Genomic DNA, 115,343 nt, shown 5'->3' on the forward strand with positions numbered 1-115,343 from the left:
ATTGCCCACGGCGACGCCGCCACCGCCTTCGCTTTCCAAGCGGCCTTCTTCCTTGCTGGTGGGTTTGAATTGCAGGTCGAGGAAATCACTGAACGCCTGGCCCACGTTTGGCAGGGCGACACGGTCCTGCGGGCGTTTCGGCCCGGCGAGGCTGGCTTCGACGCTGCCCATGTCCAGGGCCAGGGTGTCGGTGAAGATCGGCTCCTGGCCGGCGTTGCGCCACAGGCCCTGGGCCTTGGTGTAGGCCTCGACCAGCTTGACAGTTTCCGTCGGGCGACCGGACAGGCGCAGGTAGTCCAGCGTCACCTCGTCGACCGGGAAAAAGCCGCAGGTAGCGCCGTATTCAGGCGCCATGTTGGCAATGGTGGCGCGGTCGGCCAGGGGCAAATCGGCCAGGCCATCGCCATAGAACTCGACGAACTTACCGACCACGCCTTTTTTGCGCAGCATCTGGGTCACGGTCAGCACCAGGTCGGTGGCGGTGATGCCTTCTTTCAATTTGCCGGTGAGCTTGAAGCCGATCACTTCCGGGATCAGCATCGACACCGGCTGACCGAGCATCGCCGCTTCCGCTTCGATCCCGCCCACGCCCCAGCCGAGCACGCCGAGGCCGTTGATCATGGTGGTGTGGGAGTCGGTGCCCACCAGGGTATCGGGGAAGGCGTAGGTGCGGCCGTCTTCATCTTTGGTCCACACGGTGCGGCCGAGGTATTCCAGGTTGACTTGGTGACAGATGCCGGTGCCCGGGGGCACCACGCTGAAGTTGTCAAAGGCGCTCTGGCCCCAACGCAGGAAGGCGTAACGTTCGCCGTTGCGCTGCATTTCGATATCGACGTTTTGCTCAAAGGCGTCGGCGTTGCCGAATTTGTCGACCATCACCGAGTGGTCGATCACCAGGTCGACCGGCGACAGCGGGTTGATGCGCTGCGGGTCGCCCCCGGCCTTGGCCACGGCGGCGCGCATGGCGGCCAGGTCGACCACGGCGGGCACGCCAGTAAAGTCCTGCATCAGCACGCGGGCGGGGCGGTACTGGATCTCACGGTCGGACCGGCGTTCCTTGAGCCAGGCGGCGATGGCCTTGAGGTCGTTGCCGGTGACGGTCTTGGCGTCTTCCCAGCGCAGCAGGTTTTCCAGCAGCACTTTGAGCGACATCGGCAGCTTGTCCAGGTCACCCAGGCTCTTGGCGGCTTCGGGCAGGCTGAAGTAGTGGTAGGTCTTGCTGTCTATTTGCAGGGTCTTAAGGGTTCTCAGGCTATCAAGGGATGACATTACATGACTCCTTTTGATCCGCACGGCCACGGACCTGACGGGACGAACAGAGCGTTCAACTTAGCGCGATTTTCATTAGCAGGCTAATAACTGGACTCTATGCTTAAGTCCAAGGTTCCGAACTCGGCTATCATGCGCGCGTTTTCATGACAGGTATTGCGATAGAGCAATCCCGTTGCCAGGAGATTCAATTGAACACCCTTTTTATGCACTGCCGCCCGGGTTTTGAAGGCGAAGTCTGTTCCGAGATCGCGGAGCACGCCGCGCGCCTGAACGTTTCCGGCTACGCCAAGGCCAAGACCGGCAGCGCTTGCGCCGAATTTGTCTGCACTGAAGAAGACGGCGCGCAACGCCTGATGCACGGCCAGCGCTTCGCCGAGCTGATCTTCCCCAGGCAATGGGCGCGCGGGGTATTCATCGACCTGCCGGAAACCGATCGCATCAGCGTGATCCTCGCCCACCTGCGTGAATTCCCAGTGTGCGGCAGCCTGTGGCTGGAGATGGTCGATACCAACGACGGCAAGGAACTGTCGAATTTCTGCAAGAAATTCGAGGTGCACCTGCGCAAAGCCTTGCTGAACGCCGGCAGGCTGGTGGACGACCCGAGCAAGCCGCGCCTGCTGCTGACGTTCAAGAGCGGTCGCGAGGTGTTCATGGGCCTGGCCGAGTCGAACAATTCAGCGATGTGGCCGATGGGTATCCCGCGTTTGAAGTTCCCGCGTGAAGCCCCAAGCCGCTCGACCTTGAAGCTGGAAGAGGCCTGGCACCACTTCATTCCTCGCGAGCAGTGGGACGAACGCCTGCATGGCGACATGACCGGTGTCGACCTCGGTGCGGCCCCCGGCGGCTGGACGTGGCAGCTGGTCAACCGGGGCATGCTGGTGACCGCCATTGACAACGGCCCCATGGCCGAAAGCCTGATGGACACCGGCCTGGTGCAGCATTTGATGGCCGATGGCTTTACCTTCGTGCCCAAGCAGCCGGTGGACTGGATGGTCTGCGATATTGTCGAGAAGCCGGCGCGCAACGCGGCATTGCTGGAAACCTGGATCGGCGAGGGGTATTGCCGCGAGGCGGTGGTCAACCTCAAGCTGCCGATGAAGCAGCGGTATGCCGAAGTGAAGCGTCTGCTGGAGCGCATCGAAGACGGCTTCAAGGCACGCGGCATTCGGGTGGAGATTGGCTGCAAGCAGCTGTACCACGACCGCGAAGAAGTGACGTGCCACTTGCGTCGACTTGTGGACGTAAAGAAACCCAAGAGACACTGATACCCAATGTGAGAGCTGGCTTGCCTGCGATAGCGGTATAACTGTCGAAATTTATGTTGAATGTGCCCTCGTCATCGGGGGCAAGCCCCCTCCCACAGAAGGTCGGGTTGGTTTTAGGAGTGAAGTATGAGTCTTGAACTGCCCGTAGACGGCACCCTCGACGCCACCGGCCTCAATTGCCCGGAGCCGGTAATGATGCTGCACCAGCACATCCGCGACCTGCCTGCGGGCGGCCTGCTCAAGGTGATCGCGACCGACCCGTCGACCCGCCGCGATATTCCCAAATTCTGCGTGTTCCTCGACCATGAACTTGTCAGTCAACAGGAAGACGCCGGCACGTACCTTTACTGGATCCGCAAGAAAGCCGATTGACCGCCGAACCCTTGTAGGAGCGAGCTTGCTCGCGAAAAACGCTAACGATCAAGCAGCGCTTCTGGTTTAACGCGGCGCTCTCAGGTTTTTCGCGAGCAAGCTCGCTCCTACAGGGCGCGCGTGAGCGCCTTGTCGGCGTGGATGCGTCGGCGTGCACTGCGCGCCAGGCGCACCAGCAACATGGCTGCCGCGCAGCTCAGGCCGACGATCAGGCCTTGCCACAAGCCGCTTGGGCCGCTGGGTTCGCCCAGCCAGTCGGTCAGCCCCAGGGCGTAACCGACCGGCAAGCCCACGCCCCAGTAGGCGAACAGGGTCAGCAGCATGGTGACCCGGGTGTCCTGATAGCCGCGCAGCGCGCCGGCAGCGGTCACCTGGATCGAGTCGGAAAACTGGAACAACGCCGAGAACACGATCAGCATCGATGCCAGGTGGATGACCACCGGGTCGGGGGTGTAGATCGCCGCAATCTGTTCGCGAAACACCAGCATCAGGCTACAGGACAGGCAGGCATAGGCCAGCGCGGTGCCCATGCCAACGCCGGCGGCGAAGCGGGCTTCACGCGGTTCGCCACGGCCCAGGGCCTGGCCGACGCGCACGGTGACGGCCATGCTCAGGGAGTAGGGGATCATGAACACCAGGGAACTGACATTCAGCGCGATCTGATGGCCGGACACCACGGTAGCCCCCAGGCTGCCCAGCAGCAGGGCGATCACCGCGAAGATGCTCGACTCGGCAAAGATCGCCACGCCAATCGGCAGGCCGATCCCCAGTACACGCTTGATCACCGCCCATTGCGGCCAGTCGAAGCGCTTGAACAATTCGCTGCTCTGATACGCCGGGCCCCAGCGGGTCCACCCGGCCAGGCCGAGCATCATCACCCACATCGCAATCGCCGTGGCCCAGCCGCAGCCTACGCCGCCCATGGCCGGCAGGCCGAGATGGCCGTAGATGAAGATGTAGTTCAGCGGAATGTTCAGTGCCAACCCGCACAAGCCCATGACCATGCTCGGCCGCGTACGGCCCATGCCGTCGCTGAAGCAGCGGAACACGTAATACAGCGCAATGGCCGGCATGCCGGCGGCGATGCCATGCAGGTAGCCCATGGACGGCTCGATCAGTGCCGGCTCGACCTTCATCGCATGCAGCACCGGCTCGGCGCACAGCAACAGCAGCGCACCCGCGATGCCGACCGCCACGGCCAGCCACAATGACTGGCGCACCAATGGCCCGATTTCGCTGTATTTGCCTGCGCCGTAGCGCTGCGCGACTTTCGGTGTGGTGGCCAGCAGGGTGCCGGTCATCAACAGGTAGACCGGGATCCAGATCGAGTTACCCAGGCCAACCGCCGCCAGGTCCTGGGGACTGACACGTCCGGCCATCACCGCATCGACAAAGCTCATCGCAGTGGTTGCCAGTTGGCCGATGATGATCGGCAAGGCCAGCGTCAGCAGGTCGCGCACTTCCCGGCTGATACGGGCGGGGCGGGTGAGGGGAGCGGTGGCAGTGTTCACGTACAGGTGTCCAATAAAAAGGCAGTCGCAAGGACGGCGGATTCTACGCTTTGACGCAATGGTCAGGAAAAAACCTGTGTTGGGGATTTGTAAACAATCGACTAAACACACCAATCCCTGTGGGAGGGGGCTTGCCCCCGATAGCAATGGCTCAGTCACAGATGCATCAACTGACCCACCGCCATCGGGAGCAAGCCCCCTCGCACATGGGACCCCTGCAAGCCTGTACACTGCTGATCCGCCAAAGGAGCCTGCCATGCTGATTGTTGCCGACGAAAATATTCCGCTGCTCGATGCATTTTTCCAGGGGTTTGGCGAGATTCGCCGCGTGCCCGGCCGTTCCATTGACCGCGCCACGGTCGAGCAGGCCGATGTGCTGCTGGTACGCTCGGTGACCAACGTCAACCGGGCTTTGCTCGAGGGCACGAAGGTGGGGTTTGTCGGCACCTGCACCATCGGCACCGATCATCTGGACCTCGATTACTTCAGGCAGGCCGGTATCCAGTGGTCCAGCGCACCCGGCTGCAATGCCCGGGGCGTGGTGGATTATGTGCTGGGCAGCTTGCAGACCCTGGCCGAAATCGAAGGCGCCGACCTCAGCCGGCGCACCTACGGCATCGTTGGCGCCGGCGAGGTCGGCGGGCGGCTGGTCAAGGTGCTCAAGGGCCTGGGCTGGAACGTGCTGGTGTGTGATCCGCCACGGCAGATCGCCGAAGACGCTGACTACGTGAGCCTGCAGCAGATTATCGAGCACTGCGATGTGATCAGCTTGCACACGCCGCTGACCAAGTCCGGCAATGGCTCCACCTGGCATCTGTTCGATCGCCAGCGCCTTGCGCAGCTCAAGCCCGGCACCTGGCTGATCAATGCCAGCCGAGGCGCGGTAGTGGACAACGCCGCGCTGCGCGACGTGTTGCTGGAGCGCGAAGACCTGCAAGCCGTGCTGGACGTGTGGGAAGGCGAGCCGCAGGTGGATGCCGACCTGGCTGACCTGTGCGTGCTGGCCACGCCGCATATCGCCGGCTACAGCCTTGACGGCAAGCAGCGCGGTACGGCGCAGATCTACCAGGCGTTCTGTGCGCACCTGGGCCAGGAACCGAGCATTCAATTGCGCGATTTGTTGCCGGCGCCATGGCTGGCCGAGGTGCACTTGAATGCCTCAACCGATCCGGCCTGGGCGCTGGCGACCTTGTGCCGCAGTGTGTACGACCCGCGCCGGGACGATGCGGATTTGCGTCGCAGCCTGGTAGGAACAGTAGAGGAGCAGCGCAAGGCATTCGACCTGTTGCGCAAGCATTACCCGGAGCGTCGTGAGATTGACGGCTTGAAGGTGCGCATCAATGGTGAGTCGGCCGTGTTGTCCAACATCGTGACCGCACTGGGCGCGGTCAGCGTTTAAACACTCAATAAAAAACCCGGCCACCTGGGCCGGGTTTGCAAGAGCGTCGGCGCTTCAGCCTTGCTGTGCAGGCTTGACCAGGCGCTGTTCCAGTTCGCTGCAGGCTTGCTGGATCATTTCTTCGGTAATCTGCACTTCGCGGCCCTTGGCATCGATGTACGAGCAAGGCAGATCCTGCGGTTGGCGGATCACTTCAATTTTGGCATCGCTGCTGTTTTGCAAGGTCATGGCCTGTCTCCTCATCAGGTTGTGTACCTACTTTAATTCCCCCGCGTGACCGAGCTATTACAACTCCATACACGACCATCGGTTCGAACACCCAGTCCACCAGAAACCGGCACATATTTCCAGATCAGTCTTAGACCGATAGCCTCTAGCGGCCTCTATCGGCGGGCATAATTAACCTGACTCATTGCTATTTGCTCAAGTTCCCCCAATGTTGATCAATAGTCTCCTCATTGGTGAAGCCCTAAATGTTCTCAGTCCGTCAACGCCGTGCGATTCGCCTGGCCGGCCGCTTCATTGCGCCCTACCGCTGGCAGGCGCTGGGTGCCCTGCTGGCGCTGATCGTTACCGCCGGCATCACCTTGTCCATGGGGCAAGGTATCCGCCTGCTGGTCGACCAGGGTTTCATGACCCAGTCGCCGCACCTGCTCAATCAGTCCATCGCGCTGTTTATGGTGCTGGTGGTGGGCCTGGCGGTGGGCACGTTCACGCGCTTCTACTTGGTGTCGTGGATTGGTGAGCGGGTGGTGGCGGACATTCGCCGGCAGGTGTTCAACCACCTGATCTACCTGCATCCGGGCTTCTACGAAAACAATCGCAGCTCGGAAATCCAGTCACGCCTGACCACCGACACCACCCTGCTGCAATCGGTGATTGGCTCATCGCTGTCGCTGTTCCTGCGCAATGCCCTGATGGTCATCGGCGGTATCGTGCTGTTGTTCATCACCAACCCCAAGCTCACCAGCATTGTCGTGGTGGCGTTGCCGCTGGTGCTGGCGCCGATCCTGATCTTTGGCCGGCGCGTGCGCAGCCTGTCGCGCCAGAGCCAGGACCGCATTGCCGATGTCGGCAGCTATGTGTCCGAGACCCTGGGCCAGATCAAGACCGTGCAGGCCTATAACCATCAGGTGCAGGACGAGCAGCGTTTCGCCCTGACCGTGGAAGAGGCGTTCACCACCGCCCGCAAACGCATCCTGCAACGTTCCTGGCTGATTACCCTGGTGATTATGCTGGTGCTCGGTGCCGTGGGCGTGATGTTGTGGGTCGGCGGGATGGACGTGATCAGCGGGCGCATTTCCGGCGGTGAGCTGGCGGCGTTCGTGTTCTACAGCCTGATCGTCGGCAGCGCTGTGGGCACCTTGAGTGAAGTGCTTGGCGAGCTGCAGCGGGCCGCCGGTGCGGCGGAGCGGATTGGCGAACTGTTGCAGTCGAGCAACGACATCCAGGCGCCGGCCAGCGGTGGCGTACGGCTGCCGGAACGGGTCAGCGGGCGCATGGAGCTGCAAGACCTGCGCTTTTCCTACCCGTCACGGCCAGACAGCTACGCCATCGACGGCCTGAACCTGAGCGTCAACCCTGGCGAAACCCTCGCCTTGGTGGGACCTTCCGGCGCAGGCAAATCGACGCTCTTCGACTTGCTGCTGCGCTTCTATGACCCCCAGCACGGCCGCATCCTGCTCGAAGGGCAGCCGCTGACCGCACTCGACCCGCTGGACCTGCGCCGCCACTTCGCGCTGGTATCCCAAAGCCCGGCGCTGTTTTTTGGCAGCATCGAAGACAACATCCGCTACGGTAATCCGACGGCCACCCGCGAGCAGGTCGAAGCCGCAGCCCGCATCGCCCATGCCCATGACTTCATCCTGCAAATGCCCGATGGCTACCAGACCCACCTCGGCGACGGTGGTCTGGGCCTCTCCGGGGGGCAGCGTCAACGCCTGGCCATCGCCCGTGCGTTGCTGGTAGACGCGCCCATCCTGCTGCTGGACGAAGCCACCAGCGCCCTCGATGCCCAGAGCGAACACCTGATCCAGCAAGCCCTGCCGCAATTGATGCAGGGCCGCACCACCCTGGTGATTGCGCACCGCCTGGCCACGGTGAAGAACGCCGACCGGATCGCGGTGATGGACCAGGGCAAACTGGTAGCCGTGGGCACGCATCAGCAGTTAATTGCGAGCAATCCGCTGTATGCGCGGTTGGCGGCGTTGCAGTTCAGTGAGGGTAAGGAAGTGCAATGAAGCTGCGGTATGGCTACGCCTTAGGGCATCATGTGGTTTTTCGATAATGATCTGGATGAGGATATGAGCCGTTATCAACCTCCGTTGACGCTGACGACAAAGATGCTGGCCCTGGTGGCCGATATCAGTGAGCAGATCGGCCGGCTCTCAGTCGGTAACGATAGCCGTCAGACGCCTCAGCTGAGGCGCGGTAACAGGATTCGCACCATTCAGGCTTCGCTCGCCATCGAGAACAATACGCTCAGCGTCGAGCAGGTCACCGCGGTCCTGGAGGGGAAGCGGGTATTGGGACTGCCACGGGAAATCCAGGAAGTGCGCAACGCGTTTGCAGCCTATGAGGCGATGCCGCAATGGACGCCGAGCGATCGTGCCGACCTGCTGAAAGCTCACGAACTGCTGATGTTCGGACTGATAGACGATGCCGGACGGCTTCGCCAATCAGGGGTTGGCATTTATCGTGGCGAACAACTGGTGCATATGGCGCCGCCTGCGAGCCGCGTGGCGCACCTCATCGATGACTTGCTGCAATGGCAGTCAGTTTCAGATTGGCACCCTTTGATCGCCAGTTGCGTATTCCATTATGAATTCGAGTTCATCCACCCATTTGCAGACGGTAATGGACGCATGGGGCGGCTCTGGCAGACGTTGATACTCAGCCAGTGGCGCCCGGTGCTGGCTTACCTGCCAGTGGAAGCAGTTATCCGGGATCAGCAGGATGCCTACTATGCGGCGCTTTCGGCGGCGGATCAGCAGGCAGAAGCGACACCTTTTGTAGAGTTCATGTTGCAAGCCCTGAATCTGGCGTTGGCCGAGGCGATGTAACCACTTCATAAAAAATGCCCGCATAACGCGGGCATTTTCTTGTCGCTTCAAACTTAGCGCTTGAAGCTCCCTCCCTTACTGATCATCAAAATACCGTTCATGCCAATCCACCAACGGCTGCGGTGAATTGAGCTTCTGCCCGTAGATCACCGAATAAGACAGCACGTTCTGCACATACTGACGGGTCTCGTCGAACGGGATGCTTTCCACCCACACGTCGAAACTCAAGTGGTCCGCACCGCGTAGCCATTGCCGTACGCGGCCGGGGCCGGCGTTGTAGGCGGCGGAGGCGAGCACGCGATTGCCGTTGAATTGGCTGTGCACCTGGCTTAGGTACGCGGCGCCGAGCTGGATGTTTTTGTCCGGGTCCAGTACCTGAGCCGGGGAGGCCAGGGGAATGCTGAACTTGCGCGCGGTTTCCTTGGCCGTCCCGGGCATCAGCTGCATCAGGCCGCTGGCACCGACGCCGGAGCGGGCGTCGTCCATGAAGGCGCTTTCCTGGCGGGTAATCGCGAACACCCAGCTTGAATGCAGGCCGCGCACCTTGGCTTCGCGCACCAGGGTGTCGCGGTGGGCCATCGGGAAGCGGATGTCCAGGTCGTCCCAATACTGCGCCTGGCTGATCGTGCGGATCGCCGGGAAGTACCACTTCATGTCGTAGGCCAGCTTCGCCTGCGCGACCATTTCGTCACGGTTGAAGTGACGGCTGACGTGGTACCACTCGCGGCGGCCATCGACGATCTGGCCACGGGCGTAGAACTCCAGGGCCCGGCGCACGCCTGGGGTATTGCGCACTTTATTGACCAGCGCCTGGCTCATCACCAGCGGCTTGTTGTTCAACTGGTAAGGGGTCTTGGAACGGTCCGCGGCGAGGAAACCGTAGAAATCGCGTTCCTTGGCCACGTTTTTATACAGCACCAACGCCTGCGGGTTTTTCGGTTCGGCCAATTCCAGGCTGCGTGCCTGCCAGTAGCGCCAGCGGTTGGTGGTGGCCAGATCCTGCGGCAGCTTGCGGGTCAACTGGTACGCATCTTCCCAGCGCGCCAGGCGCAACAGCAGGCGCAGGCGCCACTCGGAGACGGTGTTGTCGCGCAGCTCCGGGTCGTACTTGGTCATCACGTCCAACGCGCGAGGATCGTACCGGCGTGCCAGGGTCAGGCCGATTTCCCGGGCAATCGAGACTTTTTCGTCACGGGAGAAGTGCATGCTGCTGGCGTAGCCGTCCAGCAGGGCCATGGCCTTGTCCGGGTCCTGGCGTGCGAGACGACGCAGGCCCAGGCCTACGGCGTCAGACATGGCCTCGGTGGCCGGCAGGAAGCGCGACGGGTCGCTGAGCATATCGGGCTTTTGCGCCACGTCGATCATCAGGCGGCCTTGGGGGCCGAGCGTTGGCAGGGTTTTCACCAGGCTGTTGGCCAGCGCGTAGTTGCGCGCTTCGGCGGCGAGCTTGGCGCGGTCCCAGATTTTTTGTTCGGTCAACTGTCCGTCTGCTGCCCACTGGCCAAAGGTCGCATCACAGGCCGCCGGTTGGGTTTTGCCGGTCATCCACAACTTTTCGGTGGTCTTGTAGCCTTCGGCCTTGAGGTTGTGGGTCAGTTGGAACTGGCCGTGCAGGCAGTCCAGCTCGACGAAATTGAGCTTGGCATCGTAGTACTTTTCAAAGGTCTGCCAGTCACCGCGTTCGGCCAGCCAGCGTAACCAGCGCAGCTTCATCCAGTTGGCCTGGGGCAGGTCGCCGTTTTTGGCGAGGAACTGTTCGATTTCCTGATTACTCGCGGTTTTAAGACGCGCGGTCAGTTCGTCATAGGCCAGGTACGGCGTCAGCGGGTAGTCGGCCAGGGCCTGGCTGTATTGCATGTACGGGCCGCTGTCACCCTTGGCCAGGGCGCGTTTGGCTTCATCGTAATATTGACGTTGGGTGGTGAGGTCCACGGCCTGGGCAGATTGAACGGCGGTGGCGGAGAGAAGCAGGCAGGATAAAAAGTTGAAAAGGCGACTGCGCATGAGACGTCCGTGCAGAGAAATCACGACTAGCACCGGCACCGCCGACACTGATTGCCCCTAGCTTAGCCTTTTGCCTGCGGCCGGCGAAAGCTTTGCCGGCCGGTTGGTTCAAGTTCGCAGCAAATGTCCTGCTGAACGTGTCGGCAGCGAAAATGCTGGCCGCATCCCACCCTCAACTCAGGTAGAATGCGCGCCCAGTTTTTGGAGAAGTGTATGACCCTGCTCAAATTCAGCGATGTGTCCCTTGCTTTCGGCGCTATGCCGTTGTTGGACAAGGTGTCCTGGCAGATCGCCCGTGGTGAGCGGGTGTGCATCATCGGCCGCAACGGCACCGGCAAGTCCAGCATGATGAAGCTGGTAAAAGGCGACCAGAAGCCCGATGAAGGCTCTGTCTGGCGTGCCCCAGGCCTCAAGATCGGCGAATTGCCGCAGGAATTGCCGGTAGCCGACGAGCGGACAGTGTTCGACGTGGTTGCCGAAGGCCTGGACGGCGTGGGCGAATTGCTCGCGCAATACCATCACCTGGCGCAGAACTGCGTCACCGAAGCCGACCTGGACAAGCTGATGCACGTCCAGCAAGACCTCGAAGCCCGTGACGGCTGGCGCCTGCAGCAACTGGTGGACAGCACCCTGAGCCGCCTGCAATTGCCCGCCGACAAGACCCTCGCCCAATTGTCCGGCGGCTGGCGTCGGCGCGTGCTGCTGGCCCAGGCGTTGGTGTCCGAGCCGGATCTGCTGCTGCTCGACGAACCGACCAACCACCTGGACATCGGCGCTATCGCCTGGCTCGAAGAAGCCCTCAAGGATTTCCAGGGCGCCGTGCTGTTCATCACGCACGACCGGTCCTTCCTGCAGAACCTGGCCACGCGCATCCTGGAACTGGACCGCGGTGGCCTGATCGACTGGAACGGCGACTACGCCAGCTTCCTGGTGCACAAGGAAGCTGCACTCTCGGCTGAAGAGACCGCCAACGCCCTGTTCGACAAGAAGCTGGCCCAGGAAGAAGTCTGGATCCGCCAGGGTATCAAGGCGCGCCGCACCCGTAACGAAGGCCGCGTGCGCGCGTTGAAAGCGCTGCGGGTTGAGCGCAGCGAACGGCGTGAACGTACCGGCAAGGCCAATATCCAGCTCGATACCGCCGACAAGTCGGGCAAGCAGGTGATGGTGCTGGAGAACGTCAGCTTCCATCACCCGGACGGCCCGTTCCTGATCAAGGACTTCTCCATGGTCCTGGCGCGCGGTGACCGTATCGGCCTGCTGGGCGCCAACGGTACCGGCAAAACCACCCTGCTCAAGCTGATGCTCGGCGGTCTGCAGCCGACCAACGGCACGGTGGAAGAGGGCACGCGCATCGACGTGGCCTACTTCGATCAGCTGCGCCACCAGTTGGACCTGGAAAAAACCGTGATCGACAACGTTGCCGAAGGCCGCGACTTTATCGACATCGACGGCCAGAGCCGCCACGTACTCAGCTACTTGGGCGACTTCCTGTTCAGCCCGCAACGTGCGCGTACACCGGTGAAAGCCTTGTCCGGTGGCGAGCGTGCACGCCTGCTGCTGGCCAAGCTGTTCAGCAAACCGGCGAACCTGCTGGTACTCGACGAACCGACCAACGACCTCGACGTGGAAACCCTCGAACTGCTGGAAGAGGTCTTGCTGACCTTCAACGGCACCGTACTGATGGTCAGCCACGACCGGGCATTCCTCGACAACGTGGTCACCAGCACCCTGGTCTTCGAAGGCGAGGGCAAGGTGCGCGAGTACGTCGGTGGTTATCAGGACTGGCTGCGCCAGGGCGGCTCGCCGCGCCTGCTGGGCGTAACCGAGAGCAAGTCCGGCAAGGCCGACTTGACCTCCGCAGTGGTTGCTCCCGTGGAAACTGCGGCACCGGCTCAGGAAGCTGCGCCAGCGGCCAAGAAGAAACTCAGCTACAAGCTGCAGCGCGAGCTGGAGGCCTTGCCGGGGGATATCGACGCCAAGGAACAACAGATCGCCGCGGTGGAAGCACAAATGGCTGACGCGGGTTTCTACCAGCGTCCGGCGGCGGAAACCGCTGCGGTCATCGCTTCCCTGGAGACGTTGAACCAGGAGCTGGAAGTGCTGGTTGAGCGTTGGGCCGAGCTGGATGGCTAAGTGACCTTCGCACAATGAAAAAGCCCGGCGCTCTTTTATGAGCGCCGGGCTTTTTTATATGAAATGCGGTCAAAATGTGGGAGGGGGCAAGCCCCCTCACATTGGATCTACGGCGTTCTTACGTATTTTTTACCAGCTTCACCGCCAGCACATCGCACGGCGCGCCGTGCAGTACATCATTGGCAGTAGAACCCAGCAACAACGCCAAACCGTGACGACCATGGCTACCCACCACGATCAAGTCGCAAGCCTTTTCCTTTGCCAAGTGGTGGATTTCCTGGCGCGGTTGGCCGTATGTCAGGTGGCAGTCTTCCTTTTTCAGATGCGGGTATTTGAGAATCAAACGATCCAGGCGCTCCTTGGCCTGGTCAAATTGTTGTTGCTGCAACTGGGAAAGGTCCATCGGCACGTCACCGCCAAAGGCCATGGCCATGGGCTCGACGATATGCACCAACGACAGTATGGCGCCGTTGGCCAATGCAGATTCCTGCGCGCGCTTGATCACTGGATCGCACTCTTCGGTCAGGTCGACGGCGACCAGAATATGTGTGTAGGGCATGGGGCGTTCCTCCAGGGGACTGCAATAAATTCAGTATGGCTGCTTTCGAGCGGATCGGCTTGCGTCAGATCAAATCCGCTCATCAGGAAATTCGGGGGTACACATATGACGGTCTGGATAGTGGTGTCAATCCTTGTGGTGGTTCTGAGCCCTCTGGCATGGCTGCGCCCGTCGCGCCATCAGAGCGGGCGCATGGCCCTGCGCATGGAGGCGCGCCGCATCGGGCTGGCCATGCAACTGGCGCCCCAGGAGTGGCCGCACTGGCTCAAACAAGAGCCGCCGAGCCCCTGCGCGCAGTATTGCCGGCCACGACGCGGCAGCACGCCGGCCCTCTGGAGTTACTGGCAGTTGGAGCCGGGGGTGTGGGTCAATCAATGGCGCGAGGTCTGCGTGGATGAGAAGTTGTTGCCGTATTTTTCGACGCTGCCGGCCAATGTGTACAAGGTCGAGGCCGACAAGCAAATGATCGCCTTGTATTGGGGCGAGAAGGGCGAGGCGAGCGTGTTGAAGGATATTGATGCGCTGCTCAAAGCCCTGGCCTGACATAACCCACTCATTGTAGGAGCGAGCTTGCTCGCGAAAACCTGAGAGCGCCGTTAAAGCTGAGGTAGCTGCGTTATGGTTGGCGATTTTCGCGAGCAAGCTCGCTCCTACAGAAAAACCGGAACGCCGGGCAATAAAAAGCCCGACTCATCATCGGGCTGGAGTTGGCCAGGCAGGCCGGTAGATCTTCAAGTTGCCGTTAGCCTAGCCGCCAATCCGTTTCTGTACAGTGCTTTTCCGTATGTTTCCTATTATTGATCTTGTGAATACTTAAATATTGACAGGTTGCTATCCTGCGCTTCGGGTTCTGAAATGACTGGAAAGTCGCGTTTTTCCTAGCCTTTGGAGCGATTGACAATTGCTCGGAATTGGATGAAGGTGGCGTACCCAAATCAAACGGGCGTATGAATTGAGCGTTTGTCCTACAGGCGACTCTGACATAACCCCGACTATCGCACTGGCGGGTGTGCCTGGCGGATTGGCGTGAGCATTGATGCAGCTGTCAATGTCCAACCAGAGGCCAGCGTCCGGTGTGTACTGTTCAGCTTCCATATCGTGGAGATCAGTTGATGATTTACGAAGGTAAAGCCATCACGGTTAAGGCTCTTGAAAGTGGCATCGTCGAATTGAAATTCGACCTCAAGGGTGAGTCCGTCAACAAGTTCAACCGTCTAACCCTGAACGAACTGCGTCAGGCCGTAGACACCATCAAAGCAGATGCTTCGGTCAAGGGCGTGATCGTCTCCAGCGGCAAGGACGTGTTCATCGTCGGCGCTGACATCACCGAATTCGTCGACAACTTCAAGCTGCCCGATGCCGAGCTGGTGGCTGGCAACCTCGAAGCCAACAAGATTTTCAGCGATTTCGAAGACCTCAACGTACCCACCGTTGCTGCGATTAACGGTATCGCCCTGGGCGGCGGCCTGGAAATGTGCCTGGCGGCAGACTTCCGTGTCATGTCCGCTACCGCCAAGATCGGTCTGCCTGAAGTCAAGCTGGGCATCTACCCGGGCTTCGGCGGCACCGTGCGCCTGCCGCGCCTGATCGGTGCCGACAACGCCATCGAATGGATTGCCGCCGGCAAGGAAAACCGTGCTGAAGACGCGCTGAAAGTCGGTGCCGTCGATGCGGTGGTTGCCCCGGACAAACTGGCTGAAGCTGCACTGAGCCTGATCAAGGGCGCCATCAGTGGCGAATTCGACTACAAGGCCAAGCGTCAGCCGAAGCTGGAAAAGCTCAAGCTCAACGCCATCGAACAAATGATGTCGTTCGAAACCGCCAAAGGTTTCGTGGCAGGCCAAGCCGGCCCGAATTACCCGGCGCCGGTCGAAGCGATCAAGACCATCCAGAAGGCCGCGAACTTCGGTCGCGACAAAGCCCTGGAAGTGGAAGCGGCAGGCTTCGTCAAATTGGCGAAAACCTCGGCTGCACAGAGCCTGATCGGCTTGTTCCTGAACGATCAGGAACTGAAGAAAAAGGCCAAGGCCTACGACGAAATCGCCAAGGACGTGAAACAGGCCGCCGTACTGGGCGCCGGTATCATGGGCGGCGGTATCGCTTACCAGTCGGCATCCAAAGGCACGCCGATCCTGATGAAAGACATCAACGAGCACGGTATCGAGCAGGGCCTGGCGGAAGCCGCCAAACTGCTGGTGGGCCGCGTTGATAAGGGTCGTATGACCGCTGCGAAAATGGCTGAAGTGCTTAACGGCATTCGTCCTACGCTGTCCTACGGCGATTTCGGCCACGTCGACCTGGTCGTCGAAGCCGTTGTCGAGAACCCGAAGGTCAAGCAGGCGGTATTGGCTGAAGTCGAAGCCCAGGTCAAAGACGACACCATCCTGGCTTCCAACACCTCGACCATTTCCATCAGCTTGCTGGCCAAGGCCCTCAAGCGTCCGGAAAACTTCGTCGGCATGCACTTCTTCAACCCGGTGCACATGATGCCGCTGGTGGAAGTGATCCGTGGCGAGAAGTCCAGCGAGCTGGCCATTGCCACCACCGTTGCCTACGCCAAGAAAATGGGCAAGAACCCGATCGTGGTCAATGACTGCCCGGGCTTTTTGGTCAACCGCGTACTGTTCCCGTACTTTGGCGGTTTCGCCAAACTGGTCAGCGCCGGTGTGGACTTCGTGCGCATCGACAAGGTCATGGAAAAATTCGGCTGGCCAATGGGCCCTGCGTACCTGATGGACGTGGTCGGCATCGACACCGGCCACCATGGTCGCGACGTCATGGCTGAAGGCTTCCCGGACCGCATGAAAGACGACCGCCGCTCGGCGATCGACGCACTCTACGAAGCCAAGCGCCTGGGCCAGAAGAACGGCAAGGGCTTCTATGCCTACGAGGCTGACAAGAAGGGCAAGCAGAAGAAAGTGGCCGACCCGTCGGTGCACGAAGTACTCGCACCCGTCATCTACGAGCAGCGTGAGGTGTCCGATGAGGACATCATCAACTGGATGATGATCGCCCTGTGCCTGGAAACCGTACGTTGCCTGGAAGACGGCATCGTCGAGACCGCCGCCGAAGCCGATATGGGCCTGGTGTACGGTATTGGTTTCCCTCCGTTCCGTGGTGGTGCGCTGCGTTACATCGACTCGATCGGTGTGGCCGAGTTCGTTGCCCTGGCTGACAAATACGCTGATCTGGGCCCGCTGTACCACCCGACCGCGAAGCTGCGTGAAATGGCCAAGAATGGCCAGAGCTTCTTCGGTTAAGCGCCCAATCGACTAGAGCGAGAATATTTATGAGCTTGAATCCAAGAGACGTCGTGATCGTCGACTTCGGTCGTACGCCGATGGGCCGCTCCAAGGGCGGCATGCACCGCAACACCCGTGCCGAAGACATGTCGGCGCACCTGATCAGCAAGCTGCTGGAACGCAACGTCAAGGTTGACCCGAACGAAGTCGAAGACGTGATCTGGGGCTGTGTGAACCAGACCCTGGAGCAGGGCTGGAACATCGCGCGCATGGCCTCCTTGATGACCCAGATCCCGCACACCGCGGCCGGCCAGACCGTGAGCCGCCTGTGCGGTTCGTCGATGAGCGCGCTGCACACGGCCGCCCAGGCGATCATGACCGGTAACGGTGATGTGTTCGTGGTCGGCGGCGTGGAGCACATGGGCCACGTCAGCATGATGCACGGCGTCGACCCTAACCCGCACATGTCGCTGTATGCGGCGAAAGCCTCGGGCATGATGGGCCTCACCGCAGAAATGCTCGGCAAGATGCACGGCATTACCCGCGAGGCCCAGGACGCGTTCGGCCTGCGCTCCCACCAACTCGCCCACAAGGCGACCGTGGAAGGCAAGTTCAAGGATGAAATCATCCCGATGAACGGCTATGACGAGAACGGTTTCCTGAAGTTGTTCGACTACGACGAAACCATTCGTCCGGACACCACCCTGGAAAGCCTGGCGGCGCTCAAGCCGGCGTTCAATCCCAAGGGCGGCACCGTGACTGCCGGTACGTCGTCGCAAATCACCGACGGTGCTTCGTGCATGATCGTGATGTCGGCGCAACGTGCCCAGGACCTGGGAATCCAGCCGCTGGCGGTGATCCGCTCGATGGCCGTGGCGGGTGTGGACCCGGCGATCATGGGCTATGGTCCAGTACCGGCCACACAAAAAGCCTTGAAGCGCGCGGGCCTGACCATCTCCGATATCGACTTCTTCGAGCTTAACGAAGCTTTCGCCGCACAGGCCCTGCCAGTGTTGAAAGATCTGAAAGTACTCGACAAGATGAATGAGAAGGTTAACCTGCACGGCGGCGCGATTGCCCTGGGCCACCCATTCGGTTGCTCCGGTGCCCGCATCTCCGGCACATTGCTGAACGTGATGAAGCAAAATGGCGGTAACCTTGGGGTTGCAACCATGTGCATTGGTCTCGGCCAAGGCATTACCACCGTCTTCGAACGCGTCTAAGCGTTGGGTTGACGGAAGCCGGGGCCCAGTGCCCCGGTTTTTGTTTTTTGGAATTTTTAATTTTTTTTCAATAAATTTTGTAAGAGGGCCAGAGCATGAAAGTCGAACCCGGGCTCTACCAGCATTACAAGGGGCCGCAGTACCGCGTTTTCAGCGTGGCGCAGCACTCCGAGACCGAAGAAGAAATGGTGTTCTACCAAGCACTGTATGGCGATTACGGCTTTTGGGTACGCCCGTTGAGCATGTTCCTGGAGACCGTCGAGGTTGACGGCGAGCAGGTCCCGCGCTTTGCTTTGGTCCAGGCCGAACCCAGTCTTTTTAAAGGGCAATAACGGCGGGTCGCGCAAAATGCTGCGCTTGACCTCACCTTGTTGCCACTATATATAGCGTTGCCGCGACAGGCGCCAACTGCCTTTCACTTCTCGAATTCAGGAATTTTCCGATCCATGGGCAAATCGCTGGTCATTGTGGAATCCCCGGCTAAGGCCAAGACCATCAACAAGTACTTGGGCAACGAGTACGTGGTGAAGTCGAGTATCGGCCATATCCGAGACCTGCCCACCAGCGGTTCGGCTAGCGCCAGCAAGGAGCCTGCCGCCAAGCGCGGCAAGGCGGCCGCGGGCGAAGGTCCGGTGCTCACGCCTAAAGAGAAAGCGCGCAAGCAGCTGGTCTCGCGCATGGGTGTGGACCCGGATCATGGCTGGAAGGCCAAGTACGAAATCCTTCCGGGCAAGGAAAAGGTCATCGAAGAGCTGCGCCGGCTCGCCAAAGATGCCGACACCATCTATCTCGCGACGGACTTGGACCGCGAAGGGGAAGCCATTGCGTGGCACCTGCGCGAAGCCATCGGCGGTGATGACAGCCGCTACAAGCGCGTGGTGTTCAACGAAATCACCAAGAAAGCCATCCAGGAAGCCTTCTCCAAGCCGGGCGAGCTGGACATCGACCGCGTCAACGCCCAGCAGGCGCGGCGCTTCCTCGACCGCGTCGTGGGCTACATGGTCTCGCCGCTGCTGTGGGCAAAAATCGCCCGTGGCCTGTCCGCCGGCCGTGTGCAGTCGGTGGCGGTGAAGCTGGTGGTGGAGCGTGAGCGTGAGATTCGTGCGTTCAACCCCGAAGAATATTGGGAAGTCCACGCTGACCTCGGCACTGCCAAGGGCAACAACGTGCGCTTTGAAGTGGCCCGCGAGAAAGGCGAGGCCTTCAAACCGCTGAACGAAGCCCAGGCCATGGCCGCGCTGGAGAAGCTCAAGGCCTCCAGCTACAGCATCGTCAAGCGCGAAGACAAGCCGACCAGCAGCAAGCCGTCGGCACCGTTCATCACCTCCACCCTGCAGCAGGCCGCGAGCAACCGCCTGGGCTTCGGTGTGAAGAAAACCATGATGATGGCCCAGCGTCTGTACGAAGCCGGCTACATCACTTACATGCGTACCGACTCCACCAACCTGTCGCAAGACGCGGTGGCGATGGCGCGTACTTATATCGAAAGCGAGTTCGGCAAGAAGTACCTGCCGGAAAAGCCAAACGTCTACAGCAGCAAGGAAGGCGCCCAGGAGGCTCACGAAGCGATTCGTCCTTCCGATGCCAACACCGAGCCGAGCAAGCTGAGCGGCATGGAGCGCGACGCCGAGCGCCTCTACGAGCTGATCTGGCGCCAGTTCCTGGCCTGCCAGATGCTGCCGGCGCAATACCTGTCCACCACCGTCAGCGTGGGGGCGGGCGACTTTGAGCTGCGTGCCAAGGGCCGGATCCTCAAGTTCGACGGTTATACCCGTGTAATGCCGCAAATCGCCAAGCCTGGCGACGACCATGTGCTGCCGGACATGGCTCAGGGCGATACGTTGAAGCTGATCAAGCTTGACCCGTCCCAGCACTTCACCAAGCCGCCGGCGCGTTATTCGGAAGCCAGCCTGGTGAAAGAGATGGAGAAACGCGGCATCGGTCGTCCTTCTACCTATGCGGCGATCATCTCTACCATCCAGGACCGTGGCTACGTGGCGCTGCACAACCGCCGCTTCTATTCGGAAAAAATGGGTGACATCGTCACCGAGCGTCTGTCCGAGAGTTTCTCCAACCTGATGGACTACGGCTTCACCGCCGGCATGGAAGAGAACCTCGATGACGTGGCCCAGGGCGAACGCGACTGGAAGAGCGTGCTGGACGAGTTCTACGGCGACTTCAAGAAAAAACTCGAAGTGGCCGAGAGCCCTGAGAGCGGTATGCGTGCCAACCAGCCGGTCATGACCGACATTCCGTGCCTCACCTGCGGCCGGCCGATGCAGATTCGTACAGCGTCCACCGGCGTGTTCCTGGGGTGCTCGGGCTACAGCCTGCCGCCCAAAGAGCGCTGCAAGGCCACCGTCAACCTGGTGCCGGGCGATGAAATCGCGGCGGATGACGAGGGTGAATCCGAATCGCTGGTGTTGCGTGGCAAGCACCGTTGCCCGATCTGCAGCACGGCGATGGACGCTTACCTGCTGGATGAAAAGCATAAGCTGCACATCTGCGGTAACAACCCGGATTGCAACGGTTACGAGATTGAAGAGGGCACCTACCGCATCAAAGGCTACGAAGGTCCGAGCCTGGAGTGCGACAAGTGCGGCAGCGAGATGCAGCTCAAGACCGGCCGTTTCGGCAAGTTCTTCGGTTGCACCAACCCAACCTGCAAGAACACCCGCAAACTGCTGAAGAGCGGTGACGCGGCGCCGCCGAAGATGGACCCGGTGAAGATGCCTGAACTCAAGTGCGAGAAGGTCAACGACACCTACATCCTGCGCGACGGTGCTTCGGGCCTGTTCCTGGCGGCCAGCCAGTTCCCGAAAAACCGCGAGACCCGTGCCCCGCTGGTGCTGGAAATCGTACCGCACAAGGATGAGATCGATCCGAAGTACCACTTCCTGTGTGAAGCGCCGAAGAAGGACCCGGATGGTCGCCCAGCCGTGATCCGCTATAGCCGCAAAACCAAGGAGCAGTACGTGCAGACCGAAGTCGACGGCAAGCCTACCGGCTGGAAAGCGTTCTACGACGGCGGCAAGTGGAAGGTCGAGGACAAGCGCCAGGGCGCTTGATAGTCCAATGTGGGAGGGGGCTTGCTCCCGATAGCGGTGTATCAGTCAACATACCTATGACTGATGCATCGCCATCGGGAGCAAGCCCCCTCCCACATTTGGATCTGCCTCATGGCACTTGCAGTTAACGATGACGCGAGAAATCTGATACACAGTGGTGCTCTCAGGTTTTTCGCGAGCAAGCTCGCTCCTACACAGCCAGCATCACGCCTCATTCGTTGTGGAGATTGCCGTCATGGCCAACGAACTCTATACCCGTACCAACCAGAAAATTTACTTCGCGGGGTTGTCCCTGGAAGCCCTTGGTCGTGCCGAGGCGGGCAAGGAGATGAATGCTATCGCGCTGGTCCAGGCGGGGCGTGAAGCCGCTCTGTTTCACCTGTACGGCGCCTTGCTGGGGTTATGCCATGAAATCGCCGGGTTCTACCGCTTGCCCCAGGCCGGTTCGCCCCGCGCGGAAATGATCATGGCCCGAGACGTGCTGGAAACCATGGCTATCCCGGAATTGGCCGAGCTGGTGGAAATGGCCCAGAGCCCGGACAGTTGGGTAGCCCGCCTGCTCAAGGCGCACGCCGACATGTTCCAACCGCCCCGCGTTCCCCATGTACCCAAGGGGGATGTGACGCAGCCATTGATCGTGGCGGTTGCATTGGAGGCGGATGAGCCCAAGCCTTTGAGCCGTGAAGAGCTGGAAAGCTGGCGTCAGGAACTGAAAAAGCTGGCGTTGCGCTTTCGCGAAGGTTTGAGCGAGTGCTGAGCGGGCACGCCTGCACGCGACAACACTGATATAATCCCGCGCTTTCGTGGAGAACAGACTTTTATGCCAACGTCCTTTCTGGAAATTGTTGAACTGCCTGACGGCCGAATCGAGCTGCGTCGGGCCGAGGACGAAGGTTCTCTGGTCATTCTGGACTTTTCCGAAGACGCAAAAGCGTTCCTGCAAGGCCAGCATGTGGAAGTGGCTAAAGCGATGTTGAGCGTTGGCGTGCAAATGGCCGGTCGCCTGGCTGAAGGCGAGCCGGAGAAGGAAGATGGCCCAAAGGTTCTTCACTGAGCCCTGGGTAACCCGCTCACTTCTTACCCCAGTCGAATATTCAAGCTCTGCGCATCGCCCGTGTGCGCGGCGCTGATCAGCTGCTGCTTGGCCGTTGCATTCAACGGGTTCAGCCAGCTCACCACCGTATGGCTACGGCCCAGGCGCAAAGCTTCGCAGGTCAACTGCTGGGCACTTTGCGTGCCCCGTGGCTGCAGCAACAGAATACGCTCACGGTTGAGGCAGGCATCCCGCAGCCAAGCCTGGGTCAGGCTGGCGGGCGGGGCGATCAGCGTCAACCAGCGCGCGTCCTGCTCCTCACTGAGTTCGCGCAGGATCGGCGCCAGCAGGCTCAAGCAGCTCCCGGCAGCCCCACGCAACGACAATTCACTGAATACCTCAGGTTCGCAGCTCCACGGCGCTTCGACCGTTTCCTTGAGGATGGGCGCAAGGGGTTGAGCCATAAAGGCCTCGAACAGCGACAATTGTGTGTGTTGTGGGGTGTGCAAGAGCTGCATGATGTCTCCTTTAGCGGCGAATGACGCCGACACTCAAGCCTTCGATCACCAGGTCCTGGTCTTTGAGGTTCACTTCAATCGGCGCGAACTCCGGGTTTTCGGCCAGGAGCCAGACCTTGCTACCTTCACGCTTGAAGCGCTTGACGGTGACTTCATCGCCGATCCGCGCCACGACGATCTGGCCATTGCGGGCTTCGCGGGTGGTGTGAACGGCCAGCAGGTCGCCGTCGAAAATACCCACGTCCTTCATGCTCATACCGTGCACGCGCAACAGGTAATCGGCGCGCGGATGGAAGAAGGTCGGGTTGATGTTGCAGGATTCCTCGACGTGCTGTTGCGCCAGGATCGGCGCACCTGCGGCCACTCGACCGATGATCGGCAGTGTCGATTCGTCGGCCTTGGCTTCGAAGCCAGGGATGCGAATACCGCGCGAAGCCCCTGGGGTCATCTCGATCGCGCCTTTGCGCGCGAGGGCCTTGAGGTGTTCCTCGGCAGCGTTGGGAGACTTGAAACCCAGCTCCAGCGCAATTTCGGCGCGTGTCGGTGGGTAACCGTTGTCATCAAGGCAGCGCTTGATAAAAGCCAGAATCTCAGCTTGGCGTGGCGTCAGTTTTAGCATGTTGATCGCTCTGTCTTTTTATACAGTGACTGGGATTATATACAGTGAACGGCGCTTGGCAATGATCCTTTTGAACGACTCCGCTGGACGGTCATCCGTCATCCGTATCGGGGGGCAGCTATAGCACCGCCTACAGGCCATGAAAGATGTGATTAAATAGCGACGAAATAGATGACTGCCCGGCCGGAAAACGGACCCGCAGGCTTGACAAGACATACCCTGAAACGTATGTTTCAAACAAGTGTTTGTCAGGCGGAGTAGCCATGGCCCAGTCGGAAACCGTTGAACGCATTCTCGATGCTGCCGAGCAATTGTTCGCGGAAAAAGGATTTGCTGAAACTTCATTGCGGCTGATCACCAGCAAGGCTGGGGTCAACCTCGCTGCCGTGAACTACCATTTCGGCTCGAAGAAAGCGCTGATCCAAGCGGTGTTCTCGCGCTTCCTGGGGCCGTTCTGCGCCAGTCTCGACCGCGAACTGGAGCGCCGCCAGGCCAAGGCGGATAACAGGCCAAGCCTGGAAGATCTTTTGGAGATCCTGGTCGAGCAAGCCCTGGTGGTTCAACCGCGCAGCGGCAACGACCTATCTATCTTCATGCGTCTATTGGGCCTGGCGTTCAGTCAGAGCCAGGGCCACCTGCGTCGTTACCTGGAAGACATGTACGGCAAGGTGTTTCGTCGCTATATGTTGTTGGTCAATGAAGCTGCCCCGCGTATCCCACCCATCGAGCTGTTCTGGCGCGTGCACTTCATGCTCGGCGCTGCGGCCTTCAGCATGTCCGGGATCAAGGCGCTGCGCGCGATTGCCGAGACCGATTTCGGCGTCAACACCTCCATCGAGCAGGTGATGCGCCTGATGGTGCCATTCCTCGCCGCCGGCATGCGCGCTGAAACCGGTGTGACCGATCAGGCGATGGCGGTGGCTCAATTGCGCCCGCGCAGCAAGTCCACACCCAGCCTCGCCAAGGTTTGACCGCTGCGGGTGTGCGCGGCCGCTTGCATCCGCTAAGCTAGCCGCCATGCCGATTTCAGCTATTTACGCGCAACCCGTTGTGCTTACCGTAACCGGTAGGGATGACGGGTTGTGCGCGTTATTTAAGGAAGATTTATGACTGCTGCCCTGCAAGGTTCTTTGATGGTCGACGTTGCCGGTACCTGGCTGACGGCCGAGGACCGCCATCTGTTGCGCCAACCTGAAGTCGGCGGCTTGATCATCTTTGCGCGCAATATCGAACACCCGCGCCAGGTCCGCGAATTGAGCGCGGCGATTCGTGCGGTGCGCCCGGACCTGCTGCTGGCGGTCGACCAGGAAGGCGGCCGGGTGCAGCGCCTGCGCCAGGGGTTCGTGCGCTTGCCGGCCATGCGCGCGCTGGCGGATAACCCCAACGCCGAGTACCTGGCCGAACAATGTGGCTGGATCATGGCCACCGAAGTACTCGCCGTGGGCCTGGACCTCAGCTTCGCCCCAGTGCTCGACCTGGATTACCAGCGCAGCGCCGTGGTCGGCACCCGCTCGTTCGAAGGCGACCCCGAGCGCGCCGCCGTACTCGCCGGTGCCTTTATCCGCGGCATGAACAGCGCGGGCATGGCCGCCACCGGCAAGCACTTTCCGGGTCACGGTTGGGCCGAGGCCGATTCCCACGTCGCGATTCCCAACGACGAGCGCAGCCTGGAACAGATTCGCGCCAATGACTTGGTGCCTTTCGCACGCCTGAGCAAGCAATTGGCCGCCGTGATGCCCGCGCATGTGATCTACCCGCAAGTAGACAGCCAGCCCGCCGGCTTCTCACGCCGCTGGTTGCAGGACATCCTGCGCGGTGAGCTGCAGTTCGACGGGGTGATTTTCAGTGATGACCTGTCCATGGCCGGTGCCCATGTGGTGGGTGATGCGGCCAGTCGGATCGAGGCGGCACTCACTGCCGGTTGTGACATGGGGCTGGTGTGCAATGACCGCGCGGCTGCCGAGCTTGCACTGACTGCAGCCCAGCGAATGAAGGTCATGCCTTCGGCTCGCATTGCGCGTATGCGGGGGCAGGCGGTTGCATCGACTGATTACAAACAGTATCCACGCTGGCTGACGGCCCTCACAGCGTTGCGAGACGCTCAACTGATTGAATAAACGTCGCCTGTGCTGTTAAAGAGGCTTGGTGTAGGAAGCGTCCGAATGTGGCTGTGGTTGTCTCTTACCGCAGTGTAGGAGTTGCCCTGCTTTAAAACCCATTGCTGACCGCTAGAGTTCTGCTCCATGAATGACCTGATTGCACGTATCGTCGAATTGGATTGGCAAGCGTACTTTGAACCTCGCTCGCTGGAGCGTGGGTTTGAGTACGCTGGCGAAAATCGTCTTGAAATAAAAGAATTCGGGCATCACCGGCTGATCGCGCATTGCAGGGGCTCTGGACGTAATGTCTACACCCTGTCGATTACCCTGGAGAGTGCAGCATCCCGTCGGCCGGGCATCATCTGTGTGTGTTCTTGCCCGGTGGCGATCAATTGCAAGCACGCGGCTGCGGTCTTGTTTACGTTAACTGTGCTGTACGAAGAGCTGAACGAGCCGAAGAAGCCGGTGGGTGACCGCCTGAGTCCGCAGCTCGAAAACTGGCTCGAAAGCATCCCCAAGCCCACCCCGCCGGGTGAGGCTCAGCCCAAGAACACCGGCACTTGTTTGCTGTACCAAATCACCCCCGATGTTTATTCCAGTGGCTGGTCATTGGAGGTGTACCGGGCGCGCGTGACGAAACAAGGCGAGTACAGCGATATCAAACCTCTGCACTCGATGGATGAGGTATTACGGCGTGCCCCTGGCTATATGCATGAGCTGGATACCCGCATTGGTCGATTGCTGATGTTAGGCCGATCTTATGGCAGCTATGGCAGCAGTTTTCAGTTGGCCGGTGAGACGGGGGCCGAAATTCTCCAACTGGCGTTAAAAACCCAGCGCCTGTTTCTGGAGCTGGGTGCAGGACTGGCGCTCAACCGCGGCCCGGCCCGCGCTGCTCGCTTCGATTGGGCCGTGTTGCCAGATGGCAATTACATTCCCTGCTGGATCAGCGACGGGCGTGAGTTGGACGATGTGTTGCCGCTCAAACCGCTTCACTATCTTGACCTCGACAACATGGAAATCGGGGTGCTCGAGCATGGGCTGGATGAGAACCTGGCCCTGCATCTTTGCGGCTTGCCGATGATTCCAGCTGAGCAAGTCGCGTTATTCAGTCATCGCATCAGTGCGGTGTCCAAGGTGATCCCGCCACCGCGCGAGCTGACCGAGCGCGTCGTGGATACGTTAGAGCCTCAAGGATGCCTTACATTGGGAAGCGACGAAGCCTACGTTTACGGGCGGTTCCATAGGGAGCACCGCGCTGCATTGGCGTTCCGCTATGACACCAGCCTGGCCAGCGGCAAGGGAACCGAGGACATCCTGTTTCTCAATGGCACCGAAACCCAGCGTATCCAACGCAAGCCTGCGGCTGAAAAAGCGCTGCGCAAGGCACTCACGAAAATCGGCTTTAAAGCGGTCAATCGCAAAAGCCGCGCGCTGCCTGAAAACGCTGGGGAAATGTTCGATCTACCCACTGATGAAGCCTGGCTGGGTTTCGTTGAAAGCGATGTGGCGGTTTTGCGTGAAGCAGGGTGGGACGTTGTCATTCAACCGGGCTTTTATTACGACGTGGACGCTGTGGACCACTGGTACGCGGATATCGAAGAAGCGTCAGGTCATGAGTGGTTCAACCTTGAGCTGGGCGTTGAGGTCAACGGCGAGCGGCACAGCCTGTTGCCCATCATGCTCGACTTGATGCGGAATCAGCCCGAGCTGCTCGATGTCGCCTACATGGCTGAGCGTGACGACGATGAGCGCGTGTTGGTCAGTTTGGGCGCGCGCACTCATACAAAGGTTGCGCTGCCTTACGGGCGCATCAAACCCCTGATGGCAACCCTCGGCGAACTCTACCTGCGCGCCCCCCAAGGTGATGCATTGCGGCTGAGCGCGCCCGATGCGGCTCGGCTCAGTCATCTGGACGCCATGCCCTTGGTATGGCGCGGTGGCGAGCGACTGCGTGATTTCGCCCAGCGTCTCAAGGGCTCCACCCATGCCCAGGTCTCTGCCCCTGAGGGCCTGAAAGCCGAACTTCGTGGCTATCAACTCGAAGGCCTGAACTGGATGCAAACATTGCGCGAGCTGGAAGTCGGCGGGATTCTTGGGGATGACATGGGCCTGGGCAAAACCCTACAAACCCTTGCGCACCTGCTCGTGGAAAAACAGGCAGGGCGATTGCAAATGCCCGCGTTAGCCGTAATGCCTACCAGCCTGATCCCGAACTGGATCGACGAAGCCGCACGGTTCACGCCACAGCTCAGAGTCCTGGCGCTGCACGGTGCACAGCGTCAGGCTGACTTCACGCGCTTGACCGATTACGACCTGGTACTCACCACCTACGCGCTGTTGCCCCGAGACCTTGAGGTTTTGCAGCCGCAGCGCTGGAGCGTGCTGATTCTCGACGAAGCGCAAAATATCAAGAATCCCAACAGCAAGGCGGCCCAGGCCGCTCGCCAACTGGATGCCGGCCAGCGGCTGTGCCTGAGCGGGACGCCGTTGGAAAACCATTTGGGCGAACTCTGGTCGCTGTTTCACTTCCTGTTGCCGGGATGGCTGGGCGATAGTAAAACCTTCAATCGCGATTACCGCACGCCGATTGAAAAGCACGGCAATGCACAACGCATGCAGCACCTGACGGCGAGGATCAAACCCTTCCTGTTGCGCCGCAAAAAAGAACAGGTGGCCACCGAGCTGCCGCCCAAGACCGAGATCGTGCACTGGGTGGACTTGAGCGACGCCCAGCGTGACGTGTATGAAACCGTGCGTGTGGCGATGGACAAGAAGGTTCGCGATGAGATCACCCGGCATGGTGTCGCCCGCAGCCAAATCATCATTCTCGAAGCGCTGCTCAAGTTGCGCCAGGTCTGCTGCGACTTGCGCCTGGTCAAGACTGCACCCGCCTCCAAACTGGCCCGGGCCGGTACTGGCAAACTCGGCAGTTTGATGGAGATGCTCGAAGAGTTGCTCAGCGAGGGGCGGCGCGTCCTGCTCTTTTCGCAGTTCACCTCGATGCTGGCATTAATCGAAGAGGAACTGAAGCAGCGTCAGGTCGACTATTCAATCCTGACCGGTGAAACCCTGGACCGGCGCACACCGGTGAAGGATTTCCAGGACGGCAAGACGCCGTTGTTCCTGATCAGTCTGAAAGCGGGCGGAACCGGCTTGAACTTGACGGCCGCGGATACGGTGATTCATTACGACCCTTGGTGGAACCCGGCCGTGGAAAACCAGGCCACCGACCGGGCCTACCGGATCGGGCAGGATAAGCCGGTATTTGTCTACAAGATGATTGCCCGAGGTACGGTGGAAGAAAAGATTCAGGCGTTGCAATTGGAAAAGGCAGCGCTGGCCGACGGCGTGCTTGAAGGGGGCGCCAGTGCGGGCTGGAAGCTGGAGCAGCGGGATATCGAGGCGCTGTTTGCGCCGTTGCCTGGCTAACGACCGCGGCGCGCCCTTCGCGGGCAAGCCCCCTCCCACATTTGACCGCTTTTCTTCAGGGTGAACGCGGTCAAGTGTGAAAGGGGGCTCGCGCTAATGCCAGTCAGTTAAGGCTTTTTGTAGGAGCGAGCTTGCTCGCGAAAAACGTCAACGATAACGCGTGCTTCCCGAATAAACGCGGTGCCTGTGAGTTTTTCGCGAGCAAGCTCGCTCCTACAGACGGTGGTGTACGCTTAACTGACTGGCATTAGGGCTTGCCCCCGATGGCGATCCGACAGTCAGCGCTTCTCTTGCTTATTCGGCAGCGGTGCAAACAACGCTTCAATATCCTCATTACCCAACTGCCAATCCCCGGTCGAACGCCCATCCAGCACACCCGCCGCAAGGTCGGATTTTTCCTTCTGCAAGTGCTGGATTTTTTCCTCTACCGTGCCTCGGGCAATCATCTTGTAGACGAACACCGGCTTCTCTTGCCCGATGCGGTAGGCGCGGTCGGTGGCCTGGTTTTCGGTTGCCGGGTTCCACCAGGGGTCGTAGTGGATCACGGTGTCGGCTTCGGTCAGGTTCAGGCCGACGCCGCCGGCTTTCAGGCTGATCAGAAAAATCTGCAGCTTGCCGCTCTGGAAGTCCTTCACCGGTGCGCGCCGATCGCGGGTCTGGCCGGTCAGCAGGGCGTAGGCGATTTTGCGCTGCTTGAGTTCAGCCTCGATCAGACTCAGCATCGAGGTGAACTGCGAGAACAGCAGGATCCGCCGGCCCTCGGCAAACAATTCTTCGAGCATCTGCATCAAGCTGTCGAGCTTGCCCGAGCTGCTGCCTCGGGCGGGCAGGGCGGCATCGTTGACCAGGCGCAAATCGCAGCACACCTGGCGCAGTTTGAGCAGTGCCTCAAGGATGATGATCTGGCTGCGTGCCACGCCCTTGCGGGTGATCTCGTCGCGGACCTTTTTATCCATGGCCAGGCGCATGGTTTCATAGACGTCGCGCTGCGCTTCGTTAAGGTCGACCCAGTGGATAATCTCGGTCTTGGGCGGCAGTTCCGTTGCCACCTGTTCCTTGGTGCGGCGCAGCAGGAACGGCTTGATCCGGCCGTTGAGGTGCTGCAATCGCACCTCACTGGCGCGTTTTTCAATCGGGACGCGGTAATCGCGGTTGAAGCTTTTCACATCGCCGAGCCAGCCCGGCAACAGGAAGTGGAACAACGACCATAACTCGCCCAGGTGGTTTTCCAGCGGCGTGCCGCTCAGGCACAGGCGCTGCCGCGCATTCAGCTCGCGGGCCGCTTGCGCCGCCTTGCTGGTGGGGTTCTTGATGTACTGGGCTTCATCGAGAATCAGCACATGCAAGGGCAGGGCGGCGAGGGTGTCGATGTCCTTGGGCAGCAGCGCGTAGGTGGTCAACAGCAGGTCATAATCCTGCAGATTGGCGAAATGTTTCTTACGCCCTGCGCCGTACAGCGCCTGCACCCGCAATTGCGGAGTGAAATGCGCGGCCTCATCCAGCCAATTGGGGATCAGGCTGGTAGGCATGACCACCATGCACGGTCGATTCAGCCGTCCTGCATTTTTCTCCATAAGAATATGCGCCAGGGTCTGCAAGGTTTTACCCAGGCCCATGTCGTCCGCGAGAATCCCGCCCACCTCCAATTGGCGCAGCGACTGCATCCAGCTCAGGCCTTCCAGCTGGTAAGGGCGCAAGGTTGCATTCAAACCTTCAGGCGCCACGCAGGTGAAATCCTTGATGTCCCGCAGGCGCTGGGCGAAGTTGCGGATTTTCTCGCCGCCTTCCCATTGCAGCGGCAGGTCTTCCAGCGGGTTCAAGCGGACCGCATCGGCCTTGGCCAAGCGCAATGTGGTGGTGCCGGGTTCCTGCAGGTAGAACTCGCCGAGGGTCGCCAGTACCGGCTTCAATCGCCCGTAGGGCAGCGCCACTTGCAGCGGACCGTGGCCGTTGGGCAGGCCGGGAATGTTCACCAGGATCAATTCATCATCGCGGCGCCGCGCGAGTTTTTCCGGGTTGAGGATCTCGGTGTGGGAACGCATCAGGTTCAGCAGGATAGGCAGCAGGCTCAGCCGTTCGCCGTTGACGATGATGCCCAGCTCCAGATCGAACCAGTCACGCTCGGGTGCTTCATCGACGCTGGCGTACCAGTCGTCCACCGGGCTGAGGTCAAAACCGAAATCTTCATCGATTTGCAGCTCCCAACCCTCGGCCCGCAGTGCAGAGGACGCGTTGAGGGTGAAATTCAACCAGGCGCTGTCATTGACCATCTCGAACAGCTCGCCGGCGCTTTCCGGCAGGGCCTTGCTCTGGCGCGTGGCGATCTTGAACCCGAGCAAGCGCAAGTGTTCGCGATAAGGCTGTTCCAGCTCGGGATGGCGTTTGATGCGCAGGCTCTGGGTTTCCTGGCGCACGATGATATCGGCGTTCTTTTGCCCGCTGACATAGTTGCCCAGATAGTTGAACGACAGCGCCGCGCGATGCTGGATGTAACGCTGCATCTTGCCATTGCGCGGTTCGAACGCGCTGAACTCCACACTGGCCAGCCACAGGCGCGGCACAGGGCGTACATCCTCCATGACCACCTGCGGCAGCACCACGCGGTTATCCAATACCGCCTGCAATTTTCCCAGCAGCTCGGCATCCTGAGCCGCCGCCGGGTAGGCCAGGGTTTCCTGCACCTTGAGCAGCACCGCAGCAATATGTTTGCAATTGGTGTGCACCGGGCAGGTACAGCGGCTGTCCACCAGAATCAGCATGCCCTTGGCCGATTCGCGCAACGAAATGGTCTGCCGGTAGACGTTGCCGCCCGACCCTTCGCAACTGGCGGTGATGGTGCTGTCGCCGGATTCGACGATGCGCACCCGATTCTCCAGCGCGTAACGCCGCCCGCGCTCCAGGCTCTGCTCTTTGAAGCGATTGGCCCACGAAGGGGCCAGGGGTTTGGTCAGCGACGCTGTCAGGGGCATGGCGCGGGATCAGTCCTGCATGTCGGGCGGTGGTGCGCTGGGGGGCTTGGCGGTCAGCGAAGTGATCTTGATCAGCAGCGCCAGGTGGCCGCCATCCAGGTAATTGAGCTGATTGTTTTTGGTGCGCACGTCTTTCTGGCTCAGGTGTTCGCTGGCGATCACGCTGCCGTTGCTGTCGAACTGGTTGATCCAGAAGTCGGCGTCGATATCAGTGAAGCGACCCAGTTGCAAATTCAGTACGCCCTCGATCGGGAATTGGCCGAATTGCTCCTGGCCGTCGGTGATCGCGATCTTCACTGGCTGTTCGCCGAGGCTCTGTTCCCAGGCCTTGTGCGCAAGCACAGTGTAGTTGGAATCGGCGCGCAGTTTCTCGACGATATTGCCCAGGCGCGGCGGGCTCATTAGCTCGCCCAGGCGCTGCGCACCGCCATCCCAGTTTTCTGGCGCGGCGCGGCTGTTGATCACCGGCTCTGCATTCTGGCGCACCAGGATCATCTCCACCTGGTAGGGGCTGTCGGCAAAGGCCGAAGGCGCGAATACCAGCAACAGCAGGCTCAGAATGCGGAACACGCGCATGGAGGCGTCCTTCAAGCAGATTTCGGAATGAGGCGCTCAAACAGCGCCTCCAGGGTATTGAAGCGTTCTTCGGCGCGTTCCATCGGCACCATGAACTTGAACAGCGTAGCCCCTTCGAACTTGTAGCGGTTGGGCTGGCCCTGGATCAGCTTGATCAGCACCAACGGGTCCACCGGCGTTTGCGCTTCGAATTCGATACGCCCGCCTTGCGGCCCCGCGTCGACTTTCTTGATGCCCAGCTGTTCGGCCTGCAATTTGAGCAGGGTCAGGCGCACCAGGTTCTTGGTCGGTTCCGGCAACAGGCCGAAGCGGTCGATCATTTCCACCTGCAAGTCCTTCAGGCCTTCTTCGTCGGTGGCCGAAGCGATGCGCTTGTACAGGATCAGCCGCGCGTGCACGTCCGGCAGGTAGGCTTCGGGGATCAACGCCGGCAAGCGCAGGTTGATTTCCGGGCCACCGCCCAACGGTTGGTCGAGGTTCGGCTGTTCGCCCTTGCGAATGGCTTTCACCGCGCGCTCGAGCATTTCCATATAAAGGGTGAAACCCACGGCCTGGATCTGCCCGCTCTGGCCGTCGCCGAGCAATTCGCCGGCGCCGCGAATTTCCAGGTCGTTGGTGGCCAGCACGAAGCCGGCGCCGAGGTCCTGGGTGTTGGCGATCGCTTCCAGGCGTTTTTCCGCGTCGGACGTGATCTGTTGGCGTGGTGGCGTCAACAGGTAGGCGTAGGCCTGGTGGTGACTGCGCCCGACCCGGCCGCGCAATTGATGCAGTTGGGCCAGGCCGAACTTGTCGGCGCGTTCGATGATGATGGTGTTGGCGCTGGGTACGTCGATACCGGTCTCGATGATGGTCGAGGCGATGAGCACGTTGAAACGCTTGTGGTAGAAGTCGCTCATCACCTGTTCGAGTTCGCGCTCACGCATCTGCCCATGGCCGATGGCGATGCGGGCCTCCGGCACCAGTTCGGCGAGGTCGGCGGCGCACTTCTCGATGGTCTTCACGTCGTTGTGCAGGTAATACACCTGACCACCGCGCAGCAATTCGCGCAGCAGCGCTTCCTTGACCGTGCTTTTGTTCTGCTCCATCACGAAGGTGCGTACCGACAGCCGGCGTGCCGGTGGCGTGGCGATGATCGACAGGTCGCGCATGCCCGACACCGCCATGTTCAACGTACGCGGAATCGGCGTGGCAGTGAGGGTGAGGATGTCGACTTCGCTGCGCAGGGCCTTGAGCTGTTCTTTCTGGCGCACGCCGAAGCGGTGCTCTTCGTCGATGATGACCAGGCCCAGGTTCTTGATCTTCACATCGTCCGACAGCAGTTTGTGCGTGCCGATCACGATGTCGATCTTGCCTTCGGCAAGGTCGGCAATGGCGGCATTCACTTCCTTGGCGGACTTGAAACGGCTCATCACTTCCACGCTCACCGGCCAGTCGGCAAAGCGGTCGCGGAAGCTGTTGTAGTGCTGCTGGGCGAGCAGGGTAGTCGGCACCAGGATCGCCACCTGCTTGCCGCCATGCACCGCAATGAACGCCGCGCGCATCGCCACTTCGGTCTTGCCGAAGCCGACGTCGCCACACACCAGGCGGTCCATCGGCTTGGGCGCGAGCATGTCGGCGCGCACGGCGTCGATGGTGGTTTGCTGGTCGGGGGTTTCTTCGAAGGCGAAGCCGGCGCTGAAGGTGGCGTAGTCGGCTTTCGGGTCGGCGAACGCATAGCCTTCGCGGGCCGCACGGCGGGCGTAGATGTCGAGCAGTTCGGCGGCGACGTCGCGCACCTGTTCGGCGGCCTTGCGCTTGGCTTTTTGCCAGGTCTCCGAGCCCAGGCGGTGCAATGGCGCCAGGGCGTCATCGCTGCCGGTGTAGCGCGCGATCAAGTGCAGGCTGGCCACCGGCACGTAGAGCTTGGCGCCCTCGGCGTATTCCATGGTGAGGAATTCGGCGGCCTGGTTGTCGATTTCCAGGGTCTGCAAGCCGAGGTAACGGCCCACACCGTGGTCGATGTGCACCACCGGCGCGCCTTCACGCAACTCGGTGAGGTTCTTGATCACCGCGTCATTGTTGACGTCGGCGCGTTTTTCACGGCGGCGACGCTGCATCACTCGCTGGCCGAACAGCGGGCTTTCGGCGATCAGCGCCAGGGCCGGGTCGTCCAGCAACAAGCCTTCGTCCAGAGGCGCGATGGTGATCGCCAGGCGCTCTTTGCTTTTTACAAAATCCGGCCAGCTATCGACGGTCTTCGGGCGCAGCTTGAGGCGTTCAAGCAGCTCCAGCAGGACTTCGCGACGCCCGGCGGATTCGGCGGTGAACAGCACGCGGCCGGGGAAGTCGCCGAGGAAGTTGGACAGCGCTTCCAGCGGCTGCGTGGCTTTGGCCTGGATCGCCAGGTCCGGCAGCGTGCCCGCCGGGAAACGCTCGCGGCCGCTGCCGGCGTCCACATCCTGCTGGCTGGCGACCACACGAGGCCAGTTTTTCAGGCGGGCGAAGCAATCTTCCACCGGCAGGAACAGTTCGGCAGGCGGTAATAACGGCCGGGAGGGATCGACGCGGCGCTCTTCATAGCGGTTGCGCACGTCGTTCCAGAAGTTTTCCGCAGCCTGTTCGATGCCCGGCAGCGAAAACACCTGGGTGTCCTGGGGCAGGTAGTCGAAGAGGGTGGAGGTTTCGTCGAAGAACAGCGGCAGGTAGTACTCGATACCGGCCGGTGTAATCCCGCTGCTCAGGTCCTGGAAGATCGGGCAGCGGCGGAAGTCCACGTCGAAGCGCTCGCGAAAGCGTGCCTTGAAGCGCGTGACCGCATCTTTTTGCAGCGGGAACTCCCGCGCCGGCAGCAGTTTGATCGACTCGACCTTGTCAATGGAGCGCTGATTTTCCGGGTCGAAGGTACGCAGGGTCTCGATTTCGTCATCGAACAGGTCGATGCGGTAGGGCAACTTGCTGCCCATCGGAAACAGGTCGATCAATGCGCCGCGGACGGTGAATTCGCCGTGTTCGTACACCGTGTCGACATAGCGGTAGCCGGTGGCCTCCAGGCGCGTGCGCATCTGCTCCACGTCGAGTTTCTGGCCGACATCCAGCACCAGGCTGCTGCCCAGCAGGAATTTGGTCGGCGCCAGGCGATGCAGGGCCGTGGTGATCGGCACCACCAGCACGCCGTGGGCCAGTTCCGGCAAACGGTACAGGCTGGCGATGCGCTGGGAAATGATGTCCTGGTGCGGCGAGAACAGGTCGTAGGGCAGGGTTTCCCAGTCGGGAAAGTGCAGCACCGGCAAATCGGGGGCGAAGAAGCTCAGCTCCTGCTCCAACCGCTCGGCGCTTTGGCTGTCGGCGGTGAGCAGCAGGGTAAAGCGTTTGGCTGCGCTGGCAGCCTCGGCAATGGCCAGGCTCAGGGCGGCACCGGGCAGGTTGCCCCAGTGCTGTTTACCTGCCGCGGCAGGGAGTAGCGGTAGACGCAGAACGGGCACGGAAGGTTGAGCTCCAAGCGTTGCGACAAAGTCGGTAATTGTAGCGGCCAGAGGTGCCGCCTGTCAGTTGCTGACTGTGCCTATTACGGTTTGTTGGAAATGTAGTGGCTAAGACAAACAATCGTCGGTTTTGACTCAATATGTAGTGCCAAAATACGCGAATGTTTAGGAGGGTTACGGACAAGTCGAGCTGCTCGGCAAACTAGTGGCCTTCTGGAACCCGCGTATTTCCTGGGCTGTAGCGGGGTGGTATTTTTTTGCAAGGGTTTTTTGTTGCCTGTCGCGCATTGCTCAACGGGCAGTCGGGCGACATAATGTAGCCCCTTTTTTCTGCCCCTACATGTGGAAGGTTCCCGTGACTCAGAAGCCCGACCAGTGTCTTGGTGAATGGATCGACCGTGAAGCACTCGCAGAAGCGATGATCCCGCTTATCGGCCAGCTGTACCGCAATAACAATGTGGTGAGCTCGATCTATGGCCGCAGCCTGATCAACCAGTCCGTCATCGCGATTCTCAAGGCTCACCGCTTTGCGCGTCACCGTTCCGCCGACGACAGCGAACTCTCCGTCCACGAAACATTCCCACTGCTCAAGGCCATGAGCGAACTCAAGCTCGGCGCGGCGTCGGTGGACCTGGGCAAGTTGGCGTACAAATTCCGTAAAGAAGGCGCCGGCCGCAGTGCCGAGCAGTTCGTGCGTGAAGAAATGGCCGACGTGGTCGGCCAGCAAAACGCCGCTGCCCGCAAAGGCACCGACGTTGTGCTGTACGGCTTCGGTCGTATCGGCCGTCTGCTGGCGCGCATCCTGATCGAAAAAACCGGCGGCGGCGACGGCCTGCGCCTGCGGGCCATCGTGGTGCGCAAAGGCGCCGAAAACGACCTGACCAAGCGCGCCAGCCTGTTGCGTCGCGACTCGGTCCATGGCCCGTTCAACGGCACCATCGTCATCGACGAAGAAAACAACACCATCACCGCCAACGGTAACCTGATCCAGGTGATCTACGCGAAGAACCCGTCCGAGGTGGATTACACCCAGTACGGCATCAAGGACGCCCTGCTGGTGGACAACACCGGCGTATGGCGTGATGCCGAGGGCCTGGGCCAGCACCTGGCCTGCCCGGGTGTTGACCGTGTTGTGCTGACCGCGCCTGGCAAAGGCAAGCTGAAGAACATCGTGCACGGCATCAACCACACTGAAATCACCGCTGACGACAAGATCGTGTCCGCCGCTTCCTGCACCACCAACGCCATCGTGCCGGTGCTCAAGGCAGTGAACGACAAGTTTGGTATCGTCAACGGCCACGTTGAAACCGTTCACTCGTACACCAACGACCAGAACCTGATCGACAACTTCCACAAAGGCGACCGCCGTGGCCGCAGCGCCGCGCTGAACATGGTGATCACCGAGACCGGCGCCGCCACCGCTGCCGCCAAGGCCCTGCCTGAACTGGCCGGCAAGCTGACCGGTAACGCGATCCGTGTGCCGACGCCAAACGTGTCGATGGCCATTCTCAACCTGAACCTTGAGAAAGCCGCCACCCGTGAAGAGATGAACGAGTACCTGCGCTACATGGCGCTGCACTCCGATCTGCATAAGCAAATCGACTTCGTCAATTCCCAGGAGGTGGTGTCCACCGACTTCGTCGGCTCGCGCCACGCCGGTGTGGTAGACGCCGAAGCGACCATCAGCCAGGACAACCGCGTTGTGCTGTACGTGTGGTACGACAACGAGTTCGGCTACAGCTGTCAGGTGGTTCGCGTGATGGAAGACATGGCTGGGGTTAACCCGCCGGCGTTTCCGCGCTAAGCATCAGCGGTAAATGAAAAAGCCCCGGCTGGTTCGTAATGCTGTTCACTTAAGCATTTGAGCTAAAGCGGGGCTTCCTAGAAAATCCGATGCCAGACCTCTGGCATCGGATTTTTTTATGTCTGTTCAACAGGACCTGCTCGACCTCGGCGACCTTTTCAACTTCTGCGACCTAAGCACTTTCACCCAGAACATCCCCATTGAATGGGTTGCGTCTGCGCTGGATCTATCCAGTCAGGCCACTATTCGTCGGCGTCGCTTGCCCGCCGATCAGGTGCTTTGGTTGGTGCTTGGCATGGCGTTGTTTCGTGATGAGCCTGTCCATGAGGTCGCTAGACGGTTGAACATTTGCGCTCAAGGCCTCGCCTCCGACCACTTGTTGGCCCGAAGCGGCGTCACTGAAGCCCGCAAGCGACTAGGGGCCGATCCCGTTGAGTGGTTATTCCGTAAAACCGGCACTCAATGGGGCTTGGAGCGCTACGACGAGGACGACTGGCACGGTTTGCAGGTCTTCGCGGTGGACGGTGCGCTCTTGCGCACGCCGGACACACCCGAGCTTCGAGATCATTTCGGGTCAGGAAATACGCCCAGTGATCGTCAGACTCCCTTCCCCATGATGCGCTTGGTAGCGCTGATGAACGTGCGTTCGCACTTAATCCTGGATGCACAATTAGGGCCTTACCGGCGCAGTGAAATGCGCTTGGCCGACGAGTTTTTGCAGCAAGTCCCCGACCACTCCGTGACGCTATTCGATAAAGGATTTTGGGGCGCAGAAATGCTGTTGAGCCTGAGTAACACCGGAACCCACCGTCATTGGTTGATTCCCGCCAAAAAAGGCATGGTCTGTGAAGAAGTGATCCGTTACGGCGAGCACGACCGCTTGGTGCGCATGAAGGTCTCACCGCAAGCCAGAAAGAGAAATCCGGCTCTTGGCACCCACTGGGAAGCCCGCGAAGTCAGCTATGAAATCCAAGGCAGATTAAAAACTGTCATGACGTCGTTACCAGCCAACACCTACAGCACCAAGGTCGTTGCCAAACTTTATCAGGAACGCTGGGAAATCGAATTGGGCTTTAGGGATATCAAAAGCTCTATGCAGCAGAATGCCGTGACCTTGCGCAGTAAAAAAATCGACTTGGTCTATCAGGAGGTCTGGGGGCTTTTACTCGCTTACAACGTGATTCGCCGGGAGGCCGGTCAAGCAGCGGTAGCGTTTGGTCGAGCTCCGTCGGACATACGCTTTAAGCCCGTTTGCCAGTATATCGCCGTGCAGTTGATCGTGATGGCGGCAGCCAATCCGGTATCAGCCACAGGCAGACGCTTGGCCGAACTAAGGAAGGGTATCGGCAGCTTGTTTCTGGATCACCGCCCCAGACCTGCAAGGCCGAGGACGGTGAAGATCTCAAAAACCCGATTTCCAGTGGATCGCAATGCTGCTCCGCTTAAGTGAACAGCATTACGGCTGGTTCGGGGCTTTTTTATGCCTGTGGGTTTTGTGGTGCGAGTGAGGGCCTCATCGGGGGCAAGCCCCCTCCCACATTTGAATGTATTCGCAAATCAAACTGTGGGAGGGGGCTTGCCCCCGATAGCGGTAGTCCAGCCACAACTTCAACAACTGACACCATCAGCAAAACAGTTGCCGCATAATGCTCATCCCGAAAGCGACGCTGATTGGCGGCCTGTTAGTATGGCAAGACTGGCCTATGACGCGACCAAGGGTTAATGTGCGCGGCGTTGAGCCTTATATAGACTGTGCCCCGGTTCACACACTTGAGCCAAATTGTCCTTCATGCCCGCTGGCCGCGGCATGATTTAGCCAGGCGTCCAACCGTACGCCTGGCCTGTTCTGAGGAGTACGCATGGCTGTCTACAACTACGACGTGGTGGTACTGGGTTCCGGCCCGGCTGGAGAAGGCGCGGCGATGAACGCTGCGAAGGCAGGGCGCAAGGTGGCGATGGTCGATAGCCGTCGCCAGGTCGGCGGTAACTGCACCCACCTGGGTACCATCCCGTCCAAGGCGTTGCGTCACTCCGTGCGCCAGATCATGCAGTTCAACACCAACCCGATGTTCCGGGCCATCGGCGAGCCGCGCTGGTTCTCGTTTCCGGACGTGTTGAAGAGCGCTGAAAAGGTCATCTCCAAGCAAGTCGCTTCGCGCACCGGCTACTACGCCCGTAACCGCGTCGACCTGTTCTTCGGCACCGGCAGCTTCGCCGACGAGCAAACCGTCGAAGTGGTCTGCGCCAACGGCGTGGTCGAGAAGCTGGTGGCCAAGCACATCATCATCGCCACCGGTTCGCGCCCGTATCGCCCGGCGGACATCGATTTTCACCATCCGCGTATCTACGATAGCGACACCATCCTCAGCCTGGGCCACACCCCGCGCAAACTGATCATCTACGGCGCCGGGGTAATCGGCTGCGAATACGCCTCGATTTTCAGCGGCCTGGGTGTGTTGGTGGAGCTGGTAGACAACCGCGACCAGTTGCTGAGCTTCCTCGACTCGGAAATTTCCCAGGCGTTGAGCTACCACTTCAGCAACAACAACATCACCGTGCGCCACAACGAAGAGTACGAGCGTGTCGAAGGCCTGGATAACGGCGTGATCCTGCACCTCAAGTCCGGCAAGAAGATCAAGGCCGACGCCTTGCTCTGGTGCAACGGGCGTACCGGCAACACCGACAAGCTGGGCATGGAAAATATCGGGGTCAAGGTCAACAGCCGTGGCCAGATCGAGGTGGACGAGAACTACCGCACCTGCGTGCCGAACATCTACGGCGCCGGTGACGTGATCGGTTGGCCAAGCCTGGCCAGCGCCGCCCATGACCAGGGCCGTTCTGCCGCCGGCAGCATTGTCGACAACGGCAGCTGGCGCTACGTGAACGACGTGCCGACCGGGATCTACACCATTCCGGAGATCAGCTCGATCGGCAAGAACGAACACGAACTGACCAAGGCCAAGGTGCCTTACGAAGTGGGCAAGGCGTTCTTCAAGAGCATGGCGCGTGCGCAGATCGCCGGTGAGCCGCAAGGCATGCTGAAGATTCTGTTCCACCGCGAGACCCTGGAAGTGCTCGGCGTGCATTGCTTCGGCTATCAAGCGTCGGAGATCGTGCACATCGGCCAGGCAATCATGAACCAGCCCGGCGAGCAAAATACCCTGAAGTATTTTGTGAACACCACGTTCAACTACCCGACCATGGCTGAAGCCTATCGGGTAGCGGCCTACGACGGCCTCAACCGGCTTTTTTGAGCGGCTCCGGCCGGTGGCCTGAGCCGGCCGGGGAGACCGATTTCAGTAATTCCCGAGGGTGGCAGTGGCCAAACCGGGAAAGTCTGTAATCAGGCTATCTACGCCGAAGTCGGCGAGCCTGCGCATCAGCGCAGGTTCGTTGACTGTCCAAACGGATACGTGCAGGCCCTGGCGCTGGGCTTTTTCCAGCCGCTCGGGGGTGCACAACGTCCAGTTCAATGCCAGGAACTCACAACCGTAGTTCTGCGCGACCTTCAACGGGTCGAGCCAGGCGTATTCGGCCACCAGCCCGCGTGACAGGTCTGGGGTGAGGTCAACCGCCGCTTTCAACACTTCCCGTGAACTTGAGGTCACCGTGACCTTGTCCATCAGGCCAAACCGCACGGCCATCTCGCGGATCGCCAGCACGGTGGTCGCAGCGCGAGTGCGCGAAGCGCTTTTGACTTCCAGTTGCCAGTGATCGAAGTCGCACTGTTCGAACAACTCTTCCAGGCGCGGGATCGGGCATGGGTTGACCCAGCCTGGGCCGCCTTTGCGTGCGTCCATCTTCACCAGGTCCGCCGCCGAATACTCGACGACTTTGCCGCGCCGGTCAGTGGTGCGCTTGAGGGTCGGGTCGTGGATGACCATCAGCTCGCCGTCCATGGACAGGTGCAGATCCAGTTCGCAGCGGCGCACGCCGTGTTTGAGGCATTCCTGAAAGCTGGTCAGGGTGTTTTCCGGTGCTTCGCCTTTGGCACCGCGATGGCCGTAAATCAGGGTCACAATTGCTCCTTTGCGCCAGGCTCGCTGGCGTCGTGAATACGCATTCAGAGTTCGTCGCTTTGTTCTCGCGCCAGGCGACGTTCCTGGGCCTGTTTCTGCAGGATGTAGCGCGCCAGCAGTTGGCGTTGGGCATCGGTCATGGATTCGAACTCCGTGCCCACGTCAAAGCGCTCGCCCTTGGGATCGCAATGGGTGACCCGCGCGCGCAGCAGCAGGCCGAGGGCCTGGGGCATCAGCACCAGCTTGACCGCCAGGTGCGTGTCCGGGGCCAGCGCCACAGGGTGCTGGAAGTCGATGCCGCCTTCGGAAAGGATCACCGGCTGCGGCGCGCCCACCTCGCCGAGCAGCCCGCGAGCCATGACCTGGCTGAGCAGGTCCAGGCGTTTGTTCTGCACTTTGAGGAATGCCGCCAGGCTGCGGTCTTTTTCGTTGATCTGGCGCAGCAGGTGCTGGGCTTCGAATTCGCTGAGGTGCAGTTCACTGAGCAGATTGAACAGCGGCGAATCATCCAGCAACACTTCTTTGCTCGCCGCGTCGGGTGCCGACAGGGGTTTGATTTGGAGTGCGATCATGTCGTCGATACGGTAGTATTCGCGGCGCTCTTCTTCATCTAATGTCGACATGGCGAACCCCAGGTAACGGTAATGGTCTGAGTGTAAAGCTGCTGACCAGACCCCGCCACCGGGACGTCTTCTTTTCCTCCGAACAAGCCCCGACATGTTCAGACCTCTCTTCGTATTTATTGGCACGCGTTATACCCGTGCAAAGCGCCGCAATCATTTTGTGTCGTTCATTTCCCTGACCTCGATGATCGGTCTCGCCCTGGGCGTGGTCGTGATGATCGTGGTGCTGTCGGTGATGAACGGCTTCGATCATGAGATGCGCACCCGCGTGCTGGGCATGGTGCCCCACGCGACCATCGAGGGCGACGCGCCCATCAGTGACTGGCAAAGCCTGGCCGCCAAGGTCAAGCAGAACCCCAAGGTGCTGGCCGTTGCGCCGTTTACCCAAATGCAAGGGCTGCTGACCAACGACGGCAAGGTGCAGAAAATCCTGCTCAATGCCGTCGACCCGGCCCAGGAGCGCAACGTCTCGATCATCGACAAGTTCATGTTGCAGGGCAAACTCGACGATCTGGCGCCCGGCAGCTTCGGCATCGTCATCGGCGACAAGGCCGCTGCCAAGCTTGGTGTGGGCGTCGGCGACAAGCTGACCTTCGTTGCGCCGGAGGTCACCGTGACCCCGGCCGGCATGTTCCCGCGCATGAAGCGTTTTACCGTGGTCGGCACCTTCCACGTCGGCGCCGGCGAGATCGACGGCTACCTCGGCTTGACCAACCTCACGGACCTGGCGCGCCTGCATCGCTGGCAGCCGGACCAGGTGCAGGGCCTGCGCCTGAAGTTCAACGACCTGTTCGAGGCACCGCGCGGCGCCTGGGAAATCGCCCAGCACCTGGGCGAATCGCAGTATTACGCCCGCGACTGGACCCGCACCCACGGCAACCTGTACCAGGCCATCCGCATGGAAAAAGCCATGATTGGCCTGTTGCTGTTGCTGATCGTCGCCGTGGCCGCCTTCAACATCATCTCCACGCTGGTGATGGTGGTGAATGACAAGAAGGGCGACATCGCTATCCTGCGCACCCTCGGCGCCACGCCGGGGCAGATCATGGCGATCTTCATGGTGCAAGGCACGGTGATCGGCGTGGTCGGCACCCTGATCGGCACCGCCTTGGGGATTCTGGCCGCACTGAATGTCAGCGCCGCCATCGCCTTGCTTGAAAAAGTGCTCGGCCACAAGTTTCTCAACGCCGACGTCTACTTCATCGACTACTTGCCGTCTCAGGTTCAGGCCCAGGACGTGTTGATGGTGGGCGGCGCCGCGTTGGTCCTGAGTTTCCTTGCCACCCTGTATCCAGCCTGGCGCGCGGCACGCACCCAGCCCGCACAGGCATTACGTTATGAGTGAATCGGGCATGAGTGAAAAAGCAATCCTGAGCTGCCGCAACCTGGGCAAATCCTACGAGGAAGGCCCTGAATCCGTGGTGGTGCTGGCCAACCTGCAGCTTGAACTCCATCCGGGGGAGCGCGTGGCGATCGTCGGCAGTTCCGGTTCCGGCAAAAGTACCTTGCTCAACCTGTTGGGCGGCCTCGATACGCCGTCCCAGGGCAGCGTGTGGCTGGCCGGTGAAGAGCTGTCCGCCTTGAATGAAAAGGCGCGCGGCCAACTGCGCAACCGTTCGCTGGGTTTCGTGTATCAATTCCACCACCTGTTACCGGAATTCACCGCCCTGGAAAACGTGTGCATGCCGCTGTTGATCGGCAAGACCGCGATTCCGGAGGCGCGCCAGCGTGCCACGGCCTTGCTGGAGCGCGTCGGCCTGGGCCATCGTCTGGAGCACAAACCGGCCGAGCTGTCCGGCGGCGAGCGCCAGCGCGTGGCAATTGCCCGTGCCCTGGTGAACAACCCAGGCCTGGTGATGCTCGATGAGCCCACCGGTAACCTCGACTCCCACACGGCCCAGGGCATCAAGGACTTGATGCTGGAACTGAGCACCCAGATGCGCACCGCGTTCCTGGTGGTGACCCATGACATGAGCATGGCCCGTCAGATGGACCGTGTACTGCACTTGCAGGAAGGTCATCTGGTCGCTATCTGACCTGTTGCAAGCCCGTTTTTTTGAAACCGGGCTTTTTCATTTTTTCAACGGTGCCCGCGAATGTTCAGACCGTTATCGATTTTTATCGGCACGCGCTATACCCGCGCCAAGCGCCGCAACCGTTTTGTCTCGTTTATCTCGATGACCTCGATGATCGGCCTCGCCCTGGGCGTGTTGGCGATGATCGTGGTGCTTTCGGTGATGAACGGCTTCCAGCGCGAAATGAGCTCGCGCATCCTCGGCATGGTGCCCCACGCCACCATCGTGGGCGTGAACCCGATCGATGACTGGCAGCCGGTGGCCGCTGCTGCAATGAAGAACCCGCAGGTCACGGCAGCGGTACCGTTCACCCAGATGGACGGTATGTTCTCCTACAAGGGTGCGATGCAGCCGATTGAGATCAACGGCGTCGACCCGGCCCAGGAAGGCAAGGTGTCGATCGTGGCCCAGCATATCGTGCGCGGCAAACTGGAAGACTTGAAAGCCGGCGAGTTCGGCGTGGTGATTGGCGACATCACCGCGCGTCGCTTTCGCCTGAACGTGGGCGACAAACTGACGTTGATCGTTCCGGAAATCAGCACCGCGCCGGGAGGAATCACCCCGCGCATGCAGCGTTTGAACGTGGTGGGTATCTTCAAGGTAGGCGCCGAGCTGGACGGCTCCATGGCCTTGATCAACAAGGCCGACGCGGCCGAAATCCAGCATTGGCAACCCAACCAGGTGCAGAGCGTACGCCTGGCAGTGACAGACCTGTACGCGGCACCCAAGGTCTCGGCCGACATCGCCGCCAGCCTCGGCGCGGCGTATAAGGCGGACGACTGGACCCACACCCAGGGCAGCCTGTTCAGCGCGATGAAAATGGAAAAGACCATGATCGGCCTGCTGTTGCTGATGATCGTCGCGGTGGCCGCTTTCAACATCATCGCCACCTTGATCATGGTGGTGAACGACAAGGGCGCGGACATCGCGATCCTGCGCACCATTGGCGCCACGCCCCGGCAGATCATGGCGATCTTCATGGTGCAGGGCACGGTGATCGGCGTTGTCGGCACCCTGATCGGCGGCGTGCTGGGGGTGATTGCGGCGCTGAATGTGAGCGAACTGGTGGGCTGGCTGGAGCGGGTGAGCGGGCAGCATATCTTCAGTTCGGATGTGTACTTCGTCAGCAACCTGCCTTCGGAGCTGCAAGGTGGGGATGTGTTGCTGATTTGCTCGGCGGGGTTTGTGTTGAGCTTTCTGGCGACCATTTACCCGGCGTATCGGGCGGCGAAGATCGAGCCGGCGCATGCGCTGAGATATTCGTAGTGTTTGAGACCGCTATCGGGGGCAAGCCCCCTCCCACATTTTGCCCTCATTCTTCCTGCAAATGAGGACCACTGTGGGAGGGGGCTTGCCCCCGATAGGGCCTGCCCAGCCTGCATCAATCCCCCTGGGGCAACTCGATCACAAACCGTGTCCACCCCACCCCGGACTCACAAAAAATTCGCCCCCCATGCGCCCGCACAATCGACTGGGTAATCGCCAACCCCAGCCCCGCGTGTTCGCTGCTGCCTTCATGGCGCGCCGGGTCGGCCCGGTAGAACCGATCGAACAACCGCGGTAACAACTGCGCTGGAATGCCTTCCCCGGTGTTCTCAATCGTGAGTGTCACGCCGTCCACCATGCGTACCCGCACTTCGCCACCCGCTGGCGTAAATCGCAGCGCGTTATCGAGCAGGTTCGACAGCGCCCGACGCAACATACCGCGATCACCCATCGTATGTGCTGTACCTTCTCGCACCAGGCTGACGTGGGCGTCTTCAGCCAGCAACGCAAAAAACTCCAACAACGCCTCCACTTCATCGGCCAGCGCCAAAGGCTCGCGCTTGGGCACCAGCAAACCGTGATCGGCCTTGGCCAGGTACAGCATGTCGTTCACCAACTGCGCCATCCACTGCAGTTCCTCCAGGTTGCTGTGCAGCGCCTCGCGGTAGTCCTCCAAGGGGCGCGGCTGGGTCAGGATGACCTGGGTCTGGGTCAGCAGGTTCGACAGCGGTGTGCGCAACTCGTGGGCGATATCGGCGGAGAAGGCCGAGAGGCGTTGGAACGCGTCGTCCAGCCGGCCCAGCATGGCGTTGAAGGTCTGGGCCAGCTCCGCCAGTTCTGCTGGCATTTGCTGCTGCGGCAAGCGTTGCGTCAGGGAATGCGCGGACACGCCGGCGGCGACTTCACCCATGCGCCGCAATGGCCGCAACCCGCTGCGCGCCGCCCAGGCGCCGAGCAGTGCGGTGGCCAGGGCCGACAGGCCGACGGTCAGCCAGATCAGGCGCTGCATGCGTTGCAGGAAATGCTGGTGATGGGTGATGTCGAGCATCAGGGTCAATTGCGCCGAGCCGGGTTGGCCAGGGTTCAGCGGCGCGTTATACACGCGGTAGGCGGTGCCAGCGTTTTGCAGGCTATGCAGGCCGGGGGCCTCGGGCAACGCCACGCCCGGCGCATCGTCAAGCCAGCGCTGGCCGGCCGCCGTGATGCGCAAGGCGAGGTCGGGTTGATGGCTGAGGTCGGCGCGCAGTTGGGGTTCGCGCTGGGCGAAGGCGTGCGGCGAGTCGACCCCCTGCAGCGTACTGCGCAGCGCCACGAGTTTGCTGTCCAATTGCTGCTGGTCCAGCTCGATGAAGTGCGCCTCGCTGGCATGGTTGAACAGCACGCCGGCCAGCAGCGATACCACTGCGGTGCAGGCGGCAAACAGCAGCGCCAGGCGGCTGGCGAGGGACAAGCGCTTGATCAAGTGAAGCGCTCCTCGAGTACATAGCCCATGCCGCGCACGGTGTGGATCAGCTTGTTGGGAAAGGCGTCATCGACCTTCAGGCGCAGGCGGCGGATCGCCACTTCGATGATGTTAGTGTCGCTGTCGAAATTCATGTCCCACACCTGCGAGGCGATCAGCGATTTAGGCAGCACTTCGCCCTGGCGGCGCAGCAGCAGCTCCAGCAGGGCAAACTCCTTGGCGGTGAGGTCGATACGCTGGCCGCTGCGCTCGACGCGGCGACGGATCAGGTCCAGGCGCAGGTCAGCCAACTGCAGGCTGGTTTCCTGCGGCGCACTGCTGCCGCGCCGTAACAGGCTGCGCACGCGGGCGAGCAATTCGGAAAAGGCAAAGGGCTTGACCAGGTAATCGTCGGCGCCCAGCTCCAGGCCGTGCACGCGATCCGCCACCGCATCGCGCGCGGTGAGGAACAACACCGGAATGTCCAGGCCGGCACTGCGCACCGCTTGCAGGATTTGCCAGCCGTCGCGACCGGGCAGCATCACATCGAGGATCAATAAGTCATAGTCGCCAGTCAGCGCCAGGTGCTGCCCGCTGATACCGTCGGCCACCAGTTCGGTGGTGAACCCGGCTTCGGCCAGGCCCTGGCGCAAATAGTGGCCGGTTTTCGGTTGGTCTTCGACAATCAGCAGTTTCATGGGCGACTCTTGGCAGCGGTGGGCGCCGGGCTTTATACCGTGGGCTTAACGGTAAGGGGGCAACCTGACAAAGTTGTAATCTAGCAGTCAGTTGGCTGGCAGCGAGGCCATCTTAAAGTGCTGGCCAAGCGAGTCACCCCTTTTGGAGAGTCAAAGATGGCGTTGCGTACACCTGTGTTCCTGGCGGGCTGCCTGTTGGCGCTGAGTTTCGATGCCCTGGCCGATGGGGCCCACACCTATGCTTTCGGCCAACCGGCCACTGCGGACAAGGCCACACGCACGGTTGAAGTGACCCTGCAGGACATTTCCTTTTCGCCCAAGTCCCTCGACATCAAGGCCGGTGAGACGGTGCGCTTTGTGCTGGTCAATAAAGGCCGGTTGCTGCATGAGTTCAACCTCGGCGACGCGGCCATGCACGCCGAACACCAGAAGGAAATGTTACAGATGCAGGCCAGCGGCATGCTGACGGCCACCGGTATGGGAGAAATGGACCACAGTAAAATGAACCATGGCGCGATGAAGCACGATGATCCGAACAGTGTGCTGGTCGAGCCCGGCAAAACCGCCGAGCTGACTTGGACATTCTCCAAAGCCACTGACCTTGAGTTCGCCTGTAATCTTCCCGGGCATTACCAGGCGGGCATGGTCGGCAAACTGACCGTTGAGTAAGGCGTTCCTTAAGGGCGCGGGCAAAGGCTGGTAGACTTGTGCGGTTTATTTAGCCAGGTTTTCCGCCATGCATCCCGCAGCCGAACATTCGCCGCTGGGCAAGTCCAGTGAATACATCTCCACTTACACCCCTTCGTTGCTGTTCCCGATCCCTCGCGCCGCCAAGTGGGCCGAGCTGGGCCTGAGCGCCGAGACCCTGCCTTACAAGGGTGTGGATTTCTGGAACTGCTTCGAACTGTCCTGGTTGCTGCCGTCCGGTAAACCGGTGGTGGCCATCGGTGAGTTCAGCATCCCGGCCGACTCGCGGAACATCATCGAGTCCAAGTCCTTCAAGCTGTACCTCAACTCGTTGAACCAGACCGCGTTTGCCGATACGCCGAGTCTGGAAGCCACCTTGCGCGCCGACCTCAGTGCCGCCGCCGGCAAACCGGTGAGCGTGCGCATCCGCAGCCTGGCCGAGATCGAGGCTGAGGGTGTGATGGCGTTGCCGGGTGTGTGCATCGATGATCTGGATATCAACGTCAGCAGCTACGAGCACCCGCGTCCGGAATTGTTGCGCTGTGACGATTCGCGGGTAGTGGAAGAGAGCGTGCACAGCCACCTGCTCAAATCCAACTGCCCAGTCACCAGCCAGCCCGATTGGGGCAGCGTAGTGGTGGAGTACCGTGGCGCGGCGCTGGATCACGCCAGCCTGCTGGAATACCTGGTGAGCTTTCGCCAGCACTCGGACTTCCATGAACAGTGCGTGGAACGTATCTTCCTGGACCTGCAGCGCTTGCTCAAGCCTGAGAAGTTGACTGTGTATGCGCGGTATGTGCGGCGGGGTGGGTTGGATATCAACCCGTATCGCAGCACCGAGGATGTGGCGTTTCAGAACGTACGCCTGGCGCGTCAGTAGCCTTCACGCAAAACAAATGTGGGAGGGGGCTTGCCCCCGATTGCAGGGTTTCAGACACATATGCTGTGGCTGACACGCCGCTATCGGGGGCAAGCCCCCTCCCACATTTTGGATCTGCGCTTGGCTCGCGGGCAGGTTAGATCCCGATATTGCCCAGGGTGATCATGATATTGCGCAAGGTCCCGGAAATGACCGGGTGCTCAGCGTCGAACTCTATGGCCGCTTGATTCACATCGTCGGAAATGCTCGGCGTTTGGGTGGCCGGTTCCAATTCAAGTTGCACTTCGAACTTGGCAATCAATTCCTCCAACGCTTCACGTTTTTCAGGTGACAGCGGTGGCTCCTGTTCCAACTGCCCGCGCAGGATCTCGATCTGCTCTTCCAGCTTTTTGCGATCAGGCATGACGTTCTTTCCTTTTATCGATAGTCACTGGCATAGACCGCGGCACGCCGGGAAAGGTCTACGAACTGCTCTGTAGATTAATCCACTGCGGCCAACCGTGCATGATCCTTGTCAGGGCTTCTCGCCTTTGAGCCGGCGCAGGCGGATGTCGGCCAGGCAGGTGCCGAGTTCACCGAGGTGATCGATCACTGAGTGCACGCCTAATCCATAGAGCGCCACGGTGGCCTTGCCGCGCTTGTGCTCGCGTTCCTTGTCGCTCAGCTCCTGCCACTGCTGCGGCGCGACGCCGCACAGGGAGCCGCAGGAGGCCAGGCCGATGGTCCACAAGCCGGCATTCAGGCCCGATTGCAGCAGGCGGGGCTCGCCGCTGACCAGCACGCAACCGTCCAGGCGTGTGATATTCAGCTCCATCAAGGCCTGCCAGCAGGCATGGGGCGCCGGCCAGCGGATGGCGGAGGGCGAGGCGGCCTTGAGCCAGGCGGGCAGGGTGGCGGCCAGTGGCGTGGTGATCGAGGGCGGCAATTCATCCAGCCAGGCGCAGGGCACGCCCTGTTCCTTCAGGCTGCGCAGAATTTTCAGAGCCCCAGGTGTGGTCTGGGAATCGAGGGAAGGGGAGTCGCTGCGCGCCTGGGAACCGAAATCCACCAGGCAGCCACTCAAACCAAACAACACGGCAGTCAACGCGGGGGCAGTGGTGACGGCTATCTCGGCATGCGGCATCTGAACGTCCCTGAAATAGTTACAACGCTATCGGGGTGGCATGACAAGTGGATGACACAGGTGGGTATTTGTAGGAATTTTGTCCAAATCATGAAAGTCGTTTCCTTGCGACTGCCTAAATCGACACTTCCGTCATATACTGACGGCCTTATTCAGGGCATAGCGCCCATGACAGACTATTCAAGGAGCAAAAGCTATGCGCTGGAGCCAGTACTTCGCTCAGCTATCGGTGTGTGCCACCGTCCTGTTGGCACCGTTCGCCGCCCAAGCAGCGACCGAAGACGATCCATGGGAAAGCGTCAACCGTCCGATCTTCACCTTCAACGACACCGTTGACACCTACGCCCTCAAGCCAATCGCCCAAGGCTATCAGTTCGTCACCCCGCAATTCGTGCAGGACGGCGTTCACAACTTCTTCCGCAACATCGGCGATGTCGGCAACCTGGCCAACAACGTCCTGCAGCTCAAGCCTCACAATGCTGGCGTCGACACGGCTCGCCTGTTGGTCAACACCACGTTCGGCGTACTGGGCTTTATCGATGTCGGCACCAAAATGGGGCTGCAGCGCAGCGATGAAGACTTCGGCCAGACCCTCGGTTACTGGGGCGTCGGCAGCGGCCCTTACGTGATGATCCCGTTGCTTGGTCCAAGCACCTTGCGCGATGCGCCGTCCAAATACGTGGACAGCTACACCCAACCGTACCGCTACATGAACGATATCGGCTGGCGCAACAGCACCTTCGGCCTGAACGTGGTCGACACCCGTGCCAGCCTGCTCGACAGCGAGAAGCTGATCAGCGGCGACAAGTACACTTTTATCCGAAACGCCTACCTGCAGAACCGTGAGTTCAAGGTCAAGGACGGCAAGGTCGTCGACGACTTTTAAGCTGAGACGTTTTGAAATGAAAAAGGCGACCTTTGAACGGTCGCCTTTTTTGTGGGCGCATATCAGCGCATTTTCAGGATTCTGAGGCCCAGGTGCTGCTCATCGCCGGCAGCCTTGGTCCATACCACCTCGGTATCGGCCTCAAGGCCCTTGAGTGCGGCGTGCTCTGAATCGATGCGCACGGTGAGCAGGTCGCCCACGCTGAACTGGCGAGGTGCCTGCACCTGCATGCCGGAGCTGGACAGGTCCAGGCACACCCCTTCGATCTCCTGGCCAGCGTGGATCAAGGACACATCGGCATCTACCCGCATGCGGATGAAGTCACGTTTTTCGGCGTAGTCGCGCTCGTGTTCGCTCACAGCGTCCATCCTTACTTTGCGTTGTGGTGGTGAGCGTTCTTATAACTCCGGGTGATTTGCGGTGTAAAGACGCCCGGCGACCATCGGCATGAGCTTGAAACCCCTCACGGATGGGAGTACCGTCTGCGCCTTAGAAGGGCACCTCTGCTTTACCGTTGTGCATGGGCGAAATCCCAATGCTTTGTAGGACAGAGAGGCTAGAAAGCGAATCCAGTACGTGAGCACGGCCATTGCCGCGCCGCCTACGCCAACCTAATTCTGGCGCCGTTTGCCCACATGCAAAAAACCAGTGCCACGCTGCTGATAATCGATGACGACGAAGTAGTGCGCGCGAGCCTCGCGGCCTATTTGGAAGACAGTGGCTTCAGCGTCCTGCAGGCCGGCAACGGCCAACAGGGTCTCCAGGTATTCGAGCGCGACAAGCCCGACCTCGTGATCTGCGACTTGCGCATGCCCCAAATGGGCGGCCTCGAGCTGATTCGCCAGGTGACCGAGCGTGCTCCGCAGACGCCGGTGATTGTCGTGTCCGGTGCCGGGGTCATGAATGACGCCGTTGAAGCCCTGCGCCTGGGCGCCGCCGATTACCTGATCAAGCCCCTGGAAGACCTGGCCGTGCTGGAGCACTCGGTGCGCCGCGCCCTGGACCGTGCCCGGCTGTTGCTGGAAAACCAGCGCTACCGCGAAAAACTCGAGACCGCCAACCGCGAGCTCGAAGCCAGCCTGAACCTGCTCCAGGAAGACCAGAACGCCGGTCGCCAGGTGCAGATGAACATGCTGCCGGTCAGTCCGTGGACCATTGACGAATTCAAGTTTGCCCACCAGATCATCCCGTCGTTGTACCTGTCGGGTGATTTCGTCGACTATTTCCGAGTGGATGAGCGGCGTGTGGCGTTCTACCTGGCCGACGTGTCCGGCCACGGTGCGTCCTCAGCGTTCGTCACCGTGTTGTTGAAGTTCATGACGACGCGGTTGCTGTTCGAGTCCAAGCGCAACGGCACCTTGCCCGAGTTCACCCCCTCCGAGGTGCTGGGCCACATCAACCGGGGCCTGATCAGCTGTAAGCTGGGCAAGCACGTGACGATGGTCGGCGGCGTGATCGATGAAGAAACCGGTCTTTTGACCTACAGCATTGGCGGTCACCTGCCGATGCCGGTTCTATACACTCCTGACAGTGTGCGTTACCTGGAAGGGCGTGGCCTGCCGGTGGGCTTGTTCAATGAAGCCACCTACGAAGACCACATCCTGGAACTGCCGCCGACTTTCAGCCTGACGCTGATGTCCGACGGTATCCTGGACCTTCTTCCAGAGCCTACACTCAAAGAGAAAGAAGCCGCCTTGCCCCAAAAGGTCAAGTCGGCGGGCGGCAGCCTGGATGGTCTGCGGCAGGTTTTTGGATTGGCCACGCTAGGGGAGATGCCGGATGATATCGCCCTATTGGTGTTGAGCAGGAATCTTTGATGAGTACCGGAAGAATCCAATTCGCCGAGCAAGACGGGACCTTCGTCCTGAAATTTGTCGGTGAAGTGCGCCTGACCTTGTGTTCGGCGCTGGATGCGACGATTGAGCGGATCTTCACAGCGCTGAACTTCTCGGCGATCGTGATCGATCTGACCGAAACCCGCAGCATCGATAGCACCACTCTGGGCCTGCTGGCCAAGTTGTCCATTCTGTCTCGGCAGAAGGTTGGCCTGTTGCCGACCGTCGTCACCACCCACGAAGACATCACCCGGCTCCTGCAGTCCATGGGCTTCGACCAGGTTTTCAACATCGTTGACCGCCCGATCCCCTGCCCGGAATGCCTGACCGACCTGCCTTCACAGGATCAGTCCGAGGAAGTCGTACGGGTCAAGGTGCTGGAAGCGCACAAGATCCTGATGGGCTTGAACGAGTCCAACCGCGAAGCTTTCCACGACCTCGTCAACGCCCTCGAGCGCCACTGACGGCTTTCCGGTCGAAACACATTCCAATGTGGGAGGGGGCTTGCCCCCGATAGCGGTGTGTCAGTTATGAAAAAGCTGACTGACACTCTGCCATCGGGAGCAAGCCCCCTCCCACAGTTTGACCTGCGACAGGCTTGAAACCTGCGCCCACAAAAAAGGGCGGCACCCACCAAGGTGCCGCCCTTTTTGCCGCCTACGCTTTTACAGCTTGGCCGACAACAACGCCTCCAGCTTCTCCTGATCCCGAGCAAACTGACGAATCCCCTCCGCCAGCTTCTCAGTCGCCATCGCATCTTCGTTGGATTCCCAACGGAACTGCGCTTCAGTCATATGCACCCGCGCTTCACCGGCGTGCCCTGGCGCCAACTTGCGCTCCAGCTTGCCTTCATCGGCCGCCAGCTTCTCCAGCAAATCCGGGCTGATGGTCAGGCGGTCACACCCGGCCAATTCTTCGATTTGGCTCAGGTTACGGAAGCTCGCACCCATCACCACGGTCTTGTAGCCATTGGCCTTGTAGTAGTTGTAGATGCGCGTCACCGACTGCACGCCCGGGTCATCGGAACCGGTGTAGTCGTTGCCGTTGGCCTTCTTGTACCAATCGTAGATACGGCCCACGAACGGCGAAATCAGGAACACACCTGCTTCAGCGCACGCCACGGCCTGGGCGAACGAGAACAGCAGCGTCAGGTTGGTCTGGATGCCTTCTTTTTCCAGTTTTTCCGCTGCGCGAATACCTTCCCAGGTGGACGCGATCTTGATCAGCACACGGTCACGGCTAACACCGGCCTTGTCGTACAGATCGATCAGACGGTGCGCACGCTTGAGTATCGCGTCTTCGTCAAACGACAAGCGGGCGTCCACCTCAGTGGAAATACGGCCCGGTACGACTTTAAGGATCTCCTGGCCAACCGCCACTGCGAAACGGTCACTGGCCAGGCCCACGTCACCGTTGCAGTCCTGCACACATTCATCCAGCAGCTTGGCGTAGCCTGCGATCGACGAAGCCTTGAGCAGCAGAGAAGGGTTAGTGGTCGCGTCTTGCGGCTTGAGCTTGGCGAGGGTAGAAAAATCGCCGGTATCGGCTACGACGGTGGTGAATTGCTTGAGTTGTTCCAGCTTGGAAGTCATGGGCGTGCTCTGTCCTGTGGGTCTGATGACATTACCCGAGCGCTGGCAGGCGCTCAAGGGCGCAAATGCGTTAGGTCGTTTGCGAGGGCAACAACCTGAAAACAGCCGTATGAATGGCGGTCGTACTGCTCAATAGGAGGGCAGAATCGGTGGCAGGTTCAACCCAACTGCTCGATAGCGCCTTCATAGCCACTGGGCCTGCCCCAAATAATGTAGGAGCGAGCTTGCTCGCGAAAAACGTCAACGATAACGCGTGCGTTCTGAATAAGCGCGGCGGCTATGGATTTCTCGCGAGCAAGCTCGCTCCTACAAAAGCCCATCAGCTACCCAGTCACCGCCCTTCCAACAACTCCCCAGCCTGATCCAGCAACGCCAACGGGTCCGCCGCCTTATGAATATCCACCGACAACAACTGCCTGAACCTGCGCGCCCCCGGAAAACCCGTGCCCAACCCCAACACATGCCGAGTAATGTGATGCATCGTCCCACCACTGGCCAAATGCTCAGCAATATAAGGCCGCAACTGCGCCAACGCCTCCGCCCGACCAATCACCGGCGCCTCACTGCCAAACAACCGCTGATCCACCTCCGCCAACAGATACGGATTGTGATAAGCCTCCCGCCCCAGCATCACCCCATCAAACGTCTGCAAATGCTCCTGGCACTGCTCCAACGTCTTGATCCCACCGTTGAGAATAATCTCAAGCGCCGGGAAATCCTGCTTCAACTGCGCCGCCACGTCATAGCGCAATGGCGGAATATCGCGATTCTCCTTCGGCGACAACCCCTCCAGAATCGCAATCCGCGCATGCACGGTAAAACTGGTGCAACCCGCGTCCTTCACCGTGCCGACAAAATCACACAGCTCGGCATAACTGTCCCGGCCATTGATGCCAATACGGTGCTTCACCGTCACCGGAATCGACACCGCATCGCGCATCGCCTTCACACAGTCCGCAACCAGGGCAGGGTGCGCCATGAGGATCGCGCCGATCATGTTGTTCTGCACACGATCGCTGGGGCAGCCGACGTTCAAGTTCACTTCATCGTAACCGGCGGCCTCGGCCATACGCGCGCAGGCGGCTAGATCGGCGGGAACACTGCCGCCTAGCTGGAGCGCAAGCGGGTGCTCGGCTTCGTTGTGACGCAGGAAGCGCTCGTGGTCGCCGTGGAGGATAGCGCCAGTGGTGACCATCTCGGTGTAGAGCAGGGTGTGCTTGGAGAGCAGGCGTAGGAAGTACCGGCAGTGGCGGTCGGTCCAGTCCATCATGGGGGCGACGGAGAAGCGGCGGGAGAGTGGGGCAGGTTGTAGGGGCATGAGGGAATCTGAGTTAGCGAGGTGAATGGGGCGCAGTTTATCAGGGATGCTTGCCAGGTACTTGGCGGGTTCTCACGGCTAGTTACTTAATCTCCAGTGACACCTGGAGCGCGTGCCGGTTAGGGTTTCGACGTAAACCTTGTGTTGGCGACTTAAGATCTCGGCGAGAGACGCTCGCAACGTTTCAGAGCGTAGTCTTCCATTTGCGCTGCTGCGAGACTTTGAATGGCCTACGGCCTTGATCCGGGGAGGATGATCGATTCGACTGCAGCGAGTGTCGTTATCGGGCGGTGGGATACATAGGGGATCGGCTGCATGTCGTAGTGTTTACCCCACGGGGTGACGCGGTCCACGTCATCAGCTTTCGTAAAGCCAACAAACGGGAGGTCAAAAATCATGACCAAGAAACCCAGTCCTGAAATGGTCGATACGGCAAACCCCGAATGGTCGTCCGAGGACTTTGCCAAGTCCAAACCAGCCAGCGAAGTGCTTGCGGCGTTGTTTGGCAAGGCTCAGGCGAAGGAAATGCTCAAGCCAAAGCGTGGCCGGCCAAAGTCGGCAGCGCCTAAAGAACACGTGAATGTTCGTTTTGATGCAGAGGTGCTGGAGAAATTCAGGGCTTCTGGGCCGGGTTGGCAAACGCGAATGAATGCAGCCTTGGCTGACTGGCTCAAGACGCATACGCCGGATGAATTGAAAGCTTAGTCGCCAGAGATTATTGCCAAAATAATTAGCCGCCGGTGAGGCGGCTTTTTGCTGCCTGCTGGTTAGTTTTGTCTCGGTAATGGTAAAAATAAATCCGTACACTTTTCCTTGTTGTAGTGCCGCTGTATGGCGTTGGTGGCCCATTCGTGGGCGGCAGCATTTTCGTTATCGGTTCAGACATAGAGTCCCCACACCACCCGGTGTAGGACCATTGAGGCGGACTCGGATCGGTACTCTTCCATTGCAATCGACCCAAAGCTGACGGTCGCGACGGGCAGAATCGACCAATAGACGCCTATTTACGGCCTATCCTAGCGATAAGAATCCCGAAAATACCCAGGAGTAAATCAAATTTTACCAGGTATATTCTGCAACTTAAAAATTTCAGAGGTGAGGCTTTATAAATTGCGGAATATAAATCTATAGGTAGAGCGCGTTGATGTCGTCAATCACTAAGGTTGTTGGAAAGCAATATTTTGTGCTGCCGAGAGTTTGACCTCAAGATAATCTTCCCATAAGTTAAGTGCTTGGAGTTGGTTTATGATCTCTATGAAGTCCTCATCATTTAAAGCTACTGTCGCGGTGGTGGCTGCGTAAGTTGCTTTGGGTTGGCACTCGTTAAGAATGGTTTCCACTATGTTAAGTAGCTTGTTCTTTCGTACAGCAGTTTTCGATAGTTTGTAGGCCTCTAGCCTGTCAGTGGCAACACGTACAGACCTAGAAACTTGCTCGCCAACCTCAAATCGCTTGAATACTAATCGATCTGAGTTATTTAGATCGAGAGCTTCGATGGTTGATTTTCCAACTTTGTCTTTCCCTTTGAATTGATAGAGCTTGAAGGAAAGATGATTCCTTGGGTCAACATCATAGGGGTTGACTATTGGGTCTGTGTCTACATCATGTATACCTTTGGCGATGTTGCACCTTTTACAGGATGGGAGCAAATTGCTCCAATCGACCACGCAGTCTTTGTATACGTTTTTGTACTTGAAATGTTCAACTTCCATATACTTGCTTTCATCTGATAGAGAACACTCGCAAAATGCACATTTTCCGTAGCTTGAGGCCAATAACGGGGCTTTTATTTGTGGGTGGTTTCATACGCTACTACCATCTCTCTTAAATTTTTCTGTCAAATCAGTAACAGTTGACGTAGATAGATATGCAGGCTTAAGTTGTCGCTCCAATTTTATCAATTATTTTACCCCTTAATTGCACCAAGCTGGAACGACAGAAGCTTCCTAAGGTTGTTTTCTGGGTGCAGAAGCTTTTCAAGTTTTTCGAATGCTAAAATCCCGCCTTTATAGTTGTCTTCATCTACGGCTCGCTGAAAACTCTGGATAGCGTCTTGGTACACATCTGTGCGGGTATCGCCGAGCCCCATCACATCTGTTAAAACCTCTTCCACCGTCCAGCCCTGATAACCATACTCACTCGACGGGAGTGACTTTCTCTGAATCTTCCCGTTTGTATGATGTAGAGCGACTACCTGATTAGGCATTGCTGCCTGTATAATATGCGGGCTGTGGGTTGTAGTTATGAATTGAGCATTTGGAAAAGCTTGGGCCAAAATCGTAGAGATTTTGGCCTGCCATTCTGGATGTAGATGCAGTTCTAACTCGTCGATCAGAATTACACCTTCGAACTCATCCAGTTTTATATCTGATTCTGCAAAGCGAAATTCGATTTCTTTTACGATTCCGAATAGTATCGAAAGACATGACTTGAATCCGGAAGAAAGATATTCATAGTAGATTTCTCCGGTGGGGGTGTTTACCATTATCTCGTTAGTTCCGGCATCTACCCTGCTGAACCGATATTCACTATTCAATAATGAAAAAAATGTTTTCGCTCTTTCGAAATTATGCATTCGTATATCTGTAAGGGCACCCGGATGAGCTGAATAGAGATATCGATTAACAAACCAGCTTTTTACTTCGGTCAAATTTACGCCATTCTTGTTGCTATTGGATGTGTTGTATGGGTTTCTATCTGCGTCCCGAGAAACAGCGTCCAACGCGACGTAAGTGAATGTGCGAGCAACCTTCAAAGAGATAAGATGTTTTATATAGTGTTCAAAGGGCTGTGTGTTTTCATTTTTTCTTGGGCTGAATTGAGAGATGTTATAAGTCTGCTTTTCGATTTGACCATTGCCCGAATCAACGTAAGTGGTAACGGTACCACACTCAGAGCTTACCATTCGCTTTAAGAGATTGCTTTCATAGCCAGCAAATGCCTGGGCGACGCTCTCAAGAATGGTTGTTTTTCCGATCCCATTAGGACCGCTTATAATATTCATGTGATCGTCGAATATTAAATCAAGGTCATCGATACCGCCAACACAGTTAATGTGGATCTGTTTGATCTTCATCCATAAATCCTATTGAATTCATCTATTACGGATTCTCACCACCGTCTGTCGCCAGCGCTATCCGGCCTATCTCAATCATGCCATCACGTCGCGGCGAGCGCACTCAGCTGCGAGCATTGAACCGAACCTCCGACTCTGCTTGACCTCTTCTGGCCGGTTGCTGCCTGTCGTAATGGGCATGGCGCTACCGAGAGGAAGTAGGGTTGGTAAAGTGGTACGCAGCTTTCAATTCGGCTCTGTAGGGTAAGGAATACTTGGTCTTCAGGATCAGTCGTTCACCCCCATCATCGGTGCAATGCATTAAGCGATAGAGCGATATCTGGGAATAGGTCAGGATTTCTGGGAAATATCCCACGCTTTCTCGGGCTTGCCCCTCGGACCACCCATAGCTAACCTCGTCAAGCCGCTGAAAACCCAGCGGCCGGAGGTGGAAGTCCGTATTGCTAAGGCGTTTTAACTCCCTACCATTTTTGGAGCATCGCCATGCACAACAACGCACGCAATTCTGCTAGTGATCAAGGCACTTCTTCCGTCAATCACAAGCTCCAAGCCGCAGCTCATCGAGCCGTCGAGCATCATCTTCCCCCATCCGACGGCGCTACCGCCTTCATACCCCTAAGCAACAACCTCTTCCTCGTCAACCCAACCCTCGACCCCGAAACCCTCCTGGCCAACGCCGCCGAAAACCTCGCATCCGCCAACGAAATGGCCGCCACTCTAGCTTTCGACCTAGACGACTCCCAACGCGCCATCGCCCTGGGCATCCAGCAGTTAATCGAGTTGAGCGCATTGCTCGTAGACCGAGCCCAAGAACAAGTTGCGCCTGTAATCAAACCAGTCAAAGCCTGACAACCAACCCTGCCGCCTTACCCCAAGGCGGCAACCTGAACTCATGCTGTCTCGCAGCGAAGTTTCATAATTCCCCGCGCCGTTGAGGTCTACGATTCCCTGCAAGCGAGGACCCCAGCACCTCCAGCCCACAGGGAACTGAGACCATGATTTCGAACCTCGTCAAAGTCGTGATGATCACCGGCACGTTGTTGTTGAGCGCTTGTTCATCTTCACCCGCCGTGAGCAGTGACCCGTGCTTTTCAGGCGGGTGCCAGGCATTTGGTGACCACAGCCCCAGCAAAGCCGCCAAGATGAATTTTGGTGGCAGTGGGCTGGGGAGTAGTTATGGGGAGTATGGGGCGGGGTTGTTGCATGATGATTGATGGGGTGGTGGGGCAGTTATTGGTGTATTGACTGGCCTATTGCTATCGGGGGCAAGCCCCCTCCCACATTGGATCTATGATCGGCGCGAAACGTGTGGCGTTAGTTGCCACCCTTCATGCGGCGGGCGATCAAGTAAATGCCCAATCCGATCAGGGCCGTCACCGCGCCGATGTAGCCGGTGCTGGTCCAGCCAAACCCTGCCGTGATTGCCATCCCGCCAAACCATGGCCCCAGCGCGTTCGCCAGGTTGAAGGCGGCGTGGTTGGACGCTGCCGCCAAACTCGGGGCTTCGTGGGCGATGTCCATCAGGCGGATTTGCAACGGCGCCGCCAGGGCGATCATGGTGCCGACCAGGCCGATGCCCAGCAGTACGCTCCACAGCGAACTGGCGGCGAAGGTGAAGAAGATCAGTACGGCCATCGACCACACCAGAATCCAGCCCACCGCGCGAAATTGCATGCGATCAAACAGTTTGCCGCCGGCGATGTTGCCGATGATGCCGCCCATGCCAAACGCGGCGAGGCCGAAGGGGATCCATTGCGGTGAAACCTTGGTCACTTCCAGCATGGTTGGCGCCAGGTAGCTGAACACGCAGAACATGCCGGCAAACCCGATCGCGCCGATGGACAGCGCCATCCACACTTGCGGTTTGGTGAAGGCGCGCAGTTCCTTGCGCGGGTCACTGCGTTCTTCATCGTGGCGATGGGGCACGAATTGCCAGACCAGAGCGATGGTGCACAGGGCGATCACGCTGACCAGGGCGAACGCCGAGCGCCAGCCCAGGTGTTGGCCGAGGAAGGTGGCGATGGGGTTGCCGAGCAGCATGGCCAAGGTCAGGCCCATCATCACTCGGGCCACGGCGCCGGCGCGTTTGTCGCTGGGCACCATGCTGGAGGCAACCACGGCGGCGATGCCGAAGTAGGCGCCGTGGGGCAGGCCGCTGATAAAGCGGAAGGCCACCAGCGAGCCGAAGGTGGGGGTGAAGGCGGTGGCGAGGTTGCCCAGGGCGTAGAGGCCCATCAGCAGCAACAGCATGTGTTTGCGCAGCAGCTTGGCGCCGAGGATGGCCAGCAGCGGGGCGCCGACCATCACGCCCAGGGCGTAGGCGCTGATGGCGTGGCCGACCTGCGGCTCGCTCAAGCCCAGGTTCTGGGCGATGTCGGGCATCAGGCCCATGATGGCGAATTCGCCGGTGCCGATTGCGAAAGCGCCCACGGCCATGGCCGCTTCCATTTTGGCGGCATTGCGCGCGGGCAGGACGTGCCCGGGTGTTGGGTGGGTAGACATGAATGGCTCTGTTTGGATGAGGTGTACGAAAGACAATCGCCGATGCTACGCATGGGACGGTGAGGGTGTCTAGAACAGCCAGGCGCATGAGAGTTCCAGGCCTGTGACCCCAGGTCGCGGCTGGCTGCCTTGACACCTGCGCGATAAAACCTGCGATTTAAAGGTGTCAATTGGCCAAACGGCGCATAAACGCGGTTTGGCGTGATATTCTGCGCGCCGTCTTGGTCTAGTCTTTCCCTGGTGCGTACACCCGTATACGTCCCAGCGGTTGGCTGTCGCCCAGGTAGCTGAAGCCAATAATGATAAGAAGTCAGCGCAGAAGGGACATAACAGTGAGGTCGATCCATCGGCCTTGTGTGCCCACCCTGCAGTCCTCATGTGAATGTGTAGGCCCCGCGGTACGTTGCCTGGCGTAGCGTGATCGAGGGTCACCCATGATCAGGGGCGGTAGGGCGGATGGCGTTTTATCATAGGTGCTACTGATGTTTAAGAAAGTAAACACTGCCCTGCTGGGGCTGGCTTTGTCGATGGGGATCACGTCCGTTCACGCGGAAGAGGCAAAGAAAGTCGATGTGCTGCTGATCGGCGGCGGCATCATGAGTGCAACCCTGGGTGTCTGGCTCAACGAGCTGGAACCGGGCTGGTCGATGGAAATGGTCGAGCGCCTCGATGGCGTGGCCGAAGAAAGCTCCAACGGCTGGAACAACGCCGGTACCGGTCACTCGGCACTGGCTGAGCTGAACTACACCCCGGAAGACAAGAACGGCAATGTTGAGATCCCCAAAGCGGTCGAGATCAACGAAGCGTTCCAGATTTCCCGTCAGTTCTGGTCCTGGCAGGTTCAGCAGGGCGTGTTGAAGAACCCGCGTTCGTTCATCAACTCCACTCCGCACATGAGCTTCGTGTGGGGCGATGACAACATCAAGTTCCTGAAAAAACGCTACGAAGCGCTGAAGGCGAGCCCGCTGTTCGCCGGCATGCAGTACTCCGAAGACCCGGCCCAGATCGCCAAGTGGGTTCCGCTGATGATGGAAGGGCGTGACCCGAACCAGAAAATCGCGGCCACCTGGACCCCGATCGGCACCGACGTGAACTTCGGCGAGATCACCCGCCAGTTCGTTGCCCACCTGCAGACCACTCCTAAGTTCGACCTGAAACTGTCGAGCGAAGTGCAGGACATCACCCGTAACGAAGACGGTTCGTGGCGTGTGAGCTACAAAAACCTCAAAGATGGCACCAAGACTGAAACCGACGCCAAGTTCGTGTTCATCGGCGCCGGCGGCGGTGCCCTGCACCTGCTGCAAAAATCCGGTATTCCGGAAGCCAAGGAATACGCCGGCTTCCCGGTGGGTGGTTCGTTCCTGGTCACCGATAACCCGACCATCGCCGAGCAGCACCTGGCTAAGGCCTACGGCAAGGCATCGGTCGGTTCGCCGCCAATGTCGGTTCCGCACCTGGACACCCGCGTGCTGGATGGCAAGCGCGTGATCCTGTTTGGCCCATTCGCGACCTTCTCCACCAAGTTCCTGAAAGAAGGCTCGTACCTGGACCTGCTGACCAGCACCACCACCCACAACATCTGGCCAATGACCAAAGTCGGTATTCGTGAATACCCGCTGGTCGAGTACCTCGCCGGCCAACTGATGCTGTCGGATGACGACCGCTTCAAGGCGCTGCAAGAGTACTTCCCGAACGCCAAGCAGTCCGACTGGCGCCTGTGGCAAGCCGGCCAGCGTGTGCAGATCATCAAGCGTGACGAAGAGCAGGGCGGCGTCCTGAAACTCGGCACCGAAGTGGTCAGCTCCGCCGACAACTCCATTGCCGGCCTGCTGGGTGCATCGCCAGGCGCGTCCACCGCGGCTCCGATCATGCTGACCGTGCTGCAAAAGGTGTTCAAGGACAAGGTTGCCAGCCCGGCCTGGCAGGAAAAACTGCACCAGATCGTGCCAAGCTACGGCACCAAACTGAACGACAGCCCTGAAGCGGTTGCCAAGGAATGGGCCTACACCGCCGGTGTGCTGCAACTGACCCCACCGCCAGCGATTCCGCAACTGACGGCTCCACAGGCCACCGAGGCTGCCAAGCCTGCGGCTGAGCCAGGCAAGCCGGCGTCTGATCTGGCGCTGTAAGCTACGCGTAAGCAAAAGCCCGCTGAACCGGTGACGGTCAGCGGGCTTTTTTGTGCGCTGCGTTCAGACCCTGAAGTGCCTGACTTGCTCGTACAGATGCAGGGCCAGCGCGTTAGCGGTGTCGCACAGCAGATACAGATGCTGTGCGGGGAGGGCCGGCAGTTGCGTGATTTGCCTCAGCCCTTCGCCCATGCGGCTCTCCTCCATCAGGCCCACGGCTACGCCGCTGCGCACGCAAGCTTCTACCGCCGATGAGTTAGGGCTTTCCAGCAATACGCGATGGTAAATCCCGTGATCTTTCAGCGCCTGTAACGCCGCCGCGCGGTACGGGCAACCGGCGATAGGCACGGTGATCGGCAGCGGCGCGTTGGGTGGGTAACTGAACTGCTCGGCGGCGACCCACAGCGGTTGCACAGGCCCCAGGCGCTCACCCTGTGCCAGTGGGTGCGCACTGACGGTGATGACCAGGTCCAACTGGTTTGCCGTGAACAGATTCAACAGTTCGCCACTGGTCCGCGCCTCGATTTCCAGTTCCAGCAGCGGGTTGTCGGCGATCAGCCCCGGCAGGAATGTGTGCATAAAGGCAGGTGCGTAGGTGTCGGGCACGCCCAGGCGGATCTTGCCCTGCATGCGCTGGGGCATCAGCGAGATCAGCAGGCGGTCATGGCTTTTGAGGAATTCGGTGGTTTCGCCCAGCAGTTTCCTGCCGTACAGCGTCAGATCCACGCCCTGGTTACTGCGGCTGAACAAGCGTTGGCCGACCTGGTCTTCCAGCTTCTGAATCTGCGTCGTCACGGTGGACGCGCTGCGGTGCACATGTTCGGCCGCCTCGTTGAAGCGGCCAAAGCGTGCGACGGCGTGAAAGGTGCGCAACAGATCGATATTCAGTTGTTTGGCCATAGTTCTACTAATGCGGATTGGTAATGCAGGTTATTCAAATATACAGAAGAGTCCTCCTTCCCTAGCCTTGAAGTCAACTACACAGGCTGGAGGCTGCATGAAGCGATCAACCCTGGGATTGCTGCTCTTGCAAGGGGCGTTTGTTCTGTCATGGAGTTCGGGCTATATCGGCGCGAAGTTGGGCACACAAGGCAGCGGTGCGTTCAACCTGCTGTTCTGGCGATTTTTGTTGGTATCGCTGTGCCTGGGAGCGTTCTTGAACGTCAGGTTGCTGAAGGTGACCTGGGCGCAGATTCGCCATTACGCCATCATCGGCTGCCTGTCGCAGTTTCTGTACCTGAGCTGCCTCTATGTGGCGATCCAGAACGGCTTGCCGCCGGGCATTGCGGCGATCATCGCGGCGTTGCAGCCGTTGATGACCGCTGCATTGTCGACAGGCAGTGCAACTGAGCGCAGCGGCGGCTGGCAATGGGTGGGGCTCATGGTCAGCTTTGCAGGCGTAGCGATCGTGATCGCCGGGCAGTACAGCAATGGTGGCGAAGAGGTTGGCCTGGCCATGTATGGGCTGCCACTGGTGGCGGCGCTGGGGCTGACGCTGGCGACCTTGTACGAGCGCCGTTCGCAGCAGAGCAAGCAGGCCGGCTTGCTCATGCCGCTGTTTATCCAATCGCTGCTGACGTTGATCGGCTTCACCGGCGCGGTGCTTTATACCGATACCTTGAGCATTCCCTATAACGCCGACGTACTGGTTTCGATTGTGTGGCTGACGGTGTTTTCCACCTTTGCCGCCTACTTGAGCCTCTGGCGGCTGCTGCGCGTAATGACGGCTACCCGGGTTGCAGCGTTGGTCTATCTGGAGCCCCCGGTCACCCTGGTATGGGCGGCGCTGATGTTCGGCGACGAAATCCATGTTTCGACCTATGCCGGCATTGCCGTAGTGATTGCCGGGTTACTGTTATTGCGCCTGAAGCGACCGACCGTCGCCTGCACGACCTGAGGCCTTGAGGGTTCAGCAATCTGACAGACATCTCCTGTTAAAAAATAACTCAAGCCCAGGCAGGAGCCCGGCTGGAACACAGGGGATTTCTTTCTGATGCAGGTACAGGGCGTTAACGCCCGAGGGTTTTGTATGTTGCTACGTTATGCGGCAATGGCGGCGGTGGTCGTCGCGGCATCCGGGTGTGTTCAAGAACGCGTCGTGCATGAACGCCGGCCGGTACAACGTGAGTATGTGGAAGTCGTGGCGCCGCAACCGCCGCCGGTGCAGGTGATCGAAGTCGAGCCGGCGGTACGCGAAGGTTATATCTGGTCACGCGGTTACTGGCGTTGGGAAGGTGGGCGCTATGTAGCGGTGCACGGCCATTGGGAGCCGGTACGCGTGGGCTATCGCTATGTGCATCCGCATTGGGTGCAGCGCAACGATGGTTATCATTGGCAGGGCGGTGGCTGGGTTCGCTGACCGAGCGGCCTCTCCCCAAAAGACGGCCTAGCCGATCCGTTTCATGCCCGCTGCCTTGACCGCATTCAGGTCGAAGGTGGCGGTGTACTCGCAGCCGGCCGCGTGGGCGCAGCGTTCGATCAGGCAGTCGGCGAAGTCTGCTTTGTTCGCAACGAACTTGCGCAGTGCCTGCCAGACGACATCGGCGTGCTCGACAGTGAGCTCGCGCGTATGCAACAGGGTTTCCAGCACCATCACCACATCGCTTTTGGCCGATTGGTAGCAGGCCTGCAGCACCCACACCAATTCCACCAGGGTCACCAGGCTGACAAAGCCCGGTGACGCGGCGGTCAATGACTCGATCAGTCGCGACGCCTTGGCGGATTGAACGGGCTCATCCTGGGTGACATAGCGCACCAGCACGTTGGTATCCAGGCCGATCATCCCGCGTTTGCTCCCTGTGCCGCGATGGCCCGGTTCATGTCCTCGATGGACACGGCAGTGGCAGGCTTGCGAATCAGCCCCTTGAGGTCGGTGACGGTTTTACTCGCGGCGATCATGGAAAACTTGCCGTCTTCCATTTCGACGAATTCCACCCGGTCGCCTGTTTCCAGGCCGAGGGCCGTCCTGACCTGGACAGGGATGGTGATTTGTCCTTTTGAAGTAAGTGTGGCGGTTGCCATAGTGAAGACCTCCATCGTGATGCTCCTTACCCTAGTGTAAGGAGTGATCGAGGACAATATCCGTTGGTCCACAGGGTGCTCGCAGAAGTGGATGAGTCGGTACTAAAACCCTAGTCCGAACTCTCGATCCTCACACCTGTGATCACGCGCCAAACCGATACAAACTATGACGGCTCGCCGCTGGCTCACTGCACCACGCGGTAACACGGCACATACGCTGCTCCGCCCGGCAATTTCATCCGGTGCTGGGCGACGAAGGCCTTTAGCAATTCATCCAGTGGTTTCATGATCGCCGGGTCGCCGTGGATTTCGTACGGGCCCTTTTCTTCGATCAAACGAATGCCTTTGTCCTTCACATTACCCGCCACAATCCCCGAGAACGCGCGACGCAGGTTGGCCGCCAGTTCATGGGGCGGCAGCGCATGGGTCAGTTGCAGGCTGGCCATGTTTTCGTGGGTCGGGTCGAAGGGGCGCTGGAAGCCTTCGTCGATCTTCAACAGCCAGTTGAAGTGGAATGCGTCGTTGCGCTCGCGACGGAACTGTTTGACCGCCTTGAGCCCTGCGGTCATCTGGCGCGCGACTTCGGCCGGGTCGTCGATGATGATCTGGTAATGCTTCTGCGCCGCTTCGCCGAGGGTCGCGCCGACGAACGCATGCAGTTGTTCCAAGTAAGGCGCCGCATGTTTGGGCCCGGTCAGCACGACCGGGAACGGCAGGTCGCGGTTGTCCGGGTGCATCAGGATGCCCAGCAGGTAGAGAAATTCCTCGGCCGTACCGGCGCCGCCAGGGAAGATGATGATGCCGTGACCGACGCGCACGAAGGCTTCGAGGCGTTTCTCGATGTCCGGCAGGATGACCAGCTCGTTGACGATCGGGTTGGGCGCTTCGGCGGCGATGATGCCTGGCTCGGTCAGGCCCAGGTAGCGGCCGCCGGTGATGCGCTGTTTGGCGTGGGAAATAGTCGCGCCTTTCATCGGACCTTTCATCACGCCGGGGCCGCAGCCGGTGCACACGTCGAGGCTGCGCAAGCCCAGTTCGTGGCCGACCTTCTTGGTGTATTTGTATTCTTCGGTGTTGATGGAGTGGCCGCCCCAGCACACGACGATCTTGGGTTCGACACCCGCGCGCAGCGTACGGGCGTTGCGCAGCAGATGAAACACGTAGTCGGTGATGCCTTGGGAGTTGCTCAGGTCGATGCGCTGGCTGTCCAGCTCGTTCTCGGTGTAGACGATGTCACGCAAGGCGCTGAACAGCATTTCGCGGGTGCTGGCGATCATTTCGCCATCGACGAAGGCATCGGCCGGGGCGTTGAGCAGCTCCAGGCGCACGCCGCGGTCCTGCTGGTGGATACGCACTTCGAAGTCTTTGTAGGCGTCGAGGATGGTCTTGGCGTTATCGATATGCGCGCCGGTGTTGAGGATCGCCAGGGCGCATTGGCGGAACAGGGCGTAGATGCTGCCGCTGCCGGCTTCACTCAGTTGCTGGACTTCACGTTGGGACAGGGTTTCGAGGCTGCCCTTGGGGCTGACGGAGGCATTGATCACTTGACGTTGGGGCATTCTGATTCCTTGAAAGCACAGCCATCGCATCCGTAAAGGCGCAATGGCTTGAGAATGAGGCGCGCCGTATACGGTCGCACGAGACGGTTATTTACCTCACGCACAAGGCCGAGTGCAAATACCGTCCAGCACCATCATGCCGCAGAACTTACTGGATCAGCTTCCAGTTTTTGTAGAAAACCCGACGCAGGGTGAACACCAGGCCGGCAAACCCCGAGATCACGGCGTTCAACACGGAGGGCACCGGGGTCGGTCGCACAATATCGATGAACAGGCAGTAACGTTTCGCATCGTTCTTGTTAAAGGACGCATGCATCAGCGTGTCATCGAAGATGAACAGCGGATCGTCGTGCCAATAGTGCTTGTGCTTGCCCACCTGGATATACACACCCTCGTGATGCGGCGCCGGCGCCATGTTGTAGAGCACGCGGAACATCATGCGCAACGGGCCGAAATGGAAGGACGTCGAGCGATTCTCGTTGAACACCGACACGCCGATCGTCTTCACGAATGGCAGTTTCCTGCGCAGTTGCGGGATGTCCAGGGCGGTTTCGATCGGACGACCGTACCACTGGAAAAACAACATGCCGCGTTTCTTCTCGGCCATGCGTGCGTCCAGGTAGCTGATGATTTCTTCCTTGCGGGCCATGGCGTCGTCGATGACCTGTTGCAGATCTTCGCGCCAGGCGGGCGGCAGGTCGTCCAGGGTGTAGACATGACGGTTGCGGCGGCTCAGCAGGTCGAACAGGGTGTTGAACGGCGCCAGGATCCAGGTGTTGCGGCCGTTGCCGATGAAATATTTCTTGAAGGTAGCGCGGTCATACAGGCCATTACGCATGAAGTCATACAGACCGCAAACCACCACCAGCAGTAAAAACGCCAGGCTGGTGCGCGGAAAACAGGCGATAAACAGTAAAACGCCGAGCACCCAGGCGAGGGATATCAGCTTTTTACCCACGGCATTTTTGCTCATGAAACGCGGCTCCAGGCCTGAAACATAATGAAACAATTTCGTCATGATAGAGCTTTATGGCGCGCGCAGGCGTTTTAAATAGTTCGAAAATTGTGAAGTCGCTGCACAATTTGTAACTGGCCCCAGAGGCAAGCGGGTTTGGGTGGATTGAATTTTGAGAACGGAAGATTTGCGACTATCGTGACGCTTCGGTTTTTCGGACGTCATAGACCGGTACGATTGAAGTTGAATGGCCAACATTGGCCTTCGGCACCTTGGAAGAGGCAGAATTTTATGATCATCAAACCGCGGGTTCGTGGCTTTATCTGTGTGACCGCTCACCCTGTTGGCTGTGAAGCGAACGTCAAAGAGCAGATCGACTACGTAACTAGCTGCGTATCTAAAAGCGGCGCCATCGAAGGCGGTCCAAAGAAGGTGCTGGTCCTCGGCGCTTCCACTGGTTACGGCCTGGCCGCGCGCATCAGTGCCGCGTTTGGCTGCGGTGCCGACACCCTGGGCGTGTTTTTTGAAAAAGAAGGCGAAGAAGGCAAGCTGAGCTCCGCTGGCTGGTACAACAGCGCGGCGTTCGAGAAGTTTGCCGTGGAAAAAGGCCTGTACGCCAAGAGCATCAACGGCGACGCGTTTTCCGATGAGATCAAGCGCCTGACCATCGACACCATCAAGAAAGACCTGGGCAAGATCGACCTGGTGGTCTACAGCCTGGCCGCGCCACGCCGTACCGACCCGCAAGGCGTGGTGCACACTTCCACCCTCAAGCCGATCGGCAAGGCCGTGACCCTGCGCGGTATCAACACCGACAAGGGCGTCGTGGTCGACACCACCCTGGAGCCTGCCACCCAGGAAGAAATCGACGGCACCGTCAAAGTGATGGGCGGTGAGGACTGGCAGCTGTGGATCGACGCCCTGCGTGACGCCGATGTACTGGCTGAAGGCGCCAAGACCACCGCGTTCACCTACCTCGGTGAGAAGCTGACCCAGGACATCTACTGGAACGGTTCCATCGGCGAAGCCAAGAAAGACCTCGACAAGAAAGTCCTGACCCTGCGCGACAACCTCGCTGCGCTCAAGGGCGATGCCCGCGTGTCGGTACTCAAGGCCGTGGTTACCCAGGCCAGCTCGGCGATTCCGATCATGCCGCTGTACCTGTCGCTGCTGTTCAAGGTGATGAAAGAGCAGGGCACCCACGAAGGCTGCATCGAGCAGGTCTACGGCCTGTTCAGGGACAGCCTGTACGGCAAAGAGCCCAAGCTCGATGCTGACGGCCGCCTGCGCGCCGACCTGGCCGAGCTGGAGCCGAAGGTCCAGGACGCCGTGGCCGCGCTGTGGAACCAGGTGACTGACGACAACGTTAACGAAATCAGCGATTTCGCCGGTTACAAGGCTGAGTTCCTGCGTTTGTTCGGTTTTGAAGTCGACGGCGTGGACTACGACGCGGACGTGAACCCGACCGTCAAGATCAACGGTCTGGTCCAGGCATAAGCGCTATCACTGTGGCGGCTTGATAATCGACTTATCAAGCCGCTTTTTGCTGCTCAGCTGTCAGGCTTGCCTGGAACCAGACAGGCGCTGTTTTGCCAGGGTGAAGTCTGACCGCCTCACATTCACCACCTCCTTCTCCCATAGCGGATTGAGCGGCACGTGATAACCGCTGTCCTTGGCGGTCTTTATCAGCTCAGCCATTTCCCTGCTGTCATGGATGATACTGATCTCATCGAATCTACCTAGCTTTGCCGGCAGGAAGAAAGTCGCCGGGTAGTTTGCTGCCACGTCCGTCGCAGGGCTGCCTGAGTCTGCATTGTGATGGACCACCCGCTCCGCGTCGCCGACCAGCTTTCGATTGATGATTCCGATCATTTCCTCTATTCGCGGCGTGATATTGCCGAGATCGGGGTTTTCCTTGTGGTAGAAATGAGCGGCATTTTCAAAGTCCGCCGATAACTCCCGTGGAACTTGCTGGTAGTGGCTAACCCGATCCCTGAAGACACTGTGGGCGATATCGGGTACCGGCAGCTTATCCTGGGCGCCAAAGTCACTTAGGTGAGGCGCGATCATGTGCAGGTCATAGTCGGCGGTCAAGGCCTTGCCCTCTAGCTGCTTGGCCAGCACGTGCAGCACCTTGCCGTTGTGCGTAATCAGATAGTTGTCGTCGCCAGGCGTGGCGGGATGGGCTTGGAATGCATAATGCTGCCGACTTGGCCCGCGAGCGCTCAATTGCAGCGTGCCATCACCTCCGCGAGCTGCCAGCCCAGTGATTTGGCCAAGTTTTACCAGCTCGTCAATGCGATGACGCGAGAGTTTCAAGGGGATCGGGACTGCATGGCCTTGCTCGATGCAGTCCAGGATCTTCGCGTTGGCGTTAGCCACTGTTTCCGGTGATTTGTGCGCGAACTGTTCGAGCTTGCTAAATGCCTGGTCCGTACAGATCAAGCCGGACTGTGGCCCCCAATTGGCACTTTTGCCTTTGATATGAAAGTCCTTGGTGGGGTGCCCGGCTTCTATCAGCCCTGTGGCCACGGATTCGACCGGGCGTATGCCGATGATGGAGTTGGTAGCTGCCGCTATCCGTTGCAAGGGGGCGAGGTGGCTCGACACTATTCCGGTTCGCGCTTTTGCCTGGTCGATCAGTGCATGCGGGGCATCGACCTCCGACGTAGTGCTGGCCTGCACAAGCGCCTGGTTGCGTTGCAGTACTTCCAGACTGAGCGCAGAAGGTGATGTTACAGCGGTAATCATGGCAATCATTGGAATACCTCTACGTCACGTTTTTTTGCGACCGTATTGATGATTCCTTTCAGTCATGGATTTCCCTGAGAGCGAAGCTCACCTTAAACGATGCTTTCGGCGATTTGAGTGGGCGTTTCACTTTTCAGAACGGTCCTACCGTGGCTTACCTTTTGCTGTTTGCTCCGGCATGCAAGACTGCGTCATCCATGTGCGCAAACAGGAGGACCCATGACGATTCGTGCAGTCGTGTTTGATTTCGGCGGTGTGTTGTTTGACTGGAACCCGCAACATCTGTACCGCGAGCTCATTGCCGATGAGCAGGAGCGGCAATGGTTTCTCGACAATATCTGCACCCAGGCCTGGAACACCGAACAGGATGCTGGCCGCACCCTCGCCGAAGCCACCCGCCACCTGATTGAGCAACACCCCGAACATCAGCGCCTGATCCAGGCTTATTACGAGCGCTGGCACGAGATGTTGCGTGGTGAGTTGCCCGAAGGTGTCGCAATTCTCACTGCGTTGCATCAAGCGAATATGCCGCTGTTCGGGCTGACCAACTGGTCGGCGGAAACCTTCCCCTATGCCCGCGAACACTACCCGTTCCTCCAGGTTTTCCGCGATATCGTCGTATCGGGCCAAGTGAAACTGGTCAAGCCTGACCCGGCGATCTACCATGCCAGCCTCGATCAGGTGCGCGCCCATTTGCCGGATGTCCAGCCTGGTGAAGTGGTGTTCATCGATGACGTTGCCAGTAATGTCGAAGCGGCCGTCGCTCTTGGTTGGCAGGGGATTCACCATGTGTCGGCCGAGCGTACCGCCGCACGTCTGCACGAGTTGGGGGTGGGCTTCTAGCGCGCCCACTTCTCCATGGCAAAGTCGACGAAGGCGCGCAGCTTGGGCAAGCGGTAACGGTCTTGGCGATACAGCAGATGCATGGGGCGGCTGGACAGTTGATAGCTGGTCAGCAAGGCTACCAACTTGCCGCTCTCCAGGTCCTGCTGCACCAGGGCATCGGCCAGCATGCTGATGCCCATCCCATTGACGGCCGCCTGGCGCAAGCCCTGCGAGCTGTTGATGGTCAATGAGCCGGAGACCGGAACCTCTACCTCGCCGTCCTCGTCGGTCATGCGCCACAGCTTGTCGGTGTCGCGCCAGTTGTCGTTCGCCGGATAGGCGAACGCCAGGCAGTTGTGGTGCCGCAAGTCATCGGGCGTCGACGGCGTGCCGCGTCGCGCCAGGTAATCAGGCGACGCGCAGAGGGTCAGGGTGTAATCCTGCAGTGGCCGGGCGATCAGGCTGGAGGTTCCCAAGTCGCCGAGACGGATTGCCACGTCGAAGCCGCTGTCGACCAAGTCCATCCGCTCATTGCTCAGCACCACGTACAGGTCGATCTGCGGGTAGCGCTGGGAAAATTCGCTCAAGGCCGGCACCAGGCGTTCGCTGCCGAATACCGGTGGCACGGTAATACGCAGGCAGCCTTTGGGCGTTTCGCTGTGGATCTGCTCCGCCAGCAGTTCGGAGTCGGCCACCAGCCCGAGCACCTCAAGGCAGCGCTGGTAATACTCCCCGCCGAATTCCGTGAGGCTTTGTTTGCGCGTGGTGCGCTTGAGCAGGCTGACCCCCAGGCGCTGCTCCAGCGCGCGTAGGTGATTGCCGACCATGGTGGTCGACATTCCGCATTCCTGTGCGGCTGCGGTCATGCTGCCGGTCTCCACGACTTTCACGTACACCGACATTGCCTGGAACACATCCATTATCAAGCCCTGGTTCAAAGTCATTGCAGGAATGCGCAGTTTATCCAGCACGGGTGGCTAACGATACTGCACTCATCCTCACGATGCACTGGAGCTTGCCACCATGACCGCCGCCTGCCTGATGACCACGTATCAACCTTTGGCCCTGAGCTTCACCCGTGGCCTGGGTACGCGCCTGTGGGACCAGCAGGGCCGTGAATACCTCGACGCGGTGGCCGGTGTGGCGGTGACGAATGTGGGCCACTCCCACCCAAGGCTGGTGGCGGCGATCCGTGAGCAAGCGGGCCTGCTGCTGCACACCTCCAACCTCTACAGCATCGATTGGCAGCAGCAGCTGGCCCGGCGCCTGGCTCAGCTATCCGGCCTGGACTGCGCGTTCTTCAACAACTCCGGCGCCGAAGCCAACGAGACGGCGCTGAAACTGGCACGCTTGTATGGCTGGAAAAAAGGCATTGAAGAGCCCTTGGTGGTGGTGATGGAGAACGCCTTCCACGGGCGTACCCTCGGCACCATGGCGGCCAGTGACGGGCCCTCGGTGCGCCTGGGTTTCCAGCGTTTGCCGGGGGATTTTCTCAAAGTCGGGTTTGGCGATCTGGTGGCCCTCGAAGCCATTACTGACCAATTCGGCACACGTATAGCGGCCGTGCTGCTGGAACCGATCCAGGGCGAAAGTGGCGTGTTGCCCGCGCCGCCCGGCTACCTGAAAGCCCTGCGCGATCACTGCACGCGCCACGGCTGGCTGATGATGCTGGATGAAATCCAGACCGGCATCGGCCGCACCGGCGCCTGGTTTGCCTTCCAGCACGAGGGCATTACCCCGGACGTGATGACCCTGGCCAAAGGCCTCGGCAACGGCGTACCCATTGGCGCCTGCCTGGCCCGGGCCGCCGTCGGCCAGTTGTTTACCCCCGGCAGTCACGGCAGCACCTTTGGCGGCAACCCCTTGGCCTGCCGGGTGGGCTGCACGGTGCTGAACATCATTGAAGAGCAAGGCTTGCTGCATAACGCTGCGCAACAAGGTGCACGGCTGCTGGCGCGGTTGCGGGTGGAATTGAGCGAGCATCCGCAGGTAGTGGCGATTCGGGGGCAGGGCCTGATGATCGGCATCGAACTGGCTCGCCCGTATCGCGATCTGGCCCAGCGTGCGGCGCAGGAGCATGGGCTGCTGATTAACGTGACGCGCGGCAAGATCATCCGCCTGCTGCCACCGCTGACGCTGGATGCCAAGGAAGTCGAGATGATCGTACGGGCGATCACCCGTTTACTTGAGTAAAACCCGATCAAAACCTTTAAAGGTCACTCCCGTTCAGCCATTCCTGGTTCATGGTTTCGGTATCTCCCAGGTATTCCAACAACCACGTCATCGCCGGCGACAGTTTGTTCTGCGCCCACGCCACGCACGAGGGGCTGGCAGGGAAGGGCCGGTGCAGTTGCAGCGCCACCAGCTCACCGCGCTCGATCCATGGCAGCACCTGATGCGCCGGGGCCATGCCGACGCACAAGCCATCACGCAGGCAATCGAGCGCCGAGGACCAGTTGGGCACCACCAGGCGCCGCTGGTTATCCAGGGTCCAGGTATCGCGCTTGGGCAGGTTGCGTGAGGTGTCGGTCATGCACAGGGATGCATATGGGCGAAGTTGATCGTCACTGAGCAGGCCTTCTATCGCCGCCAAGGGATGCCTGGCGCTGACCACGCACAGCCAGTTCAACAGGCCCATGTCGCGGAATGTGAAGTGGCTGGCCACCGGCACCGCGCTGGTGGCGCCGATCACAATGTCGGTGCGCTCATCCGCCAGGGCGTCCCACACGCCGTTGTACACCTCGTACTCCAGCAGCAATTCCACTTCGGGGAACTGTCGATAAAAATCCAGCACCAGTTGCCGACAGCGCTGCGGCTTGACGATGGAATCCACTGCCACCTTCAATTGCCCGCTCCAGCCATTGGCCACCTGCTGGCACAAGCGCCGTGTGCCGAGCATTTTTTTCATTACGCCACGGGCTTCGTCTATAAACAGCCGGCCGGCGGGCGTCAGCTCCACGTCACGGTGGCGCCGTATGAACAGCGGCACCGCCAGCCATTCCTCGAGTTGACGCACCGTATAGCTGATGGCCGACGGTACGCGATGCAGTTCCTGAGCGGCGGCACTGAAGCTGCCGTGGCGTGCGACGGCATCGACCACATCCAGGGAGTATTCGGACCACATGGCGGCTGCCTTCAAAATTATTGATAAGAGTGTCCAATTATTATCGCTTCACAGGGAAACTGTCAGCTTCATAATGGGCGCCAGTCAGCAAATAGTTTGATGGCAGGATCTACAAGGCTTCAATGAAAAATTCTTTTGGTTTCACTTGGTATCTGGCGGGGCTGAGCATGCTCGGTTATCTCGCCATGGACATGTATTTGCCGGCGTTTGGCGCCATGGGCGCGCAGTTGCAGATTGGCGCCGGGGCCGTCGGCGCCAGCTTGAGTATTTTCCTCGCCGGGTTTGCGCTAGGGCAGTTGCTGTGGGGGCCGTTGTCCGACCGGCTCGGGCGCAAGCCGGTGCTGCTTACGGGGCTGAGCCTGTTTGTACTGGGGTGCCTGGGCATGTTCTGGGTGCAGACCGCGCCGCAGCTGTGGGCGCTGCGTTTTATCCAGGCGATCGGTGTGTGTTCCGCCGCCGTGAGTTGGCAGGCGCTGGTGATTGATCGCTACCCGGCCGACAAGGCGCACCGCGTGTTTGCCAGCATCATGCCGCTGATGTCGCTATCGCCGGCCCTGGCGCCGCTGTTGGGCGCGATGGTGTTGAATCACTTTGGCTGGCAGGCGATTTTCGGCGTATTGCTGGGCGTGTCGCTGCTCTTGCTGCTGCCGACCGTGTTCCTGCGCAGCGCGCCGAAGCGCCAGACGGACGCACCGGTGCGCCTGGGCTATGCACAGCTGCTCACTTCACGGGTATTTACCGGCAACGTCATGATATTTGCCGCCTGCTCCGCCAGTTTCTTTGCCTGGTTGACCGCTTCGCCATTTATCCTTGGCGGCATGGGTTACAGCCCGAATGACATCGGCCTCAGCTACGTGTTGCCGACCCTGGCGTTTCTGGTCGGCGGCTACAGTTGCCGCAGCGCCTTGCAACGTTTGCCGGGCAAGACCCTGCTGCCGTGGCTGCTCGCGTTCTACTGCCTGAGCATGGTGGCGCTGTATCTGGTTGCAACCCTGACCGTGCCGACCCTTACTACCTTGCTGATTCCGTTCTGCCTGATGGCGCTGTGCAACGGTGCCAGCTATCCGATCGTGGTAGCGAATGCGCTGATGCCCTTTGCGGAAAATTCCGGCAAGGCGGCGGCGCTGCAAAATACCCTGCAGTTGGGCTTGTGCTTTCTTGCCAGCTTGTTGGTGTCCTCCATGATCGAGCAGCCGTTGTTGATTACGGTAATTGTGATGCTGGCGACCGCGCCGCTCGCTGTGCTGGGTTATTGGCTGGCGCGACCGAAGGCTCGGCGTTCAAAACTTGCAAGCGCATGAACTGACAGTACGGTCAAAAATGTGGGAGGGGGCTTGCCCCCGATAGCGGTGTATCAGTGCCAGCTAGGCTAGCTGACCCACTGCTATCGGGAGCAAGCCCCCTCCCACATTTGTATTGTGTTTCTTCAGTTAGAACGTCACTTCCAGATTCACCGTCGGCGTTGATGTGCGGCTCCCCCGGCCACCGTCCACGCCGAACTTGTTATGCCAGTACTCGTAGCCCACGCCCAGGTACAGGTTCGGTTTGACGCTCTTGCCCGGCCGCACCGCCACCATCAGCGCGGTGCGCATCAGGGCTTCCGGCGCTGTATCGCGGCCATGATAATCCTCGCCTTTCTCCCCCACGTAATTGATGAAGCCCTGGAATTTCGCCGCGTGGTTGGCGATCTCGAACGGGCGCATCCATGTCAGGTTGAGCATGTAAGTGTCGTCAAAGGTGTGGTTCGATTCCCGCGCGCCGGGAATGCCTGTGTGGTTCTTTTCCTTGTAGTACATCAGGCCCAGGTCCAGCACACCGACGGTATTGAATTTCAAGGTGGGGCCGACGACCAGGGCGCGTTTTTTGGCGGAAGCGACGTTGTTGTTGCGGTTGGCATCAAAACCCAGCGTCAGCGCGTAGTCCTTGATCAGCCCGGTGCCCAGCGGCGTGTCGAATACCCGTGAGGCATACAGTTGGTGCCGGTACACCGCGTACACCTCGCTGCCACCGTGGTCGGTGCCCTTGCGCGGGTCGTTGCTGTCAGACAGGAACACATCGAGATTCAGAAAATTGCTGCCGTACTGGTAGCCGCTGGCGTGGGTGAAGCTGTAGATGCGCTTGCTGAAGTCGTCGGGGTTGTTCGGGTTGGTGAAGTGCTGACCGTAGCGAAACCCCAGGCTGTTGTTCATCCACTCCACTGCGACAGCCTCGCCGCCGCCGAGGAGGGTCAATGCGACGGTTGCGCCCTGCAATGCCTTTTTCATTCTGTTGGCTCCTTTGGCGTTCTGGCTCATGACGGCCGGATTGTTTTTGTAACGCCGCGGCAGGGTATCTTGTCTGAACGATTGTATACAACTCTATGGACATACAGTCTGAACATTGCATACAGTGAGCGCACAACAAAAACAGAGACCCCTCACCATGACTATCCCGAAGGCGTCACCGCAGCGGCCCGAAGATGAAAATCTAGGCGTCGCCGCCAACATGGCTTACGGCCTGCAGCATGTACTCACCATGTACGGCGGCATCGTTGCTGTACCGTTGATCGTCGGCCAGGCGGCCGGGTTGTCACCTGCGGATATTGGCCTGTTGATCGCCGCGTCACTGTTCGCCGGCGGCCTGGCCACGTTGTTGCAAACCCTTGGCCTGCCGTTCTTCGGTTGTCAGCTGCCGCTGGTGCAGGGCGTGTCGTTCGCGGGTGTGGCGACGATGGTGGCGATCGTCGGCAGCGACGGGGCAGGGGGCGTGCCGGCGATTCTCGGCGCGGTGATGGCCGCGTCGTTCATTGGTTTGTTGATCACTCCGGTGTTTTCACGCATCACCCAGTTTTTCCCGCCGCTGGTGACCGGTATCGTGATTACCACCATCGGCCTGACCCTGATGCCCGTGGCGGCGCGCTGGGCCATGGGCGGCAACAGCCGCGCGGCGGATTTCGGCAGCATGTCGAATATCGGCTTGGCTGCACTGACGTTGGTGCTGGTGTTGCTGTTGAGCAAAATCGGCAGCGCAGCCATCTCGCGCTTGTCGATTTTGCTCGCGATGGTGATCGGCACAGTGATCGCGGTGTTGTTGGGTATGGCCGACTTCTCCGCCGTCACCCAGGGGCCCATGTTCGGTTTTCCCACGCCCTTCCATTTCGGCATGCCGACCTTTCATGTGGCGGCGATTATTTCCATGTGCATCGTGGTGATGGTCACGCTGGTGGAGACCTCGGCGGACATCCTGGCCGTGGGCGAGATCATCGACACTAAAGTTGACTCCAAACGCCTCGGCAATGGCCTGCGCGCCGACATGCTGTCGAGCATGTTCGCGCCGATCTTCGGCTCCTTCACGCAAAGCGCATTCGCCCAGAACGTCGGCCTGGTGGCGGTCACCGGGGTGAAGAGTCGGTTCGTGGTGGCAACCGGCGGGGTGTTCCTGGTGGTGCTGGGCCTGCTGCCGTTCATGGGCCGGGTGATTGCCGCCGTGCCCACATCGGTGCTTGGCGGGGCCGGCATTGTGCTGTTCGGCACGGTGGCGGCCAGCGGTATTCGCACGCTGTCCAAGGTGGATTATCGCAACAACATGAACCTGATCATCGTGGCCACCAGTATCGGTTTCGGCATGATCCCCATCGCTGCCCCCAGTTTCTATGACCAGTTTCCCAGCTGGTTCGCGACCATTTTCCATTCGGGCATCAGTTCGTCGGCGATCATGGCGATCTTGCTGAACCTGACGTTCAACCATTTCACCGCCGGTAACTCGGACCAGCAATCGGTATTCGTGGCGGGGACTGAGCGCAGTTTGTGCTTTCGCGACGTGGCGGCGCTGCGCGATGGGGATTACTACCGAGGTGGGAAGTTGTTCGATGCCGAGGGTAAGGAGATTCCGCTGGTGGCGGATACTTTGAGAAAAGCATCAAAGCCTGAGCCCACCGAGGTCTAAATGTGGGAGGGGGCTTGCCCCCGATGGCGATGTGTCAGCCAATATCTCCATTGGCTGACACACTGCTATCGGGGGCAAGCCCCCTCCCACATTTGGAATCTAGCCAGCCTTGAGCGCCGTGTGCTGCATTGAGCACACCTCATCCAGAAACTTCACCACTGTCCCCATGCACGCCTGGCGTTCTTCCACGTGGGGCATGTGGCTGGAGTCTTCGAACAGCGCCCAGCGTACGTCCGGGATTTCATCCAGGAACGGCTTGACCACCAACGGCGTGGCTTCGTCATGGCGACCGGAGATCACCAGGGTCGGCACCTTGATGGCCGACAGTCGGCCAATCACATTCCAGTCCTTCAAGCTGCCAATCACATGGAACTCGGTCGGGCCGCTCATGGCGTGGTACACCGTCGGGTCGGCATCGACCTGGGCGAAGGTGCGCGCCACCTCTTCCGGCCATGGGTTGACGCGGCACACGTGCTGGTCGTAGAAAATCCGCGAAGCCGCTTGGTATTCCGGGTCTTGGTAGTTACCGGCGGCCTCATGCTTGAGCAGGGTTTCATGCACACCTTCGGGCAACAATTTGCGCAGCCGATTGGCCTCGCTGACCCAGGTGCGCATGCACGTCGGTGAGTTGGCCGGGATAAAGGCACGCAGGCCCTTGGGCTGCAAAATGGCATGTTCGCTGCCGAGCATGCCGCCCCAGGATTGCCCGAGGATCGCGTAGTTGTCGCTGATTTGCAGGTGGTCGAGCAGGTTGTTCAACTCGTCGAGGAACAAACCGATGGTCCAGAACGAAGAAGGCTTGTCAGGTAAATGCGTCGAGCGGCCATTGCCCAATTGGTCGTAGTGAATCACCGCATGGCCGCTGGCGGCGACATCCTTGAACGCGTCGACGTAATCGTGGGTGCAGCCGGGTCCGCCATGGATGATCACCAGCGGTGTGCGGCCTGTCGCCAGCTCACCGGTGATGCGATACCACGTCTGATAGGCGCCGAAGGGTGCGTAGCCTTCGCGGACTTTCTCGATGAATTCCATTTCGTACCCTGCTCTGAAAAAAGGATCAGGGCTACGATAGTCTGCACGCAACGTTTAGGTAACTAGCAAAACAGCTAGGTTTTGCCTAAGGATCAATCGTCCAGCAACCGGTAGTGCGTGGCTCGCACCACCGCCTGCACGCGGTTCTTGGCGCCCAATTTGTGCATGGCCGACGCCAGGTGCAGGGTGACCACCGCCAGCGAACGGCTCAATTGCGAGGCGATCTCGGCCGCAGTCAAGCCATCGGCGGCCCATTTCAGGCACTCGCGCTCGCGTTTGGTCAGGTGGATATGCGGGTAGGTGCGCAACGCTTTGTTGAATAAAGGGTAAGCCGCCTCCTGTAACGCATGGCTAATCACGCTGAAGTCCGACAAGGTTTGCTGCGCATCCTTCAATACCGTGCTCGCCGTACCGGTGCGCAGGCCGGTCAACGAGGCGAAGCCACCGCGGGGCAGGTGGATCGGTACGCTGACGCCGCAGGTCAACTGCTGTTCGTGCAGGTAGGACGAAACGGGTGCATGGCAGGGGTCGATGATCGTTTGCAGGGCAGTCTCGGCCTTGGCCTCATAAGACCAGACAAATGGCGACACACTGTTCAAGGCCAAATGTTGCACCGGGTCGATCTGGTAGAACCCTTCGCTGCACCACAAGGCGTGCCAGTCGGTCGGCGTGTTGCGCAGTTGCAGCACCGAGGGCGTGATCAGCGCACCGTTGAGGTCGATAGGCACTGGCGTGTAGTCGTACACCAGCGCATCGAAGCCCAACTGTTGGGCGAGGATAAACGTATTGTCCATCTGCTCGTCCAGGCTCCTGCCCGGCATCAGACGACTATTGAAGGCAGTTAGCTTGGCCAGCATCCGTTCTGCTCCCGAATTCATTTGAATCTCGACTTGCTGCAAGTAGAATGCCACGCCCCGGCGAAGGACTGCCAGGCCAAACCTATAAGAAACGCTAGGTTATGGACGCGCGGCATCCTCGGTAGTGTTGACGTGATAAACGGCCACTACCTGCCAGGCCGATACAACACAAGGAATGTATGCATGTGGCGTGAAATAGCCCCCGACCAGCGGTACAACGTGCAAGTCGACGGCCATAATCTCGTGGTCTACAGCTTTGGCGACGGCGATGAGGTGCTGCTGTGCCTCAACGGCGGCCCGGGCCTGCCGTGTGACTATTTGCGCGACGCCCATGGCTGGCTCAAAGAACATAACCTGCGAGTGGTTGCATTCGACCAGCTTGGCACCGGCGCATCAGCCAGACCGAACGACGTTTCCTTGTGGGAAATCCGCCGTTATGTCGAAGAAGTTGAAACCGTCCGCCAGGCCCTGGACCTGGGCCGTGTGCACTTGCTCGGGCATTCCTGGGGCGGTTGGCTGGGCATCGAGTACGCCATTCATTATCCCGATGCGCTGAAAAGCCTGATCCTCGAAAACACCGTCGGCGATATTCCGCACTTGTCCCAGGAGCTTGAGCGCCTGCGCGGCGCCCTCGGCAGCGAAACCGTGGCCATGATGCAGCGTCATGAAGCCATGGGCACCCTCGACCACCCGCAGTATCAAGCCGCTATCACCTTGCTCAACTACCGCCACGTCTGCCGTCTGGATGAATGGCCGGAGCCGGTCAAACGCTCCCTCGGCGACTGGAACATGGGGCCCTACGAAACCATGCAAGGGCCCAACGAATTCCTGTATGTCGGCAACCTCAAGGACTGGAACCGCCTTGCCGAAATGGCCGACTTGCGCATGCCGATACTGATCACCACCGGCCAGCACGACGAACTCACCCCGGCCTGTGCCATGCGCATGAAAATGGCGGCCCGGCACGCCGAATTGCACGTATTTCCCAACAGCAGCCATATGCCGTTCTACGAAGAACCCCAGGCGTATTTCCCGGTGCTGCTGGACTTTCTCGCCCGCCACCGAGGCTGATGGATGAACCTGGCCCGCTACCGTTTTGTGTTGTCCCGGCCCCTGCAGTTGTTGCCGGTGCTGTTGGGCATCAGTTTGATCACCTTTGTGCTGGTGCGCTCGATCCCGGGCGATCCGGCGCGTGCGCTGCTGGGCTCGCGCAGCACGCCGGACGCATTGCTGAAAATCCGCGCCCAGTACGGCCTCGATGAGCCGTTGTGGCTGCAATATTTCTACTTCCTGAAAAACCTGCTCAAGGGCGACCTCGGCCAATCACTGCTGTACAAGGTCGACGCCCTCAAGCTGATCGTCACCCGCATCGAACCGACCCTGGTGCTGGTGCTCGGCAGCGTGGTGCTGGCACTGTTGATCGCGGTGCCGCTGGCGACACTGGCGGCGCGCAATAAAGGCGGCTGGCCCGACACCCTGATTCGCGTGTTCACCACGGTCGGCCTGGGCATGCCGGCGTTCTGGCTGGGCCTGATGCTGATCCTGTTGTTGAGTGTGCAATGGGGCCTGTTTCCGGTGTCCGGTTATGGCCGCACCTGGCTGGACAAGGCCCACCATATGCTGCTGCCGTGTCTGACCATTGCGCTGGCGCTGTCGGCGGTGCTGGTGCGTAATCTGCGCGCGAGCATGCTGGTGGAACTGCAGGCCGACCATGTCACCGCTGCACGGGCGCGGGGGCTCTCTGAAGCCGCCGTGTTCCGCCGCCATGTGGTGCCCAATTCGCTGGTGCCGGCGGTTAACCTGCTGGCAGTGAATATCGGCTGGCTGATCAGCGGCACGGTGGTCATCGAAAGCCTGTTCGCCATTCCCGGCATCGGCCAGTTGCTGGTGCGCGGTATTTTTACCCGCGATTACATAGTGGTGCAGGGCGTGGCGATGGTTCTGGCCTGTGCGACGGTGGTGGTCAACTTCGTCGCCGACGTGGTGACGGTGGCCCTCGACCCACGGGTGAAGATGCAATGAACAGCCGCCCATTGGTCGCCCCCTGGCGCCTGCGCCTGGGTTTTGGCAACGGTCGCCTGACTGCCGCATGGGGCCTGTTGATACTGTTTGCATGGTTGACCCTGGCGCTGTTCGCGCCGTGGATCGCCCCCTACGACCCCATCGCGCAGAACACCGAGATGAGTCTGCTCGCGCCCGGCATTGCGCACCCGTTCGGCACGGACAACTACGGCCGCGACATCCTTTCACGGGTGATCTGGGGCGCGCGCATCGACCTGCAGCTGGCGATTGTCGGGGTGATCTTTCCGTTCATGATCGGCACCTTCGTCGGCGCGGTGTCCGGCTATATCGGTGGGCGCTTCGACAGTGTGTGCATGCGCGTGATCGATGTGGTGCTGGCGTTTCCGTTCCTGGTGCTGATGCTGGCGATCATGGCCATTCTCGGGCCTGGGCTGCAGAGCTTTTACATCGCCATGGCGCTGGTGGGCTGGGTGTCGTATGCGCGGTTGATCCGCTCGCAGATCCTGGTGCTCAAGGAAAGCGAGTTCGCCCTGGCCGCCAAGAGCCTGGGGTTTGGCCATGGGCGCATCCTGTTCCGGCATTTGCTGCCCAATGCGCTGTTCGGCTCGATTGTGTTTTCCAGGTCCGACGCGGTGCTGGTGCTGCTCAACGGTGCGGCCGTGAGCTACCTGGGCCTGGGCGTGCAACCGCCCACCGCCGAATGGGGGACGATGGTCGCCGAGGGCCAGGCCTTTATCACTACCGCTTGGTGGATCTGCACCTTTCCAGGGGTGGCCATCGTGACCCTGGCCATGGGCTTCAGCCTGCTGGCCGATGGTGTGGCGCAGGTGTTGGGGGCTCGTTCATGAGCCTGCTGCAGGTGCGCGACCTCAGCGTGATCGCCAATAACGCCGGGCGCGAGCTGTGCCTGGTCGACCGCGTGTCCTTTGACCTGGCCGAAGGCGAGATCCTGGGGTTGGTCGGTGAAAGCGGTTCGGGCAAGACCCTGGCCTGTCGCGCGCTGATGCGCCTGTTGCCGTCGCCCAACCTGCGCGTACAAGGCGGCGCGGTGCAGTTGGCCGGCCAGGACCTGTTGCGCCTGGATGAAGCCGGCATGCGCACCATTCGGGGCGGGCAGTTGGGCATGATTTTCCAGAACCCCAGCAGTCACCTGGACCCGTTGATGCGTATCGGCGAACAGATCGCCGAGGGCATCCGCCTGCATCAGGGCGCCTCGAAAAAAGACGCGCGGCTGCAGGCTATCGACGTGCTGCGCCAAGTCGGCATTCCCGACCCGCAAGCGCGGGTCGACAACTATCCCCATGAATTTTCCGGCGGCATGCGCCAGCGCGCGATGATTGCGGTAGCCCTGGGGTGCAACCCGAAGGTGCTGATCGCGGACGAACCCACCACCGCCCTCGATGTGACGGTGCAGGCGCAAATCCTGCGGCTGTTGCTCGACCTTCGCGACAAGCGTGGCCTGTCGATCATCATGATTACCCATGACCTCGGCGTGGTAGCGCAAAGCTGCGACTCCATCGCGGTGATGTACGCCGGGCGCCTGTGCGAACACGGCAGCAAATACGAACTGCTCGCCCACCCCCGGCATCCTTACACCGCCGGGCTGATCGATTGCCAGCCAGCCCACAGCAGCGGTCATGCATTGCTGCGCACTATCCCTGGCCAGCCGCCACTGCTTGACGCACTGCCTGACGGCTGCCGCTTCAACCCCCGCTGCCCGCAGGTCGGCGCGCTGTGTACGACGCTGTTGCCGGAAGGCGCACGGGTGGCGTGTCACTATCCCCTCGGAGAACGCCCATGAGTCTGCTGCAGATCAAGGACCTGGAGGTGCGCTTTGCCGCGTCCGGCACAGGCCTGTTCGGGTTGAACAAGCAGTGGGTGAGGGCGGTGAACGGGGTTTCACTGAACCTGGCCGCCGGGGAAACCCTTGGGCTGGTGGGCGAGTCCGGCAGCGGTAAAAGTACGTTGGGGCGGGCGATCTTGCACCTGAACCCGATCAGCGCCGGGCAGGTGTTGTTTGACGGTGTCGACATGGCCCAGGGCAGCGCCATCGATATTGCGCGGTTGCGCCAGGAAACCGCGATGATTTTCCAGGACCCTTACGCCGCCCTGAACCCGCGCCTCACTCTCGGCGAAACCCTCGCCGAAGTGTTGCGGGTGCAGCGCAAGGTCGCCCCGGAAAACATCCGCGCCCGGGTCGATGAGCTGCTCGAGCTGGTCGGCCTACGGCCTGAATTGGCGTCGCGCAAGCCGGGCTCCCTCAGCGGCGGCCAGTGCCAGCGCGTGGGGATCGCAAGGGCGCTGGCGGTGGAGCCGCGCTTGATCATCGCCGACGAATGCGTGGCGGCGCTGGATGTGTCGATCCAGGGCCAGATCATCAACTTGCTGCTGCAATTGCAACAGCGCATGAACCTGGCGATCTTGTTCATCGCCCATGACCTGGCCATCGTGCGGCGCCTGTGCGACCGCGTGGCGGTGATGTACCTGGGCAAGATCGTCGAGGAGGGGCCGGTGGAAGCGGTGTTCACTGCACCGCGTCACCCGTATACGGCGGCGTTGATCGAAGCGATTCCACAGATTGACCCGCATCGTCCGTTACCGGCGCAGCCGCTGCCCGGCGAACCACCCAGCCCACTGAATCTGCCCACAGGTTGCGCGTTTCACCCGCGTTGCCGGTATGCCCGCGCCATGTGTTCCGTGGTGTTGCCGCCCACCCATTCGCTGCATGAGCATCGATACAGTTGCGTGCTTGAACAACCTTTGACCCTTCCTGCCCATCATGAACAAGGAGTTATGACATGCAATCGCGCCATTTGAAATTGCTCGCCGCCGCCACGCTGACCGCCTGGTCCCTCACTGCCGGCCTGGCCCAGGCCGCCGGCGTCTTGACCATCGGCTGCCGTGAAGACAGCACCACCTTTGACCCGATCAAAAGCGCGCAGAACCGCGATACCTGGGTGTTCGCCAACGTCTACGACACCCTGGTGCGCGTGGATAACCTGGGCACCAAAATGGAACCGGGCCTGGCACAAAGCTGGGAGATTTCCAAGGACGGCCTGACCTACACCTTTAAACTGCGCGAGGCGGAGTTTTCCGACGGTTCGCCGATCACCGCCAGCGATGCGGCGTTCAGCCTGTTGCGCATCCGCGATAACAAGGCGTCGCTGTGGAGTGACCCGTTCAGCCTGATCGACACCGCCAAGGCCAGCGATCCGAAGACGCTGGTGGTCACCCTGAAAACCCCGGCGGTGGCGTTTCTCTCGCAACTGGCCTCGCCAACGGTGTCGATCCTGTCGGAAAAAGCCATGACGGCGATGGGCGAAGACGCCTACTCGGAAAACCCGGTGACCTCCGGCGCCTTCACCGTGGACGAATGGCGCAAGGGCGACCGCGTGATCCTGAAGAAGAACCCGAACTTCTGGCAGGCCAGTAAGGTCAGCCTGGACGGCGTGGAATGGGTGTCGGTCACCGACGACAACACACGCATGCGCATGGTGCAGAACAACGAACTGGACACGGCGATCTTCGTACCCTTCTCCCGTGTCGAGGAGCTGAAGAAAGACCCGAACGTGGTGATCCACGCCGACCCGTCCACCCGCGAAGATCACCTGCTGATCAACCACGCGCACGGCCTGCTGGCCAAGCCGCAGGTGCGTGAAGCGCTGGACATGGCCATCGACAAACAATCGTTGGTGAAGACCGCCACTTACGGACAAGGCACCGTGGCGTATTCCTACATCCCCAAAGGCTCGCTGTATCACTACGCCAATAACCTGCAGCGCCCGTATGACCCGACTGCGGCCAAAAAGCTGCTGGCGCAGGCAGGCGCCAACGACTTGAAGCTCAACTACGTGGTCAATGCCGGCAATGAAGCTGACGAGCAGATTGCGGTGATCATCAAGGACCAGTTGGCCAAGGTTGGCGTCACCGCCAACCTGCAGAAAGTCGACCCGACCCAGAGCTGGCAGATGCTGGTGGACGGTGAGTACGATATTTCGGTGATGTACTGGACCAACGACATCCTCGACCCGGACCAGAAGACCACCTTCGTGCTGGGCCACGACACCAACCAGAACTACATGACCCGCTACCAGAACGACAAGGTCAAGGCGCTGGTGGCACAAGCGCGCATCGAGGCCGACCCGGCCAAGCGTGAGCAGATGTATGTGGAATTGCAGAAACTGGCGAAGCAGGATGTGAACTGGATCGATCTGTATTACAGCCCGTATATCAACATCTCACGCAAGAATGTGAGCAACTTCCTGCAGAACCCGCTGGGGCGCTTCACCCTTGAGGAAGTGGTGAAAAACTGACAAGCGCTGCAATACCAATGTGGGAGGGGGCTTGCTCCCGATAGCGGTGGATCAGCCAATTAATCTGTTGGCTGACACTCCGCTATCGGGAGCAAGCCCCCTCCCACATTTTGATTTAGGTTGTGTCAGGGTTTATTGCGCATCAAACGCCTGTCCATTGATCCCCGCACTGTCCGGCCCCATCAAATACAGGTACACCGGCATGATCTCTTCCGGCGCCGGCCTTTCCATCGGGTTTTCCCCTGGGTACGCCTGGGCCCGCATGCTGGTGCGCGTACCGCCCGGGTTGATGCTGTTGGCGCGCACGGCGGCGACATCCTCCAGCTCATCGGCCAGGGTTTGCATCAAGCCTTCGGTTGCGAACTTCGACACACCGTAGGCGCCCCAATACGCCCGGCCCTTGCGCCCGACGCTGCTGGAGGTGAACACCACCGACGCATCCTGGGACAGTTTGAGCAGCGGCAGCAAGGTGCTGGTCAGCATGAACATCGCGTTGACGTTCACGTGCATCACCCGCATGAAGTTCTCGCCGGACAACTGTTCGATCGGTGTGCGTGGGCCGATGATCGAGGCGTTGTGCAGCAGGCCGTCGAGGCGGCCAATTTCCCTTTCGATCATCGCCGCCAGCTCGTCGTATTGATGGGGCAGGGCGGTCTCCAGGTTGAACGGGATCACCACCGGCTGCGGCTGGCCCGCCGCTTCGATCTCGTCATAAACCTGGGCCAGGTTGGCTTCGGTCTTGCCCAGCAGCAGTACGGTGGCGCCGTGGGCCGCGTAGGTTTTCGCCGCAGCGGCGCCGATCCCACGGCCGGCACCCGTAACCAGGATGATGCGGCCTTTGAGCAGTTCTGGCGGTGCAGCGTAATCAAACATAAATAGCCTCGACAAAATTCAACAGGTTCAGCACAGACTTCAGATCGCCGCCGATCCCCTGTGGGAGGGGGCTTGCCCCCGATAGCGGTGTGTCAGTCAACACATGCAGAAACTGACCCACCGCAATCGGGGGCAAGCCCCCTCCCACATTTGGATCTTCATCAGTCAGCAGGATCGGTGTGTCATCAGCAACTGCACAGCGCATTATCCAGCACCTTGCGCAGCTCCAGCGGGTGGTCCACCACCACATCCGCGCCCCAGTGACGCGGGTTGTCATCCGGGTGGATGTAGCCATAGGTGACTGCCGCCGTACGCGTACCAGCGTCGCGGCCGGATTCGATATCACGCAAATCATCGCCCACGAACAACACGCTGGCCGGGTCCAGGTTCAGCAGCTTGCACGCCAGGAGCATCGGTTCCGGGTCCGGCTTGCTGTTTTTCACGTGGTCCGGGCAGATCAGTACGGCCGAGCGTTCGGCCAGGCCCAGTCGCTGCATGATCGGCTCGGCAAAGCGCACCGGCTTGTTAGTGACCACGCCCCAGATCAGCTTGGCCTTCTCAATGTCTTTCAGCAGTTCGGCCATACCGTCGAACAGTTTGCTGTGCACTGCGCAGTCCTTGAGGTAGCGCTCGAGGAATTCCTGGCGCAGTGCTTCAAAGCCTGGCGACTCCGGGTCCATCGAGAAGGTCACGGCGACCATGGCCCGTGCGCCACCGGAAATTTCATCGCGGATGTGCTGCGGGTTGACCGGTGCCAGGCCACGCTCGGCGCGCATGGCCTGGCAGATGGCGATAAAGTCTGGCGCGGTGTCCAGCAGGGTACCGTCCATGTCGAAGAGAACCGCTCGCAACTTCACAGGCTTACTCCTCGCGCAGGGTCTGGATCATGTAGTTGACGTCAACGTCGCTGGCCAGCTTGTAGTGCTTGGTCAGTGGGTTGTAGGTCAGGCCGATGATGTCTTTTACGCTGAGGCCGGCCTGACGGCTCCAGGCCCCCAACTCGGACGGGCGGATGAATTTCTTGAAGTCGTGGGTGCCGCGCGGCAGCAGCTTCATGATGTATTCGGCGCCAATGATCGCGAACAGATAAGCCTTGGGATTGCGGTTGATGGTGGAGAAGAACACCTGGCCGCCGGGCTTGACCATGCGGAAACAGGCGCGGATCACCGAAGACGGGTCGGGCACGTGCTCGAGCATTTCCAGGCAGGTGACCACGTCGAACTGCTCGGGCATTTCCTCGGCCAGGGCTTCGGCGGTGATCTGGCGGTACTCCACGCTCACGCCGGATTCCAGCTGGTGCAGCTGGGCCACGGCCAGCGGCGCTTCGCCCATGTCGATGCCCATCACGGTAGCGCCACGCTGGGCCATGGCCTCGCTGAGGATGCCGCCGCCGCAACCGACGTCCAGCACCTTCTTGCCGGCCAGGTTGACGCGTTCGTCAATCCAGTTGACCCGCAGCGGGTTGATGTCGTGCAGGGGCTTGAACTCGCTTTCACGGTCCCACCAGCGGTGGGCCAGGGCTTCGAATTTGGCGATTTCGGCGTGGTCGACGTTGCTCATGGTGAATCCTCTGAATCTGATAAGTCGGTTTATTCGCTGTGCCCGCTGATGCGCTGGCCCCAGGCAATGGCCGTGGCGGTCAACTGTGCTTCGTCCATGCGGGTCAATCGTCGGTCGTCGAGCAACTGCTTGCCGGCGACCCAAAGGTGTTTCACGCAATCGCGACCGGTAGCGTAGATAAGCTGTGAGACCGGATCGTAGATCGGTTGTTGCGCCAGCCCCGAAAGGTCGAAGGCGACGATATCTGCGGCCTTGCCGACTTCCAGCGAGCCGATCTGGCTGTCCAGGCCCATCGCCCGCGCGCCATTGAGGGTCGCCATGCGCAGCGCGCGATGGGCGTCCAGCGCGGTCGCCGAACCAGCGACCGCCTTGGCCAGCATGGCGGCGGTGCGGGTTTCGCCCAACAGGTCGAGGTCGTTGTTGCTGGCGGCGCCGTCAGTGCCTATAGCCACATTGACGCCAGCCTGCCACAGGCGTTCAACCGGACAAAAGCCGCTGGCCAGTTTCAGATTCGATTCCGGGCAATGAATGACGCTGGTGTTGCTTTCTACCAGCAAAGCCAAGTCATCCTCGCTGATTTGGGTCATATGAACGGCCTGGAAGCGCGGGCCCAGCAAGCCAAGGCGTCCCAGGCGCGCCAATGGCCGCTCGCCGGTCTGTTCCACGGCCTGCTGCACTTCGAAGGCGGTTTCGTGCACATGCATATGAATCGCCGCGTCCAGCTCTTCGGCGATCACCCGGATTTTCTCCAGGTTGTCATCGTTGACGGTGTAAGGCGCGTGGGGGCCGAACGTGATCTTGATGCGGGGATGATGCTTGAGGTCGCCGAACAGCTCGATACCCTGGCGCATTGCCTCATCGGCGCTGCTGGCGCCGGGAATCGGAAAATCCAGGATCGGGATGGCGATCTGTGCGCGCATGCCGCTGTTGTGCACGCAGTCGCTGGCGACCTTGGGGTAGAAATACATGTCGGAGAAGCAGGTGATGCCGCCCTTGAGCTGCTCGGCGATGGCCAGGTTGGTGCCATCGCGGACGAAGGCTTCATCGACCCACTTGGCTTCGGCGGGCCAGATGTGTTTTTCCAGCCAGGTCATCAACGGCAGGTCATCGGCCAAGCCGCGAAACAGGCTCATCGCCGCATGCCCATGGGCGTTGATCAGGCCCGGGCTGAGCAGCATGCCGGGCAGCTCGCGCACTTCGCTGGCTTCAAGCTTGAGCGCCGCCGCCCGTGGCCCGATAAACACGATGCAGCCGTCGCGGATACCCAGGCCATGCTCCTTGAGCACCACGCCAGCAGGTTCGACGGGGACCAGCCAGGTCGGCAGGAGCAATAAGTCGAGCGGGGCGGCAGTGGGCGTCATCGCAGGCTTCTTCCTGGGCAGCTATAAAAGAAGGGCGAAGTATACCCGAGCGTCCTGGCCGGCGGATCGCTATAATCGGCGGCTTTTGTTCATGAGTACGGGGAAAGGGATGCGCGACCGACTGTTGGCTGCAGAGAAGGTGAAGGCCATCGAGTGGCGTGATGGCGTGCTGCACCTGCTCGATCAGCGTGCGCTGCCGGCCCGGGAATGCTGGGTGGCGTGCTCGACCGTCGGCGAGGTGGCCGCCGCCATCCGCTCGATGGTGGTACGCGGCGCGTCGGCCATCGGCATCAGCGCGGCCTACGGGCTGGTGCTGGCTGCTCGCGAGCGCATGGCCGAAGGCGGCGACTGGCAGGCGGCCTGGGAAGAAGACTACGCACTGCTGGCCGATACCCGACCCACTGCATCGAACCTGTTCTGGGCGCTGAAATGCATGCGCGACCGCCTCGACCGTCTCAAGCAGCACGCCGACCCATTGGTGGTGCTGGAAGCTGAAGCCATTGCGATCCATGAAAGCGACCGCGAGGCCAATGTGGTCATGGCCCAATTGGGTATGGAGAGGATTCGCAAGCACCAGGGCAACGCCCAGGCGATCCTCACCCATGGCAACGCCGGCGCATTGGCCTCGGGCGGTGTCGGCACGGCCCTCGGGGTGATTCGTGCGGCGTTCCTGGAGGGGCTGGTCGAGCAGGTCTATGCCAACGAAACCCGTCCCTGGCTGCAAGGCTCGCGCCTGACGGCGTGGGAGTTGGCGGGCGAGGGTATCCCGGTGACGGCCAATGCCGACTCCGCCGGGGCGCATATCCTCAAAACCAAAGGCGTGACCTGGGTGGTCGTTGGCGCTGACTGCATCGCGGCCAATGGCGATGTGATCGGCAAGATCGGCACCTATCAGTTGGCCGTGTGTGCCATGCACCACGGCGTGCGCTTTATGGTGGTGGCGTCGAGCTCGACCCTCGACCTGATGATGGCCACTGGCGATGATGTGGCCCTGGAGGAGCGTGATGTGGCTGAGTTGCTGGAGGTGAATGGCCAGCGGCTGGAGGTGCAGGCCTTCAACCCGGTTTTCGATGTCACCCCGGCCGACCTGATCGACGTGATCGTCACCGAGAAAGGGGTGGTGGAGCGGCCGGATGCGGCGAAGCTGGCTAAGCTGATGTGCCGTAAGCGGCTGCATTGAGGGTGGTGGTGTTTGTGGAAGAGCAATCGGGAGCAAGCCCCCTCCCACATTTGATTTGTGAACACAGTCAAAATGTGGGAGGGGGCTTGCTCCCGATTGGCCCTGAAAGTCAATAAAACTTCCGGATCCGCCCCCAAAAAACAGCACCACCCCATCTCTGAGCCTCTCTCGTCCTCCTCAAGCCTGTCATTCATCAAATTACTAGCCTCCATGCGCATCAGGGGGATAGGTGCGTGGCGGCGATTGTGATAACATCCGGCGGTTTCCAGGGCCGCCCCGAGGGGTTGCCCATAACGTGCAGATCCGTGTCATAACTCGTTGATTTGTCGTAAGTCGTTGTCAGGCACCGTGCCGGCAGCGGCGAGCTTCGTTCGGCCCATCTGGACGTGACGAAGTTTCACCCGAAAAAGGAATCAGGCTTCTCATGGGCGAACTGGCCAAAGAAATCCTCCCGGTCAATATCGAAGACGAGCTGAAACAGTCCTACCTCGACTACGCGATGAGCGTAATTGTCGGTCGGGCACTGCCTGATGCGCGCGATGGCTTGAAGCCCGTGCACCGGCGTGTGCTGTTCGCGATGAGCGAGCTGGGTAACGACTGGAACAAGCCGTACAAGAAATCTGCCCGTGTTGTCGGTGACGTGATCGGTAAGTATCACCCTCACGGCGACACTGCGGTGTACGACACCATCGTTCGGATGGCCCAGCCGTTTTCCCTACGCTACCTGCTGGTAGACGGCCAGGGCAACTTCGGTTCGGTCGACGGCGACAACGCCGCAGCCATGCGATACACCGAAGTGCGCATGACCAAGCTGGCGCACGAGCTGCTGGCCGACCTGCATAAAGAAACCGTGGACTGGGTGCCGAACTACGACGGCACCGAAATGATCCCGGCCGTCATGCCCACCCGTATTCCCAACCTGCTGGTCAACGGTTCCAGCGGTATCGCCGTGGGCATGGCCACCAACATCCCGCCGCACAACCTCGGTGAAGTGATCGACGGTTGCCTGGCCCTCATCGACAACCCCGAGCTGACCATCGATGAGCTGATGCAATACATCCCCGGCCCGGATTTCCCGACCGCCGCAATCATCAACGGTCGCGCCGGCATCATCGAAGCCTACCGCACCGGTCGCGGCCGCATTTACATGCGTGCCCGCTCGATGATCGAAGACATCGACAAGGTCGGTGGCCGCCAGCAGATCGTCATCACCGAACTTCCGTACCAGTTGAACAAGGCGCGCCTGATCGAAAAGATCGCCGAGCTGGTTAAAGAGAAGAAGCTCGAAGGCATCACCGAGCTGCGCGACGAGTCCGACAAAGACGGTATGCGCGTGGTGATCGAGCTGCGTCGTGGCGAAGTGCCTGAGGTGATCCTCAACAACCTCTACGCCCAGACCCAGCTGCAAAGCGTGTTTGGTATCAACGTTGTTGCGCTGATCGATGGCCGCCCGCGCATCCTGAACCTCAAGGACTTGCTGGAAGCCTTCGTGCGTCACCGTCGCGAAGTCGTCACCCGTCGTACCGTGTTCGAACTGCGCAAGGCCCGCGAGCGCGGCCACATCCTGGAAGGCCAGGCAGTTGCGCTGTCGAACATCGACCCGGTGATCGCCCTGATCAAGGCCTCGCCAACCCCGTCGGAAGCCAAGGAAGCGCTGATCAGCACGCCTTGGGAGTCCAGCGCTGTGGTCGCGATGGTTGAACGCGCCGGCGCCGACTCGTGCCGTCCGGAAACCCTGGATCCGCAATACGGCCTGCGCGAAGGCAAGTACTTCCTGTCGCCGGAACAGGCCCAGGCCATCCTGGAACTGCGCCTGCACCGCCTGACCGGTCTGGAGCACGAGAAGCTGCTGGCCGAGTATCAGGAAATCCTCAACCAGATCGGCGAGTTGATCCGCATCCTCAACAGCGCCGTGCGCCTGATGGAAGTGATCCGCGAAGAACTCGAAGTGATCCGCGCCGAATACGGCGACGTGCGCCGTACCGAAATCCTCGACGCGCGCCTCGACCTGACCCTGGGTGACATGATCCCGGAAGAAGAGCGCGTGGTGACCATCTCCCACGGCGGCTATGCCAAGACCCAGCCATTGGCGGCCTACCAGGCCCAGCGTCGTGGCGGTAAAGGTAAATCGGCTACCGGCGTTAAGGATGAGGACTACATCGCTCACCTGCTGGTTGCCAACAGCCACACCACGCTGCTGCTGTTCTCCAGCAAGGGCAAGGTGTACTGGTTGAAAACCTACGAAATCCCTGAAGCGTCCCGCGCTGCCCGTGGTCGCCCGCTGGTCAACCTGCTGCCGCTGGACAGTGATGAATACATCACCACCATGCTGCCGGTCGATGAATACACCGAGGGTCACTTCATCTTCATGGCCACCGCCAAAGGCACCGTGAAGAAGACCCCGCTGGAATCCTTCAGCCGTCAACGCAGCGTGGGCCTGATCGCCCTGGAACTGGATGAAGGCGACGTGCTGATTTCGGCGGCCATTACCGATGGCGAGCGCGAAGTCATGCTGTTCTCCGACGGCGGCAAGGTCACGCGCTTCAAGGAATCCGACGTTCGCGCCATGGGCCGTACTGCCCGTGGTGTGCGCGGCATGCGCCTGCCGGAAGGGCAGAAGCTGATTTCCATGCTGATCCCGGAAGAAGGCAGCCAGATCCTTACCGCGTCCGAGCGTGGCTACGGCAAGCGCACCGCCATCAGCGAGTTCCCGGAGTACAAGCGTGGCGGCCAGGGCGTGATCGCCATGGTCAGCAACGACCGCAACGGTCGTCTGGTCGGCGCGGTGCAGGTGCTCGACGGCGAGGAAATCATGCTGATTTCCGACCAGGGCACCCTGGTACGTACCCGCGTGGCAGAAGTCTCGAGCCTGGGCCGTAACACCCAGGGCGTGACTTTGATCAAGCTGGCCAAGGACGAGAAGCTGGTCGGTCTTGAGCGTGTGCAGGAGCCTTCGGAAGTTGAAGGTGAAGAGCTGGAAGGTGAGGAGTTTGAAGGCGAGGTGATCGCAACCGGCGATGACCACGTCGACGAGCCAACCCTCGATGCTGCCGCAGACGAAGAAGAACCGCAGGAATAAGCGGACACACAGGGGGCGGATGAAGATTCGCCCCCTTGTTGTTTGTCCGGATGGAAATATCGACAGCGATGAAAATCCAACTGTGGGAGGGGGCTTGCTCCCGATTGCGGAGTGTCAGCGGCACATAAGCTGACTGACCCACCGCTTTCGCGAGCAAGCCCGCTCCCGCACGGGATCCGGTGTCGGCTGATATGTTTGCGTGACTACCACCAGACCAGAGTGAGATTGGATGTGAGCAAGAGAGCCTATAACTTCTGTGCCGGTCCCGCGGCGCTTCCTGAAGCAGTCCTGCAGCGCGCGCAGGCTGAACTCCTCGACTGGCATGGAAAAGGCCTCTCCGTGATGGAAATGAGCCATCGCAGCGATGAGTTCGTATCCATCGCCACCAAGGCTGAGCAGGACCTGCGCGACTTGCTGGGCATCCCTTCCCACTACAAGGTGCTGTTCCTGCAGGGCGGCGCGAGCCAGCAGTTCGCCCAGATCCCGCTGAACCTGCTGCCGGAAGACGGCACGGCGGACTATATCGACACCGGTATCTGGGGGCAGAAGGCCATTGAAGAGGCCTCCCGCTATGGTCACGTCAACGTGGCAGGCACCGCCAAGCCTTATGACTACTTCGCCATTCCGGGTCAGAACGAATGGAAACTGTCGAAGGACGCGGCCTACGTGCACTACGTCGCCAACGAAACCATCGGTGGCCTGGAATTCGACTGGGTGCCGCAGGTGGGCGACGTTCCACTGGTGTGCGACATGTCTTCGGACATCCTCTCGCGCCCGATCGATGTGTCCAAGTACGGCATGATCTACGCCGGCGCACAGAAAAACATCGGCCCGAGCGGCATCCTGGTCAACATCATCCGTGAAGACCTGCTGGGTCGCGCCCGCTCGCTGTGCCCGACCATGCTCAACTACAAGGTCGCGGCCGATAACGGCTCGATGTACAACACTCCGCCGGCGTTCGCCTGGTACTTGTCCGGCCTAGTGTTCGAATGGCTCAAGGAGCAGGGCGGCGTGGCGGCCATGGGTAAGCTCAACGAAGTGAAGAAGCGCACCCTGTACGACTTTATCGACGCCAGCGGCCTGTACAGCAACCCGATCAACCTCAGCGACCGCTCGTGGATGAACGTGCCGTTCCGCCTGGCCGATGACCGCCTGGACAAGCCATTCCTGGCCGGCGCCGAAGCGCGTGGCCTGTTGAACCTCAAGGGCCACCGTTCGGTCGGCGGCATGCGCGCCTCCATCTATAACGCTGTCGACATCCACGCGATCAACGCGCTGGTTGCCTACATGGCAGAGTTTGAAAAGGAACACGGCTAATGTCTGAGCAAGAACTCAAGGCCCTGCGTGTACGCATCGACAGCCTGGACGAGAAAGTCCTCGAGCTGATCAGTGAGCGCGCACGCTGCGCCCAGGAAGTGGCGCGGGTGAAAATGGCGTCCCTGGCCGAAGGCGAAGTGCCGGTGTTCTACCGGCCCGAGCGAGAAGCCCAGGTGCTCAAGCGCGTGATGGAACGCAACCAAGGCCCGCTGGGCAACGAAGAAATGGCGCGGTTGTTCCGTGAAATCATGTCCTCGTGCCTGGCCCTGGAGCAGCCGCTGAAAGTGGCGTACCTCGGCCCGGAAGGCACCTTCACCCAGGCGGCGGCCATGAAACATTTCGGCCACGCCGTGATCAGCAAGCCGATGGCGGCGATCGACGAAGTGTTCCGCGAAGTGGCGGCCGGTGCGGTGAATTTTGGCGTGGTGCCGGTGGAAAACTCCACCGAAGGCGCGGTCAACCACACGCTGGACAGCTTCCTGGAACACGACATGGTGATCTGCGGTGAGGTCGAGCTGCGCATCCACCATCACCTGTTGGTGGGCGAGAACACCAAGACCGACAGCATCAGCCGGATCTATTCCCACGCCCAGTCCCTGGCCCAGTGCCGCAAGTGGCTGGATGCGCATTACCCGAATGTCGAGCGCGTGGCGGTCTCCAGCAATGCCGAGGCGGCCAAGCGGGTCAAGGGCGAGTGGAACTCGGCGGCGATTGCCGGCGATATGGCGGCGGGCCTGTATGGCTTGACGCGCCTGGCCGAGAAAATCGAGGACCGCCCGGACAACTCCACGCGTTTCCTGATGATCGGTAGCCAGGAAGTGCCGCCTACCGGCGACGACAAGACGTCGATCATCGTCTCCATGAGCAACAAGCCGGGCGCGCTGCATGAGCTGCTGGTGCCGTTCCACGACAACGGCATCGACCTGACGCGCATCGAGACGCGTCCTTCGCGCAGCGGTAAATGGACCTACGTGTTCTTCATCGACTTCATCGGGCATCACCGCGACCCACTGGTCAAAGGCGTGCTGGAGAAAATCAGCCAGGAGGCCGTGGCACTCAAGGTGCTGGGCTCTTACCCGAAAGCGGTTTTGTGAGGCTTTAACATGAGTGGCAACTTCCTCGCCCTGGCGCAGCCGGGCGTGCAACAACTGTCGCCTTACGTTCCGGGCAAGCCTGTGGACGAGCTGGCGCGTGAGTTGAATCTGGACCCGTCCAAGATCGTCAAGCTGGCGAGTAACGAAAACCCGCTGGGCCCGAGCCCCAAGGTGCTGGCGGCGATTCGTGAAGAGCTGGCTGAGCTGACCCGTTACCCCGACGGCAACGGCTTTGCCCTCAAGTCGCTGCTGGCGCAAAAATGCCGGGTCGAGCTGAATCAGGTGACCCTGGGCAACGGTTCCAACGACATCCTTGAGCTGGTCGGTCGCGCTTATCTGGCGCCCGGCCTGAATGCGGTGTTCAGTGAGCATGCCTTTGCGGTCTACCCGATCGTGACCCAGGCCGTAGGCGCGGATGCCCGCGTTATACCGGCAAAAGAGTGGGGCCATGACCTGCCGGCGATGCTGGCGGCCATCGACGCCCAGACCCGCGTGGTGTTCATTGCCAACCCGAATAACCCCACCGGTACCTGGTTCGACGCACAGGCGCTGGACGACTTCCTGCAAGGCGTGCCCGAGCATGTGCTGGTGGTGCTGGACGAGGCTTACATCGAGTACGCCGAAGGCAGCGACCTGCCGGATGGCCTGGACTTCCTGGCGGCCTACCCGAACCTGCTGGTGTCGCGCACGTTCTCCAAGGCCTATGGCCTGGCCTCGCTGCGGGTCGGTTACGGCTTGTCCACGGCGGTGGTTGCCGATGTGCTGAACCGCGTGCGCCAGCCGTTCAACGTCAACAGTCTCGCCCTGGCGGCGGCCTGTGCGGCGATCAAGGGTGCCGACTATCTGGCAGAAAGCCGTCGCCTCAACGAAAGCGGCATGCAGCAATTGCAGGCAGGTTTCCGCGAGCTGGGCCTGGGCTGGATTGCGTCCAAGGGCAACTTCATCTGTGTCGACCTCGGCCAGGTAGCCGCCCCGGTCTTCCAGGGGTTGCTGCGCGAAGGCGTGATCGTGCGTCCGGTGGCCAATTACGGCATGCCGAATCACCTGCGTGTCACCATCGGTTTGCCGGCTGAGAACAGCCGCTTCCTGGAGGCGTTGGCCAAGGTTCTGGCCCGTGGTTGATGTCACTGCATTGCAACCTGCTGTGCCTATGATCGGTCGCCTGGTGGTGGTCGGTCTTGGGTTGATCGGGGGTTCCTTCGCCAAAGGCCTGCGTGAGAGTGGTTTGTGCGGCGAAGTGGTGGGCGTGGACCTGGACCCGCATTCGCGCCAGTTGGCGGTAGAACTGGGGGTGGTAGACCGTTGTGAGGCGGACCTGGCCATCGCGTGCCAGGGCGCCGACGTAATCCAGCTGGCGGTACCGATCCTGGCCATGGAAAAGCTCCTGGCGATTTTGGCCGGCCTGGACCTGGGCAGCGCGATTCTCACGGATGTCGGCAGTGCCAAGGGCAATGTGGTGCGCGCGGCGCAACTGGCGTTTGGTGAAATGCCGCCGCGCTTCGTGCCGGGCCATCCGATTGCCGGTTCCGAGCAGAGCGGGGTGGAGGCGTCCAATGCACAGCTGTTTCGTCGGCACAAAGTGATCCTGACCCCGCATGCGCAGACTGACCCAGCGGCGTTGGCCGTGGTGGATCGGCTGTGGCGGGAGCTGGGGGCGGACGTGGAGCATATGCAGGTCGAACGCCACGACGAAGTGCTCGCTGCTACCAGTCATCTGCCCCATCTGCTGGCGTTTGGCCTAGTGGATTCGTTGGCCAAGCGTAACGAAAATCTGGAGATTTTCCGCTATGCCGCCGGAGGTTTTCGCGACTTCACGCGGATTGCCGGCAGCGATCCGGTGATGTGGCACGACATCTTCCTCGCCAATCGCGAAGCGGTGTTGCGCACTCTGGATACCTTCCGCAGCGACCTCGATGCCCTGCGTGATGCGGTGGATGCAGGTGATGGTCACCAATTACTGGGCGTGTTCACCCGTGCGCGGGTGGCGCGTGAGCACTTCAGCAAGATCCTGGCGCGCCGGGCCTATATGGAAACCGCAGTGAGCGCCGACGAGCAGACGTTCATCGCCAGCCCGGGTGGCCGCTTGAGCGGGCGCATCCGGGTGCCGGGTGACAAGTCGATCTCCCATCGGTCGATCATGCTGGGCTCACTGGCCGACGGCGTGACCGAAGTTGAAGGCTTCCTGGAGGGCGAAGATGCCCTGGCGACGTTGCAGGCGTTCCGCGACATGGGCGTGGTGATTGAAGGGCCGCACCATGGGCGGGTGACGATTCATGGCGTGGGTTTGCATGGCTTGAAGCCGGCGCCAGGGCCGATTTACCTGGGTAACTCCGGAACGTCCATGCGCCTGTTGTCCGGGTTGCTGGCGGCGCAGCGCTTCGACAGCGTGCTGACGGGCGATGCGTCGCTGTCCAAGCGCCCAATGAATCGCGTGGCTGAGCCGTTGCGGGAAATGGGCGCAGTGATCGAGACCGGGCCGCAAGGGCGTCCGCCGCTGACCATTCGCGGCGGCCAGGCGCTGAAAGGCTTGAATTATGTACTACCAATGGCCAGCGCCCAGGTGAAATCCTGCCTGTTGTTGGCCGGGCTGTATGCCGAAGGTAAAACCTGCGTGACCGAGCCTGCACCGACCCGCGACCATACCGAACGCATGTTGCGCGGTTTTGGCTATCCGGTGGGTGTGGAGGGCGCGACGGCGTCGATTGAATCCGGGCATGCGTTGACCGCTACCCATATAGAGGTACCGGGAGACATTTCCTCGTCGGCTTTTTTCCTGGTCGCAGCCACGATTGCCGAGGGTTCCGAGCTGTTGCTGGAACATGTCGGTATCAACCCGACCCGCACCGGGGTGATCGATATCCTGCGCCTGATGGGTGCAGACATCACCTTGGAAAACCCGCGTGAAGTGGGTGGTGAACCGGTCGCCGACCTGCGTGTACGCGCGGCTGTACTCAAGGGTATCGAGATTCCCGAAGCGCTGGTGCCGCTGGCGATCGATGAGTTCCCCGTGCTGTTCGTCGCCGCCGCCTGCGCGCAGGGGCGAACCGTACTGCGCGGCGCCGAGGAGTTGCGGGTGAAGGAGTCCGACCGTATCCAGGTCATGGCCGACGGTCTGTTGGCGCTGGGTGTGAAGTGTGAACCGACGCCTGATGGGATTATCATCGACGGCGGCCCGATAGACGGTGGCGACGTGCATGCCCATGGCGATCATCGGATTGCCATGGCATTCAGCGTGGCGTCCTTACGAGCGGCGGCGCCGATTCGTATCCGTGATTGCGCCAACGTTGCTACGTCTTTTCCGAATTTTCTTACACTGTGTGCCCACGTCGGCATGCGTGTTGCCCAAGAGGCTCAATTGTGAATATCAAAGCACCGGTGATTACCATCGACGGGCCAAGCGGCTCGGGCAAAGGCACGATCGCCGGCATCCTGGCCAAGCGCCTGGGCTGGTGCCTGCTGGATTCCGGCGCGCTGTATCGCCTGCTGGCGTTCGCTGCGCGTAACCATGGTGTCGACCTGACCAACGAAGAGTTGCTGACGAAAATCGCCGCCCATCTGGACGTGCAGTTCATCGCGGCGACCGACGGTCAATTGCAGCGCATCATCCTCGAAGGTGATGAAGTCAGTGACGTGATTCGCACCGAGAGTATCGGCGCCGGCGCGTCCCAGGTGGCGGCTCTGCCAGCGGTTCGCGAGGCTTTGCTGCAGCGCCAGCGCGCGTTTCAGGAGCCGCCGGGCCTGGTGGCCGACGGCCGCGACATGGGCACGGTGGTGTTTCCCGAGGCGCCGCTGAAGATTTTCCTGACCGCCAGCGCCGAGGAGCGTGCCCGCCGCCGCTACTTGCAGTTGAAGGGCAAAGTCGATGGTGTTAGTCTGTCGAGTCTGCTAGATGAGATCCGTGCACGCGATGAGCGTGATACCCAGCGTGCGGTAGCCCCGCTCAAGCCGGCGGCTGACGCCATACAGCTGGATTCCACGGAGTTGTCCATCGAGCAGGTGCTGGAACGCATCATGAGCGAGATCGCCATTCGCGATATCGCCGGGTGACCAAGAAGGTTGCAGGGGACCAGTCATAGTCCTGCAGCGCTTCTTTTAATTGAAACTGACCCACACCGTCTGGGGTGTGGAGATGGGCGTATTCTTCGCCCTTATCAACAGGAATTAAAATGAGCGAAAGCTTTGCGGAACTCTTTGAAGAAAGCCTAAAAACCCTGAACCTTCAGGCAGGCTCCATCATCACCGGTGTTATCGTTGATATCGATTACCAAGCTCGCTGGGTAACCGTTCACGCTGGTCTGAAGTCTGAAGCTCTGATCCCGCTGGAACAGTTCTACAACGATGCTGGTGATCTGACAATCAATGTCGGTGACGAAGTTCACGTTGCTCTGGACTCGGTTGAAGACGGTTTCGGTGAAACCAAGCTGTCCCGTGAAAAAGCCAAGCGCGCTGAATGCTGGATTGTTCTCGAAGCAGCCTTCGCAGCTGAAGAAGTGGTCAAGGGCGTTATCAACGGTAAGGTTAAAGGCGGCTTCACTGTCGACGTTAACGGCATCCGTGCGTTCCTGCCAGGTTCTTTGGTCGACGTTCGTCCAGTGCGCGACACCACGCACCTGGAAGGCAAAGAACTCGAATTCAAGGTCATCAAACTCGACCAGAAGCGCAACAACGTTGTCGTTTCCCGTCGCAGCGTGCTGGAAGCAGAGAACTCCGCCGAGCGTGAAGCTCTGCTGGAATCCCTGCAGGAAGGCCAACAAGTCAAAGGTATCGTCAAGAACCTCACCGATTACGGCGCATTCGTCGATCTGGGTGGCGTCGATGGCCTGCTGCACATTACCGACATGGCTTGGAAGCGTATCAAGCATCCATCGGAAATCGTCAACGTTGGCGATGAGATCGATGTCAAGGTTCTGAAATACGATCGCGAACGCAACCGTGTTTCCCTGGGCCTGAAGCAACTGGGTGAAGATCCATGGGTCGCTATCAAAGCCCGTTACCCAGAAGGCACCCGCGTGACCGCGCGTGTTACCAACCTGACTGACTACGGCTGCTTCGCTGAGCTGGAAGAAGGCGTTGAAGGCCTGGTACACGTTTCCGAAATGGACTGGACCAACAAGAACATCCACCCTTCGAAAGTCGTACAAGTCGGCGACGAAGTGGAAGTTATGGTTCTGGACATCGACGAAGAGCGTCGTCGTATCTCCCTGGGCATCAAGCAGTGCAAATCTAACCCATGGGAAGATTTCTCTGGCCAGTTCAACAAGGGCGATAAAATCTCCGGCACCATCAAGTCGATCACCGATTTCGGTATCTTCATTGGTCTGGACGGCGGCATCGACGGCCTGGTTCACCTGTCCGACATCTCCTGGAACGAAGTTGGCGAAGAAGCTGTTCGTCGTTTCAAGAAGGGCGACGAGCTGGACACCGTTATCCTGTCGGTTGACCCAGAGCGCGAGCGCATCTCCCTGGGTATCAAGCAACTGGAAAGCGATCCGTTCTCCGAGTACGTTCAAGAGAACGACAAAGGCGCCATCGTTAAAGGTACAGTGAAAGAAGTTGACGCCAAAGGCGCCATCATCACTCTGGCCGACGATATCGAAGCGACTCTGAAAGCCTCCGAAATCAGCCGTGACCGCGTTGAAGACGCGCGCAACGTTCTGAAAGAAGGCCAGGAAGTAGAAGCCAAGATCATCAGCGTTGACCGCAAGAGCCGCGTAATCCAACTCTCCATCAAGTCCAAAGACGAAGTGGAAGAGAAAGAAGCTATCCAGAGCCTGAAAGAAGCTCCGGCAGCTGCAACTGGCGAGACCACCATGGCCTCCCTGCTGCGCGAAGCAATGGCTAAGCAGAACTAAGTTCTGTAAAGCTGTAGGAAAAGGGCGACTTCGGTCGCCCTTTTTTGTGCCTGAAATTTGATGAATCAACACCGCCGAACCAAGGCATTCAGCCTGCGGTCAGAACTGGCTATAGTCTTTTAAAGATATTCCGTGTTACTGATTCGATAAGGGTTTGAATGAACAGGATTCTCGTAGTGCTCGCGTTAGTCATTCTGGCGGGCTGCTCCAGCACCAGCGCCAGGACCCATGCCAAGAGCGGCATAAGCGGCATCGAGATCGACTGCTCTGGCCTGGGCAACAAATGGGAGAAGTGCGAAAAACGCGCTGCTCGTGAATGCAAAATGCAGGGCTACAAAGTACTCACCCGTTCCAGTGATGCGGCGGATGAGGAGGGCGACTATCCGTTTGGCTGGAATCCCGCCGGCGCAGTAACGCGCACGATGTTGGTAATCTGCAACTGAGGTTTCGATGCGCTCATTGCGGGCGTTTATTTAAGCGGCAGATAAGTTGATATACGGGCTGTTCAAATTCATCAAGTCATGCTAAAACCTTCGAAGCGCTTTTCCTAGCTGCTTGAAAAAGAAGGGAAAAATATGACGAAGTCGGAGTTGATCGAACGAATTGTCACCCATCAAGGGCTGCTCTCATCCAAGGATGTGGAGCTGGCTATCAAGACCATGCTTGAACAAATGTCCCAATGCCTGGCCACCGGAGATCGCATCGAAATCCGCGGCTTCGGCAGCTTCTCCCTCCACTACCGCGCCCCGCGCGTAGGCCGCAACCCAAAGACCGGCCAATCCGTCAGCCTCGACGGAAAGTTCGTTCCCCACTTCAAGCCGGGCAAGGAATTGCGCGATCGGGTGAACGAAGAAGAGGAAGAGGGCGTCTGAGTGTTTTTGGAGTAGGAGATGGTTATGCATGGGGTTAAGCGCGTTGTCGCGGTATTCGCGGTGCTGGTTGCTGCGCTGGTGGTATTGGCGTTTGTGCTCGAGAATCAGCAGGGTGTTGCGCTGTCGTTCCTGGGGTGGAGTACTGCGCAGATGCCGGTGGCGGTGTTTGTAGTGGTGGGGTTGATTGTGGGGATGTTGATTGGGCCGCTGTTGGGGGTTTTTGTGCGCGGCCGGCGTGTTAGGGCTACGACGAAGGGGTAGGAGATAGGGTGTGCCTCTACAGCCTCAACGAGTATTTTATGACCGTCTATCAGATAAAATTCCCTTAGTAGCGCCTTTTTTACATTGCGAGATCACATCGATTAACCACCCTTTTAAGGCCAGGCCCAAGCATTTACGACTGAGTGCTGTCTTATCTATTCCAATATTCTGCGATCTGACTCCTCAGACGTCGCAGAATGAGCCATTTCCTTGGCTTATTAGGACTTTTCTTACAGATGTGTCAAGTCTTGTAATATGCCAAAGAGATGGCAAAATGGAATCTGTTCTCGATAACGGTCATTTTGTGCGCTCAAATCTGGCAGAGACGCTGGGTTTTGGCGGTCATCCAATTAGAATAAAAACACGCAAATTGTCTGCATAACGAGCCCGCAGTTTCTCTTTGAAGGCAGGTTTTTGTTGTGAGTAGTAGCCTACGCTCCGCCCTCGTTCCCCAGCATAAAGAATTTAATTCGTTCGGAATTATAAAAAATCTCTGGGATCAGAAAGTCATTATTTTTTTAACTGCCGCGGTGATTGCATCAGCTTTTGCAGCCTATGCATTTTCGGTCACGCCAGTATACAAGGTGAGCAGTATACTTCGGCCTGCTGCGATTAATGAACTGGATGCGCTCAATCGCTCGGAAGTTTATGTTTTACCTCCTAGCGAGGCACTGGTAAGAGTCGGTATGGCCTTAGAGTCTTATGAGATTCGCATGGGGTTTTTTAGGTCCAATCAGAAATTATTTGAGGGGTTTGTGCGTCCTGGACAAACTCTGCAGCAAGCATTTGAGGAGTTTAATAAAAAATCAATTAACTTAATATTGGCTAATAAGGATAAGGTTGACGCGCTTGGTTCTTATCTGGAGCTTGAGCTAAATTATCCAAAAGGAATAGATGGAGTTTCAATACTCAATGGATTTATCAAGTATGCAATAGCAAATGAGCGTGATCAGATATCTGCAGACTTGACGGTTATTGTAAATAATCGATTAAAAGAAATTGACGGTAGACTCGCCACAGCCCGCTCAGCTTATGATACATGGAAAGAAGCAAAGATAGCGTCTCTGACTGAATCAGACAATATTCGCCGAGCTCAGTTAAAAGATGAACTTCAGGGGCTGCGTATACAACTTCATAGCTTAAGTTCAAATCGAATTGCTGAGCTGGATGAAGCGATAGCAATTGCCAAAAAACTGAATATCAGAATGCCGGCTTCGCCTACGTCTGTCGGTGATGATGCACACTCTGGTTCTATCACTATGCGAACAGAAATTAACAATCAGCAGATTCCCTTATATTTTATGGGGGTCAGTGCGCTTGAGGCTGAGCGTACGGCCTTGCTACAGCGAAAATCGAATGACTTTACTGAAAGACGTATCGCCCAAATTGCGAAAGAATTAAAGCTGTTGGAGTTTAATCGAGAAATAGAGGTCTTGAAAAGTCGAGTGAACGACGAATTATTTTTGAATGATGTACAGCCATTGCGTGCAGAGAAAGCACGCCTGCTGACGGTAAATAAAGATATGAGTCATCTTAAGCTCGTAGTCATTGACAAACAAGCATTAGAGCCCACCACCCCAATTAGTCCAAATCGCCTTTTGCTCATTACAGGCGGAGGGTTGCTAGGCCTTATTATCGGATGTGCTCTCGCTTTTTTTCGTACGGTCATTCATAGGCTGCGCGATCCGAAAGTTCTGTGAACTCTTCACTCATGATGTAGGCGATTGTTAGCTGAGCCTATGCTCGTTCGGAAGCGAGTGAGTGATCCGAAGTCGATTAACCTGAAGGCAATTTGCCATCTGTTATAATGTCGTATTTTGACTGTAAGCCCAGCAGATGATCCTAGATGAAAGCCTCCGTTGCAGTGTAAAATTGTGCTTTTAGTCGCTGCGGGCTTATGGCTCGTTTTGGTAGTCCCTTCCTCTAATCGGTACCTGAGAATGGCTCGATTGGTAACCGGCACACGCTTTAGTTGAGCTTATTCTGAGGTCGATATGAAAATTAATAAACGCTACGCGTTCTTGGCAGTGCTTGCGGCCAGCGTACTCGTGACCTTGGGCGATACCAGGAATATTATCGGCTCACTTAACTACTGGTTATTATGGGGGGGCGTATTTGCACTTGGGATTTACGGTTGCGGCGGACGGTTGAAGCTGACGCCGGAGGGAAGTGCTATCATGCTGGGTTTCACATTGATGGCACTTGCTTTTATGATTTCAGGAGTAGCTAATTCTGATATATATACAGCTTACCAAGGTGTGAAGTTTATAGCGATTTTTATACTGTTTTTGGTGATATACAACTGTTCCAGTTTGCTGGAATTGAACGATTTTTACAGGATTGCTTCAATTTCGATTATTGTAGGACTTATAGTATTTGTCTTGTCAAAATTTGTGTTTGTTGAGCTCTATGTTCAATTAGGCGATGGCCGCCAAGGGAGCGAGTTCGCCTATCCCGGAGTAATGTGGAAAGTATGTGCTTTTTTTGCGCCTTATATAATTGCAACACTGCTTTCGGCGGGCATGAAAAAAGCATTTTTTGCTGGCGTAATTTTAATTGCAGCGGTGTATATATTGCTGGCCGATTCCAGTAGAACAGGATTTCTCTGGTTTGCGATTGTAATATTATCTTTCTTTCTCTTGCGGTTTTTGATTTTTCCTATCAGGACGTTGATGATTGCAATTGTTTGCTTGATTGCAGGAATTTGTGTGCTTCTATCTTCAAACTTTGATTTTGCAAATCATGATTCATTGCTTGTTTTAAATCGTTTGCTTGAGGGGGATCCAGTTAGATCTGCCATGATACAGGATGGAATAAGTAACGTTCAAAAGTGTTTTCCATTCGGTTGCGGATTTGGCAGTTCATTTAGTGTAGTGGATGGCGAAAATATTGTTATCCATAATGTATACTTAGGTATGCTGGGCGACGTAGGTGTACTCGGTGAGTTAGCACTTTTGTTTTTGATATTAACGCCATTTATTTTTCTCTTTTTGTCGCTCGTGGAGAGTGCCAGTTTAAATAAAAATATTTTCTTTAAGTTTGCCGCTGCGCTGGGGGGGCTTTGTTATATTTTTATCATGCTCTTTCATCCGCTGAGTACCGAGATGTCAGAATGGGGTTATTGGATTGTGATGGTGTCTTGGCTTTCTCGTACTTATAAGTATGAAGATTTAAGTTTGAATAAAATAAAACATGACAAGCACATAGGATCATAACGTGTTTACCGTATTTAAAAATATGAGCCTGCTTTTCGTCGTACAGCTTTTTGGGTATTTGGTGCCTATCTTGGAAATACCTGTATTAGCACGTTCGTTGGGCGTTCAGGAATACGGCAAGGTAGTACTTGTCCAATCGATTGCTCTTTTGTCCTCACTTGTTGTGGAGTATGGGTTTTCGTTAAGTGCTGCTCGGCAAGTTTCGTTAGTCAAGACTGATGTGTCGACTCTGTCGAAAGTCTTCGGCGAAGTGCTTTCTGCAAAAGTTATAATCTCTTCTATCATAAGTTTCACAGCGTTTACTTTGTATATGTTTTTTTATTCGAATACTTTCGAGATTGAGGTTGTAGGCCTGGGGTTTTTGTACTTTTTAGCTTTCGGATTTAGCCCGTTTTGGTTTTTTCAAGGGCTTGAAAAAATTGCACTTGTTGTGTTTTTGGAAGTGGCGCTACGTATCTCTAGCCTTTTATGCTTGTTTATTTTTATTCGACATCCAAGTGACGCTTTATTCGCATTAGCTATTTTAGCGACATTTGCATTGGCAAACACGCTGATTGGGAATTATATATGTTACCGAGGCGGATGCAGGATTCGGTTTAGCTTGTTAGGCGGGTGGCTTCAGATCCGCAAGGGCTTTCACGTTTTTATATATAAGAGCTCAAACAACATTTTGCTTAGCGCCGGCCCTGCTCTTGTAGGATTACTTTGTGGGAAAGTAGCTGTTTCAGGATATGTTCCTGCCGAAAAAATCATAAGAGGATTTGTAGGTTTTATAAATCCTGTACTCATTGGTTTTTTTCCATATTTAAATAGACAGTATCTTTCCTCAGCAAAAGCTGCATCTAAGCTATCTTGGATCATCGTGGGGCTGATGTTCTTGCTGGGTTGCGTAAGCGCATTGGCCATTTCCGTAGCTGGTGGATTTCTAATAAACAAACTATTGGGCGCTGATTTTGAGCAGGCAACGACGACGTTGCAGGTTTTTGTATGGATAATCCCTTTCAGAATGGCTAATCAAGCATTGGGCCTATGCATGCTGATACCTCGGGGCATGGATAAAGTCGCTAGTTCTGCGATGCTATTGTTTTCGGTGATGTCTATACTCGTTGCGAGTCTATTATCAATTAAGTACTACGTTAACGGCATTGTTCTCGGGTTTGTCTTGGCGGAAATTATGTTATGCGTTACGTTACTTATATTGTCTTGCCGGTATAAGCCAGTCACTTATATTGAGGAGCGTACTGAGTGATCACAATTTTAACGGCAACATATAATCGCTTTACAACGCTTCCTCGGTTGCTAAAGAGCCTGCGTGAGCAAAGCTCAAAAGAGTTTGAGTGGGTGCTGATAGACGATGGTAGTTCTGATGAGACACAAAACTTTGTCAATGAGCTAAAAGAAACCAATTTAGGTTTCGGGCTAACGGCGGTCAGGCAGAATAATGCTGGGAAGCACGCGGCTATTAATAGCGGAGTGGTGGCAGCAAAAGGAAATTGGATCTTCATTGTCGACAGCGATGACGCACTACTGCCTGATGCTGTCGAAACTGTTTTAGCGTCAGTCGCGGCCGCGACTAGTAGCACAGTTGGCTTGTGCTATCGGAAAGCTTATTTTAGTGGGGAGCTGCTCGGCAATGAGATAAAGACTGCGGAACCGAGCCTTATCTCCACACCGACGGAAGCCGGTAAATTGTTCAAGGGCGATTTAGCTTATATATTTAGAACTGAAGTTATGTCTAAGTTTCCGTTTCCAATTTTTGAAGCTGAGAAGTTTGTTCCAGAATTATACATTTGGAATAAAATAGGTGATGTGGGAGATGTAATATTTTTCACGAGAAAAGTAATTTATCTCTGCGACTATCTGGAAGACGGATACAGCCGAAACTTTTCACGCCATTTAAGAGCTAATCCAAAAGGATTTTTTATTTATTATTGGTCGCAGTTCTTGCGCGAAAAAACCTTGTTTTACAAGTTTAAGAACCTAATTAGGTCTGCCCAATGCCTTTTGTATATGGTTCTAGGGAGGCCTTGATGAACATAATGTTTTTTATCACAGGGTTGGGCATGGGTGGCGCCGAGAGACAAGTCGTGGATCTTGCTGATCGCATGAGTGCACGGGGACATAACGTCGTTATTGCTTATTTGACAGGCAAGCAGGAAGTGCTTCCTGGGGAGCCCAGGGTATCTGTTGTAGCGTTGAATGGTGATAAGACGTTACGTGGGATGGTGCGCGCGATAAATAATCTGATTAAACTAATTAGACGATTTAAACCCGACGTGCTACATAGTCATATGGTGCACGCGAACTTGATAGCTAGGGTGATTCGTTTCGTTATCAAAATACCTAAGCTTATTTGTACGGCACACAGTTCAAATGAAGGTGGTAAGCTGAAAATGCTGGCTTACCGTCTGACTGATTTTCTAGCTGATCTTACGACAAATGTGAGCCAGGAAGCCGTTGATGTACTTATTGCAAAGGGTGCCTCATCTGCCGGGCGTATGATCTTTGTACCTAATGGGATAGATACGGAGCGCTATGTTTTTGATGAGCAAGTGCGTGATCAGGTTCGTGCCAGAGAGTCAATAGACTCTTCTATCAAAGTTATATTGGCTGTAGGGCGGCTCGTCGAGGCAAAAAACTATCCCTGTTTATTAGATGCATTTAAGCTGATCTCGCAGGATGATGAAAACGTGCGTCTGTGGATAGTGGGCGACGGTCCTTTGGCTACTGATCTGGCGCTCCGCGTCAACGAAGCCCACCTTGACGAGAAGATAAAATTTTTTGGACGACGCAATGACGTACCGTCATTTTATTGTGCTGCAGATGTGTATGTATTGTCTTCCGCATGGGAGGGTTTCGGGCTCGTAGTGGCCGAGGCGATGTCATGCAAAACCTTAGTGGTTGCGACAGACTGCGGAGGGGTGAAAGAGGTGCTAGGTGGCAGCGGCTATCTTGTTGAACCGTTTAATCCTGAAGCATTACGTCAGAGTATCACACTAGCACTGAGCCTACCTCCAGAGGAAAAGAACTCGCTAGTCACCTCTGCCAGGTCGAGAGTGGTTGATAACTTTTCCATAAACTCTGTGATTAGTACATGGGAGCGGTTATATACCTAACCAGAAAGCTCATAATTTCGGTTTTCAGCAATTTCCGAACGGTTTTTAGTGAGAGTATGGCGACGCGATACGGCCAATCTCTGAACCTGGTAAGTTTGGCTTGGGCTAGGATTTAAAAAAGGGACGCAGTGTGAAAATTGTTTATGTCATAACCCGTTCAGACGTTATAGGCGGTGCTAGTGTACACCTCCTTGATTTGGCACTGGGTTCTTTTCAAGCGGGACATAGTGTCGATATTCTCGTTGGTGGCGAGGGCGTCTTTAATTCGCGAGCGCGGGATTTAGGTTTATCGTGCTTCCCATTGAAGTATCTTGTTCGCGAAATTAATCCTAGAAAAGATATTCGCGCCTTTTTTGAGTTAAGGAAAATGCTTTCCAAGCTAAAACCTGACCTCGTCCACTTGCATTCCTCCAAGGCTGGTATTCTTGGAAGACTCGCTGCTAAAAGTCTTGGCTTGCCAGCAATTTTTACGGCACATGGTTGGGCTTTTACAGAGGGAGTGTCTGCCAAGCGTCGTTTCTTATACCGTAATATTGAAAGGATCATGGCCCGTTTTTCAGAACAGATCCTTACGGTTTCTGAATTTGACAGGCAACTCGCCTTGAAGGCTAAGGTAGGCGATGAAGCCAGCGTTCTAACGATTCATAACGGTATGCCCGAGGTCAGTTCTAATATAGTTAGCCTTACCGAGTCTGATAAAGTACGCTTAATCATGGTCGCAAGGTTCGAAGTTCCAAAAAACCAAAAGTTTCTTTTGGAAGCGCTTGCAAAAGTGGCACCAAAGAACTGGGAGCTTGAACTGGTAGGCGATGGCCCTTCATTTTCTAGCGTTCAGACGTTGGCAGCGCATCTGGGAATAGGCGAGAAGGTGGTTTTTTCCGGGGCTTGTGATGACGTCCCGATCAGGCTTTCGCGGTCGGATGTTTTCGTCTTGATCTCTGACTGGGAAGGGTTGCCGCTGACCATATTGGAAGCTATGCGAACTGGGCTTCCGGTAATAGCATCTAACGTGGGAGGCGTATCTGAGCTGGTGGCAAACGGTGAGAACGGTTTCGTGGTGGAGCGCGGGGACCAGAAGGGATTGATGGATGCACTGACACAGTTGATTAATTCCCCCGAGCTTCGAAAAAAACAAGGTCTTTTAGGGCAGCACATATATCGCACAAATTTTACTTTCGATATCATGTTGGATAAAATCCTGAAAATTTACCAGAAAGTGTTAGACAGGGCTAAATGAAAATCCTTATTACCGGTGCTAATGGCTTTATTGGGCGGGCGTTGTCTCAGCATCTTGTTAGCCTAGCTAAATATTCAGTTGTCGGTACTTGTCGCAAACCTTCTGATGTTGCTTCAGATATCCAAATGGTCTCGACGGGGGAAGTAGATGGTAATACGGGCTGGGATCAGGCTCTACAAGGAGTTGACACCGTTATCCATCTCGCAGCACGCGCGCATGTATTAGACGCCGGGAGCGAAGATCCAGTATTGGAATTTGAACGGATTAATGTTCAAGGTGCTGTCAATTTAGCGCAGCAAGCGGTAAAAGCAGGTGTCCGTCGTTTTATATTCATCAGCTCAATTGGTGTCAACGGTTCGGAGACCCATGATGGTGCTTTCACTGAGAGTGATGAACCCAAGCCTCATGCAGAATATGCTCGCTCCAAGTTGAAAGCAGAGCGCGAGCTCTCGGAATTGCTCGCTGGCGAGACCATGGAGCTGATAGTTATTCGTCCTCCGTTAGTTTATGCCGCTGAGGCGCCTGGTAATTTTAATCGTCTGTTAAAATTGATCGCTACGGGAGTGCCACTGCCGTTCGCCGCCGTAGAAAATAAGCGTAGCATGATAGCACTGGAGAACTTGGTAGATTTTATTGAACTATGTATTGGGCACCCGTCAGCTGCAAATGAATTGTTTTTAGTTTCTGATGGAACTGATTTTTCCATTAGTGAAATTATCAATTTGTTGGCGTTGGGTATGGGCCGAAAAGAAAGACTGTTCCGCGTTCCTGACGCCTTAATCCGTTCAGTCGCCAGTGCTGTTGGGAAGCGATCGTTATATACGCAGTTGTGTAGATCATTAGTTGTCGATAATAAAAAATCCAGAGCACTATTGAACTGGGCCCCTGCGAGAAAAGCTCATGATGCTTTGGTCGAATCAGGCGAAAGATTCCGTTTATTATAGCGATTAATTTCGAAATTATTGCAGGTAGGGACAGGCAGATGGCTTTCTGGATAGCGATTACTTCAATAGCGAGCTCCATGTTTTTAACCGGATTGTTGCGTCGGTATGCGCTCCAGCGAAATGTGTTGGATATCCCTAATAGCAGAAGTTCACATTCGGTACCGACTCCTCGCGGCGGCGGTGTGGCAATTGTGCTAGGGTTTTTAATATCATTGGGTTTAATGCGTTGCTTTGGGCTGATTGATCACGCTTTTTTCCTTGCATCGTTCGTGGCTGGCATAATCGTAGCCGCTTTGGGATTTCTGGATGACCATGGCCACATTCCTGCGCGCTGGCGATTATTAGGACATTTTTTTTCAGCAATATGGGCGTTATATTGGATCGGTGGGGTACCGTCGATTACGATTTTTGGATTACCAATCCATCTAGGTTGGATTGGCGGAATTCTAGCTGTTTTGTATGCCGTATGGATGTTGAATCTTTACAACTTCATGGACGGCATTGATGGACTGGCGAGTGCTCAAGCTATTTGTGCTTGCTCTTCCGCCGCTTTTATCTATTGGTTCTTAGGATATGAAGAGCTGTTATGGCCGCCTATTTATTTGGCTTTGGCAACAGCAGGTTTTTTCTACTGGAACTTCCCCAAAGCCCGAATTTTTATGGGGGATGCGGGGAGTGGTTTTCTAGGTATTACATTGGCCATGATATCGCTTGAAGCTGTATCTTTTTCTTCAGCACTTTTATGGGTGTGGCTGATTTTATTAGGCGTATTTATTGTAGACGCGACATTGACATTGCTTCGCAGGCTGGTACGTGGCGAAAAAGTATATGAGGCACATCGGAGTCATGCTTATCAGTATGCCTCTCGCATTTTTAATGCACACATACCTGTCACTTTGTGCATAATCGTAATAAATTTCATATGGCTTTTCCCAATTGCATTGATTGTTGCATTTGACAGGCTTGACGGTGCTGCCGGTTTGTTGATCGCTTACACGCCGCTCATCATTTTGGCTCTGAAATTTAAGGCCGGTATTAAAGAAGTAAGTTATTAATGCGAAAATCCTGAGAGCTTGGTGTTGTACATTTATTCAGGTTTAGGTTGTTAGAGCTGCGAGAGGTTTAAAAAATATGAACTCACTAAGATCTGGATTATTAAGTCTCCCGCGTAGATATAAACGTGTTCTGCAGGTGGTTACAGACGTTTTTTTAGTTTGGTTTGCGCTTT

At 58.6% G+C, this 115,343-nt stretch carries 100 protein-coding genes and 2 pseudogenes (2 of these 102 running past the window's edge); 65 read left to right on the top strand and 37 right to left on the bottom strand.

Annotated features, from left to right (window positions below):
• Positions 1-1,269, bottom strand: the 5' portion of a protein-coding gene (gene acnA, locus C4J90_RS07290; protein ID WP_124419509.1) for an aconitate hydratase AcnA. 1,473 nt of this gene lie to the left of the window's left edge; the window shows 1,269 of its 2,742 coding nt (coding positions 1-1,269); its start codon is at positions 1,267-1,269; its stop codon lies off the left edge, out of view.
• 191 nt (positions 1,270-1,460) lie between these two features.
• Here acnA and rlmM point away from each other — a divergent pair, with 191 nt between their 5' ends.
• Positions 1,461-2,537 carry a 23S rRNA (cytidine(2498)-2'-O)-methyltransferase RlmM gene (gene rlmM / locus C4J90_RS07295; RefSeq protein ID WP_124419510.1) on the top strand — a complete coding sequence of 359 codons (1,077 nt, stop codon included), beginning with the start codon at positions 1,461-1,463 and terminating at the stop codon, positions 2,535-2,537.
• 126 nt (positions 2,538-2,663) lie between these two features.
• On the top strand, positions 2,664-2,909 hold the full coding sequence (tusA, locus tag C4J90_RS07300; protein WP_124361785.1) for a sulfurtransferase TusA: 246 nt from the start codon (positions 2,664-2,666) through the stop codon (positions 2,907-2,909).
• Positions 2,910-3,016: 107 nt separating this feature from the next.
• Here the strand turns inward: tusA and C4J90_RS07305 are convergent, their stop codons facing one another.
• A complete protein-coding gene (locus tag C4J90_RS07305) occupies positions 3,017-4,420 on the bottom strand; it encodes an MATE family efflux transporter (protein WP_124419511.1) in 1,404 nt (467 codons plus the stop codon).
• 256 nt (positions 4,421-4,676) lie between these two features.
• Here C4J90_RS07305 and pdxB point away from each other — a divergent pair, with 256 nt between their 5' ends.
• A complete protein-coding gene (pdxB, locus tag C4J90_RS07310; protein WP_124419512.1) occupies positions 4,677-5,819 on the top strand; it encodes a 4-phosphoerythronate dehydrogenase PdxB in 1,143 nt (380 codons plus the stop codon).
• 54 nt (positions 5,820-5,873) lie between these two features.
• On the opposite strand, the gene C4J90_RS26850 is transcribed toward pdxB, so the two are convergent.
• The gene (locus C4J90_RS26850; protein ID WP_164488010.1) at positions 5,874-6,047 is read right to left on the bottom strand and encodes a PA1571 family protein; all 174 of its coding nucleotides are present in this window, start codon (positions 6,045-6,047) and stop codon (positions 5,874-5,876) included.
• 245 nt (positions 6,048-6,292) lie between these two features.
• Here C4J90_RS26850 and C4J90_RS07315 point away from each other — a divergent pair, with 245 nt between their 5' ends.
• On the top strand, positions 6,293-8,059 hold the full coding sequence (locus tag C4J90_RS07315; RefSeq protein ID WP_124419513.1) for an ABC transporter transmembrane domain-containing protein: 1,767 nt from the start codon (positions 6,293-6,295) through the stop codon (positions 8,057-8,059).
• Between the two features lie 63 nt (positions 8,060-8,122).
• Positions 8,123-8,878 (top strand): annotated as a pseudogene (locus C4J90_RS07320) (Fic family protein); the annotation flags it as partial.
• A 78-nt stretch (positions 8,879-8,956) separates the two neighbouring features.
• Here the strand turns inward: C4J90_RS07320 and C4J90_RS07325 are convergent.
• Positions 8,957-10,885: a transglycosylase SLT domain-containing protein gene (locus C4J90_RS07325; RefSeq protein ID WP_124419515.1), complete on the bottom strand. Its 1,929-nt coding sequence runs from the start codon at positions 10,883-10,885 to the stop codon at positions 8,957-8,959.
• A gap of 213 nt (positions 10,886-11,098) precedes the next feature.
• On the opposite strand from C4J90_RS07325, the gene C4J90_RS07330 reads away from it, so the two are divergent.
• Complete coding sequence (locus C4J90_RS07330; protein WP_124361790.1) at positions 11,099-13,018, top strand: ATP-binding cassette domain-containing protein; 1,920 nt, start codon at positions 11,099-11,101, stop codon at positions 13,016-13,018.
• A 118-nt stretch (positions 13,019-13,136) separates the two neighbouring features.
• On the opposite strand, the gene C4J90_RS07335 is transcribed toward C4J90_RS07330, so the two are convergent.
• Positions 13,137-13,577, bottom strand: a complete 441-nt coding sequence (locus tag C4J90_RS07335) for a universal stress protein (protein WP_104502144.1) — start codon at positions 13,575-13,577, stop codon at positions 13,137-13,139.
• Between the two features lie 105 nt (positions 13,578-13,682).
• Between C4J90_RS07335 and C4J90_RS07340 the strand changes: the two genes are divergently transcribed.
• The 7 genes from C4J90_RS07340 (at position 13,683) to C4J90_RS07370 (ending at position 22,164) form a co-directional block, all read left to right on the top strand.
• Complete coding sequence (locus C4J90_RS07340) at positions 13,683-14,120, top strand: hypothetical protein (protein WP_124403416.1); 438 nt, start codon at positions 13,683-13,685, stop codon at positions 14,118-14,120.
• Positions 14,121-14,689: 569 nt separating this feature from the next.
• Entirely contained in the window at positions 14,690-16,837 is a 2,148-nt protein-coding gene (gene fadB / locus C4J90_RS07345; RefSeq protein ID WP_124419516.1) for a fatty acid oxidation complex subunit alpha FadB, read from the top strand.
• A 29-nt stretch (positions 16,838-16,866) separates the two neighbouring features.
• Positions 16,867-18,042 (top strand): acetyl-CoA C-acyltransferase FadA, encoded by a 1,176-nt coding sequence (fadA, locus tag C4J90_RS07350; RefSeq protein ID WP_124361793.1) that lies wholly within the window; start codon positions 16,867-16,869, stop codon positions 18,040-18,042.
• A gap of 95 nt (positions 18,043-18,137) precedes the next feature.
• Complete coding sequence (locus tag C4J90_RS07355; RefSeq protein WP_124361794.1) at positions 18,138-18,374, top strand: DUF1653 domain-containing protein; 237 nt, start codon at positions 18,138-18,140, stop codon at positions 18,372-18,374.
• A 114-nt stretch (positions 18,375-18,488) separates the two neighbouring features.
• Entirely contained in the window at positions 18,489-21,110 is a 2,622-nt protein-coding gene (gene topA, locus C4J90_RS07360) for a type I DNA topoisomerase (protein WP_124419517.1), read from the top strand.
• Positions 21,111-21,345: 235 nt separating this feature from the next.
• Positions 21,346-21,867, top strand: coding sequence for a DUF6586 family protein (locus tag C4J90_RS07365; protein ID WP_124361796.1), 522 nt, complete (start codon positions 21,346-21,348; stop codon positions 21,865-21,867).
• 63 nt (positions 21,868-21,930) lie between these two features.
• Positions 21,931-22,164 (top strand): hypothetical protein, encoded by a 234-nt coding sequence (locus tag C4J90_RS07370; protein ID WP_124361797.1) that lies wholly within the window; start codon positions 21,931-21,933, stop codon positions 22,162-22,164.
• 23 nt (positions 22,165-22,187) lie between these two features.
• On the opposite strand, the gene sulA is transcribed toward C4J90_RS07370, so the two are convergent.
• Positions 22,188-22,661, bottom strand: a complete 474-nt coding sequence (sulA, locus tag C4J90_RS07375) for an SOS-induced cell division inhibitor SulA (protein ID WP_124419518.1) — start codon at positions 22,659-22,661, stop codon at positions 22,188-22,190.
• 10 nt (positions 22,662-22,671) lie between these two features.
• Positions 22,672-23,280 carry a transcriptional repressor LexA gene (gene lexA, locus C4J90_RS07380; protein ID WP_003172575.1) on the bottom strand — a complete coding sequence of 203 codons (609 nt, stop codon included), beginning with the start codon at positions 23,278-23,280 and terminating at the stop codon, positions 22,672-22,674.
• A gap of 263 nt (positions 23,281-23,543) precedes the next feature.
• Between lexA and C4J90_RS07385 the strand changes: the two genes are divergently transcribed.
• From C4J90_RS07385 to C4J90_RS07395, 3 genes are all read left to right on the top strand, one after another.
• Positions 23,544-24,251 carry a TetR/AcrR family transcriptional regulator gene (locus C4J90_RS07385; protein WP_124419519.1) on the top strand — a complete coding sequence of 236 codons (708 nt, stop codon included), beginning with the start codon at positions 23,544-23,546 and terminating at the stop codon, positions 24,249-24,251.
• 135 nt (positions 24,252-24,386) lie between these two features.
• Complete coding sequence (nagZ, locus tag C4J90_RS07390; protein WP_124419520.1) at positions 24,387-25,397, top strand: beta-N-acetylhexosaminidase; 1,011 nt, start codon at positions 24,387-24,389, stop codon at positions 25,395-25,397.
• A gap of 126 nt (positions 25,398-25,523) precedes the next feature.
• Positions 25,524-28,811: a DEAD/DEAH box helicase gene (locus C4J90_RS07395; protein WP_124419521.1), complete on the top strand. Its 3,288-nt coding sequence runs from the start codon at positions 25,524-25,526 to the stop codon at positions 28,809-28,811.
• A gap of 278 nt (positions 28,812-29,089) precedes the next feature.
• Here C4J90_RS07395 and C4J90_RS07400 read toward each other — a convergent pair whose 3' ends face one another.
• From C4J90_RS07400 to mfd, 3 genes are read right to left on the bottom strand one after another with little or no spacing between them, the layout of a single operon-like run.
• Entirely contained in the window at positions 29,090-31,780 is a 2,691-nt protein-coding gene (locus C4J90_RS07400) for a DEAD/DEAH box helicase (protein WP_124419522.1), read from the bottom strand.
• A gap of 9 nt (positions 31,781-31,789) precedes the next feature.
• Positions 31,790-32,356: a CsiV family protein gene (locus C4J90_RS07405; protein WP_124361803.1), complete on the bottom strand. Its 567-nt coding sequence runs from the start codon at positions 32,354-32,356 to the stop codon at positions 31,790-31,792.
• An 11-nt stretch (positions 32,357-32,367) separates the two neighbouring features.
• Entirely contained in the window at positions 32,368-35,817 is a 3,450-nt protein-coding gene (gene mfd / locus C4J90_RS07410) for a transcription-repair coupling factor (RefSeq protein ID WP_124361804.1), read from the bottom strand.
• 340 nt (positions 35,818-36,157) lie between these two features.
• Here mfd and C4J90_RS07415 point away from each other — a divergent pair, with 340 nt between their 5' ends.
• From C4J90_RS07415 to sthA, 3 genes are all read left to right on the top strand, one after another.
• Positions 36,158-37,621: a glyceraldehyde-3-phosphate dehydrogenase gene (locus C4J90_RS07415; RefSeq protein ID WP_124361805.1), complete on the top strand. Its 1,464-nt coding sequence runs from the start codon at positions 36,158-36,160 to the stop codon at positions 37,619-37,621.
• A 118-nt stretch (positions 37,622-37,739) separates the two neighbouring features.
• Positions 37,740-39,071, top strand: a complete 1,332-nt coding sequence (locus C4J90_RS07420) for an IS4 family transposase (protein WP_124361991.1) — start codon at positions 37,740-37,742, stop codon at positions 39,069-39,071.
• 409 nt (positions 39,072-39,480) lie between these two features.
• Positions 39,481-40,875, top strand: a complete 1,395-nt coding sequence (gene sthA, locus C4J90_RS07425) for a Si-specific NAD(P)(+) transhydrogenase (RefSeq protein WP_003189670.1) — start codon at positions 39,481-39,483, stop codon at positions 40,873-40,875.
• 42 nt (positions 40,876-40,917) lie between these two features.
• On the opposite strand, the gene C4J90_RS07430 is transcribed toward sthA, so the two are convergent.
• On the bottom strand, positions 40,918-41,640 hold the full coding sequence (locus tag C4J90_RS07430) for a glycerophosphodiester phosphodiesterase family protein (protein ID WP_124361806.1): 723 nt from the start codon (positions 41,638-41,640) through the stop codon (positions 40,918-40,920).
• A gap of 44 nt (positions 41,641-41,684) precedes the next feature.
• Positions 41,685-42,263, bottom strand: a complete 579-nt coding sequence (locus C4J90_RS07435) for a PilZ domain-containing protein (RefSeq protein WP_124361807.1) — start codon at positions 42,261-42,263, stop codon at positions 41,685-41,687.
• 94 nt (positions 42,264-42,357) lie between these two features.
• On the opposite strand from C4J90_RS07435, the gene C4J90_RS07440 reads away from it, so the two are divergent.
• The 3 genes from C4J90_RS07440 to C4J90_RS07450 are packed head-to-tail and all read left to right on the top strand — an operon-like array spanning position 42,358 to position 45,604.
• Positions 42,358-43,608 carry a lipoprotein-releasing ABC transporter permease subunit gene (locus C4J90_RS07440; protein WP_124366280.1) on the top strand — a complete coding sequence of 417 codons (1,251 nt, stop codon included), beginning with the start codon at positions 42,358-42,360 and terminating at the stop codon, positions 43,606-43,608.
• 7 nt (positions 43,609-43,615) lie between these two features.
• Positions 43,616-44,299, top strand: a complete 684-nt coding sequence (lolD, locus tag C4J90_RS07445; RefSeq protein ID WP_164484517.1) for a lipoprotein-releasing ABC transporter ATP-binding protein LolD — start codon at positions 43,616-43,618, stop codon at positions 44,297-44,299.
• A 60-nt stretch (positions 44,300-44,359) separates the two neighbouring features.
• Positions 44,360-45,604, top strand: coding sequence for a lipoprotein-releasing ABC transporter permease subunit (locus C4J90_RS07450; protein WP_124366282.1), 1,245 nt, complete (start codon positions 44,360-44,362; stop codon positions 45,602-45,604).
• Between the two features lie 115 nt (positions 45,605-45,719).
• Here C4J90_RS07450 and C4J90_RS07455 read toward each other — a convergent pair whose 3' ends face one another.
• Both C4J90_RS07455 and C4J90_RS07460 read right to left on the bottom strand, forming a co-directional pair.
• Positions 45,720-47,066, bottom strand: a complete 1,347-nt coding sequence (locus C4J90_RS07455) for a heavy metal sensor histidine kinase (RefSeq protein WP_124419523.1) — start codon at positions 47,064-47,066, stop codon at positions 45,720-45,722.
• On the bottom strand, positions 47,063-47,743 hold the full coding sequence (locus tag C4J90_RS07460) for a heavy metal response regulator transcription factor (protein WP_124370042.1): 681 nt from the start codon (positions 47,741-47,743) through the stop codon (positions 47,063-47,065). The genes C4J90_RS07455 and C4J90_RS07460 overlap by 4 nt, the downstream gene beginning before the upstream one ends.
• Positions 47,744-47,899: 156 nt before the next feature.
• Between C4J90_RS07460 and C4J90_RS07465 the strand changes: the two genes are divergently transcribed.
• On the top strand, positions 47,900-48,412 hold the full coding sequence (locus tag C4J90_RS07465; protein ID WP_124419524.1) for a plastocyanin/azurin family copper-binding protein: 513 nt from the start codon (positions 47,900-47,902) through the stop codon (positions 48,410-48,412).
• Positions 48,413-48,479: 67 nt separating this feature from the next.
• Positions 48,480-49,310 carry an NADPH-dependent 7-cyano-7-deazaguanine reductase QueF gene (gene queF / locus C4J90_RS07470; protein WP_124419525.1) on the top strand — a complete coding sequence of 277 codons (831 nt, stop codon included), beginning with the start codon at positions 48,480-48,482 and terminating at the stop codon, positions 49,308-49,310.
• A 136-nt stretch (positions 49,311-49,446) separates the two neighbouring features.
• Here queF and C4J90_RS07475 read toward each other — a convergent pair whose 3' ends face one another.
• Both C4J90_RS07475 and C4J90_RS07480 read right to left on the bottom strand, forming a co-directional pair.
• Positions 49,447-49,713 carry a DUF4404 family protein gene (locus C4J90_RS07475; protein ID WP_124370045.1) on the bottom strand — a complete coding sequence of 89 codons (267 nt, stop codon included), beginning with the start codon at positions 49,711-49,713 and terminating at the stop codon, positions 49,447-49,449.
• Positions 49,714-49,824: 111 nt separating this feature from the next.
• Entirely contained in the window at positions 49,825-50,433 is a 609-nt protein-coding gene (locus C4J90_RS07480; RefSeq protein WP_124414131.1) for an HAD family phosphatase, read from the bottom strand.
• Between the two features lie 196 nt (positions 50,434-50,629).
• On the opposite strand from C4J90_RS07480, the gene C4J90_RS07485 reads away from it, so the two are divergent.
• Positions 50,630-51,319, top strand: a complete 690-nt coding sequence (locus C4J90_RS07485; protein ID WP_057722960.1) for a VacJ family lipoprotein — start codon at positions 50,630-50,632, stop codon at positions 51,317-51,319.
• Positions 51,320-51,381: 62 nt separating this feature from the next.
• On the opposite strand, the gene C4J90_RS07490 is transcribed toward C4J90_RS07485, so the two are convergent.
• On the bottom strand, positions 51,382-51,678 hold the full coding sequence (locus tag C4J90_RS07490; RefSeq protein WP_124361816.1) for a PilZ domain-containing protein: 297 nt from the start codon (positions 51,676-51,678) through the stop codon (positions 51,382-51,384).
• 276 nt (positions 51,679-51,954) lie between these two features.
• Here C4J90_RS07490 and rssB point away from each other — a divergent pair, with 276 nt between their 5' ends.
• Together rssB and rssC are read left to right on the top strand one after the other, a co-directional pair.
• The gene (rssB, locus tag C4J90_RS07500) at positions 51,955-53,136 is read left to right on the top strand and encodes a two-component system response regulator RssB (RefSeq protein WP_124361818.1); all 1,182 of its coding nucleotides are present in this window, start codon (positions 51,955-51,957) and stop codon (positions 53,134-53,136) included.
• Positions 53,136-53,618, top strand: a complete 483-nt coding sequence (rssC, locus tag C4J90_RS07505; RefSeq protein WP_003172602.1) for an anti-sigma factor antagonist RssC — start codon at positions 53,136-53,138, stop codon at positions 53,616-53,618. The genes rssB and rssC overlap by 1 nt, the downstream gene beginning before the upstream one ends.
• 201 nt (positions 53,619-53,819) lie before the next feature.
• Here rssC and tal read toward each other — a convergent pair whose 3' ends face one another.
• Positions 53,820-54,746: a transaldolase gene (gene tal / locus C4J90_RS07510; RefSeq protein ID WP_124361819.1), complete on the bottom strand. Its 927-nt coding sequence runs from the start codon at positions 54,744-54,746 to the stop codon at positions 53,820-53,822.
• 331 nt (positions 54,747-55,077) lie between these two features.
• Positions 55,078-56,064, bottom strand: a complete 987-nt coding sequence (gene dusA / locus C4J90_RS07515) for a tRNA dihydrouridine(20/20a) synthase DusA (RefSeq protein WP_124419526.1) — start codon at positions 56,062-56,064, stop codon at positions 55,078-55,080.
• 290 nt (positions 56,065-56,354) lie between these two features.
• Between dusA and C4J90_RS27360 the strand changes: the two genes are divergently transcribed.
• Together C4J90_RS27360 and C4J90_RS07525 are read left to right on the top strand one after the other, a co-directional pair.
• Positions 56,355-56,483, top strand: coding sequence for a BrnT family toxin (locus tag C4J90_RS27360; protein WP_218567114.1), 129 nt, complete (start codon positions 56,355-56,357; stop codon positions 56,481-56,483).
• Positions 56,461-56,769 (top strand): BrnA antitoxin family protein, encoded by a 309-nt coding sequence (locus C4J90_RS07525; RefSeq protein ID WP_124419527.1) that lies wholly within the window; start codon positions 56,461-56,463, stop codon positions 56,767-56,769. The genes C4J90_RS27360 and C4J90_RS07525 overlap by 23 nt, the downstream gene beginning before the upstream one ends.
• Before the next feature lie 452 nt (positions 56,770-57,221).
• Here C4J90_RS07525 and C4J90_RS07530 read toward each other — a convergent pair whose 3' ends face one another.
• Both C4J90_RS07530 and C4J90_RS07535 read right to left on the bottom strand, forming a co-directional pair.
• Complete coding sequence (locus C4J90_RS07530) at positions 57,222-57,776, bottom strand: HNH endonuclease (protein ID WP_218567460.1); 555 nt, start codon at positions 57,774-57,776, stop codon at positions 57,222-57,224.
• A gap of 194 nt (positions 57,777-57,970) precedes the next feature.
• Positions 57,971-59,140: an AAA family ATPase gene (locus C4J90_RS07535; protein ID WP_124419528.1), complete on the bottom strand. Its 1,170-nt coding sequence runs from the start codon at positions 59,138-59,140 to the stop codon at positions 57,971-57,973.
• Positions 59,141-59,623: 483 nt separating this feature from the next.
• On the opposite strand from C4J90_RS07535, the gene C4J90_RS07540 reads away from it, so the two are divergent.
• Both C4J90_RS07540 and C4J90_RS27015 read left to right on the top strand, forming a co-directional pair.
• Positions 59,624-59,989: a DUF6124 family protein gene (locus C4J90_RS07540; protein ID WP_124419529.1), complete on the top strand. Its 366-nt coding sequence runs from the start codon at positions 59,624-59,626 to the stop codon at positions 59,987-59,989.
• 146 nt (positions 59,990-60,135) lie between these two features.
• Complete coding sequence (locus C4J90_RS27015) at positions 60,136-60,354, top strand: hypothetical protein (RefSeq protein ID WP_124419530.1); 219 nt, start codon at positions 60,136-60,138, stop codon at positions 60,352-60,354.
• Positions 60,355-60,454: 100 nt separating this feature from the next.
• On the opposite strand, the gene C4J90_RS07550 is transcribed toward C4J90_RS27015, so the two are convergent.
• On the bottom strand, positions 60,455-61,642 hold the full coding sequence (locus tag C4J90_RS07550) for an MFS transporter (RefSeq protein ID WP_124419531.1): 1,188 nt from the start codon (positions 61,640-61,642) through the stop codon (positions 60,455-60,457).
• 482 nt (positions 61,643-62,124) lie between these two features.
• Here C4J90_RS07550 and mqo point away from each other — a divergent pair, with 482 nt between their 5' ends.
• The gene (mqo, locus tag C4J90_RS07555; protein ID WP_124409328.1) at positions 62,125-63,771 is read left to right on the top strand and encodes a malate dehydrogenase (quinone); all 1,647 of its coding nucleotides are present in this window, start codon (positions 62,125-62,127) and stop codon (positions 63,769-63,771) included.
• Positions 63,772-63,834: 63 nt separating this feature from the next.
• Here mqo and C4J90_RS07560 read toward each other — a convergent pair whose 3' ends face one another.
• Positions 63,835-64,671: a LysR family transcriptional regulator gene (locus C4J90_RS07560; RefSeq protein ID WP_124361827.1), complete on the bottom strand. Its 837-nt coding sequence runs from the start codon at positions 64,669-64,671 to the stop codon at positions 63,835-63,837.
• A 97-nt stretch (positions 64,672-64,768) separates the two neighbouring features.
• Between C4J90_RS07560 and C4J90_RS07565 the strand changes: the two genes are divergently transcribed.
• Together C4J90_RS07565 and C4J90_RS07570 are read left to right on the top strand one after the other, a co-directional pair.
• Entirely contained in the window at positions 64,769-65,668 is a 900-nt protein-coding gene (locus tag C4J90_RS07565) for a DMT family transporter (RefSeq protein WP_124419532.1), read from the top strand.
• Between the two features lie 132 nt (positions 65,669-65,800).
• Complete coding sequence (locus C4J90_RS07570) at positions 65,801-66,130, top strand: YXWGXW repeat-containing protein (protein WP_124361829.1); 330 nt, start codon at positions 65,801-65,803, stop codon at positions 66,128-66,130.
• Positions 66,131-66,157: 27 nt separating this feature from the next.
• On the opposite strand, the gene C4J90_RS07575 is transcribed toward C4J90_RS07570, so the two are convergent.
• The 4 genes from C4J90_RS07575 to C4J90_RS07590 form a co-directional block, all read right to left on the bottom strand.
• A complete protein-coding gene (locus C4J90_RS07575) occupies positions 66,158-66,553 on the bottom strand; it encodes a PIN domain-containing protein (RefSeq protein WP_124419533.1) in 396 nt (131 codons plus the stop codon).
• A complete protein-coding gene (locus C4J90_RS07580) occupies positions 66,550-66,807 on the bottom strand; it encodes an AbrB/MazE/SpoVT family DNA-binding domain-containing protein (protein ID WP_124366304.1) in 258 nt (85 codons plus the stop codon). The genes C4J90_RS07575 and C4J90_RS07580 overlap by 4 nt, the downstream gene beginning before the upstream one ends.
• Before the next feature lie 170 nt (positions 66,808-66,977).
• Positions 66,978-68,351, bottom strand: coding sequence for a nucleotide 5'-monophosphate nucleosidase PpnN (gene ppnN, locus C4J90_RS07585; protein WP_124361832.1), 1,374 nt, complete (start codon positions 68,349-68,351; stop codon positions 66,978-66,980).
• Between the two features lie 148 nt (positions 68,352-68,499).
• The gene (locus C4J90_RS07590) at positions 68,500-69,324 is read right to left on the bottom strand and encodes an aspartyl/asparaginyl beta-hydroxylase domain-containing protein (protein WP_124419534.1); all 825 of its coding nucleotides are present in this window, start codon (positions 69,322-69,324) and stop codon (positions 68,500-68,502) included.
• 273 nt (positions 69,325-69,597) lie between these two features.
• Here C4J90_RS07590 and fabV point away from each other — a divergent pair, with 273 nt between their 5' ends.
• Positions 69,598-70,803: an enoyl-ACP reductase FabV gene (gene fabV, locus C4J90_RS07595; RefSeq protein ID WP_124419535.1), complete on the top strand. Its 1,206-nt coding sequence runs from the start codon at positions 69,598-69,600 to the stop codon at positions 70,801-70,803.
• 60 nt (positions 70,804-70,863) lie between these two features.
• Here the strand turns inward: fabV and C4J90_RS07600 are convergent, their stop codons facing one another.
• A complete protein-coding gene (locus C4J90_RS07600) occupies positions 70,864-72,066 on the bottom strand; it encodes an anthrax toxin-like adenylyl cyclase domain-containing protein (RefSeq protein ID WP_124414172.1) in 1,203 nt (400 codons plus the stop codon).
• A gap of 210 nt (positions 72,067-72,276) precedes the next feature.
• Here C4J90_RS07600 and C4J90_RS07605 point away from each other — a divergent pair, with 210 nt between their 5' ends.
• A complete protein-coding gene (locus C4J90_RS07605) occupies positions 72,277-72,900 on the top strand; it encodes an HAD family phosphatase (RefSeq protein WP_124419536.1) in 624 nt (207 codons plus the stop codon).
• On the opposite strand, the gene C4J90_RS07610 is transcribed toward C4J90_RS07605, so the two are convergent.
• The gene (locus tag C4J90_RS07610; RefSeq protein ID WP_124361837.1) at positions 72,897-73,802 is read right to left on the bottom strand and encodes a LysR family transcriptional regulator; all 906 of its coding nucleotides are present in this window, start codon (positions 73,800-73,802) and stop codon (positions 72,897-72,899) included. The two genes, C4J90_RS07605 and C4J90_RS07610, sit on opposite strands and share 4 nt — an antisense overlap.
• A 103-nt stretch (positions 73,803-73,905) precedes the next feature.
• Between C4J90_RS07610 and C4J90_RS07615 the strand changes: the two genes are divergently transcribed.
• A complete protein-coding gene (locus C4J90_RS07615) occupies positions 73,906-75,075 on the top strand; it encodes an aspartate aminotransferase family protein (RefSeq protein WP_124414173.1) in 1,170 nt (389 codons plus the stop codon).
• Positions 75,076-75,091: 16 nt separating this feature from the next.
• Here C4J90_RS07615 and punR read toward each other — a convergent pair whose 3' ends face one another.
• Positions 75,092-76,006, bottom strand: coding sequence for a DNA-binding transcriptional activator PunR (punR, locus tag C4J90_RS07620; RefSeq protein WP_124414174.1), 915 nt, complete (start codon positions 76,004-76,006; stop codon positions 75,092-75,094).
• Positions 76,007-76,128: 122 nt separating this feature from the next.
• Between punR and punC the strand changes: the two genes are divergently transcribed.
• Positions 76,129-77,307 (top strand): purine nucleoside transporter PunC, encoded by a 1,179-nt coding sequence (gene punC, locus C4J90_RS07625; RefSeq protein WP_124414175.1) that lies wholly within the window; start codon positions 76,129-76,131, stop codon positions 77,305-77,307.
• Between the two features lie 129 nt (positions 77,308-77,436).
• Here punC and C4J90_RS07630 read toward each other — a convergent pair whose 3' ends face one another.
• A complete protein-coding gene (locus C4J90_RS07630; protein WP_124419537.1) occupies positions 77,437-78,270 on the bottom strand; it encodes a nucleoside-binding protein in 834 nt (277 codons plus the stop codon).
• A gap of 157 nt (positions 78,271-78,427) precedes the next feature.
• On the opposite strand from C4J90_RS07630, the gene C4J90_RS07635 reads away from it, so the two are divergent.
• Positions 78,428-79,930 carry a nucleobase:cation symporter-2 family protein gene (locus tag C4J90_RS07635; RefSeq protein ID WP_124370069.1) on the top strand — a complete coding sequence of 501 codons (1,503 nt, stop codon included), beginning with the start codon at positions 78,428-78,430 and terminating at the stop codon, positions 79,928-79,930.
• A 99-nt stretch (positions 79,931-80,029) separates the two neighbouring features.
• On the opposite strand, the gene C4J90_RS07640 is transcribed toward C4J90_RS07635, so the two are convergent.
• Both C4J90_RS07640 and C4J90_RS07645 read right to left on the bottom strand, forming a co-directional pair.
• A complete protein-coding gene (locus C4J90_RS07640) occupies positions 80,030-80,962 on the bottom strand; it encodes a proline iminopeptidase-family hydrolase (RefSeq protein ID WP_124366314.1) in 933 nt (310 codons plus the stop codon).
• A gap of 92 nt (positions 80,963-81,054) precedes the next feature.
• Complete coding sequence (locus C4J90_RS07645; RefSeq protein WP_124361844.1) at positions 81,055-81,819, bottom strand: LuxR family transcriptional regulator; 765 nt, start codon at positions 81,817-81,819, stop codon at positions 81,055-81,057.
• A gap of 183 nt (positions 81,820-82,002) precedes the next feature.
• Here C4J90_RS07645 and C4J90_RS07650 point away from each other — a divergent pair, with 183 nt between their 5' ends.
• The 6 genes from C4J90_RS07650 to C4J90_RS07675 are packed head-to-tail and all read left to right on the top strand — an operon-like array spanning position 82,003 to position 88,154.
• Positions 82,003-82,890: a proline iminopeptidase-family hydrolase gene (locus C4J90_RS07650; protein ID WP_124419538.1), complete on the top strand. Its 888-nt coding sequence runs from the start codon at positions 82,003-82,005 to the stop codon at positions 82,888-82,890.
• A 3-nt stretch (positions 82,891-82,893) separates the two neighbouring features.
• On the top strand, positions 82,894-83,841 hold the full coding sequence (locus C4J90_RS07655; RefSeq protein ID WP_124419539.1) for an ABC transporter permease: 948 nt from the start codon (positions 82,894-82,896) through the stop codon (positions 83,839-83,841).
• Positions 83,838-84,689: an ABC transporter permease gene (locus tag C4J90_RS07660; protein ID WP_124419540.1), complete on the top strand. Its 852-nt coding sequence runs from the start codon at positions 83,838-83,840 to the stop codon at positions 84,687-84,689. Before C4J90_RS07655 ends, C4J90_RS07660 begins: the two co-directional genes overlap by 4 nt.
• The gene (locus C4J90_RS07665; RefSeq protein ID WP_124361848.1) at positions 84,686-85,642 is read left to right on the top strand and encodes an ABC transporter ATP-binding protein; all 957 of its coding nucleotides are present in this window, start codon (positions 84,686-84,688) and stop codon (positions 85,640-85,642) included. Before C4J90_RS07660 ends, C4J90_RS07665 begins: the two co-directional genes overlap by 4 nt.
• The gene (locus C4J90_RS07670) at positions 85,639-86,658 is read left to right on the top strand and encodes an ABC transporter ATP-binding protein (RefSeq protein WP_124419541.1); all 1,020 of its coding nucleotides are present in this window, start codon (positions 85,639-85,641) and stop codon (positions 86,656-86,658) included. Before C4J90_RS07665 ends, C4J90_RS07670 begins: the two co-directional genes overlap by 4 nt.
• Positions 86,640-88,154 carry an ABC transporter substrate-binding protein gene (locus C4J90_RS07675; protein WP_124419542.1) on the top strand — a complete coding sequence of 505 codons (1,515 nt, stop codon included), beginning with the start codon at positions 86,640-86,642 and terminating at the stop codon, positions 88,152-88,154. Before C4J90_RS07670 ends, C4J90_RS07675 begins: the two co-directional genes overlap by 19 nt.
• A gap of 132 nt (positions 88,155-88,286) precedes the next feature.
• On the opposite strand, the gene C4J90_RS07680 is transcribed toward C4J90_RS07675, so the two are convergent.
• From C4J90_RS07680 to C4J90_RS07695, 4 genes are all read right to left on the bottom strand, one after another.
• Entirely contained in the window at positions 88,287-89,027 is a 741-nt protein-coding gene (locus tag C4J90_RS07680; protein ID WP_124419543.1) for a YciK family oxidoreductase, read from the bottom strand.
• Positions 89,028-89,212: 185 nt separating this feature from the next.
• Positions 89,213-89,884 carry an N-acetylmuramic acid 6-phosphate phosphatase MupP gene (gene mupP, locus C4J90_RS07685; RefSeq protein ID WP_124419544.1) on the bottom strand — a complete coding sequence of 224 codons (672 nt, stop codon included), beginning with the start codon at positions 89,882-89,884 and terminating at the stop codon, positions 89,213-89,215.
• A gap of 4 nt (positions 89,885-89,888) precedes the next feature.
• Positions 89,889-90,587 (bottom strand): bifunctional 2-polyprenyl-6-hydroxyphenol methylase/3-demethylubiquinol 3-O-methyltransferase UbiG, encoded by a 699-nt coding sequence (gene ubiG / locus C4J90_RS07690; protein ID WP_124361853.1) that lies wholly within the window; start codon positions 90,585-90,587, stop codon positions 89,889-89,891.
• A gap of 29 nt (positions 90,588-90,616) precedes the next feature.
• Positions 90,617-91,948 carry a TRZ/ATZ family hydrolase gene (locus C4J90_RS07695; RefSeq protein ID WP_124370076.1) on the bottom strand — a complete coding sequence of 444 codons (1,332 nt, stop codon included), beginning with the start codon at positions 91,946-91,948 and terminating at the stop codon, positions 90,617-90,619.
• Positions 91,949-92,057: 109 nt separating this feature from the next.
• Between C4J90_RS07695 and mtnA the strand changes: the two genes are divergently transcribed.
• The 20 genes and pseudogenes from mtnA to C4J90_RS07795 all read left to right on the top strand — a co-directional run.
• Positions 92,058-93,128, top strand: coding sequence for an S-methyl-5-thioribose-1-phosphate isomerase (mtnA, locus tag C4J90_RS07700; protein WP_124419545.1), 1,071 nt, complete (start codon positions 92,058-92,060; stop codon positions 93,126-93,128).
• A gap of 424 nt (positions 93,129-93,552) precedes the next feature.
• Entirely contained in the window at positions 93,553-96,207 is a 2,655-nt protein-coding gene (gene gyrA, locus C4J90_RS07705) for a DNA gyrase subunit A (protein WP_124414182.1), read from the top strand.
• 231 nt (positions 96,208-96,438) lie between these two features.
• Positions 96,439-97,524: a 3-phosphoserine/phosphohydroxythreonine transaminase gene (serC, locus tag C4J90_RS07710; RefSeq protein WP_124361857.1), complete on the top strand. Its 1,086-nt coding sequence runs from the start codon at positions 96,439-96,441 to the stop codon at positions 97,522-97,524.
• Positions 97,524-98,618 (top strand): prephenate dehydratase, encoded by a 1,095-nt coding sequence (gene pheA, locus C4J90_RS07715; protein ID WP_094952927.1) that lies wholly within the window; start codon positions 97,524-97,526, stop codon positions 98,616-98,618. Before serC ends, pheA begins: the two co-directional genes overlap by 1 nt.
• Positions 98,619-98,627: 9 nt before the next feature.
• Positions 98,628-99,740 carry a histidinol-phosphate transaminase gene (hisC, locus tag C4J90_RS07720; protein WP_124419546.1) on the top strand — a complete coding sequence of 371 codons (1,113 nt, stop codon included), beginning with the start codon at positions 98,628-98,630 and terminating at the stop codon, positions 99,738-99,740.
• Positions 99,741-99,768: 28 nt separating this feature from the next.
• Complete coding sequence (locus C4J90_RS07725) at positions 99,769-101,979, top strand: bifunctional prephenate dehydrogenase/3-phosphoshikimate 1-carboxyvinyltransferase (protein ID WP_256658982.1); 2,211 nt, start codon at positions 99,769-99,771, stop codon at positions 101,977-101,979.
• Complete coding sequence (gene cmk, locus C4J90_RS07730; RefSeq protein WP_005786302.1) at positions 101,976-102,665, top strand: (d)CMP kinase; 690 nt, start codon at positions 101,976-101,978, stop codon at positions 102,663-102,665. The genes C4J90_RS07725 and cmk overlap by 4 nt, the downstream gene beginning before the upstream one ends.
• A 119-nt stretch (positions 102,666-102,784) precedes the next feature.
• Positions 102,785-104,470, top strand: a complete 1,686-nt coding sequence (rpsA, locus tag C4J90_RS07735) for a 30S ribosomal protein S1 (protein ID WP_124361860.1) — start codon at positions 102,785-102,787, stop codon at positions 104,468-104,470.
• A gap of 158 nt (positions 104,471-104,628) precedes the next feature.
• Positions 104,629-104,913, top strand: coding sequence for a hypothetical protein (locus tag C4J90_RS07740; RefSeq protein WP_124419548.1), 285 nt, complete (start codon positions 104,629-104,631; stop codon positions 104,911-104,913).
• Between the two features lie 132 nt (positions 104,914-105,045).
• On the top strand, positions 105,046-105,342 hold the full coding sequence (ihfB, locus tag C4J90_RS07745; RefSeq protein WP_003189779.1) for an integration host factor subunit beta: 297 nt from the start codon (positions 105,046-105,048) through the stop codon (positions 105,340-105,342).
• A gap of 24 nt (positions 105,343-105,366) precedes the next feature.
• Positions 105,367-105,603 carry a LapA family protein gene (locus C4J90_RS07750; protein WP_124361862.1) on the top strand — a complete coding sequence of 79 codons (237 nt, stop codon included), beginning with the start codon at positions 105,367-105,369 and terminating at the stop codon, positions 105,601-105,603.
• A 419-nt stretch (positions 105,604-106,022) separates the two neighbouring features.
• A complete protein-coding gene (locus C4J90_RS07755) occupies positions 106,023-107,303 on the top strand; it encodes a Wzz/FepE/Etk N-terminal domain-containing protein (RefSeq protein WP_124414186.1) in 1,281 nt (426 codons plus the stop codon).
• A gap of 294 nt (positions 107,304-107,597) precedes the next feature.
• Positions 107,598-108,818, top strand: a complete 1,221-nt coding sequence (locus tag C4J90_RS07760) for a hypothetical protein (protein WP_124419549.1) — start codon at positions 107,598-107,600, stop codon at positions 108,816-108,818.
• 1 nt (position 108,819) lies between these two features.
• Positions 108,820-110,067, top strand: a complete 1,248-nt coding sequence (locus C4J90_RS07765) for an oligosaccharide flippase family protein (protein ID WP_124419550.1) — start codon at positions 108,820-108,822, stop codon at positions 110,065-110,067.
• On the top strand, positions 110,064-110,849 hold the full coding sequence (locus C4J90_RS07770; RefSeq protein ID WP_124361866.1) for a glycosyltransferase family A protein: 786 nt from the start codon (positions 110,064-110,066) through the stop codon (positions 110,847-110,849). Before C4J90_RS07765 ends, C4J90_RS07770 begins: the two co-directional genes overlap by 4 nt.
• Positions 110,849-111,934 carry a glycosyltransferase gene (locus C4J90_RS07775; RefSeq protein WP_124419551.1) on the top strand — a complete coding sequence of 362 codons (1,086 nt, stop codon included), beginning with the start codon at positions 110,849-110,851 and terminating at the stop codon, positions 111,932-111,934. Before C4J90_RS07770 ends, C4J90_RS07775 begins: the two co-directional genes overlap by 1 nt.
• 130 nt (positions 111,935-112,064) lie before the next feature.
• Positions 112,065-113,171, top strand: coding sequence for a glycosyltransferase family 4 protein (locus C4J90_RS07780; RefSeq protein WP_124361868.1), 1,107 nt, complete (start codon positions 112,065-112,067; stop codon positions 113,169-113,171).
• Positions 113,168-114,115, top strand: a complete 948-nt coding sequence (locus tag C4J90_RS07785; protein WP_124419552.1) for an NAD-dependent epimerase/dehydratase family protein — start codon at positions 113,168-113,170, stop codon at positions 114,113-114,115. Before C4J90_RS07780 ends, C4J90_RS07785 begins: the two co-directional genes overlap by 4 nt.
• A 38-nt stretch (positions 114,116-114,153) precedes the next feature.
• Positions 114,154-115,170 carry a glycosyltransferase family 4 protein gene (locus tag C4J90_RS07790; RefSeq protein ID WP_124419553.1) on the top strand — a complete coding sequence of 339 codons (1,017 nt, stop codon included), beginning with the start codon at positions 114,154-114,156 and terminating at the stop codon, positions 115,168-115,170.
• Between the two features lie 76 nt (positions 115,171-115,246).
• Positions 115,247-115,343: pseudogene (locus C4J90_RS07795) on the top strand (polysaccharide biosynthesis protein); it runs 1,891 nt beyond the window's last position.

Origin of the sequence: Pseudomonas sp. R2-60-08W (genome assembly GCF_003852335.1) — a bacterium.
In the GTDB taxonomy this organism is placed as follows: domain Bacteria; phylum Pseudomonadota; class Gammaproteobacteria; order Pseudomonadales; family Pseudomonadaceae; genus Aquipseudomonas.

Excerpts from the sequence above, each read along its gene's own strand:
- C4J90_RS07580 (WP_124366304.1), bottom strand. The coding sequence starts at position 66,807 with ATGGAGGTCTTCACTATGGCAACCGCCACACTTACTTCAAAAGGACAA.
- C4J90_RS07725 (WP_256658982.1), top strand. The coding sequence starts at position 99,769 with ATGATCGGTCGCCTGGTGGTGGTCGGTCTTGGGTTGATCGGGGGTTCC.
- hisC (WP_124419546.1), top strand. The coding sequence starts at position 98,628 with ATGAGTGGCAACTTCCTCGCCCTGGCGCAGCCGGGCGTGCAACAACTG.
- C4J90_RS07750 (WP_124361862.1), top strand. The coding sequence starts at position 105,367 with ATGCATGGGGTTAAGCGCGTTGTCGCGGTATTCGCGGTGCTGGTTGCT.
- C4J90_RS07485 (WP_057722960.1), top strand. The coding sequence starts at position 50,630 with ATGCGCTGGAGCCAGTACTTCGCTCAGCTATCGGTGTGTGCCACCGTC.
- lexA (WP_003172575.1), bottom strand. The coding sequence starts at position 23,280 with ATGCTAAAACTGACGCCACGCCAAGCTGAGATTCTGGCTTTTATCAAG.
- punR (WP_124414174.1), bottom strand. The coding sequence starts at position 76,006 with ATGTGGTCCGAATACTCCCTGGATGTGGTCGATGCCGTCGCACGCCAC.
- C4J90_RS07600 (WP_124414172.1), bottom strand. The coding sequence starts at position 72,066 with ATGATTGCCATGATTACCGCTGTAACATCACCTTCTGCGCTCAGTCTG.
- C4J90_RS07525 (WP_124419527.1), top strand. The coding sequence starts at position 56,461 with ATGACCAAGAAACCCAGTCCTGAAATGGTCGATACGGCAAACCCCGAA.
- punC (WP_124414175.1), top strand. The coding sequence starts at position 76,129 with ATGAAAAATTCTTTTGGTTTCACTTGGTATCTGGCGGGGCTGAGCATG.
- dusA (WP_124419526.1), bottom strand. The coding sequence starts at position 56,064 with ATGCCCCTACAACCTGCCCCACTCTCCCGCCGCTTCTCCGTCGCCCCC.
- C4J90_RS07560 (WP_124361827.1), bottom strand. The coding sequence starts at position 64,671 with ATGGCCAAACAACTGAATATCGATCTGTTGCGCACCTTTCACGCCGTC.
- tusA (WP_124361785.1), top strand. The coding sequence starts at position 2,664 with ATGAGTCTTGAACTGCCCGTAGACGGCACCCTCGACGCCACCGGCCTC.
- topA (WP_124419517.1), top strand. The coding sequence starts at position 18,489 with ATGGGCAAATCGCTGGTCATTGTGGAATCCCCGGCTAAGGCCAAGACC.
- C4J90_RS07775 (WP_124419551.1), top strand. The coding sequence starts at position 110,849 with ATGAACATAATGTTTTTTATCACAGGGTTGGGCATGGGTGGCGCCGAG.
- C4J90_RS07480 (WP_124414131.1), bottom strand. The coding sequence starts at position 50,433 with ATGCCGCATGCCGAGATAGCCGTCACCACTGCCCCCGCGTTGACTGCC.
- C4J90_RS07530 (WP_218567460.1), bottom strand. The coding sequence starts at position 57,776 with ATGGAAGTTGAACATTTCAAGTACAAAAACGTATACAAAGACTGCGTG.
- C4J90_RS07675 (WP_124419542.1), top strand. The coding sequence starts at position 86,640 with ATGCAATCGCGCCATTTGAAATTGCTCGCCGCCGCCACGCTGACCGCC.
- C4J90_RS26850 (WP_164488010.1), bottom strand. The coding sequence starts at position 6,047 with ATGACCTTGCAAAACAGCAGCGATGCCAAAATTGAAGTGATCCGCCAA.
- C4J90_RS07420 (WP_124361991.1), top strand. The coding sequence starts at position 37,740 with ATGTCTGTTCAACAGGACCTGCTCGACCTCGGCGACCTTTTCAACTTC.
- ubiG (WP_124361853.1), bottom strand. The coding sequence starts at position 90,587 with ATGAGCAACGTCGACCACGCCGAAATCGCCAAATTCGAAGCCCTGGCC.
- C4J90_RS07315 (WP_124419513.1), top strand. The coding sequence starts at position 6,293 with ATGTTCTCAGTCCGTCAACGCCGTGCGATTCGCCTGGCCGGCCGCTTC.
- C4J90_RS07435 (WP_124361807.1), bottom strand. The coding sequence starts at position 42,263 with ATGTCGACATTAGATGAAGAAGAGCGCCGCGAATACTACCGTATCGAC.
- C4J90_RS07540 (WP_124419529.1), top strand. The coding sequence starts at position 59,624 with ATGCACAACAACGCACGCAATTCTGCTAGTGATCAAGGCACTTCTTCC.
- C4J90_RS07325 (WP_124419515.1), bottom strand. The coding sequence starts at position 10,885 with ATGCGCAGTCGCCTTTTCAACTTTTTATCCTGCCTGCTTCTCTCCGCC.
- C4J90_RS07660 (WP_124419540.1), top strand. The coding sequence starts at position 83,838 with ATGAACAGCCGCCCATTGGTCGCCCCCTGGCGCCTGCGCCTGGGTTTT.
- C4J90_RS07590 (WP_124419534.1), bottom strand. The coding sequence starts at position 69,324 with ATGAGCAAAAATGCCGTGGGTAAAAAGCTGATATCCCTCGCCTGGGTG.
- C4J90_RS07550 (WP_124419531.1), bottom strand. The coding sequence starts at position 61,642 with ATGTCTACCCACCCAACACCCGGGCACGTCCTGCCCGCGCGCAATGCC.
- gyrA (WP_124414182.1), top strand. The coding sequence starts at position 93,553 with ATGGGCGAACTGGCCAAAGAAATCCTCCCGGTCAATATCGAAGACGAG.
- C4J90_RS07680 (WP_124419543.1), bottom strand. The coding sequence starts at position 89,027 with ATGTTTGATTACGCTGCACCGCCAGAACTGCTCAAAGGCCGCATCATC.
- C4J90_RS07565 (WP_124419532.1), top strand. The coding sequence starts at position 64,769 with ATGAAGCGATCAACCCTGGGATTGCTGCTCTTGCAAGGGGCGTTTGTT.
- ihfB (WP_003189779.1), top strand. The coding sequence starts at position 105,046 with ATGACGAAGTCGGAGTTGATCGAACGAATTGTCACCCATCAAGGGCTG.
- C4J90_RS07535 (WP_124419528.1), bottom strand. The coding sequence starts at position 59,140 with ATGAAGATCAAACAGATCCACATTAACTGTGTTGGCGGTATCGATGAC.
- rpsA (WP_124361860.1), top strand. The coding sequence starts at position 102,785 with ATGAGCGAAAGCTTTGCGGAACTCTTTGAAGAAAGCCTAAAAACCCTG.
- C4J90_RS07635 (WP_124370069.1), top strand. The coding sequence starts at position 78,428 with ATGACTATCCCGAAGGCGTCACCGCAGCGGCCCGAAGATGAAAATCTA.
- pheA (WP_094952927.1), top strand. The coding sequence starts at position 97,524 with ATGTCTGAGCAAGAACTCAAGGCCCTGCGTGTACGCATCGACAGCCTG.
- C4J90_RS07740 (WP_124419548.1), top strand. The coding sequence starts at position 104,629 with ATGAACAGGATTCTCGTAGTGCTCGCGTTAGTCATTCTGGCGGGCTGC.
- C4J90_RS07570 (WP_124361829.1), top strand. The coding sequence starts at position 65,801 with ATGTTGCTACGTTATGCGGCAATGGCGGCGGTGGTCGTCGCGGCATCC.
- C4J90_RS07340 (WP_124403416.1), top strand. The coding sequence starts at position 13,683 with ATGACGGTCTGGATAGTGGTGTCAATCCTTGTGGTGGTTCTGAGCCCT.
- C4J90_RS07385 (WP_124419519.1), top strand. The coding sequence starts at position 23,544 with ATGGCCCAGTCGGAAACCGTTGAACGCATTCTCGATGCTGCCGAGCAA.
- mqo (WP_124409328.1), top strand. The coding sequence starts at position 62,125 with ATGTTTAAGAAAGTAAACACTGCCCTGCTGGGGCTGGCTTTGTCGATG.
- C4J90_RS07395 (WP_124419521.1), top strand. The coding sequence starts at position 25,524 with ATGAATGACCTGATTGCACGTATCGTCGAATTGGATTGGCAAGCGTAC.
- mtnA (WP_124419545.1), top strand. The coding sequence starts at position 92,058 with ATGCGCGACCGACTGTTGGCTGCAGAGAAGGTGAAGGCCATCGAGTGG.
- C4J90_RS07400 (WP_124419522.1), bottom strand. The coding sequence starts at position 31,780 with ATGCCCCTGACAGCGTCGCTGACCAAACCCCTGGCCCCTTCGTGGGCC.
- C4J90_RS07330 (WP_124361790.1), top strand. The coding sequence starts at position 11,099 with ATGACCCTGCTCAAATTCAGCGATGTGTCCCTTGCTTTCGGCGCTATG.
- C4J90_RS07610 (WP_124361837.1), bottom strand. The coding sequence starts at position 73,802 with ATGGATGTGTTCCAGGCAATGTCGGTGTACGTGAAAGTCGTGGAGACC.
- C4J90_RS07355 (WP_124361794.1), top strand. The coding sequence starts at position 18,138 with ATGAAAGTCGAACCCGGGCTCTACCAGCATTACAAGGGGCCGCAGTAC.
- C4J90_RS07575 (WP_124419533.1), bottom strand. The coding sequence starts at position 66,553 with ATGATCGGCCTGGATACCAACGTGCTGGTGCGCTATGTCACCCAGGAT.
- ppnN (WP_124361832.1), bottom strand. The coding sequence starts at position 68,351 with ATGCCCCAACGTCAAGTGATCAATGCCTCCGTCAGCCCCAAGGGCAGC.
- C4J90_RS07415 (WP_124361805.1), top strand. The coding sequence starts at position 36,158 with ATGTGGAAGGTTCCCGTGACTCAGAAGCCCGACCAGTGTCTTGGTGAA.
- C4J90_RS07650 (WP_124419538.1), top strand. The coding sequence starts at position 82,003 with ATGTGGCGTGAAATAGCCCCCGACCAGCGGTACAACGTGCAAGTCGAC.
- rssC (WP_003172602.1), top strand. The coding sequence starts at position 53,136 with ATGAGTACCGGAAGAATCCAATTCGCCGAGCAAGACGGGACCTTCGTC.
- C4J90_RS07335 (WP_104502144.1), bottom strand. The coding sequence starts at position 13,577 with ATGCCCTACACACATATTCTGGTCGCCGTCGACCTGACCGAAGAGTGC.
- C4J90_RS07670 (WP_124419541.1), top strand. The coding sequence starts at position 85,639 with ATGAGTCTGCTGCAGATCAAGGACCTGGAGGTGCGCTTTGCCGCGTCC.
- C4J90_RS07655 (WP_124419539.1), top strand. The coding sequence starts at position 82,894 with ATGAACCTGGCCCGCTACCGTTTTGTGTTGTCCCGGCCCCTGCAGTTG.
- C4J90_RS07615 (WP_124414173.1), top strand. The coding sequence starts at position 73,906 with ATGACCGCCGCCTGCCTGATGACCACGTATCAACCTTTGGCCCTGAGC.
- C4J90_RS07790 (WP_124419553.1), top strand. The coding sequence starts at position 114,154 with ATGGCTTTCTGGATAGCGATTACTTCAATAGCGAGCTCCATGTTTTTA.
- C4J90_RS07665 (WP_124361848.1), top strand. The coding sequence starts at position 84,686 with ATGAGCCTGCTGCAGGTGCGCGACCTCAGCGTGATCGCCAATAACGCC.
- C4J90_RS07465 (WP_124419524.1), top strand. The coding sequence starts at position 47,900 with ATGGCGTTGCGTACACCTGTGTTCCTGGCGGGCTGCCTGTTGGCGCTG.
- tal (WP_124361819.1), bottom strand. The coding sequence starts at position 54,746 with ATGACTTCCAAGCTGGAACAACTCAAGCAATTCACCACCGTCGTAGCC.
- C4J90_RS07695 (WP_124370076.1), bottom strand. The coding sequence starts at position 91,948 with ATGACGCCCACTGCCGCCCCGCTCGACTTATTGCTCCTGCCGACCTGG.
- sulA (WP_124419518.1), bottom strand. The coding sequence starts at position 22,661 with ATGCAGCTCTTGCACACCCCACAACACACACAATTGTCGCTGTTCGAG.
- nagZ (WP_124419520.1), top strand. The coding sequence starts at position 24,387 with ATGACTGCTGCCCTGCAAGGTTCTTTGATGGTCGACGTTGCCGGTACC.
- C4J90_RS07630 (WP_124419537.1), bottom strand. The coding sequence starts at position 78,270 with ATGAAAAAGGCATTGCAGGGCGCAACCGTCGCATTGACCCTCCTCGGC.
- queF (WP_124419525.1), top strand. The coding sequence starts at position 48,480 with ATGCATCCCGCAGCCGAACATTCGCCGCTGGGCAAGTCCAGTGAATAC.
- C4J90_RS27015 (WP_124419530.1), top strand. The coding sequence starts at position 60,136 with ATGATTTCGAACCTCGTCAAAGTCGTGATGATCACCGGCACGTTGTTG.
- lolD (WP_164484517.1), top strand. The coding sequence starts at position 43,616 with ATGAGTGAAAAAGCAATCCTGAGCTGCCGCAACCTGGGCAAATCCTAC.
- fabV (WP_124419535.1), top strand. The coding sequence starts at position 69,598 with ATGATCATCAAACCGCGGGTTCGTGGCTTTATCTGTGTGACCGCTCAC.
- pdxB (WP_124419512.1), top strand. The coding sequence starts at position 4,677 with ATGCTGATTGTTGCCGACGAAAATATTCCGCTGCTCGATGCATTTTTC.
- C4J90_RS07645 (WP_124361844.1), bottom strand. The coding sequence starts at position 81,819 with ATGCTGGCCAAGCTAACTGCCTTCAATAGTCGTCTGATGCCGGGCAGG.
- rssB (WP_124361818.1), top strand. The coding sequence starts at position 51,955 with ATGCAAAAAACCAGTGCCACGCTGCTGATAATCGATGACGACGAAGTA.
- C4J90_RS07440 (WP_124366280.1), top strand. The coding sequence starts at position 42,358 with ATGTTCAGACCTCTCTTCGTATTTATTGGCACGCGTTATACCCGTGCA.
- C4J90_RS07460 (WP_124370042.1), bottom strand. The coding sequence starts at position 47,743 with ATGAAACTGCTGATTGTCGAAGACCAACCGAAAACCGGCCACTATTTG.
- C4J90_RS07760 (WP_124419549.1), top strand. The coding sequence starts at position 107,598 with ATGAAAATTAATAAACGCTACGCGTTCTTGGCAGTGCTTGCGGCCAGC.
- fadA (WP_124361793.1), top strand. The coding sequence starts at position 16,867 with ATGAGCTTGAATCCAAGAGACGTCGTGATCGTCGACTTCGGTCGTACG.
- C4J90_RS07405 (WP_124361803.1), bottom strand. The coding sequence starts at position 32,356 with ATGCGCGTGTTCCGCATTCTGAGCCTGCTGTTGCTGGTATTCGCGCCT.
- C4J90_RS07640 (WP_124366314.1), bottom strand. The coding sequence starts at position 80,962 with ATGGAATTCATCGAGAAAGTCCGCGAAGGCTACGCACCCTTCGGCGCC.
- fadB (WP_124419516.1), top strand. The coding sequence starts at position 14,690 with ATGATTTACGAAGGTAAAGCCATCACGGTTAAGGCTCTTGAAAGTGGC.
- C4J90_RS07370 (WP_124361797.1), top strand. The coding sequence starts at position 21,931 with ATGCCAACGTCCTTTCTGGAAATTGTTGAACTGCCTGACGGCCGAATC.
- C4J90_RS07475 (WP_124370045.1), bottom strand. The coding sequence starts at position 49,713 with ATGCCTGATCGCAAAAAGCTGGAAGAGCAGATCGAGATCCTGCGCGGG.
- sthA (WP_003189670.1), top strand. The coding sequence starts at position 39,481 with ATGGCTGTCTACAACTACGACGTGGTGGTACTGGGTTCCGGCCCGGCT.
- C4J90_RS07365 (WP_124361796.1), top strand. The coding sequence starts at position 21,346 with ATGGCCAACGAACTCTATACCCGTACCAACCAGAAAATTTACTTCGCG.
- C4J90_RS07605 (WP_124419536.1), top strand. The coding sequence starts at position 72,277 with ATGACGATTCGTGCAGTCGTGTTTGATTTCGGCGGTGTGTTGTTTGAC.
- C4J90_RS07785 (WP_124419552.1), top strand. The coding sequence starts at position 113,168 with ATGAAAATCCTTATTACCGGTGCTAATGGCTTTATTGGGCGGGCGTTG.
- C4J90_RS07450 (WP_124366282.1), top strand. The coding sequence starts at position 44,360 with ATGTTCAGACCGTTATCGATTTTTATCGGCACGCGCTATACCCGCGCC.